The sequence below is a fragment of the Pigmentiphaga soli genome (assembly GCF_039541095.1).
Lineage (GTDB): Bacteria > Pseudomonadota > Gammaproteobacteria > Burkholderiales > Burkholderiaceae_B > Pigmentiphaga > Pigmentiphaga soli.
Genome location: NZ_BAABFO010000001.1, coordinates 387,925 through 491,702, shown reverse-complemented (window position 1 = coordinate 491,702; position 103,778 = coordinate 387,925). Strand labels below are relative to the sequence as shown.

Below are 103,778 nucleotides of genomic sequence, written 5' to 3'. Positions count from 1 at the left end.
TGCTGGTGTCGCCGCGCCAGCGCCTGGCGCGCCGGGCCGGCCCGCAGGCGCCGCATCGCGACCCCCGCGGCCAGCAGCGCGAGGTCGGCCTGCGTGGCGGGCGCCAGCGGCGCCGGATCCATGGCCGTCAGTTCACGCGCGGCCTCGTCGACGCGCCCGATCAGCAACAGATGCCGGATTTCCAGGCAGCGCGCATGCGCCGCGTTGACCCGGTCGCCATGGGCTTCGAGCGCCGCCCGCGCCGCGCCGAGCGCCCGCGCGGGCCACGCGAGGTCGCGCGCGGCCAGCGCGATCTCGGCCTCGGCCAGCGCGCACTTGGCGCGCGCCGCCGCATCCTTGTGGCCGAAGGCACGCGCCGCGCTGCGCATCAGCGCCCGGGCGCGCGCGAATTCGCCGAGCTGCGCCAGCGCGATGCCGCGCAACGCGAGCGCAGGCGCATCGCCGCGCAGGGCGACCCGATTCAGCGCGCCCACTGGATCGCCCGCCGCGAGCGCGCGCGCCGCGGCCGCGATGAACATGTCCATGCAGTATCCGCCCCGCCTGCCGGCTTGCGTCCGGCGGACGGCTTCCGGCCCATCGTCACCGCCTTGCGGCGGTCCGGCCTAATCTATCATGCCCATGCGCGGCCGGCGCGCCCCGCCCGCGGCCGGCCGGCAGCCACTGTGGCATGGCCATTGCTTCATTCCATGCACACCCCGGCGATGCCGCGAAGCAGTGCGCCAACCCGGCGCCGGCGGCCCGCCTCGCATCCGATCCGTGCACGGCTACCCGCCGATGCACCGTTTCGGGATGGAGTCCGCCATGAACTCATCGATTCTCAAGAAGCTCCAGGACTATCTGCTCCGGATGAGCGCGCCGCTGGTACTGATTTCGCCGGACGGCGAAGAAGCCGTGTGCCTGATGGAGCCGTTCGTGTCCCTGCTGGCGCAGGGGCCGCGGCCGCAGGAAGCGGCCGCCGACGGCGCGGCCGATGCCGGGGAGGCCGCCGCGCAGCGCCCCGCAGACCCGGGCGTATTCCAGTTCGGCGCCGCACACTAGAAGCGACCGGCGGGTCCGGCGCCTGAGCCGTCCTATGCCGCCGCGTGCGCCCGGTGCGGGAAGAAGCGGCGCTCGAAATACTTCGCCGTCTGCGCCAGGCCCTGCTCCACCCGCGTGCGCGGCGCCCACCCCAGCATGTCGCCCGCCAGCGAGATGTCGGGGCAGCGCCGCACCGGGTCGTCGGCCGGCAGCGGCCGGAACTGGATTTCCGACGTCGACCCGGTCAGCCCGATGATCTTGTTGGCGATCTCCAGCATCGTCATTTCCTCGGGATTGCCGAGGTTCACCGGTCCGCAGAAATCGTCCGGGCTGTTCATCAGCCGCACCAGGCCGTCGATCAGGTCGTCCACGTAGCAGAACGCGCGCGTCTGCGAGCCGTCGCCGTAGACCGTCAGCGGCTCGCCGGCCAGCGCCTGCATGATGAAGTTGGACACCACGCGGCCGTCGTCGGGGTGCATGTTCGGCCCGTAGGTGTTGAAGATGCGCGCGATCTTCACGCACAGCCCGTACTGCCGCCGGTAATCGGCGAACAGCGTCTCGGCGCAGCGCTTGCCTTCGTCGTAGCAGGAACGGATGCCGTTCGGGTTGACGTGGCCCCAATACCCTTCGCGCTGCGGGTGCTCGGTCGGATCGCCGTACACCTCGCTGGTCGAAGCCTGCAGGATCCTGGCCCGCAGCCGCTTGGCCAGGCCCAGCATGTTGATCGAACCGTGCACGCAGGTCTTGGTGGTCTGAACCGGGTCGTGCTGGTAGTGCACGGGCGAAGCCGGGCAGGCCAGGTTGTAGATTTCATCGACCTCCACGTACAGCGGGAAAGTGATGTCGTGGCGCAGCAGCTCGAACGAGGGATGGCCCATCAGGTGCGCGATGTTGGCCTTGGAGCCGGTGTAGAAGTTGTCGACGCACAGCACTTCGTGGCCTTCCCCGAGCAGGCGCGCGCACAGATGGGAACCCAGGAAGCCGGCGCCGCCGGTGACCAGGATGCGTCGGGAATGTCGTTCTCTCATGGATTCATCTCCTAGGCCGTGCCGGCCGGTTCGGGGCAGCGGGTGACCAGCGCCAGCGCGGCCATCCAGTCGTCGACGAAGCGTTCGATGCCGAAGCGCTCCATGGCATACAGGCGCCCGGCCTCGCCCCAGTCGCGCGCCAGTTCCGGGTCGGCCAGCAGCTCCTGCATGGCGTCGGCCAGGCGATCGAGGCGGGTGTCGACGTAGCCGTTGACGCCGTTGTCGATCACGGTGGCCAGTTCGGTGGTGGCCAGCCCGACCACCGGCACGCCGGCCATCATCGCCTCGACCACCGACAGGCCCAGGCTGGTGTAGCGGATCGGGTTGAAGAAGAAGCGGTAGCGCGACACGAACTCGGCCACGCCGGTGTTCGATATCTCGCCCAATCCGCCCATCGATTCCGAATCCATGCCGATCAGGTCCAGCGGCGCCTGGGCGCGCAAGGCCTCGAACACGTCGGCGCCGAGCCGCCGGCCGCGCCGCCGCAGATGGTTGACCACGGCGATGCCGCGCGGCAGGTCGCCGCGGTACGCCACGCCGGGCGGCAGCAGCACGCCGTGCTCGATCACGCGGGTCGGCGTCTGGCCGCTGTCCCACATCAGCGCGTTGAACGGCGTCACGTGGACCAGCAGGCCGTGTTCCTCCTGGAACCAGTGGCTGGTATTGGTGGGATGGGCCTGCGGCGGATCGTGCTCGATATAGACGAAGGGCAGTTCCTGCTGGCGCGGCGACAGCAGCCGGTGGCGGTCCTCCAGATAGGGCTGGCGCGACTGGAACAGCACGCAGTCGAAGTCGCGTTCGCCCACCTGGTCCCACGGCACTTCGTGCACGTTCGGTCCCCACGGCAGGCCGCCGCCCAGGCCGGCATAGCCCGGCGGGTTGCCCGGCCGGGTGACGACGTAGAAATCGTGCGGCACCTGGCTCAGGTAGTACAGGTAATTGCCGTGCACGTGCCAAGTCAGGATGCGCAGGCGCGGCGGAATACGGCGACGGTCAGGCATGGGTCGGCTCTCCGGCAAGCAGTCGGCGCGCCTGGGCCAGCACCGGTTGCGGCGACAGGCCCACGGCGCAGGGATGCCCGATCGGGCACTCGTGGTGGGCGCACGGCCGGCACGGCATGTCTTTCCATACCACCCGGTGGCGGACGCGGTCGAGCGGCGCCCAGCGGCGCACGTCGCTGCCCGAGGCCACCACCACGCTGGGCGTGCGCATCGCGGCGGCCACGTGCGACACGCCGGTGTCGTTGCACACCAGCAGCCGGCAGCGCGCCAGCAGCGCGGCCAGCCCGCCCAGGCTGGTGCGGCCGGACAGGTCGTGCGCCGGCACGCCGGCGGCATCGATCAGGCTGTGGACCAGCGGCCGCTCGTCGGCGCCGCCGGTCACGGCGAGATGCCAGCCGGCGTCGCTCAGCGCCCGCATCACCTGGGCGAAGTACGCCACCGGCCAGCGGCGCGACGGCAGCCGCGCGCCGGGATGGAAGACCACGGTGCGCGGCGGGCGCAGGCCCAGGTCGTCCACCAGCGCCTGGGCCTCGTGGCGGTCGGCGGTGGCGAGCGGGAATTCGAGCGCGCTGCTGCGCACCGGCAGGCCCAGGAAGCGCATCAGTTCCACGTAGCGCTCGGGCTCGGGCAGGCGGTCGGGCCAGGTCATGAAGCCGGCGCCGCGCGGCTGGCCGGCCGGCTTGAAACCGGCCACGGCGCGCGCGCCCAGGCGCTCGACCAGCGCGTTGGTGGAGGCGCCGCTGCCGTGCAGCTGGATGGCGAGGTCGAAACGCTGCCGCCGCGCCCATTCGAAAAAGGCCGGCAGCCGCGCGGCCCGCGGAGGCTGCTCGGGCATGCCTTCGGCGCCGGGGAAAATGGCCAGCTCGTCGATGTAGTGCGCAAAGCGTTCGACGAAGGCATGGGCCGTGTCGAGCCCGATCAGCGTTATGCGAGCCTGGGGGAAGGCTTCGCGCAAGGCGCGCAACGCCGGCACCGAACACAGCATGTCGCCCAGCTGCAGCGCGCGGAAGACGGCGATGCGCTGCGGCGCTTCGCGTCCCCAGACCGGGATCGAGGGCAGCGCGGTGGATTCCGGCGCGTGCCACTGCGACGACTGCCGATCCGGCGTCCCCACCGTCACCGGCCCGGGCACCGGCAGGCCGTCGCCCGCCGGACGCAGCTCGGCTTTCTCCAGCGTGGCTTCCATCATCGGGGCGTTCATAGGAACCCCACCCGGAAATGCCAGGCGCCGCGCAGCCGCCAGAACAGCGCCAGCGGCGGAATCAGCACCGAGGTCAGCAGCATCTCGGCCACGTGCGCGGGCGAGCGCGAGGTGTTGCGCAGCCGCCGGAGGCAGAAGGCCAGCGTCAGCACCGCCCACACCGCCAGGCCGAGCCCGGCCAGCCACGGCAGCCCGGCGACGGCGCCCGCCACGGCCGCCAGCAGCCCCGCCACGATGGCGACGTAGTGCCACGGCGGCCGGGGCCGGATGCGCATGCGATACAGCCGGGGATGCTTTTTGTACAGCAGCGCGTCGAAGAACACCTTGCGCTGCTGCGATACGCTGATGCCGCGGCGCGCCGGCCGCACCGGATGCAGCACCACCGCATCGTTGGCGCGCACCACCGGCAGGCCGGCCTCCAGCAGCATGAATTGCAGGTCGGAATCCTCGCGCCACGCCATCGTGAAGCGTTCGTCGAAGCCGCCCACGGTCTCCAGCGCCGAGCGGGTCACGAAGCAGTTGGCGGTGGCGAACTCGGCGCGCGCCAGGCCGCTGGCGTCGACCTCGTAGTCGGTGGGGCGCGGCGGCAGCGGCACCACGATGCGGCCCACGGCCGCCGCCGCGCCGGTGGCCAGCGCGTGGCAGCCGCGGCGCAGCCAGTCGGGCTCGGGGATGGTGTCGTCGTCGGTGAAGGCGATGACCGGTGCGCGGGCGATCTCCCAGCCGCGGTTGCGCGCGGCCGAAGGGCCCTGGGTGCCGGTCACCGGCAGGTAGCGCACCTGGGGTCCGTCTTCGGCCGCCGCGCGGGCGGCGATCTGCTCCACCGCGGCGCGCGTGTCATCGTCCGGGCCGTCGTCGGCCACCACGATCTCGTAGCCCCCTTCGAAGTCCTGGCCCAGCAGCGCCAGCAGGCAGCGCGTCAGCATATCGGGCCGGCGGTAGGTCGGCACCACGATCGACGCCTGGATCGGCATGGAAGCCGGGACGAATGCCTCCGGTCCCCGTGTGTCGTGCAAGCGCGCCGGCGTGCTCATGACCGCTTCTCCAGCAGGAACGACCCGATCGCCAGCGCGTCGAGCGGCGAGGTCCAGAAGCTTTCGATGGCGTCGCGCGGGGTGCAGACGATGGGCTCGCCGCGCGTGTTGAACGAGGTATTGACCAGCACCGGCACGCCGGTGCGCCGTTCGAACGCCGCCAGCAGGTCGTAGTAGGCCGGGTGCTGGTCGCGCCGCACGGTCTGCACGCGCGCGGTGCCGTCGGTGTGGCGCACCGCCGGGATCCTGGCCGCCTTGTCGGGCAGCACGTCGAACACGAACAGCATGAAGGGGGCGACGATCGGGCCCGGCCGGCTGGTGGCGAACCAGTCGCGCGCGCGTTCCTCCATCACCACCGGCGCCACCGGGCGGAAGTCCTCGCGGTCCTTGATCTCGTTGAGCCGGGCCTGCATGCCGGGGTCGATCGGCGAGGCCAGGATGGAGCGCGCGCCCAGCGCGCGCGGGCCGAATTCCATGCGGCCCTGGAACCAGCCGATGATCTTGTCCTGCGCCAGCAGTTCGGCCACTTCCTCGGCCACGTTGTCCATGCGGCGGTAGGCCAGCTTGGAGCGCTGCAGGAAGGCTTCGATCTCGTCGTCGCCGAACTCGGGGCCGAGGTAGGCATGCTCCATTACCCAATGGCCGGCGGCGTGCTTGCGGTGGGCGGCGTCGACCCACAGCGCCGCGCCCAGCGAGGTGCCCGAATCGCCCGAGGCCGGCTGCACCCAGATCCGCTCGAACGGCCCGCGTTCGCGCAGCCGCGCGTTCATCACGCAGTTCAGCGCCACGCCGCCGGCCATGCACAGGTCCTGCGCGCCGGTCTCGCGGTGCAGCCAGTCGGCCATCCGGCCCACCGTCTTCTCCAGCGTGGCCTGCAGCGAGTGGGCGATGTCGAAATGGCGCGCCTCCAGCGGGCCGCCGCGTTCGCGGGGCGGCCCGAAGCGTTCGGCCAGCCGCGCCGGCGCCACCGTATAGCTGCCGTCATCGGCCACGCGCACGATGTCGTCGAAGAAATCGACGTGGCTCGGCTCGCCGAACGAGGCCAGCGCCATCACCTTGTATTCGTCGGAGGAATGCAGAAAGCCCAGGTAGCGGGTCACCTCCTCGTACAGCAGGCCGAGCGAATGCGGCAGGTCCACCTGCTTGATGCGATGGTAGCGGCCGTTTTCGTACAGGCCGTAGCTGGTGGTGGCCCGCTCGCCGCGGCCGTCCATGGTCAGCACCGCCGCGCGGTCGAAGGGCGAGGCCAGGAAGGCGCTGGCCTCGTGCGACAGATGATGCTCGACGTAGTGCCAGCGCGCGGCGATGGCCTCGGCATCGGCGCCGCGGAAACGCGCCTGCAGGTGGTGCGGCGCGCCGCTGGCCAGTTGCCGCGGCGCATTGACGATGTACGACAGGAACAGCGGATCCCACGGCGACGTCGAGGCGTCGGGCCGCCGGACGCGCGACGGCTCGAGCGGCAGCTCGATGGTCTCGCCCCCGCGTCCTCCCGGCAGCAGCGACGGGTCGTACGAATAGGCGAAGTGGTCGACCTGCATCAGGTCGATGCCCGCCACCGACAGGCAATAGTCGATCGCGTGGAACGGCAGCTGCCAGGTGGTGAACGGCACCGGCCGCTTGCCGTGCTTGACGTGCGTGAAGCGCTCTTCCTCGGCGGCGGCCAGCACCTCGCCATCGCGCACCAGCGTCGCCGAACAGTCGTGGTAAACCGCGTTGATTCCCAATGTGTACATGCTGGGGGCTCCTCCAGGGGCAAAGATCAGGCGGCGTCGCGCCGCCCGCCCGGCGACAGGCGGGCGGCGCGAAGCTCTCCGGCGGCGTGCGCCACTTCGGCGGGATCGACCCCGGCCAGGCAGGCGTGGTGGCCGGCCACGCAAACGCTGCGATAGCAGTACTTGCAGGACACGTCGCGGTACAGCAGGCGATGCGGCACCTGCCACGGCGCATGCTGCGGATTGGTCAGCGCATACAGGTCGACCACCGGCGTGCCGACCGCGGCGGCGATGTGGACCGGACCGCTGTTGTTCGATACCAGCACGCTGGCCTCGGCCAGCAGCGCGCCCAGCTGGCCCAGCGACAGCCGCCCGGCCAGGTCGATGGCCGGCACCGCGGCGGTCGCGCATACCGCGGCCACCAGATCGCGTTCGCCGGGGCCGCCCGTCACGACCAGCGGCGCCCCGGTCTGCGCGGCCAGCAGCCGCATCGCCTGGGCGAAGCTGGTGGGCGGATAGCGGCGCGACGGCGCGCTGGCGCCGGGATGCACCACGATGCATTCCGACGCATCGGGCACGCCGTGCGAGGCCAGCAGCGCGCGCACCGCCGAACGGTCGGCCGGCAGCACCTCGAACGCCAGCCGCGCATCGTCGGCCCGCGCGCCGACCGCCGCCACCAGATCGAGCTGGCGCTGCACCTCGTGCCGGCCGTCGTCTTCGGGGCCGCCCTCCTTGACCCAGTCGCTCAGCAGCCGGTACGGATTCTCGCGGCAATGCGCCAGCACGCGCGGGATGCCAGCCAACCGGCAGGCCATCGCCGCCGGCAGCGGACTCTGGCTGTAGACGGTAAAGATCACCGCGGCATCGAAGGCGCCGTTGCGCAGCCGCTCGATCAAGGCCAGGTCGGCCGCCGGGCCGTCGTCGCGGGCATTCTTGACCCACGGCGCGTCATAGGCGATCACGCGTTCCAGGAAAGGCAGGTGCGGCCGCAGCGCGGCGCCCGACGGCGAGGCCAGCATGGTCAGCCGCCGGCCCGGCACGGCGGCGTGCAACGCGCGCATGGCGGGTGTCGACATCAGCACGTCGCCCAGGTTGTCCAGGCGCACGCACAATACGTTGGCGGCATCGCGCCATTCCGTGGCCATCGATGATTCCTCCTGTCGCTGCGCGACATCCTCCCCGAGGGCGGGCGCGCTCATGCCGCCTCCGGCGCGGCGCAGCGCGCCACGATGTGCGCGGCCTGCGCGAAATCCTGCACCGTGTGGTGCGGCGTGCGCAGCGGGCCGGGCACCCATTCGGTTTCGTTGCCGTTGTCCACCAGGATGGTGGAACAGCCCGCGCGGCGGCCGGCTTCGACGTCGTTCAAAATATCGCCGATGAACCACGAGCGTTCCAGCGCCAGCCCCTGCTCGCAGGCCGCGCGGCGCAGCAGCCCCGGCTCGGGCTTGCGGCAGAAACAGCGCAGCGCGTAGCCGGGCCGCAGCGCATCGGGCAGGTGCGGGCAATGGTAGAAGCCGGCCAGCCGAGCGCCGGCGCGCGCGAACATCCGCGCCAGGCGGCGCCGCACCCGCGCCAGGTCGGCCTCCTCGAACAGGCCCAGCGCCACGCCGGGCTGGTTGGTGATGACGATCAGCGGCCAGCCGGTGGCCGCCAGCAAGGCCAGCCCTTGCGGCACGCCCGGCGCGAAGCGCATGCGCGCCGGGTCGACGTTGTGCGGCACGTCGTCCAGCAGCGTGCCGTCCTTGTCGAGGAACACCGCCGGCGTCATGGCCACGAGGTCTCCCGCATCGGCAGCACCATCACTTCCGGGATCACCGTCTCGGCCGGCTGGGTCAGCACGAAGCGCACGGCGCGCGCCACGTTGGCCGGATCCTGCAGGGTGCCGGCATCGATGTCGGGAAAGCGGTCGAGCAGGAACGGCGTGCGCATGCCGCCTGCCACCACCGCCGACACCTTGATCCCGTGCGGCCGCAGCTCGGCATGCAGCGCATGCGACAGGCCCAGCAGGCCCCACTTGGTGGCGTGGTAGGCCGAGGCATTGGGCCAGGCCCGCTTGGACGCGGTGGACGCGATGTTGACCACGTGCCCGCGGCCCGAGGCCCGCAGCCGCGGCAGCGCCAGCTTGGTCACCAGGAACGGGCCGGTCAGGTTGGTGCGCAGCACGCGCTCCCAGTCGGCCACGGCCAGCTCCTCCATCGACAGCGTCACGTCGATGGCCGCATTGTTGATGACCGCGTCCAGCCGCCCGAACGACTCCACCGCGCAGTCGATCGCCGCGCGGATCTGCCCTTCGTCGCCCACGTCCATCGCCACGCCGCGGGCCTTGCCGCCGAGCTGTTCGGCCGTCTGGCGCGCCCGCTCGGCATTGAGGTCGGCCACCAGCACCTGCGCGCCGGCGGCCACCAGTTCGCGGCCGATCGCCGCCCCCAGGCCGCGGGCGCCGCCGGTCACCAGTACCGCCAGGCCTTCCAGGGCATTGTCTTGAACGGGTTCCCCGGACTGAGGGGTGGATTGCTGTGCCATCTGCGCTCCTTGCGTTTATGGATTCATGGTCCGTATGAGTTCATGCCTGCCGGCCGCGGCCGCCGCGCCTACTCCACCGCCGCCAGCGCCGGCACGATGGCGCGGCCGGCCGGCACGTGGATACGCGCGGGCTCGGACACCGCCACCCGCTCGTAGACGCGCGCCAGGTCGCTGGCCACGCCGCGCCAGGTGAAGAGCCGCCTGGCGCGCTGCCGTCCGCTGCGCCCCAGCCGCCGTCGCAGGGCCGGATCGGCCGCCAGCCAGGCCAGCCGCTCGGCCAGCGTGCCGGCGTCGCGCGGCGGCACGAGGAAGCCGGTGCGGCGGTCCTGCACCGTATAGCGGATGCCGCCCACGTCGGCGCCGATCACCGGGCAGGCGCAGGCCATCGCCTCGACCGGCGTGATGCCGAACGGCTCGTACCATGGAGTGCTGACGAACACATCGGCCGCGCCGTAGAACATGCGCAGCTGGTCGTGGTCGCGCCGGCCGCAGAAGGTGACCAGGTCGGACACCCCCTCCTCGGCCGCGATGCCGCGCAGGCGGCCGAGCTCGGGCGTGGCGCGCTCGTCGGGCTGCACCGAATTGCCGCCCACCACGTACAGCCGGGCGTCGACCGCATGGCGCCGCCGCAGCACGCCGACGGCGCGGATCACGTTGTCGACGCCTTTGCGGGGCACCATGCGCCCCAGCTGGAGCACCGAAAACGCATGCGGCGCCCAGCCCAGCGCGCGGCGGGCGGCGGCCTTGTCGACCGGGCCGAATTCGGTCACGTCGAAGCCGCAGGGCACGATGTCGATCCTGGACGGGTCGGCGCCGTACAGCTCGATCAGGTCCTGGCGGTCCTGGGGGCACTCCGCGATCAGGCAATCGGCTTCCCGCACCAGCTGGCTCTCGATCTCGGCGCGGATCTCGGGAAAACGGTCGGCCGCGCCCTGGTGCAGGCGGCGCACGCGGTCCAGCGCATGGAAGGTCACCACCAGCGGCAGGCCCAGCGCGCGTACCGGCTGCAGGGCCGCCAGGCCCGACATGAAGAAGTTGGCGTGGATCACGTCGTACGACGGCGACTGGCGTTTCATGAAGCGCAGCAGGAAGCGGCCGAAGGGCTCCATGTGCGGCAGCAGGTCTTCCTTGGCCAATGCGGTCGGCGGCCCGGCCGGCACATGGATGACGCGAATGCCGTCGAGCCAGGGAAGGATCAGCGGCTGAGTGGGATCGTCCTGGCGGGTGAACACGTCCACCCGATGCCCCATGGCCGCCAGCCGGCGCGCGACATTCGCCACATAGACGTTCTGGCCGCCGCTGTCGATACTTCCGGCCATCGCCAATGGCGACGCGTGTTCGCTTATCAGTGCAATCGTCAGCATGTCGTTCCCTGTCAGGTCGGCGTGGGGAACGACGCATCGCACGATTCGTGCCCAATGCACGCCGTCGCGGTGCACGGTCGGGCTGGAATCCCGCAACAGGCGGGAAGCGGTTCTCCGGCGAGCAATAGTTGCAGGCGCCCGCGCGGCTTTTACATGGATGAATGCATGGATGAATGCGCTAAGCGGCACGGGCCTGCTGGAGCATTCAGCCCAGTGTCAGGCCGCGCGTCTCGGTCGTCGCGCGGCCTTTGGCGACCGCCTTCAGGCAATACGCCACGGTGCCGGCGAAGGCTTCGTCGTACCAGGGATTGGCGCCGCTGACGCCGACCACGATGCCGTCGACGCAAACGCTGCCCCAAAGCGTGGAGTCGCCGCCCCGCAGCAGATGGGGATACAAGGCCTGCACGCGATGGCTGTCCATCCCGGTGCGCCAGCTCAGCATGGCCTTGCCGCGCGCGAAGGCGGCGTAGTCGGCGTCCCAGCGCTCGCGATCGCCGACGGCGTGCTCATATAGGACGGCCTGCTCGAAATCGCAGCCCGAGGACGGCCCCAGCGCCGGGTCCATGACGACGATGTACAGGAAGCCGCTCTCGCCCACGTAGGCGTGCCGCATCGCGGCCTCGATCAAGGGCAGCGCCATGCGCACGGCCTGTTCGGCGGCGGCGCGGTTCGCGTAATGGCTCGATGCGGCGGGAAAAGGGGGAACGGTCATGGAAGCTCCTGGGCTAAGGTCTGTGGAGGTCGAAGCCGCGGGACGATCATCCCTGCGGCCGGGGCCGGCGCACCAGGCCGGCGATGGTGGCAATCAATTGGCCGGGATCGACCGGCTTGACCAGATGCACCTGGAAGCCGGCCAGCAGGGCGCGCATCCTGTCTTCCTGGCTGCCGCGCCCGGTCAGCGCGACCGCCGGCACCAGGTCGGCCAGCGCAGTGCCGCGCTCCGATTCGATCGCCCTCATGTCGCGCAGCACCTGATAGCCGTCCTCGTCGTCGCCCAGCGAGATGTCGCACACCAGGGCGTCGGGCCATCGGTCGGACGGCAGTTCGCGCAGGAGGGCCAGCGCCGCCTTGCCGGAGGTCATGGTCTGGACCGAGGCGGCGCTGGACTCGAGCACGGCCTGCACGGCCTCGAGCGCGTCGCGCTGGTCGTCGATCGCCATCACGCGCACGCCCTCCAGCGAGGGCGGGCGCGCCGGCCCCGCCGGCAGAGCGCGGGCGGGCGCCGGCGCGGCCACGGCGCGCAGCGGCAGGCGCAGCACGTAGGTCTGGGCCCCCGTGCCGGCCGCGGCATGGCTGGACAATTGCCCGCCCTGCTGTTCCACCAGCGCGCGGATGCGCAGCGGATCGAACACGGCCGACGGCACCGGCGCCGGCCCGGGCTCCAGCCCATAGGCCGGCACGCCGAGGTCGCTGCCGGCACTGGCGTCGCGGCCATCGGTAACCGACAGCAGCGCATCGCCTTCGACCGCGTCCAGCCGCAGTTCCATGCGGCCGCCGGCCGGCGTGATCGCGATCGCATTCGAGCAGATTTCGGACACCACCTGCTGCAGCGCGCTCGGATCGCCTGTCACGCGGAACGGCGCGGTGCCCATCAAGGTATAGAGTTCGATGTCGCGCTCTTCCAGCACCGGGCGCAGGCCGTCGAGCACGCCCGCCACCAGCGCCAACAGGTTGACCGGCTGGCGCGTGAGCTGGCGGCTGGTGCGTTCGAGTTCGCTCTGCTGCCGCTGCAGGCTCCACATCTTCGCATACAGGCCTTCGCGGGCCAGCAGCTCTTCATGGCGGCCGCGCTCCACGATCCGGCCCTGCTCCAGCACCAGGATCTCGTCGGCATCGACCACCGTGGACAGGCGGTGCGCGATGACCAGGGTGGTGCGGTTGGCGGCCAGCCGCGACAGCTCGCCCTGGATGGCGCGCTCGGCCAGCGTGTCGAGCGCCGAGGTGGCCTCGTCGAACACCAGGATCGGCGGGTTCTTCAGGATCGCGCGCGCGATCGCGATGCGCTGGCGTTCGCCGCCCGACAGCTTGACGCCGCGCTCGCCCACAAGCGTGTCGTATTGCGCCGGCAGCGCGCTGATGAACTCGTGGATGCGGGCCGCGCGGGCGGCGTCGATCACGTCGGCCATCGATGCGCCGGGACGGCCGTAGGCGATGTTGTAGGCAATGGTGTCGTTGAACAGGATGGTGTCCTGCGGCACCATGCCCACCGCGGCGCGCAGGCTTTTCTGGCTGACCGTGTTGATCGGCTGGCCATCGATGACGATGCGGCCCTCGTCCACGTCGTAGAAGCGAAACAGCAGCCGCGCCAGGGTCGACTTGCCCGAGCCGCTGCCGCCCACCACCGCCACCGTGCCGCCCGGCGCGATCGTGAAATTCACGTTCCACAGGATCCGCCGGCCGGGCTCGTAGCCGAAGCTGACCGATTCGAACCTCACCTCGCCGCGCCCCAGCTTCAGCGCCGGCAGCTTGGAGTCGTCCTCGATGTCGGGCCGCTGCTCCAGCAGCGCGAACAGCCGCTCGGCATTGATGGCGGCGTCGCGCGACTGGCGGAACACGAAGCCCAGCGCGTTCAGCGGCAGGCTGATCTGGATCACGTAGGCGTTGACCAGCACCAGGTCGCCCACCGTCATGCGGCCCAGCGCCACTTCGCGCCCGGCCAGCAGCATGACGGCCGCCACCCCCACCGCGATGATGGCGCTTTGCCCCACGTGCAGCGCCGACAGCGCGTGCTGGTTAGCGATGCCGGTGCGTATCCAGCGCTGCAGGATGCGTCGGTAATGACGCTGCTCCATCGCCTCGTTGGTGTAGAACTTGATGGTTTCGTAATTGAGCAGGCTGTCGACCATGCGGCCGCCGGCGGCCGAATCGATCTCGTTCATCTCGCGCTGGAAACCGGCGCGCCGCTCGGTCATGAACACCGTGAAGACGGCATAGGCCACCAGCGTGCACAGCACGATCGCGCTGAACCAGACGCTGTAGCCGACCGCCATCACGCCGGTCACCGAGCCGATCTCGACCAGGGTGGGCACGATGGTGAACAAGCCCACGCCCAGCAGGAAGGCGATGCCGGCCACGCCGCGCTCGATGTCGCGCGCCAGCGCGCCCGTCTGGCGCGAGGCATGGAAGCGCGGTCCCAGCCGGTGCACGTGCTCGAAGGTGCGGGCGTTGAAGCCGGCCACCACCGACTGCATCACCGGCGCGAACACCACGTCGCGCAGCTCGCCGAACAGCGTGCCGAGGAAACGCACCAGCGCGTACGCCAGCAGCAGGAAGATGGGGATGGCCGCCACCTGGCCGGGACCGGGCCGGCTCATCTCGTCGACGATGACCTTGAGCAGGCCCGGCACCGCCACCATCACCAGCTTGGCCGCCACCATCAAGGCCAGCGCCGCCGCCACCCGCCGCCGCTCGGCCAGTATCTCCGGCCATAGCGCGAGCAGGACGCGGCGGGTCGCGTGGCGGTCGGAACGCGTATCGGTCAAGACTATCCTCCTTGCTGCGAGCGCCCGCATGCCCCCACGGGCGCACGGCCGGGCGGCCGGATCGCCGGGTCTTCTAGTCCGCGGAGTTCACCAATCGGTACATGGCCCGCACCGGGGGCGGAATCACCTGCCGCCGGCGCAATACCCAGGGCAGGCCGCGCAGCGCGGCCGACGCGACGCCCAGCGCGATTCCCTGGCGCGCGGCCTCGCGCCATACCTTCACGGTCTCGCGCCAGGCGGCGCGCAGCGGCAGCCGCAGCCAGGCCACCCACAGCGCATTGCGCAGCAGCAGCCGGCGGCGGCCGGCGCGGTCGCGCTTGGGCGACGGGAAGTGCCGCGTCACGATGGCCGGGCAATAGACCATCTGCCAGCCGCGCGCGGCCAGGTCCAGCGCCACCAGGGCTTCCTCCGCGCCGATGAACAGCTGCGGCGCGTAGCCGCCCACCGCCATGAAGGCGTCCACCCGCATCACCGATGCGCCCGCCATGAAGCCGAGGATGGCGCGTCCCGGCAGGCCGTCCGATGCCAGCGGACTGCGCGCCATGCCGGCGGAGGCGGGGTCCTCGCGCCCTTCCGGGCCTACCAGGATGCGTGCGCATAGCACGGCGATGCGCGGATGCGCGTCCAGCAGCGCGGCGGCGCGCGCCAGCGCATGCGGCTCCCAGCAGGTGTCGTCGTCGCAGAACGCCACGTAGGGCGTGCGGACGGCGGCCACGCCCAGGTTGCGCGCGGACGCGCCCACATTGCGCGGCGACTCGATCGCTCTTACCGCCGGGAAACGCTCGCGCAGCGCATGGGCCGTGCCATCCACCGAACCGTTGTCGACCACGATCACGGGCGGCTTCTCGGGCAGCGCCAGCAGGCCGGCAATGGTGCGCATCACCTCGCCGAGGCGATTGCAGGTCAGCACGACCACCGACACGCGCGACGCCGGCGATTCATCCTGCGATTCATCTTCGCTCACTGCCGCCCTCCTCGTCGTCCAGCAACCAATACCGCTCCGGCAAAGCGGTATCGTCGTAGCCGCCCTCGCCGAAGGCCCGCAGCTGGCTGGCATAGCAGCGCACCGCCTCCTGCTTGCGCTGCGCCGCGCGGTCATCGGCGGCGGCCCACGGCGTGGCGCGGATGCCGCGCCGCGCCAGTTCGGCCACGCGCGACTGCACCACGCCGCGCATGCGGCGATACAGCGCGTCCTCGTACGCCACCCAGCGGCGGCCACGGTCCACGCGCCGCTGCAGCAACGCGCCTTCGTGCACCAGCGCGTGATCGGAATGGAACAGGCCGAGCGGAATCAAGACCGTGTCGATGCGCTGCCCGGCCAGCTGCGGCGCCAACCGCGCCGCGACGTCGGCCGGGGCGCAAGGCTGGCCGTACTGGCTGTCCACCAGGTCCAGCCAGACCGGCTCGACATCCAGCACGCGGGCCGCCCGGGCATCCTCCTGGCGGCGCGCCTCGACGGCCTGGCGCGCGCCCTCGAACCCGCAGCGCCGGTCCCAATCGGGCGCCTGGCCGCCGGCCGGCACGCCGGCGAACACGGTAATCAGCAAGGCGCCGGGACGCGCGGCGAGCAGTTCGCCGCAGCCGAACACGCCGTCGTCCAGATGCGGCGAAATCACGGCCACGCGGCCGAGATCGGCGAAACGAGCGGGAATCCCCTGCATGGGTAATTTCTTCGAGAGCGTGTAGTTGTTGCCGCCGGGGCGCGCTCGGCGCCTCGTCGCGGGGCCTGGGGAAATCCAGGCCCAATGCACCAGCAAACTCCATGCCGCAACGCCGCGAACCCATGGTGCGCGGGAGCGTCGGCCCGGTGGGCAAGAGATTTGCTCATCCGCAGCAACACGAGGCCGGCGCCGGAGCCGCGCCAGGGAGAAGCCTGATGACTTTCGACTGGTCCGACATATTCGGCATCCAGACCCCGCCGCTGGAAATGATCGTGCGCGGCACGGCCATGTACTGGTTCCTGTTCGCGCTGCTGCGCCTGGCGGGGCGCCGCGACATCGGCTCGCTCGGCATGGCCGACCTGCTGGTGCTGGTGCTGGTGGCCGATGCCGCCGGCAACGCGATGTCGAGCAATTCCGATTCGACGACCGACGGCATGATCGTGGTGGCGACATTGATTTTCTGGAGCGTCGCGGTCGACAGGATCGGCTATTTCTTCCCGTGGACCCGGCGCATCCTCGAACCCGACCGCGTACTGCTGGTACGCGACGGCGTCATCCAGAAGCGCGGGCTGCGGCACGAGTACATCACCGTCGACGAATTGCTGGCGGAACTACGCATCAAGGGCGTCGACGACGTACGGGACGTGCGCTGCGCCTACATGGAATCGGACGGCGAGATCAGCGTGGTCCGCCGCAACCCGGACCGCAACGGGCAGCCGGGCCGGCGCCGGGGCGGCCCCAACGGATGAGCAGCGCCGTCATCGTCGCTGCACGCCTTGCATGCGCCGCTGCGACCGCGCCCTGGCGCGACGCTGCGGCGGCGTGTGGCACGGCGGTTGCTCAAAGCCCGCCGGCTGCCGGTCCGGCAGCGTATCTGGAGAAACACGATGGCCAACAGCACTCGTCCGGGGCGCGGCTTCGCGTCGATGGATCCTCAGCGGCAGCGACAGATCTCCGCGCGCGGCGGACGCGCGGCGCACCAGTCGGGCAACGCCCACGAATTCACGCCGGAAGAAGCGCGGGCAGCCGGTGCGCTGCGCCACCGCCAGCCGCAGCAGCAAAGCGCCGCCACGCCGCAGGCGGACGGCCGCCGCGCCGACGCCGATGGAGAATCGGAAAAATAGCCGCAAGAACCGCGACCACCTCCTTACCGCGCGCTGCCCAGCAGCGCGCGCAAACGGGTCTGCGCGGGAGTTTCTTCACGCGCGGGCGGCGGCACGAGCTCCGTCCGCACGGCTTCGCGCGCCTCTGCGCCGGGCACGTCGATCTGCCGGATGATCCGGCCTTCGGCGTAGACGAACACGGCGTCGGCCAGCGCCACGACATCGTCCACGTCGTGCGTGATCATCACCATGGGGATGTCCCACTGGCGCCGGATGCGGGCCAGTTCCTCGCGCAGCGACGCACGCAGCATCGGATTGAGCGCGGCGAACGGCTCGTCGAGCAGCAACAGGCGGGGCTCGCGCGCCAGCGCGCGGGCCAGCGCCACGCGCTGCTGCTGGCCGCCCGACAGCGACGACGGGCGGCTGCCCGCCATCGGCCGCAGGCCCAGGCTATCGAGCAAGGCGTCCACCCGCTCGCGCTGCGCGGGGGCCAGCCGCCGCCGGCACCATGAACGCAGCCCGAACTCCACGTTCTGCCGCACCGACAGATGCGGGAACAGCGCGTAGTTCTGGAACAGATAGCCCACTTCGCGCCGCGGCGCCGGCACGTCGACGCCCGCCGCCGAATCGAACAGCGCGCGGCCCCCGACCCGGATGTGCCCCGAGGCCGGCCGCAGCAGGCCCGCGATCGCCTGCAGGGTGAGCGACTTGCCGGCGCCGGAAGGACCGTACAGCACGGCCACCGGCACATCCGTCGCGAACCGCGCCGCCAGTTCGAAGCGCCGATGGCGGTCGGCCACCGCCACGCGGATGTCGACGTCGATCATCGCGCGACCTGCACCACGGGACGTACCGCGCCCGATCCAGGACGCCGCGGATCCGGCTCCGCCGGTCCGCCGGCGTCGCCCCTTGAGGGGCGCGCGAAGCGCGTAGGGGTGGGCCTCATTCTTTAAGGCTTGCTGAAACCGTAGCGCGCCAGAATGGCCTGCGCCTGGGCGCCTTGCAGGTAGTCGACGAAATCGCGCGCGGCGGCCTTGTTGCGGCTGTCGGCCACCACGGCGACCGGATAGGTCACGGGCGTATGGCCGGTCACGGTCATCACGATCTTGACCTTGTTGCCCATCAGCGCGGCGTCGGTACGGTAGACGAAGCCGGCGTCGACCTCGCCGCGGCTGACGTAGTCGAGTACCTGGCGCACGCTGTCGCCCTGCACGAACTTCGACTGCAGCACCGGCCACAGATCGGCCGTCTCCAGGGCCTGCTTGGTATAGGCGCCCACCGGCACCGACTCGACCTTGCCGATCGCGATCCTCTTCACCTTGGGGCCGTTCAGGTCGTGCAGCGTCCGGATTTCGGGGCCCTGCTGCGCCGGCTCGATCAGCACCAGCGAATTGGCGGCGAAATCGTGCCGCGTGGCGGTGTCGAGCAGGTTCTGCTTCATGCCCCGGTCCATCGTGGCCTGGTCGGCGCTGGCGAACACGTCGGCCGGCGCGCCCTGGCTGATCTGCTGCAGCAGCGCGCCCGACGCGGCGAAATTGAAGCGCACCGTGGTGCCGGGCCTGGCGGCCTCGAAGCGGGGGCCGATTTCCTTGAAGGCGTCGGTCAGGCTGGCGGCGGCCGACACGGTCAGTTGCCCGGCGTGGGCCGCCAGCGGCAAAGCGAGCGACAACAGCAGCGACGACAGGATGCGGGAAGGACGCATGGGGCTCTCCAGTGGCTAGCGAAGCGATAGATAACGGGTGGATGCGGCCAGGATGCCGATCGATAGCAGCGACGTGACGATCACCAGCAGCAATGCGAGATCGTCCTTGCCGGCCTGGACGGCGTCGTAGATGGCCATCGACAGGGTCTGGGTCTGGCCGGGGATCGACCCGGCCACCATCAGCGAGGCGCCGAATTCCCCCATCGCGCGGGCGAAGGCCAGCAGCGTGCCGGCCAGGATGCCGGGCCAGGCCAGCGGCAAGGTTACGCGCAGGAACACCGAGAACGGCGATTGCCCCAAGGTGCGGGCGGCGGCCTCCAGCGTGCGGTCCACTTCGGCGAAGGCGGAACTGGCCGACTTGAGCACCAGCGGCAGCGCCACCAGGGCCGACGCGACCACCGCGCCGTGCCAGTTGAAGATGATGGTGTAGTCGAAGTGCTCGCGCAGCCATGCGCCCAGCGGGCTGCGGCGGCCGGCGGCCACCAGGATGCCGTAGCCGATGACCGTGGGCGGCAGCACCAGCGGCAGCATGAAAGCCGACTCCAGCAGCAGGCGGCCCGGAAAGCGCCGGCGCGCGAACAGCCAGCCCAGCGCCACGCCCAGCGCGAGCGCCACCAGCGTCGCAACGAATGCGACCTTCAGCGACAGCGTGAGCGGCGACCAATCGACGGTAGACAGCGGGGGCATGCGCGGATGTACGAATACGTAATATTCTTTTGAATATTGCGGATTGTCTCACAACAACGACGGCGCGTGAGCAATAACCGCAGCTCCATCAAAAGAAAAGGCCGGCTGGCCGCCGGCCCGCTATGTACGGTGGAATTGTCCGCTCGGCCTGGTCCGCAGCGGAAAAGCGGTGCAGCCCGCGGCGTGCCCGGACTGCCGGATCAGGGCGCCAGCAGCCGGGTCAGCGCGGCGATGTCCTGCGCGGCGGCCGTGCGGGCGGTGGTCTCGATGGCGCGGTAATGGCGGATCACCTGCTCGCCCACCGGCGTCAGCTCCGTTCCGCCGCCGCGCGCGCCGCCGGCCGACGTATTGACCGCCGGGCTGTGCAGCGCGCGGTTGGTCTCGTCGATCAGCATCCAGGCGCGCCGGTACGACATATTCATCTGCCGTGCCGCGGCCGAAATCGAGCCGGTCTCGGCGATGGCTTCCAGCAGCGCCACCTTGCCGGGGCCGATGGCGATGCCGTCGTCCCGGTAAATGCGCATGCGGAACTGGACCTTGAATTTCATGGGTGGGCCGGGAGGAAAAAAGAAACGCGGCGCACCGTTCCGATGCGCCGCGTCGATTCTCGCACAAGCCGGCCGGCCGCGGCACAATTGCCGCTATGGCCGTCGCACGGCGAGACTACTCCAGCTTCAGGCCCAGCTGCTTGACCAGGCCGCCCCACTTGACGTTTTCTTCGCGCAGGAACTTCGAGAACTCTTCGGGCGTATTGGGCACCACTTCGAAGCCCATCTTGGAGAATTTCTGCCGGACGTCGGCCTCGGCCAGCACGGCCTCGGTTTCCTTGTTGAGCTTGTTGACGATCGACATCGGCGTCTTGGCCGGCGCCACCAGCCCGAACCAGGTGATCACCTCGAAGCCCGGATAGCCCGACTCGGCGATGGTGGGCACGTCGGGCAGCAGCGGCGAGCGCTTCAGGCTGGTAACCGCGATCGGCCGCAGCTTGCCGCCCTGCACGTAGGGCAGCGGGCCCACGATGTTGGACGTCATCATCGCCACCTGGCCGCCGATCAGGTCGTTGAACGCCGCGGCGTCGCCCTTGTAGTGGACCGGCGTCATGTCGATCTTCGCTTCCCGCTTGAGCAGTTCCATCGACATGTGCGGCGACGAGCCGGCGCCGCCGGTGGCGAAGTTCAGCTTGCCGGGATTGGCGCGGGCGTAGTTGACCACGTCGGCCACCGTCTTGAACGGCGTCGAGGGGTTGACCGTCATCAGCAGCGGGGTGTGCACCAGCCGGATGATGTCGACGAAATCGTTGACCGGGTCGTAGCCCACGTTGGGGTACAGATAGGGCGATACCGCATGCGTGGTCTGCACCGCCACGTACAGCGTGTAGCCGTCGGGCGCCGACTTCGCCACGTAGGCGCCGCCGATGGTGCCGCCCGCGCCGGCGCGAACCTCGACCACGAAGGGCTGGCCGAGCCGCTGGCCCAGGCGCTCGGCCACCACGCGGGCCACGATGTCGGTCGGGCCGCCGGCAGTGAAGCCGACGACGATCTTGACCGGCTTGGAAGGATAGTTGTCGGCTTCGGAGGCATGGGCCGCCAGCGCCGGAACCAGGCACAGGGCGCCCAGCAGGTGTTTGAATCGCAGCATGTGAGTCTCCTTGAATCTTTTATGAGGACTGCGGATCGGATCGCGGCGGGCGCCGTCTGCGCGGCGCCGCCGGGCCGGCTATGCGTCGGCCAGGACCAGGTCGGAGCCTTTCTCGGCCACGGCGATGGTCGGGATGTTGGTACCGGAAGACGGGATCGTCGGCATGATGGAAGAATCGATCACGCGCAGGTTGGCGATGCCGCGCACGCGCAGCTTCGGGTCCACCACCGCCATGTCGTCCACCCCCATCTTGCAGGTGCCGACCATGTGCCAAGACGTCTGCAGCGTCTCGCGCACATAGGCCAGCATGCCGGCGTCGTCCCGCACGTCGGGGCCGGGCCGGGTCTCGCGCACCACCAGCGGCTGCAGGGCCGGCATCCTGGCGATTTCGCGCGACACGTTCATGCCCCTCAGGAACAGCTGGGCATCCTCCTCATTGGACAAATAACGCGGATCCATGCGCGCCTGCTTCATCGGATCGAGCGAATCCAGATGGATCGTGCCGGTGGACTTCGGCTGCAGCGGCGTGACGCCGAAGGTGAAGCCCGAGAACATGTCCATGCCCGTGGTGGGGGTGCGCGAATAGCGGTCGCCGCCCGACAGCGGCTGCAGCCGCAACACCAGGTCGGCCTTGGGCTTGGAAGGATCGCTGCGGTAGTTCATCTGCGCGGTGGACGAGCTGATCGTCAGCAGGCCCTGCCGCTTGAAGATAAAGCGCAGGCCCTCGCGCATCTTGCGCAGCGGATTGCGCAGCACGTCGTTGACCGTGATCGGCTTGGAGCACTCGAACGTGACGCGGGTGTTCGGGTGGTCGCGCAGGTTCTCGCCCACGCCCGGCAGGTGCTGGACGACGTCGATGCCGAACTTGCGCAGGATGGCCTCGTTGCCGATGCCCGACAGCTCCAGCAGCTTGGGCGTGACCAGCGGCCCGGCCGACAGGATCACCTCGCGCCGCGCCTTCACCTGGAAGCGCTGGCCGCCCACGATGTATTCGACGCCGGTGGCCCGCTTGCCTTCCAGCAGCACGCGCGCCACGGTGGCATCGGTGAGAATGGTCAGGTTCGGGCGGTTCTGCGCCGGCTTCAGGTAGCCCCTGGCCGTGTTGTTGCGGAAGCCCCGGCGGGTGGAATACTGGAGGTAGAACACGCCTTCGTAGCTGCCGTCGTTGTGGTCGGGCAGGAATTTGTAGCCCGCCTGCTTGCAGGCCTCGATGAAGGCGTCCGACAACGGATCGAAGCCGTCCAGCGCCGTGCAGCGGATCGGGCCGCCGCGGCCGCGCTTGGCCGGATCGCCCTGGGGGAAATCCTCCAGCCGCTTGAGGATGGGCAGCATGTCGGAATAGCCCCAGCCTTCGCAGCCCAGTTCGCGCCAGGCATCGTATTCGACCGGGTTGCCGCGGGCGAAGATGTTGCCGTTGATGGCCCCCGAGCCGCCGATCACGCGGCCGCGCGTCCAGCGCTGCGGCTTGCCGTTCAGGTGTTCCTGCGGCACCGTCATGAACGGCCAGGTGACATCCGGATCGTTCAGCAGGTTGACCACCAGCAGCGGCACCCGGATATTGAAATTGGTATCGCGGCCGCCGGCCTCGATCAGCAACACCTTGTGCCTGCCGTCGGCCGACAGCTTCGCGGCCAGGACGCAACCCGCGCTACCCGCGCCGCAGACGACATAGTCGAACTCGGCATTCGCGGGCAAGGACGTGACATACATTACAACGTCTCCCTTCTCTTGCTTCTTATGGATCAGCAACGCTGCCGGGCAAGTTACATGACTCCTTACATTCCAGAAAATAATATTTGAGAATTCTGCTATTCCATTCCCCTGTCCCTGGCTCTGCCGCCGCGAGGCACCGGCAGTATTTGAAAAGATGCTGAACCGATATCCAAATATTATTGGGCGCGATGCAGGCGGCGGTATATTGTGGCAACCGGGGTGCTGACGCCGCGCTTCGCTACGCGGTGCAAAAGCGCCATAACCTTCCAATAAACCCACAAGATCACCAGGAGACCTGGCATGGCCGAGCTGTACAAACTTTTCATCAATGGCGAATGGAGGGAGGGCTCGGGCGGCAACACGTTTCCGGCGGTGAACCCGTTCAACCAGGAGGTGTGGGCCCATGTGTGCGAAGCCTCCGAGGACGACGTGCGCGCCGCCGTGGCGGCCGCGCGCCAGGCCTACGAAACCAAGTGGCGCAAGACCACCGGCCTCGAGCGCGGCCGCCTGATGCTGCGCCTGGCCGAGCTGCTGGAACAGAACGCCGACCGCATGGCGACGCTGGAAAGCACCGACAACGGCAAGACCATCCGCGAAACCCACGCCCAGATGTTCTACGTGGCGCGCATCTTCCGCTTCTTCGCCGGCTACGCCGACAAGCTGTGGGGCGCCACCATCCCGCTCGACCAGCCCAACGTGTTCGATTTCACCGTGCGCGAACCGTACGGCGTGATCGGCATCATCACCGCCTGGAACTCGCCCATCGCGCTGATCGGCAACAAGCTGCCCGCCGCGCTGGCGGCCGGCAACTGCGTGGTCATCAAGCCGTCGGAACACGCCTCGGTCACCACCCTCGAATTCTGCAAGCTGGTCGAGCAGGCCGGCTTCCCGCCCGGCGTCATCAACGTGGTCACGGGCGACGTGAAGATCGGCCGCGCGCTGGTGGGCGGCGGCGGCCTCGACAAGATCACCTTCACCGGCAGCGGCCGCGCCGGGCGCGACATCGCCTCGATGGCCGGCCAGCAGCTGGTACCGGTGGTAATGGAACTGGGCGGCAAGTCGCCCAACATCATCTTCGCCGACGCCGACCTCGATCGCGCCGAAGTGGGCGCCCTGGCCGGCATCTTCGCCGCCACCGGCCAGACCTGCATCGCCGGCTCGCGCCTGCTGGTGCAGCGCCCGGTCTACGACGAAATGATCCGCCGCCTGGCCGCGCGCGCGCCCAGGATCGTGCTGGGCAACCCGCTCGACCGCACCACCGAGATGGGCACGGCCGCCAACGAGCCGCAGTTCCGCCGCATCATGGATTTCATCCGCCAGGGCAAGGAACAGGCGCGGCTGGTAACCGGCGGCGGCCCGGCCAACCAGGGCGAGCTCGCCAAAGGCCTGTTCGTGCAGCCCACCATCTTCGCCGACGTCGATAACAAGTCGCAGCTGGCGCAAGAGGAAATCTTCGGCCCGGTGCTGTCCGTCATCCCGTTCGAGACGGAAGAAGAAGCCGTGGAGCTGGGTAACGGCACCGCCTTCGGCCTGGCCTCCGGCGTCTGGACGCAGGACATCTCCCGCGCCATGCGCATGACGCGCGAGCTGCGCAGCGGGGTGGTCTGGGTCAACACCTACCGGATGGTGACCGCGCAGGCGCCGTTCGGCGGCGTCAAGGAAAGCGGCTTCGGGCGCGAGCGCGGCGAACTCGGCCTGGCCGAATTCACCGTCACCAAGAACGTGATGGTGGACTTCTCCACCGAAGCGCGCGATCCGTTCGCGATCAAGGCCTGACGGCCGGGGCCGGCCGCACGACGGCGGGTCACGCTGCGCCCGCCAGCCATCCCAGCAAGCCGGCCGCCAGCGACACCACCGCGGCCGGCCGCGCCAGCGCGGGCGCATAGGCCAGCACGAGGCCGAGGCCGAGCGCGGCCAGCGTAATGACCCCCAGCCACAAAGCGATGCCGACCGAGACGCCGGCCGCCTGCACGCAAAGCGCAAGAGCGAATGCCAGCAGCGCGGCGCCCGGCGTCCGGCAGGCCAGGACCGTGCGGCGCGCCGGCAGCTGGCCCCGGATCTGGCCGGCATGGCGTTCCATGGCCAGCGCCAGCAGCACCAGTCCCGGATAAATGAGCGCGCCCGCGATCCAGGCGGTCATGGCCGTGCTCCCGGCGTGGCGCCGGCCAGGCGGCCCCGCGCCGGCACGGGCGCGGCCGGGCGGGCCAGCAGGCGCCACGCCACGAAGCCGTGCAACAGCGCGAGCGACAGCATGGCGAGGTCGAAACCCGCTATCGGCCATTGCCCCAGCGCGACGCTGGCGAACAGGCCGTGGCCGCCGGTGAGCGGGTTGAGCAGCGGCAATAACGCGAATCCCGCGGCCGCCGCCGCCATCTGTTCCAGCCAGGCGCGCCGGTGCGGCCGCAGCGCCGCGTGCAGCAGGCTGGCCGCCCACAACGCGAAAAAGCCCTGCACCTCCCAATCCGCGCGCTGCGCCAGGCCGGCCGGCAGCAGCCTGTTGAGCCAGAAATAGCCCGCGGTGGCCAGCGACAGGCCGGCCACCGCGCCGACGTTGAGCACCTCCACCAGCCGGTGACCGAACGGCGTGCGGCCCAGCTTGCGCCGCTCGGGCAGCCGCTTGACCACCCACAGCACCAGCCCGGTGGCCGCCATCGCGGTGCCGGCCATGCCCGACAGGAACAGCAGCCAGCGCAGGGCAGGTCCGGCGAAGCGGCCCAGGTGCGCGCTGGTCAGCACGTTGTACGTGGCGCTGGCCGCGGACGGCGCCGGCAGCGCGGGCGCGTCGCGCAGTTCGCCCGTCATGCCATCGAACAGCAGCCGCCGGCTGGCGCCGCGGTCGACCAGGCTGCGGCCGCCATGTTCGCGCAGTTCCACGGTGGCGCGGTCGGTGCCCGGCCGGTTCACCACGATCGTGCCCACGCTGCGTCCCGGCCAGCGGCGTCCGGCTTCGGCCAGCATCGGCGCGACCGGCGCCAGCGGCGCCGCCGCCTCGCGTTCCGTGCGAGCGGCCTCGCGCGGCGGCGCGCCGCCGCCACCGCCGCCGCCCATCCCGGCCGCCCGCCGTTCCGCGGCATAGGCCTGCATGTCGCCCTGGTAGCCGGCCTGAATGCCCCAGGGCATCAGCATATACATCAGCAACAGCAGGCCGCTGAACGTAATCATCAAATGGAAAGGCAGGGCCAGCACCGCCGTCGCGTTGTGCGCGTCGAGCCAGGAGCGCTGCCCCTTGCCGGGCCGGAAGGTGAAGAAGTCGGCGAAGATCTTCTTGTGCGTGACCACCCCGCTCAGGATCGCCACGAACATCAGCATGGTCGCCACGCCCACGATCCACCGGGCCCACAGTCGCGGCATGGCATGCAGCTCGAAGTGGAACCGGTACAGGAACGCGCCGCCGCGCGTCTGGCGCGGCTGCAAGACTTCGCCGGTGCCGGCGTCCAGCTCCGCCCGCCTGAGCCCGGCCCGCCCCGCGGCCGCGCCGGGCTCGCGCCACGATACCTCTACCGCCGCCTGCCGCTCGTTCGGCAACGCGATCGTCCAGGCCGCCGCCCGGGGCGCCAGTTCCTGCATGGCGGCCACCGCGCGCGCGGCCGTGCCCGCGTCCGGGACGGATCGATGCAGTTCCGGCTTCATCCACAGATTGACCTCGTCCAGGAAATAGCTGAGCGTGCCGGTGAAGAACACCGCATACAGCAGCCATCCCAGCAGCAACCCCGACCAGGTGTGCAGCCACGACATCGATTGCCGCAGTCCCTCCGACTTGCCATCCGCCCTCATGCCGCCCTCCCCGCTCTGTCCATCTGCATGCCGCCCTGCGTGCCGCGCCCCGTCATGCCGGCGTCCACAGCCAACCCGCCAGCCATGCCGGCATGCCCAGCACCGCCGCCGCCAGCAGCACGCCGGCCCATGCGCGCCGGGCGCTGGAGCAGCCGAAGGCCCACATCGCGGCCACCGCGTGCGCCACGAACGACAGCATCGTCGCCGCCAGCACCGCATCGGCGCGCGCCATGCCCAGCGCCGGTCCGGCAACGGCCAGGCCGGCCGCCAGCGCCGCGCCCACCAGATAGCCTCCGCCCACGGCCGCCGCCGCGCGGACGGCCACCCGCGCGCGATAGCCCGCCATGCCGTTCATCGCGTCAGAACGCCAGCCGCGCCGCGAACAGCACGCGCCGCTCGTTGCCCCAGACGATGGTGTTGCCGGCCGCGAAGCGGTTGCGGTCGTAATACGTCTTGTCGAACAGGTTGTTGATGTTCATCGACAGCTTCAGGTTCTTGCCGCCCGCCAGGCGCTTCTCCCAGAAGAAAGCCAGGTCGACGATGCCGTAACCGGGATTCCAGTCGGTATCGGTGCCGCGCATGTGGGCCGCGGCACTGCGCCATGCGTTGTGCGACTTGCTCCACGCGCGCAGCCCCAGCCCCATGTCGAAGCGCCCATAGGCGTCGCTTTGATGCAGCCTGAACTTGTTCCACAGCGACAGGCTGTGGCGCGGCATGAAGGCCATGCTGCGGCCTGCGGCCCACGGGTCGTCGGTGCGCACGTATTCGGTATCGAGATAGGCGTAGGCCAGCTGAGCGCTCCACCAGTCCGTCAGCGCGCCGGTCAGTTCCAGCTCGATGCCCTGCGAGCGCTGCAGGCCATTGATCGACACGCGGCAATCGCCGCTGCCGTCGTACGAACCGGGCGTGCCCGGCGCCGGCGCGGCCAGTTCGTCGCACTGCCCATCCTCCTGCGCCGGCATCGGCATGTTCTTCTTGTCGATGCGGAACAGCGCCGTGGTGAGCATCGCGCGGCCGCCGAACAGATCCTGCTTGTAGCCCACCTCGAACTGCCGCCCCTCCTGCGGCGTGGTGATGTAGTTGCCGCTCATGTCGAGCAGGTTCAGCGCGTTCGGCGAGAACGATTCGCCGTAGCTGGCGTACACCGTGCCGGTGGCCGTCACGTCGCGCATCACCGCCACGCGCGGCGACCACTTGTCGACCTTGCTGGCCTCGCCGCCGCCCGGCCGGCTGTAGATCTGCGACCATCCCATCGCCATCATCAGCCGCGTGCGCCCGTCCGGCAGATGCACCAGGTCCTGGAAATAGAGGTTGCGATCGTCGCGCTGCGTGGGCAGGCCCAGCGGGTCGGCCCAGATGCGGTCGCGGTACGGCCAATCGCGATAGTCGGGATCGAAGATGTTCAGCGGGCCCACGTCGTAGGGCTGGCCAGGGCGCGTCTCGGCCGCCACCGCGCGGCCGCTGCTGCGGCTTTCCGTGTGGCCGAAGCCCACGCCGACCAGCCAGTCGTGGCGCAGCGGCCCGGTCGGCACGGTGCCGCTGAAGTCCAGCCCGCCCGAATAGCTGTTGCCGTCGGACTGCCGGCCGCTCACGTAGCGCGACACATTGCCCGCGGCGTCGGGCCCGTTGCCGGCGCTGTTGACGCGCGTGTTCTGCCACCACTGCGTGTAATGCTGGTAGTTGAAGTTGGCCTTGACGCGAAACGCTTCCGACGGCCGCCAGCTCATGTCCCACAGCAGCGTATCGGTATCGCGCGAGGCGCGGTCGTTCAGGCTGCCCCAGAAGAAATCGCGCGGCACCGGATAGAACTGCCCGTAGTACGGACTGCCGGCGCGCGTGATGCGCATGTTGTTCTCCTGCTCGGGCACCGAGTCGATCTTCAGCCGCTCGTAGGTCAGCGTGGTGTCGAAGCGGGCGTTGGGCACGAAGCTCAGCGCGGCCAGCGCGCTCTTGGGCTCGGACCAGACGTGCTCCTGGTCGTCCCTGGTGTGCTGGTAGCTGCCCACCGCGCGATAGCGCCAGACGCCCTCCTTGTCGAGCGGGCCGGCCATGTCGACCATGCCGCCGTAGGAGCCCTTGCTGTCGGTGCGGCCCAGCACCACGTATTGGGCCTCGGCCCTGGGCCGCTTGTAGCTGTAGTTGATGATGCCGCCCGGCTCGGCGGCGCCGTAGTACAGCGCCGCGGGCCCGCGCAGCAATTCGATCGCCTCCAGGCTGTCGCTGCCGCGCGCCGCCGATGCGCTGCCGTAGCTGCGCTGGCCGTTGATCAGCAGCTGGCCCGCGCCGCTGACGCTGAAGCCGCGCACGCTGATGCTGCGCGACATGCCCTGGCCGATGTCGCCGTTGTCGCTGGCCGTGGTCACGCCGGCAAAGCGCTCGAACGACTCGAAGATGGAAGTATCGCCGCGTTCCCGGATCACCTCCTCCGTTACCTGGTTGACGGTGAACGGCGTGAGCCGCGGCGGCAGGTCCACCTTGGCGGCGACCGAACTGGGGAGGTCCGCCACGTACGGCCCCGGCATCGCCGCCCCGGCCACGGCCACCGGCGCCAGCTCGGCGGCCGGGGGCGCCGTCGATACGGGCGCGGCCGCCTGCCGCACGGACAGCTCGCCGCCCGGCGTCACCACCAGCTCCAGTCCGCTGCCGTCGAGCGCGCGCCGCGCGGCTTCTTCCGGGCTGTAGCGCCCCTGCACGGCCGGCGCGACGCGGCCTCGCAGCAAGGCGGGATCCGCCGCGATGTTGCGCCGTCCCTCGCGCGCGATGCGGCTCAAGGTATCGCCCAGCGGGCCGGCGGGAATGGCATAGGCCTGGACGGCTGCGGATGCCGGCGCGCCCGGCGGCTCGGCCGCGAACAGGCCAGGCGACAGGGACAGCGCGACGGCGGCGGCCAGCGGGCGGAGCGGAAACAGCGACATGCGGAACTCCCGGATGCGTTCGGTGGATGCTTTCCATCCATGTCGAACGAACCGGCCCGAACCCCTCACGATCCGCAAAAAAATCGCCGCCGGGCTTACGCCAAGGCGATCCGCGTCAGCCATGGCCCGAAACGCCGCACCGTCACCGGCAAGGTGTCCGCCAGCGTCCGCAGCGCGCGGTCGCCATCATCCAGCGAGAACACGCCGAACACCGGCAGCCGCGCCGCGTCTTGCGCAATCTGCAACAGCCCGTGGCGATAAGGACGCAATGCTTCGATCACGTCGCCCAGCGTGCCGTCGCGCACGTCCACCAGCCCTTCCAGCCAGGCGGCATGCGCCTCGGCCGGCGCCGGCGCCGGCCGCAGGGCGCCATCGGCCAGCCACAGCGCCTGGCCCGCCGGCAGCGTCGCATGGCCGGCGGCGCCGGCCTGCACGCGCACGTCTTGCCGCAATGCCGCCACCAGGGTCCGCCCGTCCGCCGCCTGCCGGATCATGAAGCGACCGGCGCGCGCAAAGGCCCGCAGCGATCCGGCGCGGACCTCCAGCGGGCGCGAATCGGCTGCCGCCTCGATCGCCAGCGCGCCATCCAGCAGCCGGACCGACCGGGCTCGCGCATCGAAGCGGACGTCCGCCGCCGAACGCGCATCCAGCGTCAGCCGGCTGCCGTCTTCCAGGTCCACCGTCTTGCGCTGTCCGGTATTGCTGCGGGCATCGGCCAGCAGGTCGGCCAGCGGCACCCAGCGGTCCACCGCACAGGCGCCCGCGCCCAGTCCCAGGACCGCGGCGGCGCCGCCCAGCAGCTTGCGCCGCTGCGCCGACAACGGCGGACAAGCCACCAGGGCTTCGCGCGCGGCCGCCGCCTGGCCCCGCGCGCGGCGGTCCAGCGCGCGCAGTCTGGATGCCGCCGGGCCGAGCGCATCCTGCAGCCGTTCCCAGGCGGCGCGGTGCGCCCCGTCCGCCGCCAGCCAGGCCTCGAATGCCGCGCGCTCCTGCGCCGTCGCGCTGCCCGATTCCAGCCGCACCATCCAATCGACGGCCGCTTCGGCCAGCGGGCCGGGCAGCCCGGAATACGCCATGGGGTCGAAGGCCATGGTCGTCACTCCGGATCGCGCCGCAGGCACCAGCAGTGCAGCAATGCCTGCTTCATGTAGCGCTCCACCGTGGCCACCGACACGCCTGTCTCGCGCGCGATCTGTACATGCGTTAGACCATCGAGGCGGTTCAACAGGAAGACCCGCTTGACCGCGGCCGGCAGGCCATCCAGCATGCGGTCCAGCTCGGCGATCGCCTCCTGGGCCAGCGCCAGGTCTTCGGCCGAGGGCGAGGCCGCCTCTGGCAGGCGGGCCAGCGCATCCAGATAGGCGTTCTCCAGGTCGCGCCGGCGCCAGAACGTGAACAGCACCCGCTTGGCCAGCGTGGTCAGGAAGGCCCGAGGTTCCGCCAGCTGCGCGGCATGGGGCGACACGAGGACACGTTCGAACACGTCATGCGAAAGATCGGCCACGTCGGCCCGGCAACCCAGCCGCCGGTGCAGCCAGCCTTGCAACCACCCATGATGTTCGCCGTACAGCAGGCCTACCGCCTGCCTGGACTCGTATTCCCGCCCCAGAGCCATGACATCCCGCAGAAATGGTTTTGATAATAAGAATGCTTCTTATTATATATACGTCGTCCGGGAGGGCGAGCCCTGCGGCGCCGCGGTCCGGCACTGCGTATCATTGAGCGGCGGCGTGCGGCGGGCCGGGCAGTCCGGGCTCGCGCCGGCCGCCACGCGCGTACGGAGACACCGCCTCATGCTTCACCCTCCCCGCTCGTTCGTCTACCTCGACGCGGTCGCCCGCGCAGGCTCGATCCGCAAGGCCGCGGAAAAGCTGCACGTCGCCTCCACGGCGCTCAACCGCAAGATCCTCGAGATCGAAGAGGAAGTCGGGACGCCACTGTTCGAGCGCCTGCCGCGCGGCGTGCGGTTGACCTCGGCCGGCGAACTGCTGGTCGGCGCCATCCGGCGCTCGATGGCCGACCTGCGGTCCGCCGGCTCGCAGATCGAGCAGTTGCGCGGCCTGGTACGCGGCACCGTGCGCGTGGGCTGTGCCGAATCGGTGGCGGCGGATCTGATGCCGGGCGTAATCGCCAGATACCAGCAGACACACCCAGGCGTGCAACTCCAGCTATTGTCCGGGGTGACGGCGCAATTGGTGGCTGCGCTGGAACAGGACGACGTGGAACTGGTCATGGTCCACGACCCGCAGCCGAGCGAAACGCTGCGCGTGCTGAGCGCGATTCCGCAGCCGCTGTGCGCGATGCTGCGGCCGGACCACCCGCTGGCCGGCCGCGAAACGCTGCGGCTGGCCGATTGCGAGGCCTATCCGGTGGCGCTGGGAGATCATTCGTTCGGCAGCCGGCGGCTGATCGATGCCGTGACGGCGCAGTCGAGGATCGGCTTGAAGGTGTCCCTGGAGGCCAGCACGGTGCAGACCTTGAAGGAATTCACCTTGCAGACGGGGGCGATCAGCTTCCAGTTCCAGATCGGGACGCTGAGGGAAGCGCGGCGCGGCGAACTGGTCTCGATCCCGCTGACCGACCGGGCATTCGGGCACAGCCAGCTGGTGCTGGCCACGCGGGCGGGGCGTGTCCTGCCGATCGCCACGATGAGTTTCCTGGAAGCGCTGGTGGGAAGGCTGGCCGACGTTTCGGCATGAACGACAGGATGAAAACGATGAACGACGAACAAGACGCGGCGCCCGACAGCACCGCGGCGCGGGTCGCCCTGTGGCGCGCCCTGCACGTGGAAGCCGACGCCCCGCCGCCCGTGCTGGAGGACACCGTCGGGCTCGAACTGCTGGCGCCGGCCGCGGACTGGCGCCAGCGCAGCGACATGGACCCGCAGTTCACGCGGCCCTTCCGCGCCTCCATCGTGGCCCGGGCCCGCTTCATCGAAGACCTGGTGATCGAACAATGCGATCGCGGGGTCGGCCAGTACGTCATCCTCGGCGCCGGCCTCGACAGTTTCGCGCAGCGCCGGCCAGACGTCGCCGGCCGCCTCAAGGTGTTCGAGATCGACCGCCCCGGGCCCCAGGCATGGAAACGCCGGCGGCTGGTCGAACTGGGCTTCGGCGTTCCCGACTGGCTGCGCTTCGTGCCGGTGGATTTCGAAGCGGGGGAAAACTGGCTGGACGCGCTGATCGCCGCCGGCTTCGACAACGGCAAGCCGGCCGTCGTGACCTCCACCGGCGTCAGCATGTACCTGACGCGCGAGGCCAACGCGGCCACGCTGCGGCAGGTTGCCGGCCTCGCCCCCGGCTCGACGCTTGCCATGACCTTCCTGCTTCCCATCGACATGGCGGGCCCAGAGGTGCGGCCCGGACTAGAAATGGCGGAAAAAGGCGCGCGGGCGAGCGGAACGCCGTTCCTGAGTTTCTTCGTTCCGGCAGACATGCTGGCCATGGCGCGCGAGGCCGGCTTCAAGACGGCGCGCCACGTTCCGGCCGCCGACCTGGCCAGCCGCTACTTCGCGGACCGGTCCGATGGCCTGCGCCCGCCGGACAATGGCGAGGAACTGGTGGTGGCCGATACCTGACCGCCGCGCCGTTTTTTTCCATACCATGGCACCCGGCTAGGAGCCTCTTCATGCGCAGTCTGGATTTCAGTTCGTGGCAGGCACTGCTTTCCACGCTTTTCGGCCTGGCGGTCATCACGCTGATCGGCGTGGGCATCCGGCTATTGGTCATGCAGCGGGTACAGCAGCGCACCCAGCGCGAAAACCGCCAGATCAACGAACGATTGCGGACCTTGATCGCCGCGTACAAGACGCTGGGCGGATCGTTCACCGGCAACCTCGTGGTCGACCCTTCCCACCTGCGCGACCTGCGCCGCAGGCCGGCCGCCGATGCCGCCACAGCCACCGGTCTTCCCGAAGAGGCGCAGGCCGCTTCTTCCGACGCGCCCATCCCGGCCTCCGATCGCCGGCGGCGCATCCGCGATGCCGTCGAGGCGGCATTGTCCGACATCATCCTGCTGGGCACCGAGGAACAGGTGCGCCTGGCCGCGCGGGCGGCAATGGACCTTGCCCATGGACGACTGGTAGACACGGCCGAACTGGTGGTCTCGCTGAGGAATTTCATCCGCGACGTGCTGGATCTGGATCCGGTGCCGCCGGAAGTGCAGATTCCCGCCCAGGGTCCGGCCCGGCCCGGCGGGTCCGGAGGAAGAGCGGGAGGCCGCGCCGGAGCCGGCGGTGGCGGTGGCGGCGGCGGTGGTGGCGGCAAGGCGGGAGGCGGAATGGGCGCCGGAATGGGCGCAGGAATGGGATTGGGGATGGGCGCTGGCGTGGGCGCCGGTGCCGGCGGCGCGCAGATGGCAGAGACTCACGCGGCGGAAAACGACGGCGATCGATCCTGATGCGCAGGCTTGCGCGGCCCGTCACTCGATCTGCACGCGCGCATCCCTGATCACGCCGCCCCAACGATCGACTTCCGACTGCACGAATGCCTGAGATCGTCCGGCATCCATCGGCGCGGCCGGATCCACGTTGATGACGGACAGGCGCCGGACGACGTCCGGATCCTTCATCAGCCGGTTCATTTCCGCATTGACCCTGTCGACGACCGCCCGCGGTGTTCGCGCGGGAACGAACAGGCCGTACCAGCTCTTCAGCGCCAGTTGCGGGAATCCCGCCTCGAGCACCGTAGGCACGTTCGGAAGCTCGCCGTCGCGCACCGTGTCCATGACGGCCAGCGCCTTGATCCTGCGCTTCATGATCAACGGTTCGGCCAGCGGCTTGCTGAGCGCCATGATGTGCAACCGCCCGCCCACCAGATCCGTGATCGCGGGCGGCTGGCCCGCATACGGAATCATCTGCATCCCGGCATGGGTGGCCTGGTTGAAGATTTCCGTGCTCAGGTGCACCACGGATCCCCGCACGGCCGCCGGGTAGGAAATCGTCCCTTCGTGGGCATGCGCGTAGTCGATGAACGCCTGCAGCGAATCCACCGGCAGATCGTACGGGACCACATAGAAGAATTTGGTCGTGCCATAGACGCTGACGGCCTGGAAGTCGCGCGTAGGGTGCCATTTCAGCGTCTTCGGATACAACGCGGGCTGGGCCGTGAAGGGCACGCTGCCAAGCAGCCAGGTATAGCCGTCGGGCTGACTGGCATGAACGTAGTCGACCCCGATATGGCCATCCGCGCCCGGCTTCGATTCGATCACCAGCGGCTGTCCCAGGGCAGCGCTCAGCTTGTCGGCGAATGCGCGCATGGCCAGATCCAGCTGCCCTCCCGCCGGCGCCGGCACCACGACGTGTATCGGCCGGCTCGGCCAGGGTTCCTGCGCTTGCGCCATGCCGGCCGCGCCGAGCGCCAGCGCCGCGCAGACCAGCAAGGCAGCCGCCTGCCCAGGCTTGTGTTCCATGTCTTGTCTCCGCATTTTTCGGCTTTTCGGCTTTTCGGGTTCAGACTTCGTCCCATGAACTGACGGCGTCTTCTCTTACCTGCTGTTCCAGCAATCTTTCCTGGGCCTCGATCTTCTGCAGCAGGGCCAGCACTTCTTCGGCCCTGTCGCGCGGAACGCATACGACGCCGCTCTCGTCGGCGACGATATAGTCCCGCGGCCGTATCGATACGCCATTGATCGAGATCGGCTCGTTGATCGATCCGAAGGTGAATTCATTGCGGCTGCGGCGCGGGCAGACGCCGACGGCCCACACCGGATAGCCGATGGCGCGGATTTCCTCGAGGTCGCGGCACGTACCCCACATGATCGTGGCCCGCACGCCGCGCCGCTGCGCCAGGCGCGAAGCGAGCCCGCCCCAGGCCGAAGCGGTTCGCGTGCCGTCCAGGTCCATGACCACCACGTCCCCGCCTTTCATGGTCTTCAGCACCATTTCCAAAGGCTTGCCGACGCCGCCGCCGAAGCGGTAGGCGCCGGGATCGTCCGCCATGCGCCGGAACTTCACGGGCAATGCCCGGCCGCACACCCGGCCAATGCCTTCGCGCTGGGCGCTCAGGCCCGACAACGCGCCCGGCAGGCCGAGCTCGTCGAGCGCATCGGATATGGCCGAGGTCGGGTGGCCGGCCAACCGCGATTCCGTGCTGATCTTGTCTTCCATCGTCGTCTCCATTCGTCGTCAAAGCGGTACGCGAAGCGCCCTCATGGCTTCGCCGTCCATGGACAATCCCAGTCCCGGCGCGTCGCCCAGCAGAAACGAACCATCGCGCACGGCCTCCCGGATGGCAGGCTCCCGCGGTCCGTTGTGGCCGACGCCATATTCCAGAATGCCGTGCGGCGTATTGCACGCGGCCAGCAGATGGGCACAGGCCAACACGCCGGGTGCCCCATTGAACATGTGCGGACACAGGCGGCGCCCCGCTCCCACTGCAGCCAACGCAACCGGCAACGTGCCCGACAAGCCGCCCCACTTGGTGGGATCGGGCTGGATCACGCCCAACGCGCCGTCCGCCAGCGCGGCCTGGAACATGCCCGCGCCGATCAGGTTCTCGCCGCCCGCCAGGTCCATGGGCGCGGCGGCCGCCAGCCGTTGCCAGTCATGCGCCGGCGCATCGGCCGGGATCGGCTCTTCGAGCCAGGCCAGGTGGACCGCTTCCAGCCGGCCGACGGCTTCGACCGCCGCGTCCACGTTCCATGAAGAATTGAGATCGAGCATCAACTCGCAGGCGTCGCCGATCTGCCTGCGCACGGGCATGGCGGCCGCAAGATGCTCGGCGATATCGCCGGCGGACCGGATCTTGAAAGCGCGGAACCCGCGCCGCAGGCAATCCTCGACGCGGCGCGGCACGTCTTCCGACCGGCCGATGCTCGCGTAGACGGACACGGCGCCGCCAAGGCCGCCGAACATTCTCCACAACGGCAACCCGGCCTTGCGACCGGCGATGTCCCACAAGGCGATGTCGACGCCGGCGATGACCGCGGCCAGCGGGCCGGGCTCGCCGGACTGCAACCGGAGGATGCGCGTCTTCGCGGTCAGCATCCGCCAAGCCTCCAGCGGAGAACGGAACGCCTGGCGCAACAGCAGCGGCGCCACGACCTCGCGCAGCAGGCGCGCCCGGTACGGCATGGAAAAGCGCGGGAAATTGCACCAGATCTCTCCCCAGCCCTCGACGCCGTCTTCGTCCTCCACGCGCACCAGCAGGTTGACGACGCTGCCGATCGTTCCCATCGGCGTCTGGACCGACTTGGCCAACGGCATGTCGAGGGCATAGGGTTCGATGACCCGGATCCGCAATTCGGCTGGCTTTGGGTAGGGGAAGTCGGGCAGCGCAAACATCGGCATCGGAGAAAAAAGGGCAGCCCCCGGCGGGCGCGCCCATTGTGCAGCCGATGGAGTTAACCGAGAATTATCAAGTTTTTGTCAATTGATAACCCTCACTTATGCCTGATGCCGACATACCCTCTCACGCCTACCGGATCGACCGGTTGCGGCTCAGGCATTTGCACCTGCTCGAGGTGATCCGCCGCACCGGCTCGCTCGGCAGCGCGGCACGCGAACTGGGTATCAGCCAGCCGGCGGTAACGATGTTGCTGCGAGAACTCGAGGCCGTGTTCGATACCGTGCTGGTCGAGCGAAGTGCCCGCGGGGGCCGGCTCACCACGGCCGGCGTGCTGGCGCTGGAAAGGCTGACGATCGCGCTGGCATCCGTCCGTAGCGCCATCGATGCCGCACGGTCGGCAGCCATCGAGCCCGTTCTGCGGCTCGGCTGTATCCCGGTCGCGGGCGTCGGCATCCTGCCGCGGGCGCTCGCGCGGCTGGAATCGGCGGACCTGCTCGGCAGGATCGTCATCGTGGAAAAACCGGCGCGGGAGCTGCTGTCCGAACTTTGCGAGGGCAAGATCGACTGCGTCATCGGCTGGATGGACGAAGTACTTACCGGAATGGTCCGGATCGATCAACTGGTGATCGATCCGCTGCAATACGGAAGGATGCAGGTGGCGGCCGCCGTCGATCATCCGCTGACGAAGATTCAGTCTGTTTCCGTCGCGGAAATCGCCCGCTGGCGCTGGGTGGTCCCCCGGACCGGTTCTCGCACTTACGAAGCCTTCACCCGCCTGTTCGTCCGCCATGGCATTCCGGCTCCGGTTCCGGCGGTCGAAAGCTGGTCGCTGCACACCAGCCTGCGGCTGGTCGGCGCCACCAGGCTGCTGACCGTGGCACCTGACGACGCGGTGAAGTATTACGCAAAGCTGGGCACGCTTGCGCGGCTCAAGGGGCCGGAATTGACGTTGGAACGCAATCGAGTCTCGCTGGTTTGCCGGCGCGAGAACCAGGCATTGCCTATCGTGAAGCGGCTCAGACAGGCGTTGTTCGATCCGGCTGGATTGTAAGCGGTCTGCTGCTAGCGCGGCGGATGCCCGCGCGCCCCGGCCAGCATCAATCGATCCAGCGCATTGGCGAACGCGCGCCGGTCGGCCTGGCTCAATGCGGCGGGGCCGCCGGTGTCGACGCCGGCGCTGCGCAATTCTTCCATCATGTCCCGCAGCGACAAACGCTCGCGTATCGTATCCGCGGTATAGCGCTCGCCGCGCGGGTTCAGCACCAGCGCATGCCTGTCGAGCACCTGGGCCGCCAGCGGAATATCGCCGGTAATCACCAGGTCGCCGGCGGATACGTGCTGGGCGATGTAGTCGTCGGCCACGTCGAAGCCGCGCGGCACCTGCACGGCGCGGATCAGCGACGAGGGCGGCGTGCGCAGCATATGGTTGGCCACCAGCGTCAGGGAACGCTGCCATCGGTGCGCCGCCCGGTACAGGATCTCCTTGATCACGACGGGGCAGGCGTCTGCGTCGACCCATATATGCATGGCGGGCGGGCTCACTTCAATGTTCCGGGAAAGACATCCGCTCGCCGTTCGCGGCATACCAGCCGGCGAACGGCGAGGCGGCCATGGGGCGGGCGAACAGATACCCCTGGATGAACTGGGCGCGGTCCGAATGGCGCCGCGTCACGGCCCAGTAGCCGAGCCCGGCCAGCGTGGCCTCGTGGACCAGCACGGCGCTTGCCGGGTCGAAGGCGGGAAGGTCCGGATTCTCGCGGATGCCCAGTCGTTCCGCCACCGTGGCGGCGGCGTGCGCGGCGGTTTCGCGTTCGATACGGCGGGCGTCGCTCCAGGCGAGCGCGATCCCGCCGATCAGCGGCGCAGCGACGCAGGCGGCCAGCAGCAGGTATTGGTGCCACGGCGGCCGGCCGGCAAGCCTGGCGGACTTGGCGCGAGATATCACGGTGTCGTTGGCGCGGGCCTGCCCCGCCGCATGTTGCCCCAGAGCGCATTATGGGGGCGTTTGCGCGCGCAAAGGCGGCCTTGCGCCGTTTTCCCGCGGATCGGGCGGCGGACGCCACGGCGGGCGTTACGGCGCGCGTGCCGACCAAGGCCACCACGGCCTGGAACGGCCAGCAGATCGTCTATCCGGCCGGGCAGGCCCGGGGCACGGCCATGGTCATCGGACTGGCCCCGGGCGCCGCGACCCGGCTGGCATTCGCATCCGGTGCCTTCGTTCGCCTATGCCGGCGTGGCGGACGGCCCCTTGACCGTGATGGAAAAACCCGAGGTCCCCCAAGGCGCGGCCCCCAGGTAGTATCCGGCAATCAGCCCGCCTGCCGCGCGATGTTCATCCCGGTCCGGATTTCCTCGACGCCGATGGCGGCCACCCCGCCCGCCTGCACCATCCGCGCAGAAACGTCCGCCAGGGTCCGGCAGCCCAACAGGGCCATGTTGCGCTCGATCTCGGCCTTCAGCAGCGAGATCGCGTGGGCGACGCCGGCCTCTCCGCCAACGACGGCGGCATACAGGAACGGCCGGCCCACGAGAACATGGCTGGCGCCCAATGCCAGCGCCTTGATGACATCGGTGCCCCGCCTGATGCCCGAGTCCATCAGCAGCGGCATCCCTCCCGCGCGGCCCTGCAGCGCCGCCAATGCCCTGATGGGCGCGATGGCGCCGTCCAGCTGCCGCCCGCCGTGATTGGAGACGACGACCGCATCGACGCCGATGGCCTTGGCTCGCGCCACATCCTGCGCCGCGAGCACGCCCTTGAGGATCAGGCGATGGGGCCAGCGCCGGCGCACTTCGGCCAGGGCCTCCCAGCCGAGACGATCGCGCCGGTGGATCCGGCGCCCCCGTCGGGCCAGCATCGGAACCCTGTCGGTGCCGAAGTTCTCGAAATGCGGCATGCCCGCATCCAGCAGCGTCCTCAATAGCGTGCCGAACAGCCAGCGCGGGTGACGCAGGCCGTCCATGCCGAGCCGCACCGAAGGCCGCAGCGGCGAGGTATAGCCGTTGCGGATATCGGCCTCCCGGTTGGAGGTGACCGGAACGTCGGCCGTGACGACCAGCGTGCGATAGCCGGCGGCTTCGACGCGGGCCAGCAGTTTTCCGTCGCGGTCGGGTTCGGCCGTCAGGTAGGCTTGGAACCAGGCCTGGTCGTACTCCCTGATGACGGCCTCCAGCGAAGTCAGCGCGGCGCCGCTGAGGACGAACGGAATATTGGCCTTGCGGGCGGCCCGCGCCATGGCCCGGTCGGCGTCGCGGGCGGCCAGCGACATGGCGCCCATCGGCGCGATCCCGAACGGCGCCGCCCACGTCTGCCCAAGCAGCGGCGCACTGGCGGTGCGCCCGGAGGTATCCACCAGAACCAGTGGGATGAAAGGCACGCGTTCGAACGCGGCCCGGTTTTCCCTGGCCGAGGTTTCGTCCTCGGAACCTCGCTGGATGAATTCGAAAATGCATCGCGGCAGCTTTGCCCGCGCCGGCCTCTCGAATGCCTCCAGGTTGAGGAGGTGCTGCAGGCGGGTCATTCCGGCTTGATCCCCAGCGTCCTGATGAGCGGGGTCCAGCGGTCCGTCTCGCTCTTGACGAGTGCGCCGAGCTCGTCGGGCGTGGAGCTGACGAACTCGAAGGCCGGCGCAGGATCGCCGAAATGCGGCTCGGCCAGGATGGCCTTGATGCTGGCGTTCAGCATGTCGCGGATCCCGGCGGGAATGCCCGCCGGCGCGAACAGGCCGTACCAGTCGGTGGTGACGATGTCGATGCCCTGCTCCTGGAAGGTGGCCACGTCGGGCAGCAGCGGATGGCGGCGCTGGGACGACACGCCCAGCGCCCGCAATTGGCCGGCCTTGTGCTGTTCGACTCCTTGCGCGACGGTGCCCCAGGTCATGGCGATGTGTCCGGCCAGGGTATCGCTCATCGACTGCGCGCCGCCCTTGTACTGGATGTGCGTCATCCTGGTACCGGTGCGCTTCTTGAGAAGTTCGGCGGTCATGCCGGACATCGTTCCGTATCCGGGCGAACCGAAATTCACTTCGTCGGGATGGGCCTTGGCATACTGGATCAACTGGCCCACGTCTTTGGCCGGAAAGGCAGGGTTGGCGAAGGGGACCACGGGCATGCGCGCGATCAGGCTGATCGGCGCGAGATCTTTTTCCGCATCGTAGGGCAGATGTCCGTACAGGCCCGGGTTGGTGGTCAGGGTGCTCACGCCTACGTACAGGGTATAGCCGTCAGGGGCCGCCCGCACCGCTGCCTCGGTGCCGATGATGGTGCCCGCGCCGCCGCGGTTCTCCACCACCACGGGCTGATTGAGCCGCCTGGACAAGGCCGCGCCGACCATGCGCGACACGATATCGACCGTCCCGCCTGGGGCGAACGGGGCTATCAGCCGGATCGGCTTGGACGGGTAGTTCGATGCGGAGCCCTCTGCCGCAGCCTTGCCGGAAGCGGCAACGCCGGCCGCGGCGGCCAGGGCCAGCGCGGTGAACGCGCGGCGGCCCGGCTGCATCCGGGCATCGTTTTCATCCTTCATGTTGACTCCTGTCTCGTCGGCGCTTCGAGCCGCCTAGTAATTGGATCGCTCGCGCCTCTTCCGGCACGGCTGCCGTGAATGGTTCGAGGTGGGCCCATTCTAGGTAGGCGGCCAATCCACGTCGCGCAGAGATAGCGAAACGGGCTGTTTCCGAATCGCGAACCGATTCGGCTTGCGGCCTGAAACGGCTGTGTCTATCATGGCCCCCCACTTTTCGCCGATCTGGCCGGTGCACATGGATCGTCTGCGATGCCTGCGCATATTTTCCGAAGTGGTCCGGGTGGAGAGCTTCGTCAAGGCAGCCCGCAACCTGTCGATCTCCAAGGCGACCGTATCGAAGCACGTCGCATGGCTCGAGGAATCCATCGGCGCCAAGCTGCTCAACCGGACCACGACCCAGCTCGCGCTGACCGAGGCGGGCCGCCGCGTGCTGGACGCGGCCGACGATATGTTGGATCGCTACGGCCAGATGGAGGCGGAGGTGCGGGAATCGATTTCGTCCCTCAACGGTTCGGTCTCCATCGGCACGCCGCTGGTATTCGGCGTGCACTACCTGATGGACGTCATCACCGACTTCAACCGGCGGTACCCCGACATCGACGTCACGGTACTGCTTGACGACGGACGCTCGGACCTGGTGGCGGACGGCCTGGACCTGTCCGTGCGAATCGCCGCAGCCCTGGACGATGCCAGCTACATCGCATGCCCGCTGCTGACCATTCCGCAGGTGCTGGTGGCCACGCCGACCTATCTGGCGCGCCACGGCAGGCCCCGCACCATCCAGGACCTGGCCCGCCACAGCTGCCTGGTGCACCCGCTCAAGAGCCCCACCGGGATCTGGCGTTTCCTGGGCGAGTATCCGGAGGAAGTGCACGTCAGAAGCCCGATCCGCTCGACCATCGGCGATGCCTTGAGGCAGGCGGCACTGATGCACGTCGGCATTTCGATGCACCCGTACTTCACCGTTTCCGACGACATCAACGCGGGGCTGCTGGAAGTGGTGTTGCCCGACTGCACACCGCCGCCCATGGACATCAGCATCATCTATTCGCACCGCAAGAACATCCCGGTGCGCGTGCGCCATCTGCTGGATTTCCTGAAGGACTGGGCCAGGAATCCGCCCGAGCTCCTGCTGCCGTCGGCCGCCTCGGCGCGGCCCGGCCGGGGGGGACGGCGCGTCCGCCGGAAATAGGTCTATTGCTCTTGTTGGCGTTGTTCGGCCATCAGCCCAGCAGCAATGCGCTGACGCGATCCAGCGTGGGCAGCTCGTCGATGGTCAGCAACAGCCTTTCGAGTTCTTCGACCTGCTCACGGCCCAGCGCGGTCTTGGCCGTATGGCGGAACTTCTCCGCCACTTCCTCGCGGGTCAGTGGCCGGGTGTAGCTGCCGCGCCGCTGTTCGTTGTAGGTGCGCAGCGTGGTGCCGTCGACCAGCGTGGCCTCGACGCGCGAGGCGTGGCGCATGGCCGGGCCGCCCTTGTCCAGTTCGGGATCGTGTTCGATGGCGATGCGCTTGATCAAGGCAAGAATGCGCGGGTCCGTCAGGCGGTTTTCCAGATACTGCTCGACGAAAGCCCGGCCATCCAGCAGCTTGACCGCCGCCGTGTAAAAGCCGTTCATCTGCGCGGCCACCACGTCGGCAGGCTTGTAGGTCCAGCCGACGTTGTTGACGGATATCCTGCTCAGGCTGATGCGCATATGCTGCAGGTTGTCGGCCGTCAGCCCCTGGCGCATGAGGTCGTCGACCCCGTCGACGATGGTGTGGGCGCTGGCGCAGGAAGCATGAGCCTTGAAGCCCACCTTGGCGGTTTCCCAGCGTTGGCCCAGCTCGTGGGCGATTTCGGACGGCGTGGCGTTTTCGCCGAGCGCGCTCAGGAAGCCGCCGACAGGCGCTTCCAGTACCTCCGTGCTGCCCGTGAATCCGCGCGAGGCCAGCAGGCCGGCGGTGACGCCGGCTTCGGCGGCGTGGCCGGCGTGAAAACGCTTGGCCATGGCTCCCATGCGCGCGCAGTAAAGGCCGGCGGCCTGCGTCGCGCCAATGCCCAGGGCGTGCGTGGCCGCGTCGGCATCCAGGTCCAGCAGCCGCGCCACGCCAGCGGCCGCCGCCGCCGCGCCGACGGTACCCGTTTGATGGAAACCGCGCAGCGCCTGGCCCACGCCCGCCGCGATGCCGATCCGGATACCCGCCTCATAGCCCGCCACGATGGCGGTCAGCACCTGCCTGCCCGACATGCCTCCGCGGCTTTCGGCCACTGCCAGCACGGCCGGGATCACCGTCGCGCCGGGATGAAACACCGACTGAACGTGAATGTCATCCAGTTCGAAACCGTGCACCGCCGTGCCATTGGCCATGGCCGTGGCGCCCGGTCCGGCGCGGCGGCCGCTGCCCCAAAGGCTGGCGCCGCCGCCCGGCGCCAGTTCCACGGCCGTGTCGGCGCTGATGGCGCCCCAGGGCAGCGTCGCCCCGAACAATCCGCAGCCTACGCTGTCCAGCAGGCACAGCTTGGCGTGTTCGCGCGCGGCAGTCGGAATGTCTTCGTAGCGCAGGCCGGCGATCCAGGCGCCCAAGACAATGGTGGAATTGGCTGCCGCTTCGGCGGCAGGTATTGTGGCGTTCATTGGCTATCCGGATACCGGCCACGCATTCCGACGGCGGCCCCGGGCCGCGGATAGCGGAATGAAGAAAGGCGCTTGCCCATGCTGCTGTCCCCTTTAGGTATATTGACTCAGCATCAACCCAAGGCTCGGAATCATTGCATCCCCGTGGACAATGTTTTGAGCCTTCCGAGCAAGCGATTATTCAACAATCGCCTCATGCACCAATAATACTATTAATCGATAACAAGATAACAAAAATGAATACTGAGGACTCGGGCTACCGGAACTGCGCAGCCAGGAAATCCACGAACAGCCTGACCCGCGCCGGCAGGTTCGCCCGGCTCGGGAAATAAACGAACAGATCCGCCGGCTCCAGCTGGTACTCCGGCAGCACCAGTTCCAGCCGCCCCGCATCCAGGTACCGGTTCACGTCCCACTCCGACCGGATCATGATCCCGTGCCCGTCCAGCACCCACCCGCGGGCAATATCGCCATCGTTGCTGCTCAAGGCACCGCGCACCTTGACCACTTCGCTGTTCGCCCCGCGATGGAAGCGCCACACGCCGTGGGGCTCGTCGTTCTGGTTGTGGATGATGCAGCGGTGCGCCAGCAGGTCGGCGGGCGTCCGCGGCCGGCCGTGCCGCTTCAGATAGGCGGGCGACGCGCACAGGAAGCGGCGGTTGCGCATCAGCCGGCGCGCGACCAGCCGGCGATCGGGCAGGACCCCGAACCGCACGCCCAGGTCGAAATGCTGCTCGATCAAGTCGAGCGGCCGGTCGCTCACGTGCAGGTCGAGTTCGATGTCGGGGTGCTGGCGCGCGAACTGCGAGGCCAGCAATGCGATGCGCTGCCGCCCGAATCCCAATGTGGCGTTGATCCGCAGCAGCCCGCGCACCTGCCCTTTCTGCTCCGAGATCATGGTTTCCATGTTGCGGATGTCGGCCAGGATCCGCGCTGATTGGTCGCGCAGCAGCTCGCCTTCGTGAGTGAGGCTGAGCCGGCGGGTGCTGCGGTTGACCAGCCGCACGCCCAGCCGGGCCTCCAGCTGCGCCAGCCGCTTGGTGACCGCGGGCGGGGTCATGTCGAGCGCGCGGGCCGTGGCGGCGAGGCTGCCATGGTTGGCCAGGACCACGAAGAACTCCAGCTGCGAGGTCACCGTTGTTTCCTTCTGGTTAATTTTCAATTCAATCCGATTGAATCACAGCCGCGCGTCCGCCGGTATTCTGCAGTCCGATCCGCAACGCATGCCTCGACCCGACTTATGAAAATCCTGGAAATCCGCGAAGCCACCCTCCCGATCAGCTCTCCCATCCGCAACGCCTACATAGACTTCAGCAAGATGACGCTGAGCCTGGTGGCCGTGGTGACCGACGTGGTGCGCGACGGCAAGCGTGTGATCGGCTATGGCTTCAACTCCAACGGCCGCTACGGCCAGGGCGCGCTGATGCGCGAGCGTTTCATCCCGCGCGTGCTGGAGGCCGACCCCGCGTCGCTGGTGGACGAGGCCGGCGCCAATCTCGACCCGCACAAGATCTGGAACTGCCTGTTCACCAACGAGAAGCCCGGCGGCCACGGCGAGCGTTCGGTGGCGATCGGCACGATGGACATGGCGGTATGGGACGCGGTGGCCAAGATCGCCGGCGTGCCGCTGTTCCAGCTGCTGGCCGACCGCTACGGCAACGGCACGCCGGACCGCAAGGTGTTCGTCTACGCGGCCGGCGGCTACTACTACCCGGGCAAGGATCTCGCCAAGCTGCAGGACGAGATGCGCGGCTACCTGGACCGCGGCTATTCGGTGGTCAAGATGAAGATCGGCGGCGCGCCGCTGGCCGACGACCTGCGCCGCATCGAGTCGGTGCTGGGCATCCTGGGCAACGGCCAGCGTCTGTGCGTGGACGCCAACGGGCGCTTCGACATGGACACCGCGATCGCCTATGCCAAGGCGCTGTCGCAGTACCCGCTGTTCTGGTACGAGGAGGCCGGCGATCCGCTCGACTTCGAATTGCAGGCCGTGCTGCGCAGCTATTATCCCGGCCCGATGGCCACCGGCGAAAACCTGTTCTCGATGCAGGACGCGCGCAACCTGGTCCGCTACGGCGGCATGCGGCCGGATCGCGACTGGCTGCAGTTCGACTGCGCGCTCAGTTATGGGCTGGTCGAGTATCTGCGCACGCTGGACATGCTCAGGCAGCACGGCTGGTCGGCCAGCCGCTGCATTCCGCACGGCGGGCACCAGATGTCCTTGAACATCGCGGCCGGGCTGGGGCTGGGCGGCAATGAATCCTACCCCGACCTGTTCCAGCCCTTCGGCGGCTTCCCGGACGGCGTCAAGGTGGAGGACGGCTACGTGACGATGCCGGATCTGCCGGGCATCGGTTTCGAGGGTAAGGCCGACCTGTACGAACAAATGCGCAAGCTGGCGTCGTAGGCGGCGACCACGGAGGAAACCCATGCAGGATCCCGCAGCAACGCCGGACTGGACCGCCCGGCGGCTCGACCCCAGCGCGCAGGCCCTGATCGACCAGGCCCGCAGCCTGGGCCTGCCGCCGGTACACGCCATTCCCGTCGTCCAGGCGCGCGAGAATTCGCGCCGGGCACGCGAACTCCAGCAACCCGAGGCCCCGGCCGTGCGGCATGTGGCCGACCACGTCGTCGACCGCGACACCGCGCCGCTGCGGGTGCGGCATTACCGGGCGCGCGACACGGCGCAGCCACAGCCCTGCCTGGTGTATTTCCACGGCGGCGGCTTCATCCAGGGTGATCTGGAGAGCCATGACGTTTTCTGCCGGCAGCTGAGCGTGACGCTGGACGCCTCCGTGATCGCGGTCGATTACCGGCTGGCGCCGGAGCATCCTTTCCCCGCGGCGGTCACCGATGCGGTCGACGCGGTGTCGTGGGCGTTCCGCCATGCGCTGCCGCTGGGCATCGATCCGGAGCGGCTGGCGGTGGGCGGGGATAGCGCCGGCGCCAACCTGGCCACTGTGGCCGCGCTGACCCTGGCGGGCCTGGCGCCGCCCATCGTTGCACAGCTGCTGCTGTATCCGGTGGCCGACCAGTCGCGCGACCATCCCAGCCGGACCGAATGCGCCGAAGGCTACGTGCTGACGCGCCGCGCGCTCGACTACTACGCCTCGCTGTACTTCACCGACGCCGCGCAGCGCCGCGACTGGCGCGCCTCGCCGCTGCTGTGCCCGGACCTGTCGCGCCTGCCGCCCACGCTGGTCGTGACCGCGGGTTTCGATCCGCTGCGCGACGAGGGCCAGGCTTACGCACGCCGCATGGCGAAGGCTGGCGTGCGGGTCGACCACTACTGCTACGACGGCCAGATCCACGGCTTCGCCACGCGCAGCAAGGACGTGCCCGAGGCGCTGGACGCCATTGCCCGCAGCGCGCGCTTCCTTCGTGCCCGATGGGGAACGGCGCCGACCTAGAAGACAAACCCGGCGGCGCGGGCCGCAGCCCTCGCATCGGAACGACCTCGCTCGACGAACAAGCAACGAATCGACAAAGGAGACTGAAATGGCATCGCAACGCCTGTTGAAACGCTTCGCCGCCCCTGCCCTGCTCGCCGGCCTGCTGCCGCTGGCCGCGCACGCAGCCGGCGGCGGCGGCGCCTACCCCGCCAAGCCGGTGGAAGTGGTGGTGCCGTGGACGCCGGGCCAGGCTACCGACATTGCCGCCCGCGCGCTGACGGAGCACCTGACCACGGCCATGGGCAAGTCCTTCTTCATCACCAACAAGCCCGGCGCCGGCGGCGCGGTGGGCAGCGCGGCGGTGGCGCGCGCGCCGGCCGACGGCTATACGCTGCTGGCCGGCTCCACCGGCTCGGTGGTGGTCAGCCCTCTGCTGAACGAGACCAACTACACGGCCGACGATTTCGTACCGGCGGCGATGATCGCCAAGAGCCCGTCCATCCTGATCACGGCCACCTCCTTCCCGGCGAAGAACGTCCAGGAGCTGATCGCTCTGCTGAAGAAGAACCCCGGCAAGTACAGCTTCGCGTCGTCGGGCAACGGTTCGGCCACGCATCTGATGGCCGAGGCCTTCAACCTGGGCTACGGCATCCAGGCCACCCACGTGCCGTACAAGGGCAGTTCGGCGGCGATGACCGATCTGGTGACCGGGCGGGTGGACTATATGTTCGACACCGTGGCCTCGGTCGCCGGCCAGGTGAAGGCGGGCAAGGTCAGGGCCTATGCCATTTCGTCGAAGGACCGCAGCGCGGCGATGCCCGACGTGCCGGCGATCGCCGAGGTGACCGAGCTGAAGGATTTCGACATCGCGTCGTGGATCGGCCTGATGGCGCCCAAGGGCACGCCGCAGGACGTGCTGGACCGCATCGCCGCAGCCTCGCAGAAGTACCTGGAGACGCCCGCGGCGCGCGAGAAGTTCCTGGGCATGGGGCTGGCCGTGAGCCCTATGGACAACGCCCGCTTCAAGCAGGTGGCCGACGGCGAGGTGGACCTGTATTCCAAGCTGCTGAAGCAGTTGGGTCTCGCCCGGCAATAGCCCGTGTGGCAGGGGCGGGCGCGAACCCTGCCCCGGAGGACCGCCCAGCCGCTACAGCAGCTCGAACCGCGCGCTCTTCACCGCTTCGGAATCCAGCCCGATCTGCACGTCGAAGTCGCCGGGCTCGGCCGCGTATTCCAGCTTCGCGTTGAAGAACTTGAGCATGGCTTCGTCGACGTCGAAGCGGATCACCCTCGATTCGCCGGCCTTCAGCGCCACCTTGCGAAAGCCCTTGAGCTCCTTCACCGGCCGCACCACCGACGCGGCCACGTCGCGGATGTAGAGCTGCACCACCGTCTCGCCATCGCGCGGGCCGGTATTCTTCACGGTCACGCTGGCCTGGATCCTGCCGCCGCGCGGCATCGACGGCGCCGACAGCGTGATGCCGGACACGCTGAAGCTGGTATAGCTCAGCCCGTAGCCGAAGGGGTACAGCGGGTCGGTCTTCTCTTCGAAGTATTGAGAGGTGTAGTTGCCGGGCTTGCCGGGCGTGAAGGGGCGGCCCAGGCGCAGATGATTGTAGTAGGTCGGGATCTGCCCCACCGAACGCGGAAAGGAGATCGGCAGCTTGCCGGACGGGTTGTAGTCGCCGAACAGCACGTCGGCGATCGCATGGCCGGCCTCGGTGCCGGCGTACCAGGTCTCCAGCAGCGCATCGGCGTTGGCGCGCTCCCAGTTCAGGTCCAGCGGCCGGCCGTTCATCAGCACGATCACCAGCGGCTTGCCGGTGGTCTTGAGCGCCTTCAGCAGCTCGCGCTGACTGCCGGGAATGAACAGGCTGGTGCGGCTGGACGACTCGTGCGACATGCCGCGCGACTCGCCCACCGCGGCCACCACCACGTCGGCGCGGCGGGCGGCCTCGACGGCTTCGGCGATCATGTCGCCCGCCGGGCGCGGGTCCTGCTCCACCTCAGGCTTGTCCCAGTTCAGGAAGTTCAGATAGTCGACGATGGCCTGGTCGTCGGTCACGTTGGCGCCGCGCGCGTAGACCACCTTGCCGCGATCCCCCAGCGCGTCGCGCAGGCCTTCGAGCAATGTGACGGACTGTTCCGGCACGCCGGCGGCCGACCAGCTGCCCATCATGTCGACCCTGGAATCGGCCAGCGGGCCGACCAGCGCGATGGTGCCGCCCTTTTTCAGCGGCAGCGTGCCGTCGCGGTTCTCCAGCAGTACTTGCGAACGGCGCGCCACGTCGCGCGCGGCGGCGCGGTGCAGGCGACTTTCGGCGTTGACGTCGGGCGGATCGTCCTTGGCCGCGCCGATGCGGCGGTAGGGATCGTCGAACAGGCCCATGTCGTATTTGGCGCCAAGCACCTCGCGCACGGCGTTGTCGATGTCGCCCATCGGAACATCGCCGGATTTCACCAGGCCGGGCAGCTCCTTCAGGTAGAGCGTGTCGGCCATGCTCATGTCGATGCCGGCCTTGATGGCGAGCCTGGCAGCCTCGCGGCCATCCTTGGCCACGCCGTGGCGCGTGAGTTCCTCGATCGCGCCGTGGTCGCTCACGGCCACGCCCTTGAAGCCCCAGTCCTTGCGCAGCAGGTCTTGCATCAGCCAGGTGTTGGCGCTGGCCGGGATGCCGTTGACGGTGTTGAGCGCGACCATCACGCCGCCGGCGCCGGCATCGATGGCGGCGCGGTACGGCGGCAGGTAGTCCTGGTACATCCGCATCGGGCTCATGTCGACGATGTTGTAGTCGCGGCCGCCTTCCACCGCGCCGTACAGCGCGAAGTGCTTGACGCTGGCCATCAGGCTGTCGGGCGCGGCAGGCGAGCTGCCTTGCAGCGCGCGCACGGTAACCTTGGCGATCTCGGAAACGAGGTAGGGGTCTTCGCCGAAACCCTCGGAGGTGCGGCCCCAGCGCGGATCGCGCGAGATGTCGACCATCGGCGCGAAGGTCATGTCGAGGCTGTCGGCGCTGGCCTCGATGGCCGACGTGCGCGCCGCCAGCGCGATGGCCTGCATGTCCCAGCTCGAAGCCTGCGCCAGGCTGATCGGGAACACGGTGCGATGGCCGTGCACCACGTCGTAGGCGAAGAACATCGGAATGCCCAGCCGGCTGTGCTTGACGGCGGCATCCTGCATCGGGCGGTTCTCGCCGCGGGTGACGGAATTGAAAGTGCCGCCGATGCGGCCGGCCGCGATCTCCTTGTTGATCTGCTCGTGCGTCATGTCGGGGCCGATGCTGATCAGCCGCAGCTGGCCGATTTTTTCGTCGAGCGTCATCTGCGCCATGAGGCGGGCGATGAAGGCGTCTTTGCTTTCGGCCGGCATCGGCCTGGGGCCGGCCTGGACCGAGGAAACCGCGAGGCCGGCGCATACGGCCAGCAGGGGGAGGATTCTCATCAGGAGGGCGTCTCGGGCTGGGAAATGGTTCCGGGCGGATCTACCGGTTAAAATTCCGGGCGCACCGCCGTCTCCAGCCGTCGTCGACTTCCGTGCCTCGATGATCCGTCGTGTTGTCGGGCCCGCTGCGTGCCGCACGAGCCCGGGAAAATCGCACGCCGAAGTGTACTGTGTATTGGCCGGCCCGGACAACGCGCCCTGCGCAGGCGCGCCGCGATGGGCCGGCGCGGCGGCGTTGCCATCCGTTTCCAGCAAAGCAGAACCCTCCGGACCCGAGACAGTCCATATGCCGTCGGCGGCCTGCGGCCGTCGCTTTCCGTTGTTTCTTTTGGCGTTTCGTTTTCGTTTTCTTTCGGGAGTTTTCGTGGTGCTCGATGCCGTAAAAGCCACTCTCTGTCGCATGATGCCGGCGCTCCTGGCGGCCCTGCTTCCCGCCGCCGCGCTGCTGTATTGCGCGCAGGCCGGCGCGTTCTCGCTCGACGACGTGACGGCCCGCGCCAGGACGCTGGCCGCCTCGCCCTACGCGGCGCCGGCCAGCAACCTGCCGCCGGTGTTCAGCAAGATGCAGTTCGCCGATTACCAGAAGATCCAGCCGCGGCGCGACAAGGTCGAATGGCACGACCTCGACACGCCGTTCAAGCTGAGCTTCTATCACCAGGGCATGCAGTTCAACACGCCGGTGAAGATCAACGAAATCGTCGATGGCGCCGCGCACGAGATCCGCTACGACCCCGACCGCTTCGATTTCGGCGACCTGTCGTTCGACCGGCAGGCCACCAGCCGGCTGGGCTACGCGGGCTTCCGCGTGCTGTATCCCATCAACCAGCCCGGCAAGCTCGACGAGATCATGAGCCTGCTGGGCGCCAGCTATTTCCGCGTGATCGGCAAGGGCCAGGTGTACGGGCTGTCGTCGCGCGGGCTGGCGATCGACACCGGGCTGCCGACGGCCGAGGAATTCCCGGCCTTTCGCGAGTTCTGGATCGAGCGGCCGCAGCCGCAGGACCGCCAGCTGACCATCTACGCGCTGATGGATTCGCCGCGCGCCACCGGCGCCTACCGCTTCGTGCTGCGGCCGGGCGAAGACGCCATCGTCGACGTGCAGGCGCGGGTCTTCCTGCGCGGCAAGGTGAACGTGCTGGGCGTGGCGCCGCTCACCAGCATGTTCCTGTTCGGCCCCAGCCAGCAGTCGGCCACCTACAACTTCCGGCCGGCGCTGCACGACTCGAACGGGCTGTCGATCCACACCGGCGACGGCGAATGGCTGTGGCGGCCGCTGAACAACCCGCACGATCTTGCCATCAGCACCTTCCGGGTCCGCAACCCGCGGGGCTTCGGCCTGTTGCAGCGCGGGCGCGAATTCTCGCGCTATGAAGATTTGAAGGATCGCTACGACCTGCGCCCCAGCGCATGGATCGAACCGCAGGGCGACTGGGGCCAGGGGCAGATCGAATTGGTGGAGATTCCCACGCCCGACGAGACCAACGACAACATCGTCGCATTCTGGACGCCCGACCAGTTGCCGCCGCCGGGCCAGCCGCTGCGCGCCGACTACCGCATGCACTGGACGATGAACGAGCCGGCGCTGATCGATCCGAACGTGGCCTGGGTCAAGCAGACCATGCGCACGCCGGGCGAGATCCTGCAGGCCAATCTGATCCGCCATTTCGACGGCAGCATGGGGCTGCTGGTGGATTTCGAAGGGCCGGCGCTGGCCAGGCTGCCGCCCGACGCCGCGGTCAACGCGCAGGTCAGCGTCAACGACAACGCCGAGCTGCTCGACACCGTGCTGGTGCGCAACCCCGTCATCAAAGGCTGGCGGCTGAGCCTGCGGGTAAAGATCAAGGACCGCAAGAAGCCGGTCGAAATGCGCGCCGCGCTGGTGCAAGGCGACAAGCCGCTGAGCGAGACCTGGAGCTACCAGCTGCCGCCCAACACGTTGACGGATTAAGCCCGCTGGGTAAGCCCACCCCTACGCGCTTCGCGCGCTCCTCGAGGGGCGACGCCGGCGGACCGGCAGAGCCGGATCCGCGGCGTCCTGGATGGCGGGAGGTTCGTGCGACGCGGTCCTGCGCGCACGGTGGGGGGTCATCCCGTCCTAGAGCAGCGCTGGTCCATCCTCCGCGAAGGCTTTCAGCAGGTGATGCGCGATCGCATAGGGCTTGGGCGCCGATAGCCCGGCCGGATGCGTGCCGGCCAGCATCTGCGCCGCTTCCTCGCGCGTGAACCAGCGCGCGTCTTCCAGTTCGGTGGTGTCGACCACGATCCGCGTATCCAGCGCGCGGGCGAAGCAGCCGATCATCAGCGACGACGGGAAAGGCCAGGGCTGCGAGGCGAAATAGCGCACGTCGGCGCAGGGCACGCCCGACTCTTCCAGGATCTCGCGCCGCACCGCGTCTTCGATGGTTTCGCCCGGCTCCAGGAAGCCGGCCAGCGCCGAGTACATCCCCGGCGCGAAGCGGGGCTGGCGGCCCAGCAGGCAGCGCTCGCCGTCCACCGCCAGCATGATGACCACCGGGTCCACCCGCGGGAAGTGCTGCGCGCCGCAGGCCGGGCAATCGCGCCGCCAGCCGGCCGAAGCCATGGCGCTGGCCGCGCCGCAGTTGGCGCAGAAGCCGTGCCGCTGGTGCCAGTGCAGGATGGCCTTGGCGCCGCCCAGCTCGCCCAGCACGTCGGGCCGGAACAGGCCGCGCATCGCCACCGAGCGCAGGTCGGTCAATTGCAGGTCCGGCAGCGCCGCCGCGGCATCCGCCAGCCCGGCGGCGTAGGCGACGGCGAACAGCGCTCTGCCCTGCGGATCCTGGCCGAGGAAGACATCGCGCACCGGCTCGCCCAGCGCGGCCAGCTGACCGGCCTGGAACAGCGGGTCGAGTTCGCCGCTGCTCTTGTCCAGCACGGGCGTATCGCCCACGAAGGCCATGAAGCGGGTGGACGGATCGCGCCGCCGCGCCGCGACGAAGGCTTCGTCGTGGCGCTTTTCGGACAGGCGGTTCAGGGGATTGAGGCCGAAGCCGATGGTGGCGGAGCGGTCGAAAGTGGGCACAGTCGGTCTCTGGATTCGGGTCGGACGCGGATCAAGCCGCGCCGGGCGCGGTGCGCCCGCGCTCCATTCTAGGCCAGCGAAGAGGCTGCCGGTGGCTCTCCGGCCGGCGCCGCGCAGCCGGGCCGTGGCGCCGGCGATTGCCGCCGGGCACGCAGCTTGCGAGCCGACTGCCCGCCACATCCGGTTACCGGCGCCGGCGCAACCTGCGCGGGCACGCCGGTCCTACGAAGATGAGCCAGCCACATCCCGCCACGAGCGCCCTTCCCGCCGCGCCGGCACCACGCTGCCGGCCCTCCCCGCCGGCCGCAGCGATGCGGCGCTGGTTCGCGCGTCTGTCCGTCGTCCTGGCCGCGCCTTCGGCGGCTGCCCAGCCTGCCACGCCTGCGGCCTCGCCTTCCGCGTCCGCGGCGGCCACGGCCGGCGCAAGGCCGGCGGTATCGTCTTCCGCCGCGCCCTCGCCCGCCTGGCCGGCCCGGCTGCTGGCCGAGCTCGAACGGGCCGACGGCCGCACCACGGCCGACCTCGGCGTCTACGTGCGCGACCTGGAAAGCGACGTCTCGGCCTCCTACCACGCCGAGGAAAGCTGGTACCTGGCCTCCATGGTCAAGCTGCCGGTGGCGCTGGCCGTGCTGCGATCGGCCGAGCACGGCGAGCATTTCCTCGACACCAACCTGACCCTGCGCGCCGACGACTACGTGGACGGCGCCGGCCCCACCAACGGCTTCGAGCCCGGCGCGGTATTCACCGTGCGCACCCTGCTCGAGCAGATGATGATCTACAGCGACAACACCGCCAGCGACATGCTGATCGGCCTGGTCGGCATCGACGCCGTCAACGCGCTGGCGCAGGAAACCGTGCCGGCCGGATTCGGCGCCATCACTCGCCTGGCCGACGTGCGCCGGCGCATCTACGGCGAGCTGACGCCGGCCGCCGTGCACCTGTCGGGCCGCGACTTCGTGGTGCTCCAGCGCCAGGGCAGCGACGCCCGGCGCCTGCAGGCGCTGGCCGGGCTGCTGTCGGTGCCGGCCGCGTCGTTCGGCACGCGCAGCCTGGCCCAGGCCTATGCGGCCTATTACGCCACCGGGCTCAATTCGGCCCGGCTCGATGCCTACGGCGAACTGCTGGTGAAGCTGGCGCGCGGCGAGATTCTCGGCCCGTCCGGCACCGCCTATCTGCTGCAGGTCATGCAGCGCGCGCAGACCGGCGCGCGGCGCATCAAGGCCGGCCTGCCGAAATCGGCGCCCTTCGCCCACAAGACGGGCACGCAACGCGCGCGCATCTGCGACGCCGGCATCATCGGCTCGCGCGCCGCGGGCGGCCGGCGCGTCGTCGTGGCGGCCTGCACGCGCGGCGACCTTCCCACGGCGCGGCTGGAGCAATCGCTGAAGGAAGTGGGCGAAGCCATCGGCCGCTCCGGCCTGCTTGCCGACGAGGACCACCATGGACACACCGAACCGCCCGTGCCTGCTTCTGCTGTGCAGCCTGGCGCTGCTGGCCGCCAGCCCGGCCCGGGCCGCCGACTGGACTGACGCGCTGGAAGAACGCATCGCGCAGATCGACCGCGACTCGCCCGGGCAGATCGGCGTCTACGTCAAGCGCCTGGAAGACGGCAAGCGCATGGCCTACCAGTCCGGCAGGATGTGGTACCTGGGTTCGTCGGAAAAGGTGCCGATCGCGCTGGCCGTGCTGCAGGAAGTGGAGGACGGCCGCCACCGGCTGGACGAGAAGGCGACGCTGCAGGACGGCGACCGCGTGGACGGCTCCGGCAAGCTGGTCTGGCAGGAGACCGGCACCCGCTACAGCGTGGACGAGCTGCTCGAGAACATGCTGATGCAGAGCGACAACACCGCCGCCAACATGCTGGTGCGCGTGATCGGCGAAGACACGCTGAACCGGCGCGCGCGGGACTACCTCGGCCGGCGCGGCTTCAGGCAGCTGACCAGCCTGGCCGAGGTGCGCTACGCGGTCTATTCGGAACTGCATCCCGACGCCCGCAAGCTGTCCAACCTCGACCTGGTCAAGCTGGCCGCCGCGCCCATCGGACCGCAGCGGGTCGCGGCCTTCCTGCGCATGACCTCGCTCGAGCGCGATGAACTGCGGGTGCCGACGCTGGACGAGGCCTACGGCCGCTACTACGCGCGCGAACTCAATTCGGCCACGCTGGAGGCCTACGGCGACATGCTGGAGCAGCTGGTGCGCGGCAAGCTCGTCTCCGCCGACCACATGCGGCTGCTATACGGCTACATGAAGTACGACAGCTACGACGCCTACCGGCTCGAAGCCGGCCTGCCGCGCACGGTGCGCTTCATCCACAAGACGGGCACGCAATACCGGCGCGCCTGCCACATGGGCGTGATCGACCCGCAGCGCGGCGAGCACGGGGCCATCGTGGTCGCCGCCTGCGCGCAGGACCTGGACGAAGCCACGCAGGCCGGGCGAACGTTCGAGCGCGTCGGGCGGGCGATCGCCCAGGCGCTGCTGAACGGCGGCGACAACGACGGGCGCGGCGACAGGTGACGGGATCGCGCCGCCGCCGGCCGTCCCGCCGCGGTCAATGCACCATGTGCAGATAGTGGCGGTGGCGTTCGTACTGGTCGAGGATGTCGCCGATGACCTCCTCCCGGCTCCAGCCCATGATGTCGTAGTCCTGCCCGCCCTCGCGCAGGTGGACCTCGGCGCGGAAGTAACGCCGTTCGTCTTCGTGCCGCGACTCCTCGGGCGTCAGGCCCGGCCGCAGTTCGGCCACCGGATGGACGGCATACGAAAAATCGAGGTACTGGCCCTGGTGCGCCACTTCGAGCGCGACGTCGCCGTCCTCGCCCGGGCCGCGAACCGACACCTCGTAGCCCTGCCTGCCCAGTTCGGCGGCGACGTCGCGCATGGCCGGCAGCACCACGTCGGCGACGAAGCGCTGCACGTGCGGCAGGTCGGGCATCATCACGATATTGCGCAATCGCCGCTGCCACGGCTGGCCCGTGCCCGGCTGCGTGCGGGCGATCGCCTGGTAGCGGATGCGGCGCTTGGTGGCGTCTAGCTTGAGCGCCTTGAACAAGCCCCACAGCGCCAGCAACAAGATGAACGAGAACGGCAGCGCGCTGGCGATGGTGGCGGTCTGCAAGGCGTCGAGCCCGTCGGCCAGCAACAGCGCGATGGCCACCGTGCCCATCAGCAGCGACCAGAACACGCGCTGCCAGACGGGCGACTGCTCCGCGCCGCCTGAGGCGAGCAGATCCACCACCAGGGCCCCCGAATCGGCCGAGGTGACGAAGAAGACCAGCACCATGGCGATGGCCACGATCGAGGTCGCCCCGGCCAGCGGCAGGCGCTCGAGAAAGGCGAACAGCGCCAGCGAGCTGTCGGCGTCGACCACGCCGGCGAAGTCGCGCATGCCCTCGAGCAGGATGAAATGGATGGCCGTATCGCCGAACACGGTCATCCACAGCAGCGTGAACCCGGCGGGCACCAGCAGCACGCCGCGCACGAACTCGCGTATCGTGCGGCCGCGCGAGATGCGGGCGATGAACAGCCCGACGAACGGCGACCAGGCGATCCACCAGCCCCAATAGAACAGCGTCCAGCCGCCGATCCAGTCGTTGGGCTGGTATGCATACAGGTTGAACGTCTTGTACACGAGGTCGGACAGATACGCGCCGGTGTTCTGCACGAAGGTCTGCAGCAGGAATACCGTCGGCCCCAGCGCCAGCACGAACAGCAACAGCAGCACCGCCAGCCCGAGGTTGAGCTCGGACAGGATCCGGATGCCGCGGTCCAGCCCGCTGGCGACCGAGAGCGTGGCCAGCCCGCAGGCGACGACGATCAGCAGGATCTGGACCGGGACGCTCACCGGCACCCCGAACAGATGGTGCAGCCCGCTGTTGATCTGGGCCACGCCCAGGCCCAGCGAGGTGGCCACGCCGAGCACGGTGCCGATGATCGCGAAGATGTCGACGGCATGCCCGATCGGGCCGTTGATGCGCTCGCCGATCAGGGGATAGAGGGCCGAGCGCAGCGTCAGCGGCAGGCCGTGGCGATAGCTGAAAAAAGCCAGGATCAGGCCGACGACCGCGTAGATGGCCCACGCATGCAGGCCCCAATGGAAGAAGGTGATCTTCATCGCCTCGCGCGCGGCCGCCACGGTGCCGCCCTCGCCCACGGGCGGCTGGATGAAGTGCATGACCGGCTCGGCCACGCCGAAGAACATCAGGCCGATGCCCATGCCGGTCGAGAACAGCATGGCGAACCACGTCAGGTCGCGATAGTCGGGCTGGCTGTGGTCGGGGCCCAGCTTGATGTCGCCGTAGCGGCTGACAGCGGCGAATACGACGGCCAGCAGTATCACCGCCACCGTCAGCACGTAGAACCAGCTGGCTGTGGCGAGGATCCAGGCCTGGATGGCATCGAACACCGACTTCGTCGCGCCCGGCGCCGCGAAGGCGAGCAGCACGAGGGCGAGGACGAATGCCGCGGACAGGAAGAAAACGGGTGGGTTGACGGTCGAGGCCGGCAATTTCAAGGCGCGCTCCTGATTCTGTCTCCATGCAATTAGTACCATGGAAACAGCCGCTCTCGGCGCCCGCGAAGCGCGCGTGCCGGGTCCGCGGGGCGGCGGCGCGTCACTCCAGCTTCAGGCCGAGCTCCTTGATCAGGCCGCCGTACTTGACGTTTTCGTCGCGCATGAATTGCGCGAACTGCTCCGGCGTGTCGGGCACTACCTCGAAACCGAGCTTGGCGAACTGGGCCTGGACGGCGGGATCGCCCAGCACGATCCTGGTTTCCTGGTTGAGCCTGTCGACGATGGCCTTGGGCGTCTTGGCCGGGCCCACCAGCCCGAACCAGGTGATCACCTCGAAGCCCGGATAGCCCGACTCGGCGATGGTGGGAACGTCGGGCAGCAGCGGCGAGCGCTTCAGGCTGGTGACCGCCACCGGCCGCAGCTTGCCGTTCTGCACATAGGACAGCGGCCCCACGATGTTGGAGGTCATCACCCCCACCTGCCCGCTGAGCACGTCGACCAGCGCGGCGGAGTCGCCCTTGTAGTGGATCGGCGTCATATCTATCTTGGCCGCCTTCTTGAGCAGCTCCATCGACATGTGCGGCGACGAGCCGACGCCGCCGGTGGCGAAGTTGAGCCTGCCGGGATTGGCGCGCGCGTAGTCCACCACGTCGGCCACCGTCTTGAACGGCGACGACGGATTGACCGTCATCAGCAGCGGCGTGTCGACCAGCCGGATGATGTCGACGAAATCGTTGACCGGGTCGTAGCCCACGTTGGGATACAGGTAGGGCGCCACCGCGTGCGTGCCCTGCACCGCCACGCCCAGCGTGTAGCCGTCGGGCGCGGCCTTGGCCACGTAGGCGCCGCCGATGGTGCCGCCGGCGCCGGAGCGGATCTCGACCACGAAGGGCTGGCCGAGGCGCCGGGCCAGGTGGTCGGCCACCACGCGGGCCACCGTGTCGGTGGGACCGCCGGCGGTAGAGCCGATGACGATCTTGACGGGCTTCGAGGGATAGCCGTCGGCGCCGGCGGCGTGAGCCGCGAGCGCGGGGACCAGGCATAGCGTACCGAGCAGATGTTTGAACCGCAGCATGATTTGTCTCCTTCTCCGTGCCGGTATCGTTATTGAATTGCGGACAGGACAGCAGGCCGGCCTGCTTCATCGGCCCCGAGGGGCCGTGTCGCTTTTTTTGCGAGCCGGCGCTGCTGCCGGGCAACTTACCTGACTCCCCATATTCCGGAAAAATACTTTTTGGGGATGCTGCTATCGATTTACTCGATGCTGAACGGCACCTGGGGCCATGACGGACTGCACACATTTTGCTCTCGCTCCGAGATAAACATTGAACTAGGCGATCTCAGGGGGGCTGTCCATACTGCAATCGTCTTCTTGCAGTGCAGCATCCATGAACGCTTCCACCTCCCCCGCTCCCCGCCTGCGGCTGCGCGTCGACCGGCTGCCGATGGCCCATCCTGGCGACCTGTCGGCCTTGGCCGGATTGTTCGACGCCGGCGCCGTGCCGCCGGAGCAGGTCGTGGCGGTGATCGGCAAGACCGAGGGCAACGGCGGCATCAACGACTTCACCCGCGGCTTCTTCACCCAGACGCTGATGCACCTGCTGGCCGCCCGCACCGGGCGCCCCGCGGCCGAGCTGCTGCGCACGGTGCCGTGCGTGCTGTCGGGCGGCACCGAAGGCGTGCTGAGCCCGCATTACGTGGTGTTCTCGCGCGGGCCGGCGCGGGCGGGCGGTGCCGCCGACGCCGGCGGCGCGCTGGCCATCGGCACTGCCGTCGGCGCGCCGCTGCCGGCGCACGCACTGGGCCGCTGGACGCACGTGCGCTCGGTCGCCGCCGCCGTGCGCGCCGCGATGGCCGATGCCCGCATCGAACGGCCCGAGGACGTCGCCTTCGTTCAGGTCAAGTGCCCCTGCATCACCTCCGCCCGCGCGCAGGCCGCGCTGGCCGCGGGCCACGGCGTGGTCAGCGCCGACCCGGGCCGCTCGATGGCCTATGCGCGCGCCGCCGGCGCCTTCGGTGCGGCGCTGGCGCTGCGCGAGCTGCCCGACGATCCGGCGCTGGAAGCGGCGCTGCTGGCCGATTTCGATATCCATTGCGACCGCGCCAGCGTGTCGTCCGGCGTCGAGGTCGAGGCCGACGAAGTGATCGTGCTGGGCCACAGCCCGGCCTGGAGCGGCCCGCTGCGGATGGCCACCGCGCCGATGCGCGACGCGCTCGACATCGACGCCGTGGGCGCGGCGCTGGCGCCGCTGGGCATCGCACCGGCGCTGCAGGTGCCGGCGGCCGACCGCGCCCGCATCGCGGCCGCCTTCGTCAAATGCGAACCGGACCGCCGCGGCGCCATCCGCGGCCAGCGCCACACGATGCTGGAAGACACCGACATCAACGCCCAGCGCCACGTGCGCGGCGCGGTGGGCGGCCTGGTGGCCGGCGTGCTGGGCGATGGACGGATCTTTGTCTCGGGCGGCGCCGAGCACCAAGGCCCGGACGGCGGCGGCCTGATCGCAGTGATAGGGACCACCCCAAGCGGCCTTCGGCCGCCCCCCTCAAGGGGCGGCGCCGGCGGACCGGCAAAGCCGGATCCGCGGCGCCCGGGATAGGGCGATGGGGGTTGGGATGAAGGATTCCGAGCGGGGGGGTGCGGCGCCGTGGGAGTTGAGCGCGGGCGAGCTGTGCGCCGCCTATGCGGCTGGGGCGCTGTCGCCGGTGGACGCGGTGCGCAGCATCGCTGAACGGCGCGCGGCGGTGGAGCCCCGGATCAACGCCATCGCTGTGTGGGACGAAGACGGCGCGCTGGCGGCGGCGAAGGCCAGCGAGGCGCGCTGGCGGGCGGGCCGGCCGCTGTCGCCGATGGATGGCGTGCCGCTGACCGTCAAGGACAACATTCCGGTGGCCGGCCTGCCGTGCCGCTGGGGCAGCCTGCTGTACGCGGACCACGTGCCCGCGGTGGACGAACTGCCGGTGCGCCGGCTGCGCGAGGCCGGCGCGGTGCTGCTGGGCAAGACCAACGTACCGGAATTCACGCTGCTGGGCTACACCGCCAGCCGGCTGGCCGGCGTCACCCGCAACCCGTGGAACCCGGAATTGACGCCGGGCGGTTCGAGCGGCGGCGCGGCGGCCGCGGTGGCGGCCGGCATCGGGCCGGTGGCGTTGGCCACCGACGGCGGCGGCTCGATCCGGCGGCCGTGTTCGCACACCGGGCTGGCCGGGCTCAAGCCGAGCCGGGGCCGGGTGCCGCGCGCCGATGGCTTGCCCGAGATCTTGCCCGGCATGGAGGTGATCGGCCCCATCGCCCGCACGATGGACGACCTGCTGCGGCTGCTGGCCGTGATCGGCCCGGCGGCGCCCGCGCCGGCGCCGCTGCGCGCACCCGGTCGCATCGTCTACTGGCGCCACGTGGCCGGCGGCCCGGTCGATGCGCAGGTGCTGACCAGCATCGACGCCGCCGCCGAACGGCTGTGCGCGATGGGCCACGAAGTGGCCGAAGAGGATGCGCCGGCGGCAATCGACCGCTTCAACCGCGAGGCCTGGCCGGCGATCAGCGCCGGCGGCCTGGCCGCCATGCTGGCGCCGCTGGCCGCGCGGCTGGGCGAAACCGCGCTGCGCGACGCGCTGACGCCGGAGATGGCCGCCATGTGGGACGCCGGCCGCGCGCTGCCGGCCGCCGCGCTGCCCGCGGCCCGGCAGTGCGTGGCAAGGCTGCGCGATGCCGTCGGCGCCCTGTTCTCCCGTTGCGACGCGCTGCTGACGCCGGCCGCCGCCGCGCTGCCATGGCCGGCGGCCCAGCCCCACCCGGACCGCATCGACGGCCGGCCTGCGGGCCCGCGCGGCCACGCGGTATTCACCGCGTTCGCCAATGCCTGCGGCCTGCCCGGGCTGGCGCTGCCGGCCGAGCCGGCGGCCGGCGGATTGCCGGTCGGCCTGCAACTGGTCGGCCCGCGCGGCAGCGACGACCGACTGTGCGCGCTGGGGCGCGACTGGGAATCGGCCCAGCCCTGGCGGCATCGCCGCCCGGCCCTGGCCGATCTCGACGCCAAGTTTGCACCGCCACCCATTTGATAGCACACACCAACATGGCAAGGAACTTGCAGGGGATCGAATCACTATGAAGATCGTCATCATCGGCGCCGGCGTCGCGGGCGCCATCCTCGCCCACCGTCTGCACGGCCTGCCCGGCATCGAACTGCTTTGTCTGGAGCGCGTCGGCCTCGGCGACCATGCCGAAGCCGGCACCGGCCTGAACGTGGGCCCCAACGCCATCAAGGCGCTGCGCCGCGCCGATCCGGCCCTGGCGGCCGAGGTGGAGGCGGCCAGCCTGCCCTGGAACCGCTGGACCACGTCGCTGGCCGACGGCACCGTGCTGGCCGACCTGCCGCTGCCGCAGGTGGCCGACAACCCCGGCATCCGTATCCGCTGGTCAGAACTCTATCGCGTGCTGCGGACCGCCGCGGGCACCGCGATCCGTTATGGATGCACCATTACGGGGATCGGCCGCGATCCGGCCCGCCCGGGGTGCACCGTAGTCGAGTGGACCCAGGGCAGCCAGGCATATCGCATGGACGGCATCGACCTGCTGGTAGGCTGCGACGGCCGTTATTCCGACGTCCGCGCCGCCTTTTCCGGCGCACCCGAGCCGCACCACATTGGGGCGGCTATCGGCCGGGCGCTGGTCGAAGACAGCAGCGGCGGGCTGATCGACGACTACGGCCAATGGTTCAACGGCGACCATCGCCTGCTGGCCTTCCGCGTCAAGCCCGGCCACGTCTACATCGCCGCCACCTTCCCGACCGAACCCGGCGCGCCGGTGCGGCCCGAATGGAGCACCGAAGCCGTGGTGCGCGCCGCCTGGCAGCCCACCAGCGGCAAGCCGCTCAGCGCGCAGATGCAATGGCTGCTGGACGCCTTCTGCGGCGCGCTGGCCGACAGCCACTGGGCGCGCGTGCAGGAATCCGAGCCGCGTTTCGCCGAGCCCGACGCCGGCGTGCTTTACCTGGGCGACAGCGCCCACGGCATGGTGCCCACGCTGGGCCAGGGCGCCACCCAGGCGATGGAAGACGCCTGTGCCGCGGCGCTCATCCTGGAACGCGAGATCCGCGCCGGCAGCTGGGACGTACGCGCCTGGCTGGCCACGATCGAAGCGGCGCGCCTGGAACGCGTGCGCTTCGTGATGGCGCTGTCGGTAGCGGCCACCGACACCCTGCTGGCCGGCGCCGACCCGGTGGCCGGCACCCGCTGGAAGACCGAGCCGCCCTTCCTGGCCGACCTGGCGCGCCTGTACCGCGACGTGGCGCTGGGCGACGCGAGCGCAACGCCGGCCGCCGAGCCGGTGGCGGGCTGAGGAGGCGCACATGGCACACGACGACGGCGCCCTGACCCACGGCCTGTTCCACCTGGCCATCAAGACGGCCGACCTGGATGCGACCCGCGCCTTCTGGACCCGCATCGTCGGCCTGCGCGAGATCGCGCGGCCCGACTTCGGCTACCCCGGCGCGTGGCTGGCCTGTGGCCAGCCGGGCGGGCAGGCCATCATCCACGTGTACGCCGGCGGCCCGGCGCTCGGCCCGTCGGGCACGGCGCCGCGCGGTACCGCCGCCATCGACCACGTCTCGCTGTCGTGCAGCGGCTTCAACGCCTACGTGGCGCGCGTGCGCGCCGCCGGCCTGGCCTGGCGCGAATTCATCGTGCCGGGCACCACGCTGTGGCAGCTGTTCGTGTACGACCCGAGCGGCGTGCAGCTCGAAATGACCTTCGAAGGCGCCGTCGAGGACGGCCCCGAGCCCGACATGTCGCCCGGCCGCCGCTACGTGGCCGGCGACGATTTCTTCGACGCCTCGACCTATCCCAACCTGACCCTGACCATCGCTTCGTGAGGATTGCCGCCATGAAATTCCGCTTTGCATTCTCCGCCCTCGTGGGAGCCGCCGCACTGATCGCCGGCGCCGCGGGCGCCGCGCCGGCGGCCGCCGCCGACCTCGTCAAGGTCGGCGTCTTCCCGTCCAGCTCGTCGCTGCCTTATTTCGTCGCGCTGCACCGGGGCTACTTCAAGGAAGTGGGCATCGACGTGGAAACCGTGCCGCTGACCTCGCATCCGCTGATCGTGCAGGCCATCGTGGCAGGCAACATCGATGCCGCCTCCAACCTGGTGACGCTGGAAGGCGCCAACATCAACGCGCGCCGCCCCAATACGCTGAGCTACATCGCGCTGAACGGCCAGAACGCCAAGTACATCACCGAGCAATTCGTGGTCAAGAGCAGCAGCCCGGCCAAGACGCTGAAAGACCTGAAAGGCGCCAAGATCTTCTCGGCGCCCGGCCCGGCCAACATCGGCGCTGCGCGCGCGGTGCTCAAGACGGTCGGCCTGGAAGAAGGCAAGGACTACAGCATCCAGGAACAGCAGCTCAGCGTGCACCTGGGCGCGCTGCAGGCCGGCACCTTCGACGCCGGCTACACGCTGGAGCCGATCGCCAGCAGCATCATCGCCCAGGGCGCCGGGCGCCGGCTGGAAGCCGGCGTGATCTCCACCTACCTGCTGGGCGACAAGAACGCGCTGTCGTTCGCCGCCGGCTGCGCGCTGTCGGGCCGCCTGATGAGCGAGCGCCCGGACGTGGCCAGACGCTTCGCGCAGGCCTGGGCCAAGGGGCTGAAAGAGGCCAACGACGATCCGTCGGTGCGCGAATACCTGGCCAAGGACATGAACACCCCGGCCGCGCTGGCGCCCACCGTGCCGCTGGCCAAGCTGGTGATGGTGTCCGACATGCAGCCGTCCGACGTGGCCGCCTTCCAGAAATTCGTCGACATCGGCACCGACCTTGGCGTGGTCAAGGACAAGATCGACGTCAAGACCTTCCTGAAGAAGTACTGATCCCATGCGCGCCGCTCATCTGAAATCCGTCGACCTGTCGGCGCCTGCCGCGCCGCCGCCCGCCGCCCAAGCCGGCCCGGGCGCGCACCGCTGGTACGCCCCCGGCACCCACATCACCATCCGCGGCCTGACCAAGCGCTTCGAAGGCAGCACGCTGTACGACAGCTTCGACCTCGACATCCCGAAGGGCAAGATCGTGTCGGTCTTCGGCCCCAACGGCTGCGGCAAGAGCACGCTGATCAACATGATCTCGGGCATCATGCCCTACGACCGCGGGCAGATCCTGTTCGAAGGCAAGGAGGCGCGCGACACGCGCATCGGCTACGTGTTCCAGAACTACCGAGAGGCGGTGTTCCCGTGGCTGCGCGCGATCGACAACATCCGCTACCCGCTGCAATACCTCGGCATTCCCAAGGGCGAGCGGCAGGAACGGCTCGACCGCCTGGTGGAAAGCTTCGAGGTGCAGTTCGACCTCAACCGCTATCCGTACCAGATGTCGGGAGGCCAGCAGCAGCTGGTATCCATCATGCGCGCGCTGGTGGTCGACCCCGAGGTGCTGTTCCTCGACGAACCGTTCTCGGCGCTCGACTACGAGATGGTCCTGTTCCTGCGCGGCCGGCTGCAGAAGGTGCTGACCGAAAGGCAGGTGACCACGCTGCTGGTGTCGCACGACCTGGACGAGGCCGTGCTGCTGGCCGACGAGGTGCTGCTGCTGAGCAAGCGCCCGACCCACGTGGCCGAACGGCTGGATTTCGACGCGCCGCGCCCGCGCACCGCCGACACCACCGTCACGCCCGAATTCATCCGCGTCAAGACGCGGGCACTCGAAGTCTTTCAGCGGGAGGTCCGCAAATGAATCCATCCACGCTCTGGAGCGCCCGGCTGCGCCCGCTGGTCGGCGTGATCGCGCTGATCGCCGTCTGGGCGGGCATCCACGCCGCCCACATGATCGATCCGGTCCTGCTGCCGTCGCCGCTGGAGGCGCTGCAGGCCTTCTGGCACGGCCTGGCGCAGGGCACGCTGGGCGCCGATTTCTGGAAGACCATCGTGCGCACGCTGTCGTCGTTCGCGCTGGCGCTGGTGGTGGCGGTGCCGCTGGGCGTGGTGCTGGGCTCGTCGCAGAAGCTGTACGAGTCGATCGAATTCGCGATCGACTTCTTCCGCTCCACGCCGGCCTCGGCCATGTTCCCGCTGTTCCTGGTGATCTTCGGCGTGGGCGAGAAGACCAAGATCGCGGTGGCCGCCTTCGGCGCGGCGCTGGTGATCCTGTTCAACGTGGCCTACGGCGTGATGGGCGCGCGCAAGCAGCGCCAGCTGGCCGCCAAGGTGATGGGCGCGCCGCGCCACCGCATCCTGACCGACGTCATCCTGCTCGAATCGATGCCGCAGGTGTTCGTGGGCATGCGCTCGGGGGTGTCGCTGGCGCTGGTGATCGTGATCGTGGCCGAGATGTTCATCGGCTCCACCGACGGCCTGGGCCAGCGCATCATGAACGCGCAGATGGTGTTCGAAATGCCCGACATGTACGCGTCGATCTTCGCCGCGGGCCTGCTGGGCTATGTGATGAACCTGGCCTTCATCCTGACCGAACGCCGCTTCGTGCACTGGGGCGGCAAGTAAACAACCACGACGACAAAGGCATCATGCAGGATCCCGACATCAACATCCCCTCCGTACTGGCCGAGGTCGAGGCGGCGTTCGACGAATACGAACGCGCGCTGGTCAGCAACGACGTGCCGGTGCTCGACCGCCTGTTCCGAGACGCCGACTACACGCTGCGCTACGGCGCCGGCGAGAACCTGTACGGCTACCGCGCCATCCGGGACTTCCGCGCCGGCCGCCCGGCCGACAACCTGGCGCGCACGATCACGGCGCGCTCGATCACCACTTTCGGCACCGGCGCCGCGGTGGCCAACATCGAGTTCCGCCGCGCCGGGGTCGCGGCCATCGGCCGCCAGTCGCAAACGTGGATCCGCTTCGCCGAAGGCTGGCGGGTGGTGGCCGCGCACGTGAGCCTGATGAAGGGCTAGCGGCGGGCCGCTTCAGGCGTGGTCGCGCCGGGCCTGCGCGTCACGGCGCCCTGAACCAGTCAGGATCGACCGACAGCGCGACGGCGCCGGCCAGCGAAGCGACGGTCGCCAGCACGATGCGGCCGTCGAACGACTCCAGCTCGGGGTTCAGCAGCTTGGCCAGGCCCACGCGCATGACGATCGAGGTGCGCTGGATCGGCACCACGAGCGAAGCCGGCGCGATGGCCAGCGCCATGTAGACGAACACCTGCGAGGCCGCGGCCATCAGGCCGGTCATCGCGTACCAGCCCAGCGCCGGGCGCGAGATCGCCAGCGCGCCCCGGCCGCGGCCCGGCAGCGCCAGATAACCCGCCACCGCCAGCGTGGCGGCCGAATAGGCCACCGCCGCCCCCGCCAGCCCGCCCGCCATGCCGCTGCCCTCGATCATGCCCTCGCGCACGAGAATGGGGCTGGCGCCGAAGGCCAGCGCCGACAGCGAGGCGAAGAAATAGCCCTCGGCCAGCTGCGGCCGGAACGCGCCGGCCGGCGCCGCGCCCTGGCCCGGTGCCGTGATCGCCACCGCGGCCACCGGCCCGCCGCCGCGCGGCCGGCGCGCCCACGCCAGCCAGGCCGGCCCGTTGGCGTTCTTCACCGCCAGCATCGGCGCGGCCAGGATCAGCAGGATGCCCGCCGCATGCAGCGGCGTGAGGGTCTCGCCCAGCAGCGCGATGGCCAGCACCAGCGTGACCAGCACGCTGGTCTGCTGCACCGGCCCCACCAGCACCGCTCCCATCGCCCTGGTGGCGCGGTAGTTGCAGTAGCGGCCGAAGGCGAAATGCAGCAGCCCGGCCGCGGCGAACAGGGCGACCGAGCGGGCCGGAAAGACGCCCAGCAGCGGCAGCCCGCCGCAGGCCGCCAGCGCGATCCAGATCAGCGCCAGGCCCAGCAGCAGCGTGACGGCCATGGCCTGCGCCAGCGTGCCGTGGACCACGCCGCGGCGCAGCGTCGCATTGTTGGCGGCAAAGGTCACCGCGGCCAGGAAGGCCAGTATCGCCGGCAGGATCATGATAGGTTCCGGAACGTGGGTCGATAGGCGCGGCAGGCCGGGCGCCGGCGGCTACCAGCCGATCGCGCAGCCTTCGCGGCGCGGGTCGGCCGCGCCCATGAAGCAGCCGCTGTGCGGGTCGATGGCGATGGCCTGCGCCCCGCCCATCAGGTCGGTCCACGCCTGCACCGGCTTCATCCGGTGGCCGCGCCGGCCGAGCTCGCCGATCGTGGCGGCGGCGAAGCGGCTCTCGATGGCCACGTCGAGGTCTTCCAGGCTGCGCCAGCGCGGCGCGTCGATCATCTGCTGCACGTCCATGCCATGGTCGACGAAGTGCGTGATCATCTGCAGGTTGGACTGGGTCTGGCCGTAGTCGCCGGGCGTACCCAGCGCCATCACCGGCCGCCCCTGTTTGAGCAGCATCGGCGCCAGCAGCGTGTGCGCGGTGCGCTTGCCCGGCGCCAGCCGGTTGATGTGGCCGGGGTCGGCCGAAAATCCGTACATGCGGTTGTTGAGCACGAAGCCGGTGCCCGGCGCCATCCAGCACGAACCGAATTCGCCGAACACGCTCTGGATCCACGACACCAGGTTGCCGTCGCGGTCGGCCACCGCCAGGTAAGTGGTGTGGCCGAGCCGGCTGCCGCTGCCTGGCCGGTAGCGCGCCGCAGTCTGCAGCGACAGCGCGCGGCTGCGTTCGGCGATATAGGCGGGGTCGAGAAATTCCGCCGGCGCGCGGCCGCTGTGGGTGGGATCGGTCAGGTAGGCGTCCATGTCGGCGAACGACGCCTTCTTCGCCTCGATCATCAGGTGCACGAAGTCCGGCGCATCCCAGTCCGGGCTTGCCGCGCCCATCGCCTCAACCAGCTTGAGCTGCTGCAGCAGCAGCGACGCCATGGTGGGCGGCTGCTGCACCGCCACGTCGTAGCCGCGGTAGCTGCCCATCAGCGGCGCGCCGATGTCGGAGCGGTGCTCGGCGAAGTCGTCCAGCGCCAGCATGCCGCCGTCGGCGCCGAGCCCGCCGGCGATCGCCTCGGCGATCCAGCCCGTATAGAACACGGCGGCGCCGTCGCGGGCAATGTCCTCCAGGCCGCGGGCGAGGTCGGGCAGGCACAGGATCTCGCCCGGACGGGGCCAGTCGCCCCGGGGCCGGTAGGCCTGCCGCGCCGCCGGGTAGCGGTCGAGCAGTTCGGCTTTGCGGCGGAAGGCGGCGGCGACCCGGGTCGACACCGGGAAGCCGTGCTTGGCGTAGTAGACCGCCGTCGCCAACAGCTCGGCCAGCGTCCGCCGGCCGTGCCGGGCCAGCGCGTCCTCCCAGGCCAGCACCAGCCCCGGCACGGTGGCCGAAAGCGGCCCGGACGCGGGAATCCCGGCCACGAACCGGCCGGGATCGGTCGACCGCCCCGTCCGCCCGCAGCCGTTGAGCACTTCCAGGCGGCCGGAGGCGGCGTCGAAATACGTGTAGAAACCGTCGCCGCCGATGCCGCTGGCCGCAGGATCGACCACGGCGAGCACGGCCGAGGCGGCGACCGCCGCGTCCATCGCGCTGCCGCCCCGCTGCAGCACGCCGAGCGCCGCCTGGCTGGCCAGCGGATGCCCGGTGGACGCCATGCCGTGCGCCGCGAACACGACGGGCCGCGACAAGTGTTCCTGGTAGCTCACTGACTTCCTCCTTGGTGGCGCCGCGCCGGCGCGGAGCTATTCCGCGTCGGCACGGACGAATTTTTCCGAGGCGCCGATCGATCGCAGCGAGAAGAAAACGACGACGGCGACCGCCATGATCATCATCGTCAGCACGATCGGCCGCGTAAGCATCGATTCCGCGTTGCCCGGGTACATTTCGAGCGACCGCATCAGCGAGGTCTCCATCATCGGGCCGATGACCAGCGCCAGCACCAGCGGCGCGACGGGAAAATCGAGCTTCTTCATCCAGTAGCCGACCAGTCCCGAGGCCAGCAGCAGCGCCACGCCGAACATGCTGCCGTACTCGCTGTAGGCGCCGACGATCATGAACACGATGATCAGCGCATACAGGATAGCCGGCGGAATGCGCAGGATCGACACCCACAGCCGGATCAGCGGGATGTTCCACAGCAGCAGGATCGCGTTGCCGATGAAGAAACTGGCGATCACGCCCCAGATCACGTCCGGATGGTCGCGGAACAGCAGCGGCCCGGGCACCAGCCCCTTGATCAGGAAGGCGCCCAGGATCAGCGCGATGGTCGGCGTGGTGGGAATGCCCATCGTCAGCAGCGGGATCAGCGACGAGGTGGCATGCGCGTTGTTGGCCGACTCCGGCCCGGCCACGCCCTCCACCGCGCCATGGCCGAAGCGCCCCGGCGTGCGCGACACCGTCTTCTCGGCGATGTACGACAGGAACGAGGAGATCGACGGCATCATGCCCGGCACCAGGCCCAGCACGAAGCCCAGCACCGATCCGCGCAGCACCGGCATCGCCGACGCCCGCGCCTCGGCCGCCGTCGGCAGCAGCCGGTCGACCCGGTGCAGCTGGCCGGTGCCCGTGACGCCCCGCTCCACCGCGAGCATGATGTCGGCCAGCCCGAACAGGCCCATCACGATCGGCACGAACGACAGGCCGTCGAACAGTTCCGGCATGCCGAAGGTGTAGCGCGGATAGCCCTGGGTGGGATCGAGCCCGACCGTGGCCAGGAACAGGCCCAGCACGCCCATCATCAGCGCCTTGAGCATCGAACGCCCGGCCAGCGCCATCAGCAGCGTGGTGGCGAACACCATCAGCGCGAACTGCTCGGGCGGGCCGAAGCTGAGCGCGAAGCCGGACATGACCGGCGCCGCCGCGATCAGGCCGACGGTGGCCAGCACGCCGGCGAAGGCCGAGCCGACGGCGGCGATCGTCAGCGCGGCGCCGGCGCGGCCGGCCTGGGCCATCGGATGGCCGTCCAGGCAGGTGATGGCGCTGCTGGCCTCGCCCGGCACGTTCAGCAGCACGCTGGTAATGGTGCCGCCGAACTGGCTGCCATAGTAGATGGCGGCCAGCATGATGATGGAGCCGGTGGTGTCGAGCGAATACGTGAGCGGCAGCAGCAGCGCCGTGGCGGCGGCGGGCCCCAGGCCCGGCAGCACGCCCACCAGCATGCCGATGCCGGTGCCGGCCAGCGCGTACAGGATGTTGTGCAGCGCCAGGGCGGTGCCGAAGCCCTGCAGGAGATGGCCGATGCTGTCCACGATGGTCACACTCCCAGCAGCCGCAGGCCCGGGATCGCCGATAGCGGCAACGGCACCTCCAGCAGTTTCTGGAACAGGTAGGCGCTGCCCGCGCCGGCCGCCGCCGCCACCGCCAGCGTGGCCCGCCAGCCCTGGCCGCCGACGGCCCGCATGCCGGCGGCCGCCACCGCGAAAGCCGTCAGCGCGAAGCCCAGCAGCGGCATCGCGACGATGGCGAACAGCACGATCGCCGCGACCGCCGCCGCGCGCGCCGGACCGCCGGCCGGCGCGGGCTCGGCCTCGCCTTCGTCGCCGCTCTGGGGCAGCGTGAGCCAGGCGACGGTCAGCAGGCACAGCAGCGCGCCCAGCACCATCGGGAACAGGCCCGGTCCCGGGCCGATGTCCGAATAAACACCGAACTGGACGGCGCTGCACACGATGGCCAGCGACAGCGCCATCAACGCGACGGCGGACAGGCGCTTGGCCACGCTGGCCCGGGGCCGCCCGGGCGGCCGCGCGGGCGCGCTCATTTCGCCTCCCGAGCCAGCAAGGCCGTCAGGTCGGCGTCGGTGCGCTTCCACAGGTCGGCGCTCTGCGCGCCGTCCATGTAGCGGAATTCGGCGCCCAGGCCGGCCAGTTGCCGCTGGAATTCCGGCGTATTGACGGCGCGCCGGATGGCGCCTTCGACCTTGGCCGCGATGTCGGCAGGCACGCCGGGCGGCAGCGACAGCGTGCGGGTGGTGAAGCCGTTGACCTTGTAGCCGGCCGACGCGAAGGTGGGCACGCCCGGCAGCAGCGCCGACGGCTCGTCGGCCATGACGGCCAGCACGCGCACGTCGCCCGACTTGTATTGCCCCATGTAGTTGGACGGCGTGGAAGACAGCGCCTCGATGTGATGTCCGAGCAGCGCCGTCACGCCCGGCGCGCCGCCGCTGAAGAACACCGGCGCCACGCTGACCCCGGTGGCGCGTTCGAACGACAGCAGGTCGATGTGGGCGTTGGTGTAGCGCCCGGCGTTGCCGATGCGGATCTTGCCGGGCTGCTTGCGGGCATCGTCGACCAGGTCGGACACGGTCTTGTAGGGGCTGTCCTTGGTTACCAGGATGGAGCCGAACTCGAAGGCGAAGGTGGCCACCGGCACGAAGCTCTCGCGCTTGTACGGCGCCTTGCGTTCGGGGATGAGGTAGGTGAGGTTGGTGCTGGGCAGGCTGGTCGCGCACAGCGTGTAGCCGTCGGGCGCGGCAGCCATGCAGCGGGTCAGGCCGGCCTGCGAGCCGCCGCCCGGCATGTTGACGATCTGCACCGGCATGCCGAGCTCCTTTGCCAGCGCCGGCTGCAGCAGCCGCATGCTGACGTCGACCCCGCCGCCGGCGTCCCACGGCACGACCACCGTCAGTTTCTGGCCGGGCTTCGGATAATCCGCCGCGGCGGCGGCCGATGCGGCGCAAAGGCCGAGCAGCGCGCCCGATACGGCGCCGCGCAGGATGGAGATCAGGTTCTCGCTCATCGTCGTTCCTTCCGAATGGTGGCAATGGAATGCGCCATGCCCGGCTAGAGCACGGCGACGGATTCGTCGCGCCGGTCGGTAATGAACATGCAGCCCGGGGCGTGGGAAATGAACAGCGAAGGCCGGGAGCGCCTGGCCGCGTCCCAGATCGTCGCGATGCAGGCCCAGAACACCGGCACCTCGCCCGGCCGGATCGAGACCGGACTGCCGATGTCCGGGCGATCGATGTCGGCGATGCCGATGGCCGCCGGATCGCCGAAATGGACCGGCGCGCCATGCGTGCGCGGATAGCGCGAGGTCACCTGGATGGCCCGGATCGCGTGCCGCGGCAGCATCGGCCGCATGCTGACCACCAGCCGCGCGGCGAAGGCGCCGGCCGGCTCGCAATCGATGCCGGTCAGGTACATGGTGGGCTGGCCCGTTTCCTCCAGCTGGCGGTAGGGGATCTCGTTGGCCAGCATCGCCGCGTCGAAGGTCAGGCTGCAGCCGAGCACGAAGGTCACCAGGTCGTCGCGCCAGTGGCGCGCCACATCCAGCGGGTCGTCGCACAGTTCGCCGTTGCGGTAGACGTGGTAGCGGGGCAGGTCGAAGCGCAGGTCCGCTTCGGGCGCCAGGCGCCCGGCCGAGACGTCGCCGCCGCGGATCACGTCCAGCAGCGGCAGCGCCTGAGGATTGCGGGTACAGAAAAGCAGGAAGTCCTGCGCCTCCTGCGGCGGCAGCATGACGATGCCGCATTGCAGATAGCCCAGGCAGAATCCGCGCGTGCCGCCCTGCCAGCTGCCCGCGCGGAACATCGCGCGCGCCTGCGCCGGGCTCAGCGCGCCACGGCGGTCGGCCTCGGCCGTCATTTGACGAACAGCTTGCGGTCGAGCGCGGTCAGCACCTCGTGCCCCTGCTCGGTCACCAATACCGACTCGCTGCAGCCGACGGCGAATTGCCGCGGCTCGCGCAGGGCCGGCACGATGTGGAACACCATGCCGGGCACCAGCACCGTCGGGTCGTCGCGCTTGAGGGCGATGATCTCGGCCTCCATCCAGCTCGGCGGAAAGCCGATGCCGATCGAATACCCGGCCCGCTTGCCGGCGCTCAGGCCGTGCGCGCGGTAGACCTCGCCGACGGCGCGCTCGATGTCGCCCGCGGTGGCGCCCGGCCGCACGGCCGCGATGCCGGCCTCCAGGCCGCCGATGCAGGCGTCCGACATGGCGCGCACGCGCGCCTGCGGCTCGCCGATCGAGGCCACGCGCATCAGCGGCGCCGAATAGCGGTTGTAGCAGGCGCTCATTTCCAGCAGCACCGTATCGCCCGGCTCGATCACTCGGCGCTTGAAGCTGGTGTGGGCGATGCCGGAACGCGGCCCCGAATTGACGGTCGGCTCGCGCGACATGAATTCGCTGCCGGCCTCGTACATGGCCGATACCGCCGCCGCGGCCACGTGGTTCTCGGTCACGCCCGCACGCACCGCCGCCAGCGCGGCGCGCATGCCGGCGCCGGTGATCTCGGCGGTGCGCCGGATGTACGCGATCTCGGCCGGACTCTTGATGCGGCGGCAGGCCTCGACCACCCCGGTGGCGTCGACCAAGCGCGCGCCGCCCAAGGCGGCCTGCAATTGCTCCATGGCGCGCGCCGACACCGCCAGCGAACCTTTTTCCACGCCCAGCCGGCCGGCGGCCAGGCCGCGGGCGGAGAGCGTGCGCGTGGTGACCTCGACCGGATCCTCATGGTCTTCCCAGGCCACGAACTCCGAAATCCAGCTGCAGCTCTGCGCCAGCAGCAGTTCCAGGCGGCGCACGACCAGCAGCGGCTCGCCCTCCATCGGCACGATCAGGCAGTGATAGTTGGCCAGCCCGGTGGTCTGGTGGCCGATCAGGTAGAAGATATTGGCGAAGGAGTTCAGCAACAGCGTGTCCACGCCCGCTTCGGCCATGCCGGCGCGGACCTTGCGCAGCCGTTCCCGGTATTCCTCGACGCCGAACGTCATCTCGTAGGACGTTGACGGATCTGCTGCTTCGTTCATGCCGGCCCCCAAATATTTCGGATCCAATATCCAATTGAAAAGATGATCTTCCAGGATGCCGCATAGCAACAACCTAGTGATAACCCTTAAAATACGAGGAGAATTCCTTACGTTCAGCTGGTTTCAAGCGCATTGACGGCGAATTCACCGTCACATTAGAATTTTATTGGATCCAATATCCAAACAGGTTTACAGTGACCCAAAAGATCGAGAGACAAGAACGCCCCGCTCTTGAACCCATGAGCGGCCTGGCCGGCGAGCCCGGCGTGTACCAGACCAAGAAGCAGAGCGTGGTGGAAACCTTGCGCCACTGGATCCTCATCGGGCGGCTAGAGCCCGGGCAGCGGCTCGACCAGGAATGGCTGGCCGCCACGCTCAACGTCAGCCGCATGCCGCTGCGCCAGGCGCTGGTCCAGCTGTCGGCCGACGGGCTCATCATCAACCGGCCGCACAGCAGTTCCATCGTCACGCCGCTGTCGGTCGCCCTGCTGGAAGACGTCTACGCCAGCCGCAAGGCGCTCGAGGCCATGCTGGCCGAGGCCGGCGCCCGCCGCGTCGACCAGGACACGCTGCAGGCGATGGAAAAGATCATCGAAAAGCAGGAAACGGTGGTCGAGAACGGCGACACGGAAAGCTACGTCAGGCTCGACCGCCTGTTTCACGCCCTGCTCTACCGCGCCTCCGGCTACGAGCAGTCGTGCGCGCTGATCGAGCGGCTGCGCGACACCAGCGACCGCTATGTCCGCTTCTATGCGCAGGACCGGCACGGCGCCCATAAATCGATCCTCGAACACTGGAAGATCCTGCGGGCGCTGGAAAAGCAGCAGCCGCTGCAGGTGAAACAGATCATCGAACAGCACATCGGCGACGGCTACGCCGCCCTGATGAGCATCGTGCGCGAGCACGAGCGCCGCACCGCGGCCGATCTCAACGTCCACGAACCCGCCAAGGACCCCGAATCGTGAGCTCTCCGAACATCGCCGCGCCCGCACGGATACGCCGGCTCGAGTTGCCCGAGCATTCCCCGCTGGCCGGCATGTCGCTGCGCGCCGGCGAACGCCAGCTCGAAGCCAACGCCGCCCGGCTCGGGCCGCTGGTGGACCTGACCTACGCCGATACCGTCCGCTTTCCGCCGCCCGGCTGGGCGATCGAATCGTTCACGGCGGCCGCCACCCGCGGCGGGCTGACCTACACGCCCTACCGCGGCGACGCCGGCGTGCGCGCGCGCGTGGCCGGCAACGTCGCCCGCTTCCTCGGCATGCCGGTGGCGGCCGAGGGCGAACTGATCCTGACCCCGGGCAGCCAGGCCGCGCTGTACGTCGCCCTGGCCTCGCTGGTGGAACGCGGCGACAAGGTCGCGCTGGTCGATCCCGACTATCTCACCAGCCACCGGATGCTGCGCTATTTCGGCGCCGAGGTGGTTTCCATCCCGCTGTGGTGGGAGAACGCGGAATCGGCCACCCTCGATCTGGACGCCCTGGAGTCCGCCTTCCGCTCTGGCGTGCGCCTGTTCCTGTTCTCCAACCCGAACAATCCGACCGGCACCGTGCACGGCCCCGACACCGTGGCGCGCATCGCCGCGCTGGCGCTGCAGCACGGCGCGTTCGTGGTGGCCGACGAACTGTACTCGCGACTGGTCTACGACGGCCGGCCGTTCTGCCACATCGCCTCGCTCGACGGCATGAAGGAACGCACCGTCACGCTGCTGGGCCCTTCCAAGACCGAATCGATGAGCGGCTACCGGCTCGGCGCGGCCGTCGCGCCCGCCCCCATCCTGCAGCGGATGGAAGACGTGCAGAGCGTGGCCGCGCTGCGGGCGCCGGCCTACGCGCAGCACACGCTGGTCCACTGGCTGGCCGACGACCGCGAACTGGTGGCCGAACGCATCGGCCAGTACCAGGCGCTGCGCGACACTGCGGTGCGCCGCTTCCAGCGCTCCGAGGTGCTGCGCGTGGTGCCGTCGGGCGGCACCTCCTACCTCTTCCCCAAGGTGGTCGGCGTAGCGGCCTCCGACCAGGAGATCGCGCTGCGGCTGCAGAACGACGCCGGCGTGATCATCAACCCGGGCTACCAGTCCGGCGCGCGCGGCACCGGACATTTCCGCATCTGCTTCGCGCAGGAAGAGCAACTGTTCGCCCGCAAGCTGGACGACATCGTCGGCGTGCTGGAACGGATGCATGCCGAATCGCGCCTGGCGCGGCGGGCATAAGGCGCGGCGCCACAGCGCGGCGGTCTGCTGGTATCGGGCACGCCGATGCGCTTGCCCTTGAGGTCGGCCGGCGGCCGGATGCCGCCGCGGGTGATCGGCCGCGTGCACTCGTTGTCGGACAGGCCGATGCTGAGGGTGAGGGCGGCGGCGCCCATCGGGTTTCCGGGCTGGCCTGGCATGCCTGGGCGTGGCACCGCATTGTCCAGTCGGCTGCGGCGCGCGCTCAATGCGGATGCGGCACCAGCTGTTATGCCGGATCGGTATGGCCGTGGCCGCGCGGCCCGGTCACTTCCCCGTCAGTTCAAGAATGCGGTCCGCCAGCGCCCCGATGCCGGCAGCGGACAGGTCCGGCGCCTCCACCCGGCGCCGCTGCGGCCAGCCGGCGAAATGCCGCGCCTGCGACCGCTCGTAGCAGGCGTCGTAATGCTGCGCCATCAGCTCGGCGAACAGGCTGGGCAAATCGCCCTCCCGCGCCCACTGCTGCCAGCGCCGCACGGCTTCGCCGCCCTGCAATTGCTTGAGCGGCTCCAGCCGCCCGGCCAGCGCCTGGCCGTCGTCGCCCAGGTAGGCATAGTCGCGCAGCAGATAGGCCAGCCGGGCTTCGGCCGGCGCAACGATCTCCACGCAGGGCGCGGCGCGCATGCTCGCCACCAGCGGCGGCGGCAGCGACAGCGAGCCGATCCGCACGCTCTCGCCTTCCACGTACACCGGCCGCGACAGGTCGAACGGCTCCAGAACCGTGGCGATCAGCGTTTCGAAGCGCTTCTGCGAGGGCTGCGGCGTATCCGGCAGCGCGCCGAGCAAGGAGCCCTTGTGGCTGGCGCAGCCTTCCAGGTCGAGCACCTGCGCGCCGCGGGCCGCCAGCGCGTGCAGCACGCGCGTCTTGGCGCTGCCGGTGGCGCCGCACACGACCCGCAGCTTCAGCTGCGGGCATAGGGCCTCCAGCTGGGCCACCACGTGGTGCCGGAAACTCTTGTAGCCGCCCGCCAGCTGCCGCGCGTCCCAGCCGACCAGCCGCAGCCAGGTCACCATCGAGCCGCTGCGCATGCCGCCGCGCCAGCAGTACACCAGCGGCTTCCAGCTGGCCGGGCGGTCGGCGAACTGCTCGCGCAGGTGCCGCGCCAGATTGGCAGCCACCATCGCGCCGCCCACGCGCCGCGCCTCGAACGCGCCGGTCTGGGTATAGAGGGTGCCGACGATCCGGCGTTCCTCGTCGTCGAGCACCGGACAATTGATCGCGCCGGGAATGTGGTCGAGCGCGAATTCCGACGGCGAACGGGCGTCGATGATGGCGTCGAAGGCGTGGCGGTCGGCCGGGCGCACGGGCTGGCGCTGGTTCATAGCGGCTCCGCCGCGGCGCGCCGGATGGCACAATGGCCGTCAGCCGGCAACGGCACACGAAAAGGCGAACGCAACGCCCAACGGATCGAAAACGACATGGATTCCATAGCACTCACACAGTTCTCGCACGGCGGGGGCTGCGGCTGCAAGATCGCGCCCGGCCTGCTGGCCGAGATTCTGGCACACATGCCGCCCGGCTTCGTCCCGCCGGAGCTGCTGGTGGGCACCGAGACCAGCGACGACGCCGCGGTCTACCGCCTGAACGACAGCCAGGCGCTGGTGGCCACCACCGATTTCTTCACCCCGATCGTCGACGATCCCTACGACTTCGGCCGGATCGCCGCCACCAACGCGCTGTCCGACGTCTACGCCATGGGTGGCACGCCCATCATGGCGCTGGCGCTGGTGGGCATGCCCATCGACAAGCTGCCGCCCGAGGTGATCCGCCGCGTGCTCGAAGGCGGCGCCAGCGTATGCCGCGAAGCCGGCGTCCCGATCGCCGGCGGCCACAGCATCGACGTGCTGGAGCCGATCTACGGCCTGGTGGGGCTGGGCCTGGTCCATCCGGACCGCGTCCGGCGCAATGCCGATGCCCGCGCCGGCGACGTGCTGGTGCTCGGCAAGCCGCTGGGGGTGGGGATACTGTCGGCGGCGCTGAAGAAAGGCCGGCTCGATGCCGGCGGCTACGCCCGGATGCTGCGCCATACGACCCAGCTGAACCGGGTCGGCGCCGAACTGGCCGCCTTCGAAGGCGTTCATGCGATGACCGACGTGACCGGATTCGGCCTGGCCGGCCACCTGCTGGAGGTCTGCCGCGGCTCGGGGCTGTCGGCCCGGGTGCGCCTGGCCGACGTGCCGCTGATCGACATCGCGGCCGCCTTCGCGCGCGAAGGCATCGCCACCGGCGCTTCCGCGCGCAACTGGCGCGGCTATGGCGAGCAGGTGGAGTGGGCCGGCGGCGAGGAATGGCAGCGGGCGCTGATGACCGACCCGCAGACCAGCGGCGGCCTGCTGGTCAGTTGCGCCCCGGAAGCCGCCGAACGGGTACTGGCCGCCTTCCGCGCGGCCGGCTTCGAGCAAGCCGCCGTCATCGGGAACATGACGGAAACCGCCGGCCGGCCGCTGATGTTCAGCGGAAGCTGACGCAGCGCGCAGGCCGCCCCCGCCATGCGGCAGGGGCGTGCCAGGCTACGACGCCAGCGCGGGCCGGCCCCGCCGTCAGGCGGCCGCCGTCTCCGCGGCCACCGGCTCGCCGATCGCGCACTTGACCGCGTCCTCGACGCGGTCGAGCAGCACGAAATTCAGCTTGGCGCGGGCCTCCGGCGGCACGTCTTCCAGGTCCTTCTCGTTGCGCCGCGGCAGCATCACCGTCCGGATGCCGGCGCGCAGCGCGGCCAGCGTCTTTTCCTTGACGCCGCCGATCGGCAGCACCAGCCCGCGCAGGCTCACCTCGCCCGTCATCGCCACGTCGGACCGCACCGGGCGGCCGGTCAGCAGCGACACCAGCGCGACGTACATCGCCACGCCGGCGCTGGGCCCGTCCTTGGGCGTGGCGCCCGCCGGCACGTGCACGTGCACGTCGACCTTGTCGAGCGCATCGCCCAGCGACGTCTTGGCCAGCGTCAGCGCAGCCTGCGCCGACTCTTTCATGACGTCGCCCAGCTGGCCGGTCAGGATCAGCCGGCCGCTGCCCGGCACCTTGCTGGCCTCGATGAATAGGATGTCGCCGCCCACCGGCGTCCACGCCAGCCCGGTGGCCACGCCCGGCACGCTGGTGCGCTGCGCGACCTCGCTTTCGAAGCGCTTGGGCCCCAGCACCGTGGCGAGGTCCGGCTCGTCCACCGTCACCCGCTCCACGCCGCCCTCGGCGATGCGCATCGCCGCATGGCGCAGCAGCGCGCCGATCTCGCGCTCGAGGCTGCGCACGCCGGCCTCGCGCGTGTAGTCGCGCACGATGCCCTGCAGCGCCGCGTCGGTCACCTCGGCCTGCTCGGCCGTCAGCCCGTTGGAGGCGAGCTGGCGCCTGACCAGGTAGCGGCGCGCGATCTGCAGCTTTTCCTCCTCGGTATAGCCGGGCAGCTGGATGATTTCCATCCGGTCGCGCAGCGGGCCGGGGATGGTGTCGAGCTGGTTCGCGGTGCAGATGAACATCACGCGCGACAGGTCGTAGTCCACGCCCAGGTAATTGTCGCGGAACTTGTGGTTCTGCTCCGGATCGAGCACCTCCAGCAGCGCGCTGCCCGGATCGCCGTGGAAGCCGCCCGCGCCCAGCTTGTCGATCTCGTCGAGCATCAGCACCACGTTGGTGGTGCCGGCGCGCCGCATGGCCTGGATCACGTTGCCCGGCAGCGAGCCGACGTAGGTGCGCCGGTGGCCGCGGATCTCGGCCTCGTCGTGCACGCCGCCCATCGCCACCCGCTGGAACACCCGGCCGGTGGCCCGCGCGATCGACTGCCCTAGCGAGGTCTTGCCCACCCCGGGCGGGCCGACGAAGCACAGCACCGGGCTCTTGCCTTCCGGGTTCAGCTTGCGCACCGCGAGGTATTCCAGGATGCGGCGCTTGATCTTCGGCAGGCCGAAGTGGTCGTCGTCCAGGATCTGGCGGGCCTGGGCGATGTCGATCGCCGGCTGCGGCTCGGTCTTCCACGGCAGTTCCGACAGCCATTCCAGGTAGGTGCGCACCATGCCGTGTTCGGCGCTGCCTTCGCCCATGCGCTGCAGGCGCTTCAATTCCCGTTCGGCGTGCTTGAGCACTTCCTCCGGCATGCCGGCGGTTTCGATCGCGCGCCGCAGTTCCTCGACCTCGGCCGCGCCTTCGTCGCCCTCGCCCAGCGCCGCCTGGATCTGCCTGAGCTGCTCGCGCAGCACGTGGCGGCGCTGCTGCTCGTCGAACTGGGCGCGGGTCTTGTCGCCGATCTCCTTGGACAGCTTCATCACCTCGACGCGCGCCGACAGCGCGGTCAGCACCTTTTCCAGGCGGCGCTGCAGGTCGAAGGTTTCGAGGATGTCCTGCTTGTCTTCGGGCTTGACGTCGATCAGGTTGGCGATCATGTCGGCCAGCGCCCCCGGCGAATCGATGTGCCGGATCATGCCGGCCAGTTCGTCGGGCACGTGCGGCAGCAGGCCGACCGCCTCGATCGCGCGCTCCTTGAGCTGCATGAAGCGGGCCTCGATGTCGCGGCCTTCGACCGCCGGCTGCTCGACCGTCGCCACCCGGGCCACCAGGAAGGGCCAGCCTTCCAGGAACTCGAGCACGCGAAAGCGCGTCTGGCCCTGCACCACCATGTGGTGCGTATTGTTCTGGTCGGTCACGTAGCGCACGACCGGGCCGGCCGTGCCGACCCAGTACAGGTCGGTCGGCGCCACGTCGTCCTTCATCGGATCGCGCTGCAGCAGGAAGCCGAGCTGGCGTTCGCCGCGCACGGCTTCCTGGGCCGCCTGCAGCGCTTCGCCGCGGTGGATGGTGACCGGCGACAGCACGCCGGGAAACAGCACGGAGGCGCGCAGCGGCACGATGGCCAGCGCGTCGTCGGGCAGTTTCTTCAGCGGCTGGTGCGCCCCGCCGGGCGAAGCGCCGGCGCCGCCCGCGGAATACGGGGCATCCTCGCCCGCCCGCGTTTCCTGCAACGATGGACCTTGCTTCATCAACGTTCCTTTACCTTGGTCAGCGTCAGCAACAGGCAGCCGTCGGCCATTTCAGGCGACCGGGGCTCCAGCGCATGCAGCGGCAAGCCAATGCGCCGCTCGAAGCGGCCGTACGGGATCTCGACCCGGTGCAGCCGCGCCGAGGCGGGCGCCGGAAAGCGGCGCACGCCGGAAACGGTGATGCCGGTGGGGTCGAAGCGCACGACCACGTCGGATGCCGGGACGCCCGGCAGGGCGACCTGGACGAACACTGCGTCGGCGGTTTCCACCACGTCGACCGGCGGTTCCCAGCAGGCGGCCGGGCCGCTGCGGAAGAACTGCCGGTGCAGGCGTTCGGCCTGTTCCAGCAGGGAAAGGGCATCGCCCCACATCCAGGAAGACATATCGCGTGATCTCATGGCGCGCCTCATGCAGCTATGGCGTAGATGGCGCTGCCGGACCGGGTTTCAAGGGGTCGGATCCACCCCCGGGGGCGCCGCGGAATGCCGCGGCCTCGGCCAGCAGCCAGCCGCGGAACGCCTGCAGCGCGGCGCCTTGCGGCCGGTTCTCGGGATACACCAGATAATACGCGCCCTCGCTCGCGATGGCCGCACGCGCGGCCGGCGCCAGGCGGCCGGCGTCGATGGCGCTGCGCACCAGGAAATCCGGCATCAGGGCCACGCCGTGGCCGGCCGCGGCGGCGCTGATCGCCATCGAGTGCAGCTCGAAGCGCGCGCCCTGCATGGCGCGCGCGGCCGCGTCGGCCACGCCCGCCTGTTCGAACCACCGCGCCCAATCGTCGGGCCGCGTCGACGAGTGCAACAGGGGCAGCCGCAACAATCGTGCCGGATCGCCGTCGGCATCGGCCAGGCCGGGCCGGCACACCGGCAACAGGCGCTCGCCGAACAGGCGGTCGGCCGCCGCGCCCGGCCAGGCGGACTGGCCGAAATGGATCGCGGCGTCGAACGCGGTTTCCTCGAACAGGAACATTTTCGCGCTGGCGCCCATCGACACCTCGACGTGCGGGTGCCGCAGGCGGAAATCGCTCATGCGGGGAATCAGCCACTCGGAAGCGAAGGTCGGCAGCACCGCCAGTTCGAGCGCGGCCTGCTCGCCGCGGTGGGCCATGACGCCGAGCGTTTCGCGCTCGATGCGGTCGAGGATGGCCTTGGCGCTGGCGGCATAGGCCCGCCCTGCCGGCGTCAGCACCACGCGCTGCTTGACGCGGGTGAACAACGGCAGGCCGAGCATCGATTCGAGCAGGGCGACCTGGCGCGACACGGCGCTTTCGGTCAGCGCCAGTTCGGCCGCGGCGCGGGTGAAATTGCCGTGCCGCGCGGCGGCCTCGAAGGCGGTCAGGGCCTTGGTGCTGGGCAGGGGATGGCGCATCGTTGATGAGTAAAACGCATCGATTGCCCAGTTTAAATCGTTTGCCGTCCCTGCACGGACCGCCTAGACTCATGCGATTTCCGGGGCGTTTCCCCGCTCGTACCCCGCTTCCACCTGGTTTTTCCGTGGTGCTTCGTGCCCCCACGCATAAAGCCGCCGCCCCCTCCAAGGCACAGCGGATCCGGCTTTGCCGGTCCGCCAGTGCCGCCCCTTGAGGGGCGCGCGAAGCGCGTAGGGGTGGGTTCCATTAGGAGACATCGATGTCCGTTCCGACGCCCGCCCGCAGCGGCGGCCGGCTGCTGGTCGACGCGCTGATCGGCCGCGGCTGCGATCTCGCCTTCGGCGTGCCGGGCGAAAGCTACCTGGCCGTGCTCGACGCCCTGTACGACACACAAGACAAACTGCGCTTCATCACCTGCCGCCATGAAGGCGGCGCCGCCTTCATGGCCGAGGCCTACGCCAAGCTTACCGGCCGGCCCGGCATCTGCTTCGTCACCCGCGGCCCGGGCGCCACCAACGCCAGCATCGGCGTGCACACCGCGCGGCAGGATTCCACGCCGCTGATCCTGTTCGTCGGCCAGGTCGGGCGCGATTTCGCCGACCGCGAAGCCTTTCAGGAAATCGATTTCCGCCGCATGTTCGGCCAGATGGCGAAATGGATCGCCAGCATCGACCGCGCCGAGCGCGTGCCGGAATACGTCAACAAGGCCTTCCAGATCGCCCAGTCCGGCCGCCCCGGCCCGGTGGTGCTGGCGCTGCCGGAAGACATGCTGGCCTCCGAGGCCGCGGTGCCCGACGTGCCGCCGCAGCCGCTGGCCCGCCCGGCCCCGCGCGAAGAAGACGCGCAGCGCCTGCAAGGCCTGCTGGCGCAGTCGGCGCGGCCCCTGCTGCTGCTGGGCGGCAGCGGCTGGACGCCCGCCGCCCGCGCCGACGCCGCGCGCTTCGCCGATGCCTTCGGTCTGCCGGTGGCGACCGGCTTCCGGCGGCAGGACCTGTTCGACAACCGGCACGACGCCTATGCGGGCTACGTGGGACTGGGCATGGACCCGAAGCTGGCGCAGCGCGTGCGCGAGGCCGACCTGCTGATCGTGGCCGGCTCGCGACTGGGGGAAATGGTCACGCTCGGCTACGAACTGTTCGGCGGCAGCACCGCCCGGCGCGCGCTGGTCCACGCGCATGCCGACCCGCAAGAGCTCGGCACGCTGTTCGACACCACGCTGGCCATCAACGCCGGCATGCCGGAATTGGCCCGGATGCTGGCCCGCCTGCCGGCCCGGCCCGGCCCGTGGCGCCAATGGACGCAAAGCGCGCGGCAGGATTACCTGGCCAGCCTGGAGCCGCCGCCCGCGCCCGAGGTACCGCTGCAGGTCGACATGGCGGCCATCGTCCACTGGCTGAACCTGCGCCTGCGGGGCGAGGTGGTCGTCACCAATGGCGCGGGCAATTACGCGGGCTGGGCGCACCGCTATTTCCAGCACGGGCCGCAGCGCCGCCAGCTCGGGCCCACCAGCGGCGCGATGGGCTATTCGGTGCCGTCGGCCGTCGCCGCCAAGCTGGCGCACCCGGACCGCGTCGTGGTGTCGTTCGCCGGCGACGGCTGCTACATGATGAACGGCCAGGAGCTGGCCACCGCGGTCCAGTACGACGCGCCCATCATCGTCATCGTGGTCAACAACGGCGTGTACGGCACGATCCGCATGCACCAGCGCCGCGAATATCCCGGCCGGCCGTCGGGCACGGCGCTGCGCAACCCGGATTTCGCGCGGCTGGCCGAGGCCTACGGCGGCCACGGCGAAACCGTACTGCGCACCGCCGACTTCGCGCCCGCGTTCGAACGCGCGCTGGCGTCCGGCAAGCCGGCGGTGATCGACGTGCGCACCGAACCGCGGGCCATCACGACCCGGCTGATCGAGGCGCAGAACTGAGCCCTCCGGCGGCTCAGACTCTCACGTAGCCCATCTTCTTCAGCGATCGCACGGCCACATACAACGCCAGCCAGACCGCCAGCCCCGCTGCCAGGTCGCCGGCGGGCGGCAACGCGCCCGGTCCCGATATCCGGTACGCGCTCCACAGCATGACGCCCGCCAGCGCCAGCGCGAGCAGGAACACCGTGTTGTATTCCTTGACCAGCACGCGCTTCCAGTTGAAGCGCATGCCTTCGACCGCCCGCCGCCAGCCGCTCCAGCGCGGCCACCAGCGATTGACGCGCCGGCAGTAGTCCTCGTATTCGGCGCCGAAACGGCCGCGCAGAAAATGCTCCTCGGCCAGCACGATGCACACGTAGGCGAACAGCACGAACGGGAACACGACCAGGTAGAACGCCAGGGAATGGACCACCAGCGCGATGCCCAGGCAGATCAGGATATTGCCCACGTACAGCGGATTGCGGCACAGCCCGAAGATGCCGCCCTGCACCAGCCGGCTGGCGTGCACCCGGCGGTTGCGGCCGCCGCGCTCGATGTACTCGTAGCCGATGGTCAGGATGCGCAGGGCCTGGCCCAGCAGCGCCGCCAGCACGCCGGCCGCGTCCAGCATGGCGCCCAGGTCGGCCCGCCCCAGCGGATTGGACGGACGGCCGAGCAGCAGCGCGACCAGGAACCCGGCCGGCCCGATCGCATTGCGGTAGCGGAACAGGAAATTGCCGATACGAACCAACATCGCCTGCCCCGTCACTTGATCGCCAGGAAGCCTTCGAAACAGACGTACTTCTGGATCGTCATGACGTCCGCGAAGCCGGCCCGGTGCAGCAGGTCCAGGTTGCCCTGGGTCGAGAACGGCTCCATCACTCCCTTGATGCTGCGCGTCTTGTGCAGGATCTCGGCCTCGCTGAACCCGCTGTCGAGCTTGAATTCGACGTAGACCTGGTTGGCGTAGTCCTGGAAGCGGCCGTCCGGCGCCCGCACCTTCTCGAACATGAAGAACGCGCCGCCCCAGTTCAGCGCCGCGTAGATCCTGTCGACCACCGCCTGGCGCACGCGCGGCGGCAGGAACTGGATGGTGTAGTTGGCGACGACCATGTCGCAGGGCTCCAGCTCCATGTCGAGCACATTGGCGTGCACATAGGCCAGGCGCGGGTCGCGCGCCGCGCGCGAGGCCTTCTCCACCATGTCGGCCACGCTGTCGACGCCGATCAGGCGCAGCTTCTGCTTGTGCTGGTGCTGTTCTGCCAGCCTGGCCAGCATCGTGCCGGTGGAACAGCCGATGTCGTAGACGAGGCTGTCGCCTTTCAGGAAAAAGTCACTGTAATGACACACCAGCCGGTGGCCGCTTTCATATAGCGGGATGGATTTCCGGATATGCGAATCGAAATCTTCGCTGATGTTCTCGAACGACCAGCCGGCGTTGTGCTGGTTGATATTGCTGTCCACGGGGTTGCTCACCGTTGATCTCCGCAAGTGCAAGGCGCGGCGAAGGGCCGCCGCGCGACTGCGGTATTCAAACCCGGGCGAGGTCGAATTTATGTCGAATTTTCCTGACGGGCGGCTCACCCCAAGCGGCCGCCGCCGTGCTAGGGCCTGCTGGCCGGGACAACGGGAGATGGCGATGGCTGAACGGCAGCGGCCGTATTGGGAGGCACGGCCGCGCGTTGCTGGCCGAAATAAATGGCGCTGCCCAGCCCGATGACGGAGATGACGATGGAGGCGATCCACTTGTAGATATCCGTGTGGCCCTTTTCCATGGCGCTGCGGATGCTGGCGATATCCATCTTGGCGTCGAGGCCCGCCAAGGTGGCGCGGATGGAGCCGACGTCGCTTTTCAATGACCCGACATCGCTTTTCAATGCGCCGACATCATTTTTCAACAAGCCGACGTCGACCTCGATGCGGCTGAGCCGTTCATCGATGGCATTCACGCGGTTCTCGTAGTGGTCTTGATAGTCCATGGCGAGGCAGACCCAAATCCGATCAGCATTCATTCTCAAACGAATTTATCACGCGGGATCCCTGCCGCAACCCCCGGCAGAGGACCGGATTGTCCATGTTCCATACCCCCGGGAACCCAGGCAACACCACATTGCACTTCCGTCCCCCAAGCCTATAATGGGCCGTCCCCGGTTTTCTGGAGGTCGACATGGTTGACATGACCAGGCGCCAGTTCTTCAAGGTAACTGGCGCCGCGCTGGCAGGTTCGAGCCTGGCCGCGCTGGGATTCTCGCCGGCCGTCGCGCTGGCCGAGGTCCGGCAGTACAAACTCGCGCGGACCACCGTCACGCGCAACACCTGTCCGTACTGCTCCGTCAGCTGCGGCGTCCTGATGTACGGGCTGGGCGACGGCGCGAAAAACGCCCGCACCAGCATCATCCACATCGAAGGCGACCCCGACCACCCCATCAATCGCGGCACCCTCTGTCCGAAGGGCGCCGGCCTGATCGATTTCATCCACAGCCCCAGCCGCCTGAAGCAGCCCGAATACCGGGCGCCGGGTTCGTCGGAGTGGAAGACGATCTCGTGGGACGAGGCCTTCGACCGCATCGCCCGGCACATGAAGCAGGACCGCGACGCCAACTTCGTGGCAAAGGCGGAAGACGGCACCACGGTCAACCGCTGGCTCACCACCGGCATGCTGGCCGCCTCGGCGTCGAGCAACGAAACCGGCTACATCACCCAGAAAATCGCCCGCAGTCTGGGCCTGCTCGCATTCGACAACCAGGCGCGTGTCTGACACGGCCCGACGGTGGCAGGTCTTGCCCCGACGTTTGGCCGTGGAGCGATGACGAACCATTGGGTCGACATCAAGAATGCGGACGTAATCCTGGTGATGGGCGGCAACGCCGCCGAAGCGCACCCCTGCGGCTTCAAGTGGGTGACCGAGGCCAAGGCGCACAACAAGGCGCGCCTGCTGGTGGTCGACCCGCGTTTCACGCGTTCGGCCTCGGTGGCCGATTTCTACGCGCCCATCCGCACCGGCACCGACATCGTGTTCCTGGGCGGGGTCATCAACTATCTGCTCGCCAACGACAAGATCCATCGCGACTACGTCGTCAACTACACCGATTTCTCGTTCATCGTCCGTGAAGACTTCACGTTCGACCAGGGCGTGTATTCCGGCTACAACGAACAGAACCGCAGCTACGACAAATCCAGCTGGGACTACGAGCGCGGCGACGACGGCTACGTCCGCACCGATCCCACCCTGCAGCACCCGCGCTGCGTATACCAGCTGATGAAGGCGCACTATTCGCGCTACACGCCCGAAAAAGTGCAGAGCGTGTGCGGCACGCCGGCCGACAAGTTCCTGCACGTGTGCGAGACGCTGGCCTCGACCGCGCGGCCCGACCGCGCCGCCACCATCATGTACGCGCTGGGCTGGACGCAGCACTCCATCGGCTCGCAGATCATCCGCACCGGCGCGATGGTGCAGCTGCTGCTGGGCAACATCGGCGTCGTGGGCGGCGGCATGAACGCGCTGCGCGGCCACTCCAACATCCAGGGCCTGACCGACCTGGGGCTGATGTCGAACCTGCTGCCCGGCTACATGACGCTGCCCACGCAAACGGAGACCACCTACGAGAAGTACATCGCGGCGCGCGCGCTCAAGCCACTGCGGCCCAACCAGCTCAGCTACTGGCAGAACTACAACAAGTTCCACGTCAGCCTGATGAAATCCTGGTTCGGCGCGGCCGCCACCGCCGAAAACGACTGGTGCTTCGACTACCTGCCCAAGCTCGACAAGCAGTACGACATGCTGCAGATCTTCGAGCTGATGCACCAGGGCAAGGTCAACGGCTACATCGCCCAGGGCTTCAACCCGCTGGCGGCGCTGTCCCACAAGGGCCGCGTGGCCGAGGGGCTGGCCAAGCTCAAGTACCTGGTCATCATGGATCCGCTGGCCACCGAAACCTCGGAATTCTGGAGCAACCACGGCGAGTTCAACGACGTCGATCCGTCCCAGATCCAGACCGAGGTGTTCCGGCTGCCCACCACCTGTTTCGCCGAGGAAAACGGTTCGCTGGTGAACTCGGCGCGCTGGCTGCAATGGCACTGGAAAGGCGCCGACGCGCCGGGCCAGGCGCGCAGCGACATCGAAATCATGGCCGAGCTGTTCATGCGGCTGCGCGACCTGTACCGCAAGGAAGGCGGAGCGTTCCCGCAACCCATCCTCGACCTGAGCTGGCCCTACGCGGTGCCGCACGCGCCCACGCCGGAAGAACTGGCGCGCGAGTTCAACGGCAAGGCGCTGGTCGACCTGACCGACCCGAAAGACCCCGCCAAGGTGCTGCGCAAGGCCGGCGAACAGATCGCGGGCTTCGGCGAGCTGCGCGACGACGGCACCACCGCCTGTGGCTGCTGGATCTTCGCCGGCTGCTGGACGGAAGCCGGCAACCAGATGGCGCGGCGCGACAATTCCGACCCGACCGGCATCGGCCAGACGCTGAGCTGGGCCTGGGCATGGCCGGCCAACCGCCGCGTGCTGTACAACCGCGCCTCGTGCGACCCGGAGGGCAAGCCCTTCAATCCGGCGCGCGCGCTGATCGGCTGGAACGGCAAGACCTGGGGCGGCGCCGACGTGCCCGACTTCAAGGTGGACGAAAACCCGGCCGGCGGCATGGGCCCGTTCATCATGAACCCCGAGGGCGTGGCGCGCTTCTTCGCGCGCGCAGCCATGGCCGAGGGCCCGTTCCCGGAACACTACGAGCCGTTCGACACGCCGGTCGGCTACAACCCGATGTTCCCGCAGAACCCGAAGGTCACCAGCAGTCCGGCGGCCCGCGTGTTCCCCGACGTCTGGGACACCTTCGGCAAGGCGTCGGAATTCCCGCACGCCGCCACCACCTACCGGCTGACCGAGCACTTCCACTACTGGACCAAGCACACGCGGCTCAGCGCCATCCTGCAGCCCGAGCAATTCGTCGAGATCGGCGAGGCGCTGGCCAAGGAACTTGGCATCGCGGCCGGCGACCACGTCAAGGTCACGTCCCACCGCGGCTACATCAAGGCGGTGGCCGTGGTCACCAAGCGCATCAAGCCGCTCACCGTCGAAGGCAAGACGCTGCACCACGTCGGCATTCCCATCCACTGGGGCTTCAAGGGCCTGACCAAGCCCGGCTTCCTGGCGAACACGCTCACGCCCTTCGTGGGCGACGGCAATTCGTATACGCCGGAGTTCAAGTCCTTCCTGGTGAAGGTGGAGAAAGCATGAACAGTGCGAACCGCTGACCGGAGAATGCCATGTCAATGCAATCGCTAGACATCAAGCGGCGCTCGGCCACCACCACGACGCCGCCGTCGGTGCGCGAGCCGTCCACCGGCACCGTCGCCAAGCTGATCGACGTCTCCAAGTGCATCGGCTGCAAGGCCTGCCAGACGGCGTGCATGGAATGGAACGACCTGCGCGACGAGGTCGGCACCACCACCGGCGTCCTCGACAACCCGCGCGACCTGACGGAGCACTCGTGGACGGTGATGCGCTTCACCGAATACGAAAACCCCAAGGGCGACCTCGAATGGCTGATCCGCAAGGACGGCTGCATGCACTGCGAGGACCCCGGCTGCCTGAAGGCCTGTCCGGCGCCGGGCGCCATCGTCCAGTACACCAACGGCATCGTCGACTTCCACGAAGAAAACTGCATCGGCTGCGGCTACTGCATCACGGGCTGTCCGTTCAACATCCCGCGCATTTCGCAAAAGGACCACAAGGCCTACAAGTGCACGCTGTGTTCCGACCGCGTCGCGGTGGGCCAGGAGCCGGCCTGCGTGAAGACCTGTCCGACCGGCGCGATCGAGTTCGGCACCAAGGAAGACATGCAGCGCCACGCCGCCGACCGCGTGGTAGACCTGAAATCGCGCGGCTTCGAGCACGCCGGCCTGTACGACCCGGCCGGCGTCGGCGGCACGCACGTAATGTACGTGCTGCACCATGCCGACCAGCCCTCGCTGTACGCCGGCCTGCCCGAAGCGCCCAGGATCAGCCCGCTGGTTTCGCTGTGGAAGGGCGCAACCAAGCCGCTCGCGCTGGCCGGCATCGCGCTGACGGCGCTGGCGGGCTTCTTCCACTACACCCGGGTCGGCCCCAACGAGGTCACCGCCGAGGAAGAACTGGAAGCGGCCGACGAGGCGCGGCGCCGGCTCGGCCGCGACGATGGGCCCGTGCAAAGGGAGACGGATCATGACCGTGCGTGACGATGTCCCGATGATCGAACGCTACACGCCGAACGAGCGCAGCAACCACTGGTTCACCGCGCTCTGCTTCGTGCTGCTGGCGCTGTCCGGCCTGGCGATGTTCCACCCGGCCATGTCGTGGCTGTACGCCCTGCTCGGCGGCGGCACCTGGACGCGCATCCTCCATCCCTTCATCGGGGTGGTGATGTTCGTCTCGTTCTTCTGGCTGGTGCTGCGCTTCTGGCGCCACAACCGGATCGAGGCGCGCGACCGCCAATGGCTGCGCCAGGGCAACGACGTGGTCATGAACCGCGAAGACCGCCTGCCCGAAGTGGGGCGCTACAACGCCGGCCAGAAGCTGCTGTTCTTTGCGCTGGTCATCTGCATGGCATGCCTGCTGCTGAGCGGCATCGTGATCTGGCGCGCGTATTTCTCGGCCTACTTCCCGATCACGTCGATCCGCGCGGCGGCGGTCGTCCACGCCTTCTTCGGATTCGTGATGATCTGTGCGATCATCGTGCATATCTACGCGGCGATCTGGGTCAAGGGCTCGATGCGCGCGATGCTGCGCGGCACGGTCAGCTACGGCTGGGCGAAGAAGCACCACCGCGCCTGGTATCGCGAGATCGCCGAACGCGAATCGTCTGCCGGGTCCGGCGGCGGCGCGGCACGTCCGGGCTAGCGGCTTCCTCCGCGCCCCCCGGGGCGCCGGACCGCCGGGCGCCCCGCGGCGCTCTTGAGGAAGACAGCTTGCAACGCATTCTCCAGCCCGGCGAAATCGAGGCGCTCGATCACAACGCCATCCCCCGGCTGCGCCTGCCCGAGCCGGCCACGCTGTTCGCCGAACGCGCCGCGCGCCTGCGCCAGCTGGCCGATGGCAATCCCGTCGGCGATTACCTGCTGCTGATGGCCACGCTGGCCGACGCGCAGCAACGCGCCGCCGCCGCGGTGGCTGCGGCCGGCAGCAGCGCCGATGCCCAGGCCGCGGCTGCCGAGCGCGCTGCCGCCGGAACCACGACCAGTGCCGACCAGGCGCGCCGGCACGGCATGCCGGTCCTGCCCGCCACCGGGCCGCTCCCTCCGGCCTGGCGCGACGCGCTGGCCATCCTGCTCGACGGCGTTTCGCAGGGCGCGGCCCTGCCCCCCGAGGTGGCGGCGGCGATCGCCGACCTGCGCGCCGCAGCGCCCGCCCAGTTGGACGCCCGGGCGCAGGGCCTGCTGGCCGGCAACGATGCCGCCGCTCCCGCCGAGGCGCCCTTCATCCAGGCCGCGCTGCAGGTGGCATTCTGTGCCGCCGCGTCGCGGCTGTCGCCGGCCGACGTGGCCGACGACACGCCGGCCACGCTGTGCCCGGTATGCGGTTCGCACCCGGTGGCCAGCGTGATCCGCATCGGCGGCCAGTCCCAGGGCTACCGCTACCTGCACTGCCCGCTGTGCGCCACCGAATGGCACATGGTGCGCGTGAAGTGCAGCCACTGCGAATCCACCGCCGGCATCGCCTACCGCGGCATCGAAGGCGGGCCCGAATACGCCCAGGCCGAAACCTGCGACGCCTGCGGCAGCTACCGCAAGATCTTCAACATGGAAAAAGACCACCAGGTAGAGCCGCTGGCCGATGACCTCGGCACGCTCGTGCTCGACCTGCTGATGGCCGAGACCGAATTCGCGCGGCGCAGCGGCAATCCGCTGCTGGCCTTGCCGGGCGGGACGGAAGAAGCATGAGCGCACAGCCGCTCGAAAGAGGCGCGGCCCGCATTCCTTCGGTCGACCGCGTGCTGGCCCTGCCCGCCGTCGAGGCGCTGTGCGCCAGCCATGGCCGCACCCAGGTCACCGCCACGCTGCGCCGCCGCCTCGACGAACTGCGCGCCGGCTACGTCGCCGGCGAACTGGACGACGGCGCCCTCGCGGCCGCCGTGGCCGCCGACGCCGTCGCCGCCAGCCTGCAAGCCGCGCTGGAAGCCGCCAACCGGCCGCGGCTGCGGCCCGTCTTCAACCTGACCGGCACGGTGCTGCACACCAACCTGGGCCGCGCCCTGCTGCCCGACGACGCCGCGCGCGCCGTCGCTGCCGCGCTGTCCGCCCCGGCCAACCTGGAATTCGACCTCGGCACCGGCGGCCGCGGCGACCGCGACGACCTGGTCGCGCCGCTGCTGTGCGAACTGACCGGCGCCGAAGCCGCTACCGTGGTCAACAACAACGCGGCGGCGGTCCTGCTGGCATTGAACGCGCTGGCGCCGCGCAAGGAAGTCATCGTCTCGCGCGGCGAACTGGTCGAAATCGGCGGCGCCTTCCGCATCCCCGACGTGATGGCGCGCGCCGGCGCCAGGCTGGTCGAGGTCGGCACCACCAACCGCACCCATCCCGACGACTACCGGCGCGCGATCACCCCGCGCACCGCGCTGCTGATGAAGGTCCATTGCAGCAACTATGCCGTCACCGGCTTCACCAGATCGGTCGACGTGGCCGAGGTCGCCGCCATTGCCCACGTCGCCGGCCTGCCGCTGGCGGTGGACCTCGGCAGCGGCACCCTGGTCGACCTGGCCCGCTGGGGCCTGCCGGCCGAGCCCACCGTGCGCGAAACCCTGGCGGCCGGCGCCGACCTCGTCACCTTCAGCGGCGACAAGCTGCTGGGCGGCCCGCAGGCGGGCCTGGTGGTCGGCCGCAAAGACCTCATCAAGCGGCTGAAGTCCAATCCGCTCAAGCGCGCGCTGCGGGTCGGCAAGCTGACGCTGGCCGCGCTCGAACCGGTGCTGCGCCTGTACCGCGCCCCCGAATTCCTGGCCGAGCGGCTGACCACGCTGCGCCTGCTGACGCGGCCGCAGGCGGTCATCGCTGCCCAGGCCCGGCGGCTGGCCGGGCCGCTGGCGGCGGCGCTGGGCGCGGACTGGCAGGTGGTCGACGAGCCGATGTTCAGCCAGATCGGCAGCGGCGCGCTGCCGGTCGACACCGTGCCCAGCCACGGCCTGGCCGTGCGCCCGGCCGCGGCGCGCCAGGCCGGCCGGCGGCTGGCCCGGCTCGAAGCCGCGCTGCGCGGCCTGCCGCGGCCCGTCATCGGCCGCATCGCCGATGGCGCGCTGCGGCTCGACCTGCGCTGCCTGGAAGAAGGCGACGAGGCCGGCTTTGCCGCGCAGTTCGCGCTATTGGAACCGTCCCGCCCATGATCATCGGCACGGCCGGCCACATCGACCACGGCAAGACCACGCTGGTGCGCGCGCTGACGGGCGTCGACACCGACCGGCTCAAGGAAGAAAAGCGCCGCGGCATCTCGATCGAACTGGGCTACGCCTATACGCCACTGCCCGACGGCAGCGTGCTGGGTATCGTCGACGTGCCCGGCCACGAGAAACTGATCCACACGATGGCCGCCGGCGCCACCGGCATCGATTTCGCGCTGCTGGTGATCGCGGCCGACGACGGCGTCATGCCGCAGACCCGCGAACACCTGGCCATTCTCGACCTGCTCGGCGTGCGCCGCGGCGCCGTGGCCGTGACCAAGGCCGACCGGGTGGACGCCGCCCGGCGCGACGAGGTGGCCGCGCAGATCCGGTCGCTCCTGGCGCCGACGCCGCTGGCCGGCGCGCCCCTGTTCTTCACCGATGCCACGCAGGCCGGCGACCCCGGCGTGCAAGCGCTGCGCGCCCGCCTGCACGAGGCCGCGATGGCGATGCGGGCCCGCGCCGACGACGGTCTGTTCCGGCTCGCGGTGGATCGCGTCTTCACGCTGGCCGGACAAGGCACGGTGGTCACCGGCACGGTCCATGGAGGCCGGGTGCGCGTCGGCGATACCGTCCGCGTCTCGTCCAGCGGCGCATCGGTCCGCATCCGCGGCATCCATGCGCAGAACCGGCAAAGCGAAACCGGGTCGGCCGGCCAGCGCTGCGCGCTGAACCTGGCCGGCATCGACAAGACCGCCATCGCGCGCGGCGACTGGATCGCCGACCCGCGCGCGCTGCGGGCCAGCCCGCGCATCGACGCGCGGCTCAGGCTGCTGGACGGCGCGCCCCTGAAACAGTGGTCGGCGCTGCACGTGCACCTGGGCACGGCGCACCAGCTCGCCCACGTGCTTGCGCTGGCCGACGGGCCCGGCGCCGACGGCACGATGCGCGCCCAGCTGGTCTTCGACCGGCCGGTCTTCGCGCTGCCCGGCGACCGCTTCATCGTGCGCGACGCCCAGGCCGCGCATACCATTGGCGGCGGCACCGTCATCGATCCTCTGGCGCCCGACCGCCGGCGCCGCAGCGCCGAGCGGATGGCGTATCTCGATGCCATCGAGTGCGCGCTAGGGTTATGTCCGCGTCCGCCAATGCCCGGCACTGCCGCTGATGCCGGTACGGATGCCGATGCCGATACCGGCCCGGATGCCTACGCCGACCCCGGCGCCCGCGGAAACTCCGACGGCCTGCCCCGAGCCGGCCGTGCCGCCACGCCGCTTGCGCGCATCGATCTCATGCCCATCCTGGCGCGCGCCCCCCACGGCATGGCGCGCTCCGAGCTCGCGCTGCTGGCCGGCCGCGCGCCCGAGCATCTGGAACTGGACGCCGGCGTGATCCGCATCCCCGCCCGCGACGCCGAAGGACAGCCCGACCAGCGCCTGATCGCCGCCGGCGCATGGCAGGCGCTGCGCGACCGGATAACGGAGGCACTGGCGCAATTCCACCAGCGTTTTCCCGACGAGCAGGGCCCGAACGCCGCTCGCCTGCAACGCATGGCGCTGCCGGCCTTCGCAGGCCCCGAACACGAAACGTTCCGCCAGGGCCTGGTCGACGCCCTGCTGCGGGAAGGCGCCATCGCGCGCAGCGGCGCCTGGCTGCACCTGGCGGACCACGCGGTGGTCTTCTCCGACGAGGAACGCGCACTGGCCGGCCGGCTGACCGCCGCCCTGGCCGACGGCGGCTTCGACCCGCCCTGGGTGCGCGACCTCGCCCGCGACCTGCTGCGCGACTCCGCGCGCGAAAACGAGGTACGCCGCCTGTTGCGCAAGCTGGCGCGCGCCGGCGAGGTGTTCCAGGTGGTCAACGACCTGTTCTACAGCCCCGCGCGCATCGCCGAACTGGCGCACACGGTGGCCACGCTGGCGGCCGCCTCCTCCCTGCCCGGCCACGCCGTCGAGGCGCGCCAGTTCCGCGACGCCACCGGCCTGGGCCGCAAGCGCGCCATCCAGATCCTGGAATTCTTCGACCGCGTTGGATATACTCGGCGCACCTCCACGGGGCATGCGCCGCGCGCAGACAGCCCCTGGCAGGTCCCCCCGCCGCACGGCTGACGGCCACCGCAGGAGGGCATCCGTACCCGGTGGTGCGGCCGGGCTTCAAACCCGGTAGGGGGCGCCAGCCGTTCCCTGGTAGGTTCGACTCCTGCTGCCCTCCGCCTCCCTTCTCCGGATCGCGTAGACTCTGGGCTGTATCCCGCCGCCAGGAGGCAACCATGATCAAGGGCTCCGACCTGCTCGTCGCCGCCTTGGAGAACGAAGGCGTCGACCGCATCTTCGGCATTCCCGGCGAAGAAAACCTCGACATCGTCGAATCGATCCGCAAGTCGTCGATCCGGCTGGTACTCACCCGCCACGAACAGGCCGCGGCCTTCATGGCCGCCACCTACGGCCGGCTCACGGGCCGGCCCGGCGTATGCATCGCCACGCTGGGCCCCGGCGCGCTGAACCTCACCACCGGCGCGGCCTACGCGCTGCTGGGCGCGATGCCGCTGATCATGATCACCGGCCAGAAAGGCATCCTGTCGTCGCGCCAGGCGCGCTTCCAGATCGTCGACGTGGTCGCCGCGATGAAGCCGCTGACCAAGCTGTCACGCCAGATCGTGTCGCCGCAGATGATCCCGACGCTGGTGCGCGAGGCCTTCCGCGTGGCCGAGGAAGAGCGTCCCGGCCCGGTCCACCTCGAACTGCCGGAAGACATCGCCGGCGAATCGTGCCAGCCGCTGCCCTTGATCCCGCCGCATCCGGTGGAACTGCCGCTGGCCAGCGCGGCCGCCCTCGACCGCGCGGCGCAGATGATCGTGCAGGCGCAGCGCCCGCTGATCATGCTCGGCGCGGCGGCCTCGCGGCCGCGCTCCACCTCCGACCTCGCCCGCTTCGTGCTGCGCACCGGGATTCCCTATTTCACGACCCAGATGGGCAAGGGCACGGTGCCCGGCGGCACCGACCTCTACATGGGCACGGCCGCGCTGTCCGAGCGCGACTACGTGCACGAGGCGATCGAACGCGCCGACCTCATCATCGCCATCGGCCACGACACGGTCGAAAAGCCACCCTTCATCATGGGCGCGCAGGGGCCGCAGGTCATCCACGCCGGCTACCAGCCCGCCAGCGTGGAGCAGGTTTACTTCCCGCAGGCCGAGATCATCGGCGACCTGGGCGCCTCGCTGCGGCTGCTGGCCGACCGCGTCGAAGGCCGGATCCCCAACGCCAAGGCCCTGCTGCCGCTGCGCGCCGGCATACTGGAACGCATCGCCGCGCGCGCCACCGAAGACCGTTTCACGCCGCAGCGCCTGGTGAACGACGTGCGCTCGGTCATGCCCAACGACGGCATCCTGGCGCTCGACAACGGCATGTACAAGATCTGGTTCGCCCGCAACTACCGCACGCGCGTGGCCAACACCCTGCTGCTCGACAACGCGCTGGCCACCATGGGCGCCGGCCTGCCGTCGGCGATGGCGGCCGCGATGCTCTACCCCGGCCGGCGCGTGATGGCCGTGTGCGGCGACGGCGGCTTCATGATGAACAGCCAGGAACTGGAAACCGCCGTGCGGCTGGGGCTGGACCTGGTGGTGCTGCTGATCGAGGACGGCGCCTACGGCATGATCCGCTGGAAGCAGTCGGTGGAGCACTTCCCCGACTTCGGCATGACCTTCGGCAACCCGGACTTCGTCAAGTATGCCGAGTCTTACGGCGCCAAGGGCACGCGGGTGCAGGCCGTGGACGACCTGGCGCCGGCGCTGGAGCGCGCCTTCGCAGGCGGCGGCGTGCATCTGGTGGCGGTGCCGATCGATTATTCCGAGAACGAGCGGGTGCTGGTGGAAGAGCTGCGCGAGCGCCTGCCGGTCATCCGATGAACCCGAAAGTCCGGCTGCCCCCGCTGAACGCGCTGCGTGCCTTCGAGGCCGCCGCGCGGCACGAGAATCTCACGCGCGCCGCCGACGAGCTGAATGTCACCCAGGCCGCCGTCAGCCATCAGGTCAAGTTGCTGGAAGAGTCGCTGGGCGTGCCGCTCTTCCGGCGGCTGTCGGGCGGCCTGAAGCTGACCGAACAGGGCAAGCGCTATGCGATGGCGGTCAACAACGCGATGCAGATCCTGCTGCAGGCGACGGAAAACGTGCTGGGGTCCGGCGACAAGCAAAGCCTCAGGATCAGCGCGCAGCCCAATTTCGCCTCCCGCTGGCTGGTGCCGCGCCTGTGGGGCCTGGTCATCACCCATGGATGCCTGACCTACTCCATCTATCTTTTCCTGACCTGGCTGCCGTCCTACCTGATGGACGTCCGGGGGCTGACGATCATGTCGGCGGGATTCGTGGGCACCCTGCCCTACATCATCTCCAGCGTCGGAACGATCGTAATCGGCTTGCTCAGCGACCGCTATCTGTCGAACAAGGACGTGTCGCGCGGCGGCAGGAAATGGCTGGTCATTTTGATGCTGGCGCTTTCCAGCTGCGTCTTTCTGGTTCCCGTCGTCCAGAGCACCTTCCTGCTGGTTGCGATCATCAGCGCTTCGATCCTGTTCGCGACCGCCGCCAACACGATGAACCTGGCGCTGACCGGAGACCTGATCGTCGACAAGGACTCGGCCGGCGCCGCGTATGGATTGCTGATCCTGGGCGGCAACACGTTCGGGTTCCTGGCGCCGCTGATCACCGGCTATGTCATCCAGGTCACCCACTCGTACACCTGGAGCTTCATCATCGCGGGGCTGTTCATGGTGGCGGGGATCGTGTCCCTGTCGCTGGTCAAGCGGCCGCTACAGCCGGCCGAGGCGTGATGGCGGTCCGGGCGGACCGCGACCTGCTGCTGCAAGCCTCGGTCAGCGCGCCAGTAAAATGCAGCAGGGCCGCGACATCCGGCACGCATCGGCGATACATCAGTAGCTCGAACGCAGCTCCTCGCTGAACAGCCGCGTCGCCAGGAGCCCTTCGGGGCTGGCGTGGCGCGCCGGCGATAACAGTGGCGCCAGCATCGTCATCCGCTCGCGCCGCGTCCTGCGCCCCACCAGCGCGGCCTGCAACGCACGCACCGGCGCGTCGAAGTCACCGGCGTCCGCCGCATCGTCCGCAGTGCGCGTTTCTTCGCCGCCCAGCAGCGTCTGCCGCGCGCGAAACGACATGCGGCGCCGCGTCTCGCGCTCGGGCTCACTGCCGAAGCGGTCCGCATCGCCCCGCCCGGCATCGCCGGCGATCCAGTCGTGGACGATCTGCAGCTCGTATTCGTCGAATACGCCGAACATCGCGGCGCGGTCGCCGACCAGCAGCTTCCAAAACGGGCTGTCGTTCGGATCCCGGTGGCGCCGGATCCAGCCGTGGCGCTGCAACTGCGCCAGAAACTCGGGGATCAGCGCTTCGTCGGCCAGCCATTCGTTGACGGATTTGCCGGCCACGCGGCAGTAGTCGGAATGCATATGGCGGCCGAAAACGCTCTTGCGCCGCAGTATCCGAACCAGTTCGCGTTCCAGGTCGAAGGCGCGAATGATGGATTCGGTGCCGGCGCCGAGATCGTTCAACAGATATCCGTCGATGACGCGGCGATAGAACGCCTGTGCGTCGCTCCCGGCCGGCATCGCGAGGCGCAACGCGTCGATGGCCTTGCGCGCATGGCCGGTCGCCAGATTGTCGATTGTGACGTGCAGCGTGAAGTAATACGGATCAATGCCGAGATCGTCCAATTCATAGGCCGTGATGAGCAGGTGCAGCGGCAATTGCTCGTAGCCCAGATTGAAGCCGATTATTTCGGGCAGGTAGTGTTCGGAATCGTAGGCCAGCGCCAATTGGATGGTGCCCTGCACGTAGCGGTCGTCCTCCAGGTCGTCCCACCGGCCGCAGCCGCTGGCCGCCAGCAGCTTGCGGTACATCGCGACATGGTTGCGGTCCGGCACGCCGTCGCCCAGCTCTTCCAGATAGATCCGGATCAGCGGGTGGAAGCGCGTATCGTCCCAATGATCGACGAGCCCGTATAGCCACGCGCCGTCCACCAGCTTAGTCGGCGCGATCGAACGCAGGAAATACAACGCGTGCGCCCGGCTGGTGAAATAGCGACACGGACCGCCGCGCCTGCGCGCGGCCAGGTAATCGGCGTAGAGCCGGCCCACGCGCATGGCCTTCCCTTCCATCCACGCCGCGCATTCGCGCAGATCGTCCGGCATGTCGGACGGCCGATCGTGCACTTCTTGCAGGCGGACGTTCAGAAAATTGCGGGCGCGGGCCAGCAGGCCGGCATTCGGGGCGCCGTGCGACAGCGCGTCGTACAACGCCTGTGCCGGACCCTGCAAAGGGGCCTCAGGCATCGGCGCAGGGGAAAGCCGTACGACTTCGAGGGCGTCTTTGAGCATTGTCTCGTCCTGGCCGGCGCGAGCCCGGCCATTTAGTCCACCGCCTCCTCCTGCAAGCTGCGTTCCCGGCGCCGCGCGCATTCCGCATGCTTGCGGCCTCACACTTAGACACCATCGCCCCGGTGTTGGGGCGGGTATCCTCGCCCTGACACCAGACAATGAGGCCAGCATGACCTGCAACAACGCCTTCGCCCCTGACAGCAGCCGGACCAGCGCACTGCTCGAACTGGTCCGGACCGTGGCGGCCACGGGGTATCGGTTCACCACCGTCACGCCCGCCACCCACCAGCGCGTCAATGCGCGACCGGACAACGCGTGGGCCCGCGGCCTGCGCGACGTTTTCGGCTGGAGCCGGCGCTTCGATCCGGCGATTCTGCCGGCCGGCCTGTTCGACCTGATGCAGCAGGCCGGCGTAGCGGCGCGGGACGGCGACGGATGGCTCAGCCGGGTACGGCTATCGACGCTGGACGGGCAGCTGTATCTGCATTCGGCGTATCCGACGATCGACGAGCACTCGGTATTCTTCGGACCGGACACCTACCGATACGCCGACGCCATCCGCCAATGGCTCCCGACATGCACGGCCGCCATTCGCCGTGCCGTGGACATCGGCTGCGGCGCGGGCCCCGGCGCGATCGTCGTCGCGCTGGCAACGCCCGAAGCGCAGGTATGGGGAGTCGACATCAATGAGGGGGCGCTGGCCCTGGCCCGCGTCAATGCGGTGCTGGCCGGCGCATCGAACATGACCGCCAGCCGCAGTGACCTGCTGCGGGACATCGAAGGCGAGTTCGATCTGATCGTCGCAAATCCGCCCTACCTGGCGGACCCGCAGGAACGGGCATACCGGCACGGCGGCGGGCCACTGGGGGCGGGGCTGTCGCTGGCGATCATCGATGCGGCGATCGGGCGATTGGCGCCCGGTGGCACGCTGCTGCTTTACACCGGCGCGGCGATCATCGATGGCGACGACCCCCTGCGCAACGCTGCAGTGGAGCGGCTGAGCCGCGCCGGACTGGCCTGGACCTACCGGGAGATGGACCCGGACATCTTCGGCGAGGAATTGCTGAACCCGGCCTATGCGCAAACCGAGCGGCTTGCGGCGGTGGTATTGACGGCGACGAAGCGTTGAGCCAATCGTCGGTGCAACCAACACGCAACCGGCACAGCGACCAGAGAGACGGCAGTCTCGGTCAGCGCACGACAGATGCGCTCTGTAGATAAGGTTCCAACGCATCGAGGTCGACCTCGATCCCGATGCCAGGCGCATCGGAAATAGCGGCGGTCCCGGCGCCAATAGTGAGGAATGGCGGAGAAGACGAATTGCGGACGAGATTCTGGGTAACATCGATCTCGAGAATCCCGTCTCCTGCGGCCAAGAGCAGGTGGGCGGCAAGTGCGCCGCCAACGTTCGATCCGAAAGCATGAGGACAGTATCTGCGCCCCTTGGCTTGCAGTTGCAAGGCCAAGGGAAGAATCCCGGTTACGCCTCCCCACTTTCCCAGGTCAGGCTGGATCACGTCGAGCCATTCGGCGCAAGCCTGAAAATCCGCCAACGAGAGCAGGTTTTCGCCTCCCGCCAGGGGGCTGGCCGACGCCCGCGATAGCTGCAGCCATTCATCCCGCGAGCGCTCCGGGCCGATGGGTTCTTCGATCCAGCCCAACGTCACCGCCGACAGCTGGCCGATCGCCTTGAGCGCCGTCTGTGGCGTCCAGCCGCAATTCGCGTCGATCATCGCCAATTCGTCCGCGCCGAGGCCGCGCGCGAATTCGATGATTTGAGGAATAGTCACCTCGTCGTCGAATCCCGCCTTCAACTTGAACGCACGAAAGCCAAGGCTACGCAAGCGATCGAGTTGCAGGCCATCGATGTCGGGTCTGACGCCGCTGGCATAAATGGGAATCTTCCGATTGCGTCCGCCAAGCAGTTCGTAGAGCGGCTTGCGCTGTCTGCGCGCCGCAAGATCCCATAGCGCGCAGTCGAGGCCGGCGACCACCTGCGCAACAGGGCCAGGCTCGCCGGCCAGGCGCTGCACCGGCAGCAAGGCATGCTCCAGGCGCGCGCAAAACGCAGTCGGGTCATCGAAGGTCTGTCCCACGATAGCTGGCGCCGCGATACGCTCAAGCAGAAGGGCGCGGTGGGCCGCTCCATAAGAAGGCATTGCAGACCAGACTTCTCCCCAGCCCGTATGCCCGCTATCGTCAGTAAGGGAAACCAGTATCGTGCTTCGCTCGGCTACCATGCCGAACGACGCTCTCATGGGAGGGGACAGCGGAGCCAGGTAGACGAAAATGCGCGCTTCTGCGATAAAAACCGCATCGTTGAACAACCCGCGCATGTCAGGCTTCGCGTCAGGGTTGGCGTCCGTTGTCGTGTGATTGAAGTCCACGTATATCTCAGTTCTCAATGCGCAGGTTCGGCGAGGCCTCGACGGTTTTACGCCATAGGTCGGCGTCTGCGTGCCAAAGCTTTTCGAAATCGGATGCGGACAGATCGCCGGCATCCAGGCCTGAAGACTTGAGCAGCGACACCGCTTCCGGATTTTTCAACGCCCGCGCCAGCGAATCGCCAACTGCCTTGATGTTGGC

General features: G+C 69.4%; 91 protein-coding genes, 1 tRNA gene and 1 pseudogene (1 of these 93 running past the window's edge). 37 read left to right on the top strand and 56 right to left on the bottom strand.

The features are described from left to right. A pseudogene (locus tag ABD927_RS02380) lies at positions 1 to 524 on the bottom strand (helix-turn-helix domain-containing protein); the annotation flags it as partial. Between the two features lie 277 nt (positions 525 to 801). On the opposite strand from ABD927_RS02380, the gene ABD927_RS02375 reads away from it, so the two are divergent. Further along, the gene (locus tag ABD927_RS02375) at positions 802 to 1,038 is read left to right on the top strand and encodes a hypothetical protein (protein WP_345245908.1); all 237 of its coding nucleotides are present in this window, start codon (positions 802 to 804) and stop codon (positions 1,036 to 1,038) included. A gap of 32 nt (positions 1,039 to 1,070) precedes the next feature. Here ABD927_RS02375 and ABD927_RS02370 read toward each other — a convergent pair whose 3' ends face one another. The 13 genes from ABD927_RS02370 to ABD927_RS02310 form a co-directional block, all read right to left on the bottom strand. Continuing rightward, a complete protein-coding gene (locus ABD927_RS02370) occupies positions 1,071 to 2,045 on the bottom strand; it encodes a UDP-glucuronic acid decarboxylase family protein (RefSeq protein WP_345245906.1) in 975 nt (324 codons plus the stop codon). Between the two features lie 11 nt (positions 2,046 to 2,056). After that, complete coding sequence (locus tag ABD927_RS02365; protein ID WP_345245904.1) at positions 2,057 to 3,046, bottom strand: glycosyltransferase; 990 nt, start codon at positions 3,044 to 3,046, stop codon at positions 2,057 to 2,059. Continuing rightward, positions 3,039 to 4,247 carry a glycosyltransferase family 9 protein gene (locus ABD927_RS02360; protein WP_345245902.1) on the bottom strand — a complete coding sequence of 403 codons (1,209 nt, stop codon included), beginning with the start codon at positions 4,245 to 4,247 and terminating at the stop codon, positions 3,039 to 3,041. The genes ABD927_RS02365 and ABD927_RS02360 overlap by 8 nt, the downstream gene beginning before the upstream one ends. Beyond that, entirely contained in the window at positions 4,244 to 5,281 is a 1,038-nt protein-coding gene (locus tag ABD927_RS02355) for a glycosyltransferase family 2 protein (protein WP_425570149.1), read from the bottom strand. The genes ABD927_RS02360 and ABD927_RS02355 overlap by 4 nt, the downstream gene beginning before the upstream one ends. After that, positions 5,278 to 7,014 carry a carbamoyltransferase family protein gene (locus tag ABD927_RS02350; protein WP_345245900.1) on the bottom strand — a complete coding sequence of 579 codons (1,737 nt, stop codon included), beginning with the start codon at positions 7,012 to 7,014 and terminating at the stop codon, positions 5,278 to 5,280. Before ABD927_RS02350 ends, ABD927_RS02355 begins: the two co-directional genes overlap by 4 nt. A gap of 26 nt (positions 7,015 to 7,040) precedes the next feature. Then, positions 7,041 to 8,138, bottom strand: a complete 1,098-nt coding sequence (locus tag ABD927_RS02345) for a glycosyltransferase family 9 protein (RefSeq protein ID WP_345245898.1) — start codon at positions 8,136 to 8,138, stop codon at positions 7,041 to 7,043. A gap of 50 nt (positions 8,139 to 8,188) precedes the next feature. After that, positions 8,189 to 8,761, bottom strand: coding sequence for a D-glycero-alpha-D-manno-heptose-1,7-bisphosphate 7-phosphatase (locus ABD927_RS02340; RefSeq protein WP_345245934.1), 573 nt, complete (start codon positions 8,759 to 8,761; stop codon positions 8,189 to 8,191). Then, the gene (locus ABD927_RS02335) at positions 8,758 to 9,516 is read right to left on the bottom strand and encodes an SDR family oxidoreductase (RefSeq protein WP_345245896.1); all 759 of its coding nucleotides are present in this window, start codon (positions 9,514 to 9,516) and stop codon (positions 8,758 to 8,760) included. Before ABD927_RS02335 ends, ABD927_RS02340 begins: the two co-directional genes overlap by 4 nt. A 68-nt stretch (positions 9,517 to 9,584) precedes the next feature. Continuing rightward, complete coding sequence (locus tag ABD927_RS02330) at positions 9,585 to 10,877, bottom strand: glycosyltransferase family 4 protein (protein ID WP_345245932.1); 1,293 nt, start codon at positions 10,875 to 10,877, stop codon at positions 9,585 to 9,587. Positions 10,878 to 11,085: 208 nt separating this feature from the next. Then, positions 11,086 to 11,592 carry a hypothetical protein gene (locus tag ABD927_RS02325; protein ID WP_345245894.1) on the bottom strand — a complete coding sequence of 169 codons (507 nt, stop codon included), beginning with the start codon at positions 11,590 to 11,592 and terminating at the stop codon, positions 11,086 to 11,088. Positions 11,593 to 11,638: 46 nt separating this feature from the next. Then, positions 11,639 to 14,362: an ABC transporter transmembrane domain-containing protein gene (locus ABD927_RS02320; RefSeq protein WP_345245892.1), complete on the bottom strand. Its 2,724-nt coding sequence runs from the start codon at positions 14,360 to 14,362 to the stop codon at positions 11,639 to 11,641. A gap of 73 nt (positions 14,363 to 14,435) precedes the next feature. Continuing rightward, positions 14,436 to 15,326: a glycosyltransferase family 2 protein gene (locus tag ABD927_RS02315; protein ID WP_345245890.1), complete on the bottom strand. Its 891-nt coding sequence runs from the start codon at positions 15,324 to 15,326 to the stop codon at positions 14,436 to 14,438. Beyond that, positions 15,313 to 16,023, bottom strand: a complete 711-nt coding sequence (locus tag ABD927_RS02310; RefSeq protein WP_345245888.1) for a PIG-L deacetylase family protein — start codon at positions 16,021 to 16,023, stop codon at positions 15,313 to 15,315. Before ABD927_RS02310 ends, ABD927_RS02315 begins: the two co-directional genes overlap by 14 nt. 215 nt (positions 16,024 to 16,238) lie before the next feature. Between ABD927_RS02310 and ABD927_RS02305 the strand changes: the two genes are divergently transcribed. Then, positions 16,239 to 16,772: a DUF421 domain-containing protein gene (locus tag ABD927_RS02305; RefSeq protein ID WP_345245886.1), complete on the top strand. Its 534-nt coding sequence runs from the start codon at positions 16,239 to 16,241 to the stop codon at positions 16,770 to 16,772. Between the two features lie 138 nt (positions 16,773 to 16,910). Beyond that, entirely contained in the window at positions 16,911 to 17,147 is a 237-nt protein-coding gene (locus ABD927_RS02300; protein ID WP_425570148.1) for a KGG domain-containing protein, read from the top strand. A gap of 23 nt (positions 17,148 to 17,170) precedes the next feature. On the opposite strand, the gene ABD927_RS02295 is transcribed toward ABD927_RS02300, so the two are convergent. The 6 genes from ABD927_RS02295 to ABD927_RS02270 form a co-directional block, all read right to left on the bottom strand. Continuing rightward, complete coding sequence (locus ABD927_RS02295; protein ID WP_345245884.1) at positions 17,171 to 17,953, bottom strand: ABC transporter ATP-binding protein; 783 nt, start codon at positions 17,951 to 17,953, stop codon at positions 17,171 to 17,173. Between the two features lie 122 nt (positions 17,954 to 18,075). Then, positions 18,076 to 18,828 (bottom strand): molybdate ABC transporter substrate-binding protein, encoded by a 753-nt coding sequence (modA, locus tag ABD927_RS02290; RefSeq protein WP_345245882.1) that lies wholly within the window; start codon positions 18,826 to 18,828, stop codon positions 18,076 to 18,078. Between the two features lie 15 nt (positions 18,829 to 18,843). Then, complete coding sequence (gene modB / locus ABD927_RS02285; protein WP_345245880.1) at positions 18,844 to 19,515, bottom strand: molybdate ABC transporter permease subunit; 672 nt, start codon at positions 19,513 to 19,515, stop codon at positions 18,844 to 18,846. Positions 19,516 to 19,715: 200 nt separating this feature from the next. Further along, positions 19,716 to 20,063 carry a winged helix-turn-helix domain-containing protein gene (locus ABD927_RS02280; RefSeq protein ID WP_345245878.1) on the bottom strand — a complete coding sequence of 116 codons (348 nt, stop codon included), beginning with the start codon at positions 20,061 to 20,063 and terminating at the stop codon, positions 19,716 to 19,718. A gap of 115 nt (positions 20,064 to 20,178) precedes the next feature. Beyond that, positions 20,179 to 21,153 carry a Bug family tripartite tricarboxylate transporter substrate binding protein gene (locus tag ABD927_RS02275; protein ID WP_345245876.1) on the bottom strand — a complete coding sequence of 325 codons (975 nt, stop codon included), beginning with the start codon at positions 21,151 to 21,153 and terminating at the stop codon, positions 20,179 to 20,181. Positions 21,154 to 21,231: 78 nt separating this feature from the next. Further along, the gene (locus ABD927_RS02270; protein WP_345245874.1) at positions 21,232 to 22,863 is read right to left on the bottom strand and encodes a GMC family oxidoreductase; all 1,632 of its coding nucleotides are present in this window, start codon (positions 22,861 to 22,863) and stop codon (positions 21,232 to 21,234) included. 303 nt (positions 22,864 to 23,166) lie between these two features. Here ABD927_RS02270 and ABD927_RS02265 point away from each other — a divergent pair, with 303 nt between their 5' ends. Then, entirely contained in the window at positions 23,167 to 24,642 is a 1,476-nt protein-coding gene (locus ABD927_RS02265) for an aldehyde dehydrogenase (protein ID WP_345245872.1), read from the top strand. A 28-nt stretch (positions 24,643 to 24,670) separates the two neighbouring features. Here the strand turns inward: ABD927_RS02265 and ABD927_RS02260 are convergent, their stop codons facing one another. The 6 genes from ABD927_RS02260 to ABD927_RS02235 all read right to left on the bottom strand — a co-directional run bounded on the left by ABD927_RS02260 (position 24,671) and on the right by ABD927_RS02235 (position 31,170). After that, complete coding sequence (locus ABD927_RS02260) at positions 24,671 to 25,006, bottom strand: DUF3325 domain-containing protein (protein ID WP_345245870.1); 336 nt, start codon at positions 25,004 to 25,006, stop codon at positions 24,671 to 24,673. Then, positions 25,003 to 26,640, bottom strand: coding sequence for a PepSY-associated TM helix domain-containing protein (locus tag ABD927_RS02255; RefSeq protein WP_345245869.1), 1,638 nt, complete (start codon positions 26,638 to 26,640; stop codon positions 25,003 to 25,005). The genes ABD927_RS02260 and ABD927_RS02255 overlap by 4 nt, the downstream gene beginning before the upstream one ends. A 52-nt stretch (positions 26,641 to 26,692) precedes the next feature. Further along, complete coding sequence (locus tag ABD927_RS02250) at positions 26,693 to 26,986, bottom strand: DUF3649 domain-containing protein (RefSeq protein ID WP_345245867.1); 294 nt, start codon at positions 26,984 to 26,986, stop codon at positions 26,693 to 26,695. 13 nt (positions 26,987 to 26,999) lie between these two features. After that, positions 27,000 to 29,555, bottom strand: a complete 2,556-nt coding sequence (locus ABD927_RS02245) for a TonB-dependent siderophore receptor (protein WP_345245865.1) — start codon at positions 29,553 to 29,555, stop codon at positions 27,000 to 27,002. 95 nt (positions 29,556 to 29,650) lie between these two features. Continuing rightward, a complete protein-coding gene (locus ABD927_RS02240) occupies positions 29,651 to 30,646 on the bottom strand; it encodes a FecR family protein (RefSeq protein ID WP_345245863.1) in 996 nt (331 codons plus the stop codon). Between the two features lie 5 nt (positions 30,647 to 30,651). Continuing rightward, positions 30,652 to 31,170, bottom strand: a complete 519-nt coding sequence (locus tag ABD927_RS02235; RefSeq protein WP_345245861.1) for a sigma-70 family RNA polymerase sigma factor — start codon at positions 31,168 to 31,170, stop codon at positions 30,652 to 30,654. Positions 31,171 to 31,348: 178 nt separating this feature from the next. Between ABD927_RS02235 and ABD927_RS02230 the strand changes: the two genes are divergently transcribed. Genes ABD927_RS02230 through ABD927_RS02220 form a run of 3 tightly spaced genes read left to right on the top strand, consistent with a single transcriptional unit; the run spans position 31,349 to position 33,953 of the window. Next, the gene (locus ABD927_RS02230; protein ID WP_345245859.1) at positions 31,349 to 32,254 is read left to right on the top strand and encodes a LysR family transcriptional regulator; all 906 of its coding nucleotides are present in this window, start codon (positions 31,349 to 31,351) and stop codon (positions 32,252 to 32,254) included. Positions 32,255 to 32,271: 17 nt separating this feature from the next. Continuing rightward, positions 32,272 to 33,132 (top strand): class I SAM-dependent methyltransferase, encoded by an 861-nt coding sequence (locus ABD927_RS02225; protein ID WP_345245857.1) that lies wholly within the window; start codon positions 32,272 to 32,274, stop codon positions 33,130 to 33,132. 50 nt (positions 33,133 to 33,182) lie between these two features. After that, positions 33,183 to 33,953, top strand: coding sequence for a hypothetical protein (locus tag ABD927_RS02220; RefSeq protein WP_345245855.1), 771 nt, complete (start codon positions 33,183 to 33,185; stop codon positions 33,951 to 33,953). A 21-nt stretch (positions 33,954 to 33,974) separates the two neighbouring features. Here the strand turns inward: ABD927_RS02220 and ABD927_RS02215 are convergent, their stop codons facing one another. The 3 genes from ABD927_RS02215 to ABD927_RS02205 all read right to left on the bottom strand — a co-directional run bounded on the left by ABD927_RS02215 (position 33,975) and on the right by ABD927_RS02205 (position 36,837). Continuing rightward, entirely contained in the window at positions 33,975 to 34,934 is a 960-nt protein-coding gene (locus ABD927_RS02215) for a Bug family tripartite tricarboxylate transporter substrate binding protein (RefSeq protein ID WP_345245854.1), read from the bottom strand. Positions 34,935 to 35,004: 70 nt separating this feature from the next. After that, the gene (locus ABD927_RS02210) at positions 35,005 to 35,661 is read right to left on the bottom strand and encodes an RraA family protein (RefSeq protein ID WP_345245852.1); all 657 of its coding nucleotides are present in this window, start codon (positions 35,659 to 35,661) and stop codon (positions 35,005 to 35,007) included. Positions 35,662 to 35,679: 18 nt separating this feature from the next. Next, complete coding sequence (locus ABD927_RS02205; RefSeq protein ID WP_345245850.1) at positions 35,680 to 36,837, bottom strand: mandelate racemase/muconate lactonizing enzyme family protein; 1,158 nt, start codon at positions 36,835 to 36,837, stop codon at positions 35,680 to 35,682. 104 nt (positions 36,838 to 36,941) lie between these two features. Here ABD927_RS02205 and ABD927_RS02200 point away from each other — a divergent pair, with 104 nt between their 5' ends. Next, positions 36,942 to 37,892 carry a LysR substrate-binding domain-containing protein gene (locus tag ABD927_RS02200; RefSeq protein WP_345245848.1) on the top strand — a complete coding sequence of 317 codons (951 nt, stop codon included), beginning with the start codon at positions 36,942 to 36,944 and terminating at the stop codon, positions 37,890 to 37,892. Positions 37,893 to 37,903: 11 nt separating this feature from the next. On the opposite strand, the gene ABD927_RS02195 is transcribed toward ABD927_RS02200, so the two are convergent. The 4 genes from ABD927_RS02195 to ABD927_RS02180 form a co-directional block, all read right to left on the bottom strand. Then, on the bottom strand, positions 37,904 to 38,368 hold the full coding sequence (locus ABD927_RS02195; protein WP_345245931.1) for a YaiI/YqxD family protein: 465 nt from the start codon (positions 38,366 to 38,368) through the stop codon (positions 37,904 to 37,906). A gap of 16 nt (positions 38,369 to 38,384) precedes the next feature. Then, complete coding sequence (locus ABD927_RS02190) at positions 38,385 to 38,786, bottom strand: hypothetical protein (protein ID WP_345245846.1); 402 nt, start codon at positions 38,784 to 38,786, stop codon at positions 38,385 to 38,387. A gap of 364 nt (positions 38,787 to 39,150) precedes the next feature. Further along, a complete protein-coding gene (locus tag ABD927_RS02185) occupies positions 39,151 to 40,359 on the bottom strand; it encodes an alpha-hydroxy acid oxidase (protein ID WP_345245844.1) in 1,209 nt (402 codons plus the stop codon). Further along, on the bottom strand, positions 40,356 to 41,363 hold the full coding sequence (locus ABD927_RS02180; RefSeq protein ID WP_345245842.1) for a Bug family tripartite tricarboxylate transporter substrate binding protein: 1,008 nt from the start codon (positions 41,361 to 41,363) through the stop codon (positions 40,356 to 40,358). The genes ABD927_RS02185 and ABD927_RS02180 overlap by 4 nt, the downstream gene beginning before the upstream one ends. Positions 41,364 to 41,598: 235 nt before the next feature. Here ABD927_RS02180 and ABD927_RS02175 point away from each other — a divergent pair, with 235 nt between their 5' ends. Continuing rightward, on the top strand, positions 41,599 to 42,555 hold the full coding sequence (locus tag ABD927_RS02175) for a LysR family transcriptional regulator (protein WP_345245840.1): 957 nt from the start codon (positions 41,599 to 41,601) through the stop codon (positions 42,553 to 42,555). 31 nt (positions 42,556 to 42,586) lie between these two features. On the opposite strand, the gene ABD927_RS02170 is transcribed toward ABD927_RS02175, so the two are convergent. Next, on the bottom strand, positions 42,587 to 43,981 hold the full coding sequence (locus tag ABD927_RS02170) for an MmgE/PrpD family protein (protein WP_345245838.1): 1,395 nt from the start codon (positions 43,979 to 43,981) through the stop codon (positions 42,587 to 42,589). Between the two features lie 256 nt (positions 43,982 to 44,237). After that, entirely contained in the window at positions 44,238 to 45,116 is an 879-nt protein-coding gene (locus ABD927_RS02165) for a LysR family transcriptional regulator (RefSeq protein ID WP_345245836.1), read from the bottom strand. A 105-nt stretch (positions 45,117 to 45,221) separates the two neighbouring features. Here ABD927_RS02165 and ABD927_RS02160 point away from each other — a divergent pair, with 105 nt between their 5' ends. The 3 genes from ABD927_RS02160 (at position 45,222) to ABD927_RS02150 (ending at position 48,469) form a co-directional block, all read left to right on the top strand. Then, entirely contained in the window at positions 45,222 to 46,388 is a 1,167-nt protein-coding gene (locus ABD927_RS02160; RefSeq protein ID WP_345245834.1) for a mandelate racemase/muconate lactonizing enzyme family protein, read from the top strand. Between the two features lie 22 nt (positions 46,389 to 46,410). Then, the gene (locus ABD927_RS02155; RefSeq protein WP_345245832.1) at positions 46,411 to 47,391 is read left to right on the top strand and encodes an alpha/beta hydrolase; all 981 of its coding nucleotides are present in this window, start codon (positions 46,411 to 46,413) and stop codon (positions 47,389 to 47,391) included. Between the two features lie 88 nt (positions 47,392 to 47,479). Continuing rightward, positions 47,480 to 48,469: a Bug family tripartite tricarboxylate transporter substrate binding protein gene (locus ABD927_RS02150; RefSeq protein ID WP_345245830.1), complete on the top strand. Its 990-nt coding sequence runs from the start codon at positions 47,480 to 47,482 to the stop codon at positions 48,467 to 48,469. A 51-nt stretch (positions 48,470 to 48,520) separates the two neighbouring features. Here ABD927_RS02150 and bglX read toward each other — a convergent pair whose 3' ends face one another. After that, positions 48,521 to 50,815: a beta-glucosidase BglX gene (gene bglX / locus ABD927_RS02145; protein WP_345245828.1), complete on the bottom strand. Its 2,295-nt coding sequence runs from the start codon at positions 50,813 to 50,815 to the stop codon at positions 48,521 to 48,523. 400 nt (positions 50,816 to 51,215) lie between these two features. Between bglX and ABD927_RS02140 the strand changes: the two genes are divergently transcribed. After that, the gene (locus tag ABD927_RS02140) at positions 51,216 to 52,763 is read left to right on the top strand and encodes a glucan biosynthesis protein G (protein WP_345245826.1); all 1,548 of its coding nucleotides are present in this window, start codon (positions 51,216 to 51,218) and stop codon (positions 52,761 to 52,763) included. A gap of 147 nt (positions 52,764 to 52,910) precedes the next feature. Here the strand turns inward: ABD927_RS02140 and nudC are convergent, their stop codons facing one another. After that, complete coding sequence (nudC, locus tag ABD927_RS02135) at positions 52,911 to 53,855, bottom strand: NAD(+) diphosphatase (protein ID WP_345245825.1); 945 nt, start codon at positions 53,853 to 53,855, stop codon at positions 52,911 to 52,913. Positions 53,856 to 54,166: 311 nt separating this feature from the next. On the opposite strand from nudC, the gene ABD927_RS02130 reads away from it, so the two are divergent. Together ABD927_RS02130 and ABD927_RS02125 are read left to right on the top strand one after the other, a co-directional pair. Next, on the top strand, positions 54,167 to 55,384 hold the full coding sequence (locus tag ABD927_RS02130) for a serine hydrolase (protein WP_345245824.1): 1,218 nt from the start codon (positions 54,167 to 54,169) through the stop codon (positions 55,382 to 55,384). Then, the gene (locus ABD927_RS02125; protein WP_345245822.1) at positions 55,296 to 56,372 is read left to right on the top strand and encodes a serine hydrolase; all 1,077 of its coding nucleotides are present in this window, start codon (positions 55,296 to 55,298) and stop codon (positions 56,370 to 56,372) included. The genes ABD927_RS02130 and ABD927_RS02125 overlap by 89 nt, the downstream gene beginning before the upstream one ends. Before the next feature lie 34 nt (positions 56,373 to 56,406). Here ABD927_RS02125 and betT read toward each other — a convergent pair whose 3' ends face one another. Continuing rightward, a complete protein-coding gene (gene betT / locus ABD927_RS02120; RefSeq protein WP_345245820.1) occupies positions 56,407 to 58,368 on the bottom strand; it encodes a choline BCCT transporter BetT in 1,962 nt (653 codons plus the stop codon). 100 nt (positions 58,369 to 58,468) lie between these two features. Further along, positions 58,469 to 59,443 carry a Bug family tripartite tricarboxylate transporter substrate binding protein gene (locus ABD927_RS02115; RefSeq protein WP_345245818.1) on the bottom strand — a complete coding sequence of 325 codons (975 nt, stop codon included), beginning with the start codon at positions 59,441 to 59,443 and terminating at the stop codon, positions 58,469 to 58,471. 313 nt (positions 59,444 to 59,756) lie between these two features. On the opposite strand from ABD927_RS02115, the gene atzD reads away from it, so the two are divergent. Genes atzD through hpxZ form a run of 8 tightly spaced genes read left to right on the top strand, consistent with a single transcriptional unit; the run spans position 59,757 to position 67,260 of the window. Next, a complete protein-coding gene (gene atzD / locus ABD927_RS02110) occupies positions 59,757 to 60,968 on the top strand; it encodes a cyanuric acid amidohydrolase (protein WP_345245816.1) in 1,212 nt (403 codons plus the stop codon). Between the two features lie 16 nt (positions 60,969 to 60,984). Beyond that, positions 60,985 to 62,427, top strand: a complete 1,443-nt coding sequence (locus tag ABD927_RS02105; protein ID WP_345245814.1) for an amidase — start codon at positions 60,985 to 60,987, stop codon at positions 62,425 to 62,427. 46 nt (positions 62,428 to 62,473) lie between these two features. Beyond that, positions 62,474 to 63,706 carry an FAD-dependent monooxygenase gene (locus tag ABD927_RS02100; protein WP_345245812.1) on the top strand — a complete coding sequence of 411 codons (1,233 nt, stop codon included), beginning with the start codon at positions 62,474 to 62,476 and terminating at the stop codon, positions 63,704 to 63,706. Positions 63,707 to 63,716: 10 nt separating this feature from the next. Then, positions 63,717 to 64,238: a VOC family protein gene (locus tag ABD927_RS02095; protein ID WP_345245810.1), complete on the top strand. Its 522-nt coding sequence runs from the start codon at positions 63,717 to 63,719 to the stop codon at positions 64,236 to 64,238. A gap of 11 nt (positions 64,239 to 64,249) precedes the next feature. Next, positions 64,250 to 65,230: an ABC transporter substrate-binding protein gene (locus tag ABD927_RS02090; protein WP_345245808.1), complete on the top strand. Its 981-nt coding sequence runs from the start codon at positions 64,250 to 64,252 to the stop codon at positions 65,228 to 65,230. A 4-nt stretch (positions 65,231 to 65,234) separates the two neighbouring features. Then, the gene (locus tag ABD927_RS02085; protein WP_345245806.1) at positions 65,235 to 66,086 is read left to right on the top strand and encodes an ABC transporter ATP-binding protein; all 852 of its coding nucleotides are present in this window, start codon (positions 65,235 to 65,237) and stop codon (positions 66,084 to 66,086) included. Further along, a complete protein-coding gene (locus tag ABD927_RS02080; RefSeq protein ID WP_345245804.1) occupies positions 66,083 to 66,850 on the top strand; it encodes an ABC transporter permease in 768 nt (255 codons plus the stop codon). The genes ABD927_RS02085 and ABD927_RS02080 overlap by 4 nt, the downstream gene beginning before the upstream one ends. A 23-nt stretch (positions 66,851 to 66,873) precedes the next feature. Then, complete coding sequence (hpxZ, locus tag ABD927_RS02075) at positions 66,874 to 67,260, top strand: oxalurate catabolism protein HpxZ (protein WP_345245802.1); 387 nt, start codon at positions 66,874 to 66,876, stop codon at positions 67,258 to 67,260. A 40-nt stretch (positions 67,261 to 67,300) separates the two neighbouring features. On the opposite strand, the gene ABD927_RS02070 is transcribed toward hpxZ, so the two are convergent. The 7 genes from ABD927_RS02070 to ABD927_RS02040 are packed head-to-tail and all read right to left on the bottom strand — an operon-like array spanning position 67,301 to position 74,985. Continuing rightward, entirely contained in the window at positions 67,301 to 68,305 is a 1,005-nt protein-coding gene (locus ABD927_RS02070; protein WP_345245801.1) for an EamA family transporter, read from the bottom strand. Positions 68,306 to 68,356: 51 nt separating this feature from the next. Further along, entirely contained in the window at positions 68,357 to 69,943 is a 1,587-nt protein-coding gene (ggt, locus tag ABD927_RS02065; RefSeq protein ID WP_345245799.1) for a gamma-glutamyltransferase, read from the bottom strand. Between the two features lie 36 nt (positions 69,944 to 69,979). Then, on the bottom strand, positions 69,980 to 71,494 hold the full coding sequence (locus ABD927_RS02060; protein WP_345245797.1) for a tripartite tricarboxylate transporter permease: 1,515 nt from the start codon (positions 71,492 to 71,494) through the stop codon (positions 69,980 to 69,982). After that, entirely contained in the window at positions 71,491 to 71,994 is a 504-nt protein-coding gene (locus tag ABD927_RS02055) for a tripartite tricarboxylate transporter TctB family protein (RefSeq protein ID WP_345245795.1), read from the bottom strand. The genes ABD927_RS02060 and ABD927_RS02055 overlap by 4 nt, the downstream gene beginning before the upstream one ends. After that, positions 71,991 to 72,971 (bottom strand): tripartite tricarboxylate transporter substrate binding protein, encoded by a 981-nt coding sequence (locus ABD927_RS02050; protein ID WP_345245793.1) that lies wholly within the window; start codon positions 72,969 to 72,971, stop codon positions 71,991 to 71,993. The genes ABD927_RS02055 and ABD927_RS02050 overlap by 4 nt, the downstream gene beginning before the upstream one ends. 44 nt (positions 72,972 to 73,015) lie before the next feature. Next, complete coding sequence (locus tag ABD927_RS02045) at positions 73,016 to 73,819, bottom strand: putative hydro-lyase (RefSeq protein WP_345245791.1); 804 nt, start codon at positions 73,817 to 73,819, stop codon at positions 73,016 to 73,018. Further along, positions 73,816 to 74,985, bottom strand: a complete 1,170-nt coding sequence (locus tag ABD927_RS02040; protein WP_345245789.1) for a M24 family metallopeptidase — start codon at positions 74,983 to 74,985, stop codon at positions 73,816 to 73,818. Before ABD927_RS02040 ends, ABD927_RS02045 begins: the two co-directional genes overlap by 4 nt. Before the next feature lie 239 nt (positions 74,986 to 75,224). Between ABD927_RS02040 and ABD927_RS02035 the strand changes: the two genes are divergently transcribed. Next, a complete protein-coding gene (locus ABD927_RS02035) occupies positions 75,225 to 75,950 on the top strand; it encodes a GntR family transcriptional regulator (RefSeq protein ID WP_345245787.1) in 726 nt (241 codons plus the stop codon). Further along, positions 75,947 to 77,194, top strand: coding sequence for an aminotransferase class I/II-fold pyridoxal phosphate-dependent enzyme (locus tag ABD927_RS02030; RefSeq protein WP_345245785.1), 1,248 nt, complete (start codon positions 75,947 to 75,949; stop codon positions 77,192 to 77,194). The genes ABD927_RS02035 and ABD927_RS02030 overlap by 4 nt, the downstream gene beginning before the upstream one ends. Before the next feature lie 285 nt (positions 77,195 to 77,479). Here the strand turns inward: ABD927_RS02030 and mnmH are convergent, their stop codons facing one another. After that, complete coding sequence (gene mnmH, locus ABD927_RS02025; protein ID WP_345245783.1) at positions 77,480 to 78,535, bottom strand: tRNA 2-selenouridine(34) synthase MnmH; 1,056 nt, start codon at positions 78,533 to 78,535, stop codon at positions 77,480 to 77,482. Positions 78,536 to 78,631: 96 nt separating this feature from the next. Between mnmH and selD the strand changes: the two genes are divergently transcribed. After that, positions 78,632 to 79,678 carry a selenide, water dikinase SelD gene (selD, locus tag ABD927_RS02020; RefSeq protein WP_345245781.1) on the top strand — a complete coding sequence of 349 codons (1,047 nt, stop codon included), beginning with the start codon at positions 78,632 to 78,634 and terminating at the stop codon, positions 79,676 to 79,678. A 75-nt stretch (positions 79,679 to 79,753) separates the two neighbouring features. Here selD and lon read toward each other — a convergent pair whose 3' ends face one another. The 3 genes from lon to ABD927_RS02005 are packed head-to-tail and all read right to left on the bottom strand — an operon-like array spanning position 79,754 to position 83,548. Continuing rightward, positions 79,754 to 82,180, bottom strand: coding sequence for an endopeptidase La (gene lon / locus ABD927_RS02015; protein WP_345245778.1), 2,427 nt, complete (start codon positions 82,178 to 82,180; stop codon positions 79,754 to 79,756). Next, positions 82,180 to 82,578 carry an Hsp20/alpha crystallin family protein gene (locus ABD927_RS02010; protein ID WP_345245776.1) on the bottom strand — a complete coding sequence of 133 codons (399 nt, stop codon included), beginning with the start codon at positions 82,576 to 82,578 and terminating at the stop codon, positions 82,180 to 82,182. Before ABD927_RS02010 ends, lon begins: the two co-directional genes overlap by 1 nt. A 16-nt stretch (positions 82,579 to 82,594) precedes the next feature. Further along, positions 82,595 to 83,548 (bottom strand): LysR substrate-binding domain-containing protein, encoded by a 954-nt coding sequence (locus ABD927_RS02005; protein ID WP_345245774.1) that lies wholly within the window; start codon positions 83,546 to 83,548, stop codon positions 82,595 to 82,597. A 260-nt stretch (positions 83,549 to 83,808) separates the two neighbouring features. Between ABD927_RS02005 and ABD927_RS02000 the strand changes: the two genes are divergently transcribed. Then, positions 83,809 to 85,473: a thiamine pyrophosphate-binding protein gene (locus tag ABD927_RS02000; RefSeq protein ID WP_345245772.1), complete on the top strand. Its 1,665-nt coding sequence runs from the start codon at positions 83,809 to 83,811 to the stop codon at positions 85,471 to 85,473. Positions 85,474 to 85,486: 13 nt separating this feature from the next. Here ABD927_RS02000 and ABD927_RS01995 read toward each other — a convergent pair whose 3' ends face one another. From ABD927_RS01995 to ABD927_RS01985, 3 genes are all read right to left on the bottom strand, one after another. After that, complete coding sequence (locus tag ABD927_RS01995) at positions 85,487 to 86,206, bottom strand: methyltransferase family protein (protein ID WP_345245770.1); 720 nt, start codon at positions 86,204 to 86,206, stop codon at positions 85,487 to 85,489. Between the two features lie 11 nt (positions 86,207 to 86,217). Further along, the gene (locus ABD927_RS01990) at positions 86,218 to 86,928 is read right to left on the bottom strand and encodes a methyltransferase domain-containing protein (RefSeq protein ID WP_345245768.1); all 711 of its coding nucleotides are present in this window, start codon (positions 86,926 to 86,928) and stop codon (positions 86,218 to 86,220) included. A gap of 128 nt (positions 86,929 to 87,056) precedes the next feature. After that, a complete protein-coding gene (locus ABD927_RS01985) occupies positions 87,057 to 87,401 on the bottom strand; it encodes a hypothetical protein (RefSeq protein WP_345245766.1) in 345 nt (114 codons plus the stop codon). Between the two features lie 218 nt (positions 87,402 to 87,619). Here ABD927_RS01985 and fdnG point away from each other — a divergent pair, with 218 nt between their 5' ends. The 9 genes from fdnG to ABD927_RS01940 all read left to right on the top strand — a co-directional run bounded on the left by fdnG (position 87,620) and on the right by ABD927_RS01940 (position 99,632). Further along, positions 87,620 to 90,688 carry a formate dehydrogenase-N subunit alpha gene (gene fdnG, locus ABD927_RS01980; RefSeq protein WP_345245764.1) on the top strand — a complete coding sequence of 1,023 codons (3,069 nt, stop codon included), beginning with the start codon at positions 87,620 to 87,622 and terminating at the stop codon, positions 90,686 to 90,688. Positions 90,689 to 90,717: 29 nt separating this feature from the next. After that, positions 90,718 to 91,668: a formate dehydrogenase subunit beta gene (fdxH, locus tag ABD927_RS01975; RefSeq protein WP_345245762.1), complete on the top strand. Its 951-nt coding sequence runs from the start codon at positions 90,718 to 90,720 to the stop codon at positions 91,666 to 91,668. Further along, positions 91,655 to 92,329 (top strand): formate dehydrogenase subunit gamma, encoded by a 675-nt coding sequence (locus ABD927_RS01970; protein WP_345245760.1) that lies wholly within the window; start codon positions 91,655 to 91,657, stop codon positions 92,327 to 92,329. The genes fdxH and ABD927_RS01970 overlap by 14 nt, the downstream gene beginning before the upstream one ends. Before the next feature lie 68 nt (positions 92,330 to 92,397). Further along, positions 92,398 to 93,369: a formate dehydrogenase accessory protein FdhE gene (gene fdhE / locus ABD927_RS01965; RefSeq protein WP_345245759.1), complete on the top strand. Its 972-nt coding sequence runs from the start codon at positions 92,398 to 92,400 to the stop codon at positions 93,367 to 93,369. Beyond that, on the top strand, positions 93,366 to 94,808 hold the full coding sequence (gene selA / locus ABD927_RS01960; RefSeq protein ID WP_345245757.1) for an L-seryl-tRNA(Sec) selenium transferase: 1,443 nt from the start codon (positions 93,366 to 93,368) through the stop codon (positions 94,806 to 94,808). Before fdhE ends, selA begins: the two co-directional genes overlap by 4 nt. Continuing rightward, positions 94,805 to 96,910: a selenocysteine-specific translation elongation factor gene (selB, locus tag ABD927_RS01955; protein ID WP_345245755.1), complete on the top strand. Its 2,106-nt coding sequence runs from the start codon at positions 94,805 to 94,807 to the stop codon at positions 96,908 to 96,910. The genes selA and selB overlap by 4 nt, the downstream gene beginning before the upstream one ends. Before the next feature lie 11 nt (positions 96,911 to 96,921). After that, positions 96,922 to 97,014, top strand: a tRNA-Sec gene (locus ABD927_RS01950). Between the two features lie 60 nt (positions 97,015 to 97,074). Continuing rightward, positions 97,075 to 98,712, top strand: a complete 1,638-nt coding sequence (locus ABD927_RS01945) for an acetolactate synthase large subunit (RefSeq protein WP_345245929.1) — start codon at positions 97,075 to 97,077, stop codon at positions 98,710 to 98,712. Next, complete coding sequence (locus ABD927_RS01940; RefSeq protein ID WP_345245753.1) at positions 98,709 to 99,632, top strand: MFS transporter; 924 nt, start codon at positions 98,709 to 98,711, stop codon at positions 99,630 to 99,632. Before ABD927_RS01945 ends, ABD927_RS01940 begins: the two co-directional genes overlap by 4 nt. A gap of 99 nt (positions 99,633 to 99,731) precedes the next feature. On the opposite strand, the gene ABD927_RS01935 is transcribed toward ABD927_RS01940, so the two are convergent. Further along, positions 99,732 to 101,273, bottom strand: a complete 1,542-nt coding sequence (locus tag ABD927_RS01935) for an iron-containing redox enzyme family protein (RefSeq protein WP_345245751.1) — start codon at positions 101,271 to 101,273, stop codon at positions 99,732 to 99,734. 88 nt (positions 101,274 to 101,361) lie between these two features. Between ABD927_RS01935 and ABD927_RS01930 the strand changes: the two genes are divergently transcribed. After that, positions 101,362 to 102,321, top strand: coding sequence for a methyltransferase (locus ABD927_RS01930; protein WP_345245749.1), 960 nt, complete (start codon positions 101,362 to 101,364; stop codon positions 102,319 to 102,321). A 61-nt stretch (positions 102,322 to 102,382) separates the two neighbouring features. Here ABD927_RS01930 and ABD927_RS01925 read toward each other — a convergent pair whose 3' ends face one another. Both ABD927_RS01925 and ABD927_RS01920 read right to left on the bottom strand, forming a co-directional pair. Continuing rightward, positions 102,383 to 103,579 (bottom strand): mandelate racemase/muconate lactonizing enzyme family protein, encoded by a 1,197-nt coding sequence (locus ABD927_RS01925; RefSeq protein WP_345245747.1) that lies wholly within the window; start codon positions 103,577 to 103,579, stop codon positions 102,383 to 102,385. Between the two features lie 7 nt (positions 103,580 to 103,586). Further along, positions 103,587 to 103,778: the final stretch of a tripartite tricarboxylate transporter substrate binding protein gene (locus ABD927_RS01920; protein ID WP_345245745.1), read on the bottom strand. 783 nt of this gene lie beyond the right edge of the window; the window shows 192 of its 975 coding nt (coding positions 784-975); its start codon lies beyond the right edge, outside the window — the gene reads right to left on this strand; the stop codon is at positions 103,587 to 103,589.

What these genes read in the sequence shown, in the direction of transcription:
- ABD927_RS02210 (WP_345245852.1), bottom strand. Translation starts at nt 35,661, where the DNA reads ATGGAAGACAAGATCAGCACGGAATCGCGGTTGGCCGGCCACCCGACC.
- ABD927_RS02225 (WP_345245857.1), top strand. Translation starts at nt 32,272, where the DNA reads ATGAACGACGAACAAGACGCGGCGCCCGACAGCACCGCGGCGCGGGTC.
- ABD927_RS02080 (WP_345245804.1), top strand. Translation starts at nt 66,083, where the DNA reads ATGAATCCATCCACGCTCTGGAGCGCCCGGCTGCGCCCGCTGGTCGGC.
- ABD927_RS02375 (WP_345245908.1), top strand. Translation starts at nt 802, where the DNA reads ATGAACTCATCGATTCTCAAGAAGCTCCAGGACTATCTGCTCCGGATG.
- ABD927_RS02260 (WP_345245870.1), bottom strand. Translation starts at nt 25,006, where the DNA reads ATGACCGCCTGGATCGCGGGCGCGCTCATTTATCCGGGACTGGTGCTG.
- ABD927_RS02050 (WP_345245793.1), bottom strand. Translation starts at nt 72,971, where the DNA reads ATGAGCGAGAACCTGATCTCCATCCTGCGCGGCGCCGTATCGGGCGCG.
- ABD927_RS02295 (WP_345245884.1), bottom strand. Translation starts at nt 17,953, where the DNA reads ATGATCGACGTCGACATCCGCGTGGCGGTGGCCGACCGCCATCGGCGC.
- ABD927_RS02250 (WP_345245867.1), bottom strand. Translation starts at nt 26,986, where the DNA reads ATGGCGGGCTATCGCGCGCGGGTGGCCGTCCGCGCGGCGGCGGCCGTG.
- ABD927_RS02305 (WP_345245886.1), top strand. Translation starts at nt 16,239, where the DNA reads ATGACTTTCGACTGGTCCGACATATTCGGCATCCAGACCCCGCCGCTG.
- ABD927_RS02265 (WP_345245872.1), top strand. Translation starts at nt 23,167, where the DNA reads ATGGCCGAGCTGTACAAACTTTTCATCAATGGCGAATGGAGGGAGGGC.
- ABD927_RS02185 (WP_345245844.1), bottom strand. Translation starts at nt 40,359, where the DNA reads ATGACCCGCCTGCAGCACCTCCTCAACCTGGAGGCATTCGAGAGGCCG.
- atzD (WP_345245816.1), top strand. Translation starts at nt 59,757, where the DNA reads ATGAACGCTTCCACCTCCCCCGCTCCCCGCCTGCGGCTGCGCGTCGAC.
- ABD927_RS01970 (WP_345245760.1), top strand. Translation starts at nt 91,655, where the DNA reads ATGACCGTGCGTGACGATGTCCCGATGATCGAACGCTACACGCCGAAC.
- ABD927_RS02090 (WP_345245808.1), top strand. Translation starts at nt 64,250, where the DNA reads ATGAAATTCCGCTTTGCATTCTCCGCCCTCGTGGGAGCCGCCGCACTG.
- ABD927_RS02220 (WP_345245855.1), top strand. Translation starts at nt 33,183, where the DNA reads ATGCGCAGTCTGGATTTCAGTTCGTGGCAGGCACTGCTTTCCACGCTT.
- ABD927_RS02040 (WP_345245789.1), bottom strand. Translation starts at nt 74,985, where the DNA reads ATGAACGAAGCAGCAGATCCGTCAACGTCCTACGAGATGACGTTCGGC.
- ABD927_RS02200 (WP_345245848.1), top strand. Translation starts at nt 36,942, where the DNA reads ATGCCTGATGCCGACATACCCTCTCACGCCTACCGGATCGACCGGTTG.
- ABD927_RS01935 (WP_345245751.1), bottom strand. Translation starts at nt 101,273, where the DNA reads ATGCGCGCGGCGCCGGGAACGCAGCTTGCAGGAGGAGGCGGTGGACTA.
- ABD927_RS02035 (WP_345245787.1), top strand. Translation starts at nt 75,225, where the DNA reads ATGAGCGGCCTGGCCGGCGAGCCCGGCGTGTACCAGACCAAGAAGCAG.
- selA (WP_345245757.1), top strand. Translation starts at nt 93,366, where the DNA reads ATGAGCGCACAGCCGCTCGAAAGAGGCGCGGCCCGCATTCCTTCGGTC.
- ABD927_RS02100 (WP_345245812.1), top strand. Translation starts at nt 62,474, where the DNA reads ATGAAGATCGTCATCATCGGCGCCGGCGTCGCGGGCGCCATCCTCGCC.
- ABD927_RS02055 (WP_345245795.1), bottom strand. Translation starts at nt 71,994, where the DNA reads ATGAGCGCGCCCGCGCGGCCGCCCGGGCGGCCCCGGGCCAGCGTGGCC.
- ABD927_RS02000 (WP_345245772.1), top strand. Translation starts at nt 83,809, where the DNA reads ATGTCCGTTCCGACGCCCGCCCGCAGCGGCGGCCGGCTGCTGGTCGAC.
- ABD927_RS02280 (WP_345245878.1), bottom strand. Translation starts at nt 20,063, where the DNA reads ATGAAATTCAAGGTCCAGTTCCGCATGCGCATTTACCGGGACGACGGC.
- ABD927_RS02205 (WP_345245850.1), bottom strand. Translation starts at nt 36,837, where the DNA reads ATGTTTGCGCTGCCCGACTTCCCCTACCCAAAGCCAGCCGAATTGCGG.
- ABD927_RS02325 (WP_345245894.1), bottom strand. Translation starts at nt 11,592, where the DNA reads ATGACCGTTCCCCCTTTTCCCGCCGCATCGAGCCATTACGCGAACCGC.
- ABD927_RS01940 (WP_345245753.1), top strand. Translation starts at nt 98,709, where the DNA reads ATGAACCCGAAAGTCCGGCTGCCCCCGCTGAACGCGCTGCGTGCCTTC.
- ABD927_RS01930 (WP_345245749.1), top strand. Translation starts at nt 101,362, where the DNA reads ATGACCTGCAACAACGCCTTCGCCCCTGACAGCAGCCGGACCAGCGCA.
- ABD927_RS02180 (WP_345245842.1), bottom strand. Translation starts at nt 41,363, where the DNA reads ATGAAGGATGAAAACGATGCCCGGATGCAGCCGGGCCGCCGCGCGTTC.
- ABD927_RS02300 (WP_425570148.1), top strand. Translation starts at nt 16,911, where the DNA reads ATGGCCAACAGCACTCGTCCGGGGCGCGGCTTCGCGTCGATGGATCCT.
- ABD927_RS02105 (WP_345245814.1), top strand. Translation starts at nt 60,985, where the DNA reads ATGAAGGATTCCGAGCGGGGGGGTGCGGCGCCGTGGGAGTTGAGCGCG.
- ABD927_RS02365 (WP_345245904.1), bottom strand. Translation starts at nt 3,046, where the DNA reads ATGCCTGACCGTCGCCGTATTCCGCCGCGCCTGCGCATCCTGACTTGG.
- ABD927_RS02010 (WP_345245776.1), bottom strand. Translation starts at nt 82,578, where the DNA reads ATGAGATCACGCGATATGTCTTCCTGGATGTGGGGCGATGCCCTTTCC.
- modA (WP_345245882.1), bottom strand. Translation starts at nt 18,828, where the DNA reads ATGCGTCCTTCCCGCATCCTGTCGTCGCTGCTGTTGTCGCTCGCTTTG.
- ABD927_RS02170 (WP_345245838.1), bottom strand. Translation starts at nt 43,981, where the DNA reads ATGAACGCCACAATACCTGCCGCCGAAGCGGCAGCCAATTCCACCATT.
- ABD927_RS02255 (WP_345245869.1), bottom strand. Translation starts at nt 26,640, where the DNA reads ATGAGGGCGGATGGCAAGTCGGAGGGACTGCGGCAATCGATGTCGTGG.
- ABD927_RS02345 (WP_345245898.1), bottom strand. Translation starts at nt 8,138, where the DNA reads ATGGCCACGGAATGGCGCGATGCCGCCAACGTATTGTGCGTGCGCCTG.
- ABD927_RS02085 (WP_345245806.1), top strand. Translation starts at nt 65,235, where the DNA reads ATGCGCGCCGCTCATCTGAAATCCGTCGACCTGTCGGCGCCTGCCGCG.
- ABD927_RS02360 (WP_345245902.1), bottom strand. Translation starts at nt 4,247, where the DNA reads ATGAACGCCCCGATGATGGAAGCCACGCTGGAGAAAGCCGAGCTGCGT.
- ABD927_RS02070 (WP_345245801.1), bottom strand. Translation starts at nt 68,305, where the DNA reads ATGATCCTGCCGGCGATACTGGCCTTCCTGGCCGCGGTGACCTTTGCC.
- ABD927_RS02355 (WP_425570149.1), bottom strand. Translation starts at nt 5,281, where the DNA reads ATGAGCACGCCGGCGCGCTTGCACGACACACGGGGACCGGAGGCATTC.
- hpxZ (WP_345245802.1), top strand. Translation starts at nt 66,874, where the DNA reads ATGCAGGATCCCGACATCAACATCCCCTCCGTACTGGCCGAGGTCGAG.
- fdxH (WP_345245762.1), top strand. Translation starts at nt 90,718, where the DNA reads ATGTCAATGCAATCGCTAGACATCAAGCGGCGCTCGGCCACCACCACG.
- ABD927_RS02245 (WP_345245865.1), bottom strand. Translation starts at nt 29,555, where the DNA reads ATGTCGCTGTTTCCGCTCCGCCCGCTGGCCGCCGCCGTCGCGCTGTCC.
- ABD927_RS02130 (WP_345245824.1), top strand. Translation starts at nt 54,167, where the DNA reads ATGCGGCGCTGGTTCGCGCGTCTGTCCGTCGTCCTGGCCGCGCCTTCG.
- ABD927_RS02230 (WP_345245859.1), top strand. Translation starts at nt 31,349, where the DNA reads ATGCTTCACCCTCCCCGCTCGTTCGTCTACCTCGACGCGGTCGCCCGC.
- ABD927_RS02005 (WP_345245774.1), bottom strand. Translation starts at nt 83,548, where the DNA reads ATGCGCCATCCCCTGCCCAGCACCAAGGCCCTGACCGCCTTCGAGGCC.
- selD (WP_345245781.1), top strand. Translation starts at nt 78,632, where the DNA reads ATGGATTCCATAGCACTCACACAGTTCTCGCACGGCGGGGGCTGCGGC.
- modB (WP_345245880.1), bottom strand. Translation starts at nt 19,515, where the DNA reads ATGCCCCCGCTGTCTACCGTCGATTGGTCGCCGCTCACGCTGTCGCTG.
- ABD927_RS02370 (WP_345245906.1), bottom strand. Translation starts at nt 2,045, where the DNA reads ATGAGAGAACGACATTCCCGACGCATCCTGGTCACCGGCGGCGCCGGC.
- ABD927_RS02160 (WP_345245834.1), top strand. Translation starts at nt 45,222, where the DNA reads ATGAAAATCCTGGAAATCCGCGAAGCCACCCTCCCGATCAGCTCTCCC.
- ABD927_RS02175 (WP_345245840.1), top strand. Translation starts at nt 41,599, where the DNA reads ATGGATCGTCTGCGATGCCTGCGCATATTTTCCGAAGTGGTCCGGGTG.
- ABD927_RS02235 (WP_345245861.1), bottom strand. Translation starts at nt 31,170, where the DNA reads ATGGCTCTGGGGCGGGAATACGAGTCCAGGCAGGCGGTAGGCCTGCTG.
- ABD927_RS02095 (WP_345245810.1), top strand. Translation starts at nt 63,717, where the DNA reads ATGGCACACGACGACGGCGCCCTGACCCACGGCCTGTTCCACCTGGCC.
- ABD927_RS02045 (WP_345245791.1), bottom strand. Translation starts at nt 73,819, where the DNA reads ATGACGGCCGAGGCCGACCGCCGTGGCGCGCTGAGCCCGGCGCAGGCG.
- bglX (WP_345245828.1), bottom strand. Translation starts at nt 50,815, where the DNA reads ATGAGAATCCTCCCCCTGCTGGCCGTATGCGCCGGCCTCGCGGTTTCC.
- ABD927_RS02335 (WP_345245896.1), bottom strand. Translation starts at nt 9,516, where the DNA reads ATGGCACAGCAATCCACCCCTCAGTCCGGGGAACCCGTTCAAGACAAT.
- ABD927_RS02150 (WP_345245830.1), top strand. Translation starts at nt 47,480, where the DNA reads ATGGCATCGCAACGCCTGTTGAAACGCTTCGCCGCCCCTGCCCTGCTC.
- ABD927_RS02125 (WP_345245822.1), top strand. Translation starts at nt 55,296, where the DNA reads ATGGACACACCGAACCGCCCGTGCCTGCTTCTGCTGTGCAGCCTGGCG.
- ABD927_RS01995 (WP_345245770.1), bottom strand. Translation starts at nt 86,206, where the DNA reads ATGTTGGTTCGTATCGGCAATTTCCTGTTCCGCTACCGCAATGCGATC.
- mnmH (WP_345245783.1), bottom strand. Translation starts at nt 78,535, where the DNA reads ATGAACCAGCGCCAGCCCGTGCGCCCGGCCGACCGCCACGCCTTCGAC.
- lon (WP_345245778.1), bottom strand. Translation starts at nt 82,180, where the DNA reads ATGAAGCAAGGTCCATCGTTGCAGGAAACGCGGGCGGGCGAGGATGCC.
- selB (WP_345245755.1), top strand. Translation starts at nt 94,805, where the DNA reads ATGATCATCGGCACGGCCGGCCACATCGACCACGGCAAGACCACGCTG.
- ABD927_RS02340 (WP_345245934.1), bottom strand. Translation starts at nt 8,761, where the DNA reads ATGACGCCGGCGGTGTTCCTCGACAAGGACGGCACGCTGCTGGACGAC.
- ABD927_RS02155 (WP_345245832.1), top strand. Translation starts at nt 46,411, where the DNA reads ATGCAGGATCCCGCAGCAACGCCGGACTGGACCGCCCGGCGGCTCGAC.
- ABD927_RS02275 (WP_345245876.1), bottom strand. Translation starts at nt 21,153, where the DNA reads ATGCTGCGATTCAAACACCTGCTGGGCGCCCTGTGCCTGGTTCCGGCG.
- ABD927_RS02310 (WP_345245888.1), bottom strand. Translation starts at nt 16,023, where the DNA reads ATGCAGGGGATTCCCGCTCGTTTCGCCGATCTCGGCCGCGTGGCCGTG.
- ABD927_RS02240 (WP_345245863.1), bottom strand. Translation starts at nt 30,646, where the DNA reads ATGGCCTTCGACCCCATGGCGTATTCCGGGCTGCCCGGCCCGCTGGCC.
- ABD927_RS02270 (WP_345245874.1), bottom strand. Translation starts at nt 22,863, where the DNA reads ATGTATGTCACGTCCTTGCCCGCGAATGCCGAGTTCGACTATGTCGTC.
- ABD927_RS02350 (WP_345245900.1), bottom strand. Translation starts at nt 7,014, where the DNA reads ATGTACACATTGGGAATCAACGCGGTTTACCACGACTGTTCGGCGACG.
- ABD927_RS02140 (WP_345245826.1), top strand. Translation starts at nt 51,216, where the DNA reads ATGATGCCGGCGCTCCTGGCGGCCCTGCTTCCCGCCGCCGCGCTGCTG.
- ABD927_RS02195 (WP_345245931.1), bottom strand. Translation starts at nt 38,368, where the DNA reads ATGCATATATGGGTCGACGCAGACGCCTGCCCCGTCGTGATCAAGGAG.
- ABD927_RS02115 (WP_345245818.1), bottom strand. Translation starts at nt 59,443, where the DNA reads ATGCTGCGGTTCAAACATCTGCTCGGTACGCTATGCCTGGTCCCCGCG.